Origin of the sequence: Blautia sp. BIOML-A1 (assembly GCF_009883055.1) — a bacterium.
Lineage (GTDB): Bacteria > Bacillota > Clostridia > Lachnospirales > Lachnospiraceae > Blautia_A.
Window position 1 is genome coordinate 1 of record NZ_WWVR01000004.1, and the last position, 115,343, is coordinate 115,343.

The 115,343-nt window shown below is 45.3% G+C and carries 105 protein-coding genes and 1 pseudogene (1 of these 106 running past the window's edge); 86 read left to right on the forward strand and 20 right to left on the reverse strand.

All coding sequences use genetic code 11. From position 1 onward, the window contains the following. Nucleotides 1-786 precede the first annotated feature (786 nt). The 8 genes from GT674_RS03165 (at nucleotide 787) to ybaK (ending at nucleotide 10,048) form a co-directional block, all read left to right on the forward strand. Nucleotides 787-1,818: an acyltransferase family protein gene (locus tag GT674_RS03165; protein WP_161284381.1), complete on the forward strand. Its 1,032-nt coding sequence runs from the start codon at nucleotides 787-789 to the stop codon at nucleotides 1,816-1,818. A 50-nt stretch (nucleotides 1,819-1,868) separates the two neighbouring features. Further along, nucleotides 1,869-3,413, forward strand: coding sequence for a Na+/H+ antiporter NhaC family protein (locus GT674_RS03170; RefSeq protein ID WP_161284382.1), 1,545 nt, complete (start codon nucleotides 1,869-1,871; stop codon nucleotides 3,411-3,413). Beyond that, nucleotides 3,367-4,014, forward strand: coding sequence for a C39 family peptidase (locus tag GT674_RS03175; RefSeq protein ID WP_243149043.1), 648 nt, complete (start codon nucleotides 3,367-3,369; stop codon nucleotides 4,012-4,014). Before GT674_RS03170 ends, GT674_RS03175 begins: the two co-directional genes overlap by 47 nt. Before the next feature lie 91 nt (nucleotides 4,015-4,105). After that, nucleotides 4,106-4,705: a zinc dependent phospholipase C family protein gene (locus GT674_RS03180; RefSeq protein ID WP_265107696.1), complete on the forward strand. Its 600-nt coding sequence runs from the start codon at nucleotides 4,106-4,108 to the stop codon at nucleotides 4,703-4,705. A gap of 176 nt (nucleotides 4,706-4,881) precedes the next feature. After that, a complete protein-coding gene (locus GT674_RS03185) occupies nucleotides 4,882-6,912 on the forward strand; it encodes a C40 family peptidase (protein ID WP_161284383.1) in 2,031 nt (676 codons plus the stop codon). Nucleotides 6,913-7,122: 210 nt separating this feature from the next. Further along, the gene (locus tag GT674_RS03190; protein WP_161284384.1) at nucleotides 7,123-8,376 is read left to right on the forward strand and encodes a transglutaminase domain-containing protein; all 1,254 of its coding nucleotides are present in this window, start codon (nucleotides 7,123-7,125) and stop codon (nucleotides 8,374-8,376) included. Nucleotides 8,377-8,386: 10 nt separating this feature from the next. Then, the gene (locus tag GT674_RS03195) at nucleotides 8,387-9,544 is read left to right on the forward strand and encodes a TM7S3/TM198-like domain-containing protein (RefSeq protein WP_161284385.1); all 1,158 of its coding nucleotides are present in this window, start codon (nucleotides 8,387-8,389) and stop codon (nucleotides 9,542-9,544) included. A 21-nt stretch (nucleotides 9,545-9,565) separates the two neighbouring features. Continuing rightward, complete coding sequence (gene ybaK / locus GT674_RS03200) at nucleotides 9,566-10,048, forward strand: Cys-tRNA(Pro) deacylase (protein WP_161284386.1); 483 nt, start codon at nucleotides 9,566-9,568, stop codon at nucleotides 10,046-10,048. A gap of 111 nt (nucleotides 10,049-10,159) precedes the next feature. Here ybaK and GT674_RS03205 read toward each other — a convergent pair whose 3' ends face one another. Then, nucleotides 10,160-11,800, reverse strand: a complete 1,641-nt coding sequence (locus GT674_RS03205) for an ABC-F family ATP-binding cassette domain-containing protein (protein ID WP_161284387.1) — start codon at nucleotides 11,798-11,800, stop codon at nucleotides 10,160-10,162. Nucleotides 11,801-12,102: 302 nt separating this feature from the next. Here GT674_RS03205 and GT674_RS03210 point away from each other — a divergent pair, with 302 nt between their 5' ends. From GT674_RS03210 to yqeC, 19 genes and pseudogenes are all read left to right on the forward strand, one after another. Further along, nucleotides 12,103-12,525 carry an RrF2 family transcriptional regulator gene (locus tag GT674_RS03210; RefSeq protein WP_161284388.1) on the forward strand — a complete coding sequence of 141 codons (423 nt, stop codon included), beginning with the start codon at nucleotides 12,103-12,105 and terminating at the stop codon, nucleotides 12,523-12,525. Nucleotides 12,526-12,738: 213 nt separating this feature from the next. Then, on the forward strand, nucleotides 12,739-16,275 hold the full coding sequence (gene nifJ, locus GT674_RS03215) for a pyruvate:ferredoxin (flavodoxin) oxidoreductase (protein WP_161284389.1): 3,537 nt from the start codon (nucleotides 12,739-12,741) through the stop codon (nucleotides 16,273-16,275). 85 nt (nucleotides 16,276-16,360) lie between these two features. After that, nucleotides 16,361-19,117, forward strand: a complete 2,757-nt coding sequence (locus GT674_RS03220; RefSeq protein WP_161284390.1) for a YfhO family protein — start codon at nucleotides 16,361-16,363, stop codon at nucleotides 19,115-19,117. Beyond that, entirely contained in the window at nucleotides 19,114-20,076 is a 963-nt protein-coding gene (locus GT674_RS03225; RefSeq protein ID WP_161284391.1) for a glycosyltransferase family 2 protein, read from the forward strand. The genes GT674_RS03220 and GT674_RS03225 overlap by 4 nt, the downstream gene beginning before the upstream one ends. 12 nt (nucleotides 20,077-20,088) lie before the next feature. Then, entirely contained in the window at nucleotides 20,089-20,532 is a 444-nt protein-coding gene (locus GT674_RS03230) for a GtrA family protein (RefSeq protein WP_161284392.1), read from the forward strand. A 24-nt stretch (nucleotides 20,533-20,556) separates the two neighbouring features. Then, entirely contained in the window at nucleotides 20,557-21,609 is a 1,053-nt protein-coding gene (cobT, locus tag GT674_RS03235) for a nicotinate-nucleotide--dimethylbenzimidazole phosphoribosyltransferase (protein WP_161284393.1), read from the forward strand. A gap of 1 nt (nucleotide 21,610) precedes the next feature. Continuing rightward, nucleotides 21,611-22,162, forward strand: coding sequence for a bifunctional adenosylcobinamide kinase/adenosylcobinamide-phosphate guanylyltransferase (locus tag GT674_RS03240; RefSeq protein ID WP_161284394.1), 552 nt, complete (start codon nucleotides 21,611-21,613; stop codon nucleotides 22,160-22,162). Then, nucleotides 22,143-22,919: an adenosylcobinamide-GDP ribazoletransferase gene (cobS, locus tag GT674_RS03245; protein ID WP_161284395.1), complete on the forward strand. Its 777-nt coding sequence runs from the start codon at nucleotides 22,143-22,145 to the stop codon at nucleotides 22,917-22,919. The genes GT674_RS03240 and cobS overlap by 20 nt, the downstream gene beginning before the upstream one ends. 11 nt (nucleotides 22,920-22,930) lie before the next feature. Next, a complete protein-coding gene (locus tag GT674_RS03250) occupies nucleotides 22,931-23,311 on the forward strand; it encodes a bifunctional adenosylcobinamide kinase/adenosylcobinamide-phosphate guanylyltransferase (protein WP_161284396.1) in 381 nt (126 codons plus the stop codon). Next, nucleotides 23,304-23,909: a histidine phosphatase family protein gene (locus tag GT674_RS03255; RefSeq protein WP_161284397.1), complete on the forward strand. Its 606-nt coding sequence runs from the start codon at nucleotides 23,304-23,306 to the stop codon at nucleotides 23,907-23,909. The genes GT674_RS03250 and GT674_RS03255 overlap by 8 nt, the downstream gene beginning before the upstream one ends. Nucleotides 23,910-24,143: 234 nt before the next feature. Next, nucleotides 24,144-25,475, forward strand: a complete 1,332-nt coding sequence (gene ssnA, locus GT674_RS03260) for a putative aminohydrolase SsnA (RefSeq protein WP_161284398.1) — start codon at nucleotides 24,144-24,146, stop codon at nucleotides 25,473-25,475. 40 nt (nucleotides 25,476-25,515) lie between these two features. Next, nucleotides 25,516-26,892: pseudogene (locus GT674_RS03265) on the forward strand (selenate reductase); the annotation flags it as partial. A 456-nt stretch (nucleotides 26,893-27,348) separates the two neighbouring features. Next, nucleotides 27,349-29,931 (forward strand): selenium-dependent xanthine dehydrogenase, encoded by a 2,583-nt coding sequence (xdh, locus tag GT674_RS03270; RefSeq protein WP_161284400.1) that lies wholly within the window; start codon nucleotides 27,349-27,351, stop codon nucleotides 29,929-29,931. Between the two features lie 2 nt (nucleotides 29,932-29,933). After that, a complete protein-coding gene (locus GT674_RS03275) occupies nucleotides 29,934-30,425 on the forward strand; it encodes a 4Fe-4S binding protein (RefSeq protein ID WP_161284401.1) in 492 nt (163 codons plus the stop codon). Nucleotides 30,426-30,711: 286 nt separating this feature from the next. Then, complete coding sequence (gene xdhA / locus GT674_RS03280; protein ID WP_161284402.1) at nucleotides 30,712-33,003, forward strand: xanthine dehydrogenase subunit XdhA; 2,292 nt, start codon at nucleotides 30,712-30,714, stop codon at nucleotides 33,001-33,003. A 23-nt stretch (nucleotides 33,004-33,026) separates the two neighbouring features. Continuing rightward, a complete protein-coding gene (xdhB, locus tag GT674_RS03285; protein WP_161284403.1) occupies nucleotides 33,027-33,932 on the forward strand; it encodes a xanthine dehydrogenase subunit XdhB in 906 nt (301 codons plus the stop codon). Then, nucleotides 33,929-34,417: a xanthine dehydrogenase subunit XdhC gene (gene xdhC, locus GT674_RS03290; RefSeq protein WP_161284404.1), complete on the forward strand. Its 489-nt coding sequence runs from the start codon at nucleotides 33,929-33,931 to the stop codon at nucleotides 34,415-34,417. Before xdhB ends, xdhC begins: the two co-directional genes overlap by 4 nt. 4 nt (nucleotides 34,418-34,421) lie before the next feature. Continuing rightward, nucleotides 34,422-35,225, forward strand: coding sequence for a selenium-dependent molybdenum cofactor biosynthesis protein YqeB (gene yqeB, locus GT674_RS03295; RefSeq protein ID WP_161284405.1), 804 nt, complete (start codon nucleotides 34,422-34,424; stop codon nucleotides 35,223-35,225). Then, nucleotides 35,225-36,508: a selenium cofactor biosynthesis protein YqeC gene (gene yqeC, locus GT674_RS03300; protein ID WP_243149047.1), complete on the forward strand. Its 1,284-nt coding sequence runs from the start codon at nucleotides 35,225-35,227 to the stop codon at nucleotides 36,506-36,508. Before yqeB ends, yqeC begins: the two co-directional genes overlap by 1 nt. 124 nt (nucleotides 36,509-36,632) lie before the next feature. Here the strand turns inward: yqeC and GT674_RS03305 are convergent, their stop codons facing one another. The 6 genes from GT674_RS03305 to dpaL all read right to left on the reverse strand — a co-directional run bounded on the left by GT674_RS03305 (nucleotide 36,633) and on the right by dpaL (nucleotide 42,897). After that, nucleotides 36,633-36,956 carry a BMC domain-containing protein gene (locus tag GT674_RS03305; RefSeq protein ID WP_161284407.1) on the reverse strand — a complete coding sequence of 108 codons (324 nt, stop codon included), beginning with the start codon at nucleotides 36,954-36,956 and terminating at the stop codon, nucleotides 36,633-36,635. Nucleotides 36,957-36,995: 39 nt separating this feature from the next. Further along, complete coding sequence (locus GT674_RS03310; RefSeq protein WP_161284408.1) at nucleotides 36,996-37,295, reverse strand: BMC domain-containing protein; 300 nt, start codon at nucleotides 37,293-37,295, stop codon at nucleotides 36,996-36,998. 272 nt (nucleotides 37,296-37,567) lie between these two features. After that, entirely contained in the window at nucleotides 37,568-38,512 is a 945-nt protein-coding gene (gene arcC / locus GT674_RS03315; protein WP_161284409.1) for a carbamate kinase, read from the reverse strand. A 182-nt stretch (nucleotides 38,513-38,694) separates the two neighbouring features. Continuing rightward, nucleotides 38,695-39,888, reverse strand: coding sequence for a knotted carbamoyltransferase YgeW (gene ygeW, locus GT674_RS03320; protein WP_161284410.1), 1,194 nt, complete (start codon nucleotides 39,886-39,888; stop codon nucleotides 38,695-38,697). A 408-nt stretch (nucleotides 39,889-40,296) separates the two neighbouring features. Next, complete coding sequence (locus GT674_RS03325; RefSeq protein WP_161284411.1) at nucleotides 40,297-41,607, reverse strand: YgeY family selenium metabolism-linked hydrolase; 1,311 nt, start codon at nucleotides 41,605-41,607, stop codon at nucleotides 40,297-40,299. Between the two features lie 60 nt (nucleotides 41,608-41,667). Beyond that, nucleotides 41,668-42,897 (reverse strand): diaminopropionate ammonia-lyase, encoded by a 1,230-nt coding sequence (gene dpaL, locus GT674_RS03330; RefSeq protein WP_161284412.1) that lies wholly within the window; start codon nucleotides 42,895-42,897, stop codon nucleotides 41,668-41,670. A gap of 236 nt (nucleotides 42,898-43,133) precedes the next feature. Between dpaL and GT674_RS03335 the strand changes: the two genes are divergently transcribed. From GT674_RS03335 to GT674_RS03360, 7 genes are all read left to right on the forward strand, one after another. Next, nucleotides 43,134-44,378 (forward strand): DUF1015 domain-containing protein, encoded by a 1,245-nt coding sequence (locus GT674_RS03335; RefSeq protein ID WP_161284413.1) that lies wholly within the window; start codon nucleotides 43,134-43,136, stop codon nucleotides 44,376-44,378. 78 nt (nucleotides 44,379-44,456) lie between these two features. Beyond that, nucleotides 44,457-45,671, forward strand: a complete 1,215-nt coding sequence (locus GT674_RS03340) for an SPFH domain-containing protein (RefSeq protein ID WP_161284414.1) — start codon at nucleotides 44,457-44,459, stop codon at nucleotides 45,669-45,671. Between the two features lie 19 nt (nucleotides 45,672-45,690). Continuing rightward, complete coding sequence (locus tag GT674_RS03345; protein WP_227239683.1) at nucleotides 45,691-46,791, forward strand: hypothetical protein; 1,101 nt, start codon at nucleotides 45,691-45,693, stop codon at nucleotides 46,789-46,791. Further along, nucleotides 46,792-47,631, forward strand: coding sequence for a TPM domain-containing protein (locus tag GT674_RS03350; RefSeq protein ID WP_161284415.1), 840 nt, complete (start codon nucleotides 46,792-46,794; stop codon nucleotides 47,629-47,631). It abuts the gene before it with no gap. Next, nucleotides 47,632-47,754: a hypothetical protein gene (locus GT674_RS17610; protein ID WP_264475360.1), complete on the forward strand. Its 123-nt coding sequence runs from the start codon at nucleotides 47,632-47,634 to the stop codon at nucleotides 47,752-47,754. A 238-nt stretch (nucleotides 47,755-47,992) separates the two neighbouring features. Beyond that, a complete protein-coding gene (locus GT674_RS03355; RefSeq protein WP_373090500.1) occupies nucleotides 47,993-49,390 on the forward strand; it encodes a sodium:proton antiporter in 1,398 nt (465 codons plus the stop codon). 12 nt (nucleotides 49,391-49,402) lie between these two features. Beyond that, a complete protein-coding gene (locus GT674_RS03360; RefSeq protein ID WP_161284417.1) occupies nucleotides 49,403-50,404 on the forward strand; it encodes a cytidylate kinase-like family protein in 1,002 nt (333 codons plus the stop codon). 40 nt (nucleotides 50,405-50,444) lie between these two features. On the opposite strand, the gene GT674_RS03365 is transcribed toward GT674_RS03360, so the two are convergent. Continuing rightward, nucleotides 50,445-51,089: a helix-turn-helix transcriptional regulator gene (locus tag GT674_RS03365; RefSeq protein ID WP_161284418.1), complete on the reverse strand. Its 645-nt coding sequence runs from the start codon at nucleotides 51,087-51,089 to the stop codon at nucleotides 50,445-50,447. A 245-nt stretch (nucleotides 51,090-51,334) separates the two neighbouring features. Between GT674_RS03365 and hydA the strand changes: the two genes are divergently transcribed. The 3 genes from hydA (at nucleotide 51,335) to GT674_RS03380 (ending at nucleotide 54,335) form a co-directional block, all read left to right on the forward strand. Further along, the gene (hydA, locus tag GT674_RS03370) at nucleotides 51,335-52,708 is read left to right on the forward strand and encodes a dihydropyrimidinase (protein WP_161284419.1); all 1,374 of its coding nucleotides are present in this window, start codon (nucleotides 51,335-51,337) and stop codon (nucleotides 52,706-52,708) included. A 24-nt stretch (nucleotides 52,709-52,732) separates the two neighbouring features. Continuing rightward, nucleotides 52,733-53,779, forward strand: coding sequence for a [FeFe] hydrogenase H-cluster radical SAM maturase HydE (gene hydE, locus GT674_RS03375; RefSeq protein ID WP_161284420.1), 1,047 nt, complete (start codon nucleotides 52,733-52,735; stop codon nucleotides 53,777-53,779). Nucleotides 53,780-53,885: 106 nt separating this feature from the next. Next, nucleotides 53,886-54,335 (forward strand): SH3 domain-containing protein, encoded by a 450-nt coding sequence (locus GT674_RS03380; RefSeq protein ID WP_161284421.1) that lies wholly within the window; start codon nucleotides 53,886-53,888, stop codon nucleotides 54,333-54,335. 92 nt (nucleotides 54,336-54,427) lie between these two features. Here GT674_RS03380 and GT674_RS03385 read toward each other — a convergent pair whose 3' ends face one another. Next, complete coding sequence (locus GT674_RS03385) at nucleotides 54,428-54,907, reverse strand: S-ribosylhomocysteine lyase (RefSeq protein WP_161284422.1); 480 nt, start codon at nucleotides 54,905-54,907, stop codon at nucleotides 54,428-54,430. Between the two features lie 212 nt (nucleotides 54,908-55,119). On the opposite strand from GT674_RS03385, the gene GT674_RS03390 reads away from it, so the two are divergent. Further along, nucleotides 55,120-55,851 (forward strand): peptidylprolyl isomerase, encoded by a 732-nt coding sequence (locus GT674_RS03390; protein WP_161284423.1) that lies wholly within the window; start codon nucleotides 55,120-55,122, stop codon nucleotides 55,849-55,851. A gap of 122 nt (nucleotides 55,852-55,973) precedes the next feature. Here GT674_RS03390 and GT674_RS03395 read toward each other — a convergent pair whose 3' ends face one another. Continuing rightward, a complete protein-coding gene (locus tag GT674_RS03395) occupies nucleotides 55,974-56,537 on the reverse strand; it encodes a tRNA (mnm(5)s(2)U34)-methyltransferase (protein WP_161284424.1) in 564 nt (187 codons plus the stop codon). Nucleotides 56,538-56,725: 188 nt separating this feature from the next. On the opposite strand from GT674_RS03395, the gene coaBC reads away from it, so the two are divergent. The 3 genes from coaBC to GT674_RS03410 all read left to right on the forward strand — a co-directional run bounded on the left by coaBC (nucleotide 56,726) and on the right by GT674_RS03410 (nucleotide 59,456). After that, nucleotides 56,726-57,931 carry a bifunctional phosphopantothenoylcysteine decarboxylase/phosphopantothenate--cysteine ligase CoaBC gene (coaBC, locus tag GT674_RS03400; protein ID WP_161284425.1) on the forward strand — a complete coding sequence of 402 codons (1,206 nt, stop codon included), beginning with the start codon at nucleotides 56,726-56,728 and terminating at the stop codon, nucleotides 57,929-57,931. Nucleotides 57,932-58,026: 95 nt separating this feature from the next. Beyond that, nucleotides 58,027-58,665 carry an ECF transporter S component gene (locus GT674_RS03405; protein ID WP_161284426.1) on the forward strand — a complete coding sequence of 213 codons (639 nt, stop codon included), beginning with the start codon at nucleotides 58,027-58,029 and terminating at the stop codon, nucleotides 58,663-58,665. 26 nt (nucleotides 58,666-58,691) lie between these two features. Continuing rightward, a complete protein-coding gene (locus GT674_RS03410) occupies nucleotides 58,692-59,456 on the forward strand; it encodes a type III pantothenate kinase (protein ID WP_161284427.1) in 765 nt (254 codons plus the stop codon). Nucleotides 59,457-59,523: 67 nt separating this feature from the next. Here GT674_RS03410 and GT674_RS03415 read toward each other — a convergent pair whose 3' ends face one another. After that, on the reverse strand, nucleotides 59,524-60,405 hold the full coding sequence (locus tag GT674_RS03415) for an RluA family pseudouridine synthase (RefSeq protein WP_161284428.1): 882 nt from the start codon (nucleotides 60,403-60,405) through the stop codon (nucleotides 59,524-59,526). Between the two features lie 214 nt (nucleotides 60,406-60,619). Between GT674_RS03415 and GT674_RS03420 the strand changes: the two genes are divergently transcribed. From GT674_RS03420 to GT674_RS03470, 11 genes are all read left to right on the forward strand, one after another. After that, complete coding sequence (locus GT674_RS03420; protein ID WP_161284429.1) at nucleotides 60,620-62,062, forward strand: L,D-transpeptidase family protein; 1,443 nt, start codon at nucleotides 60,620-60,622, stop codon at nucleotides 62,060-62,062. Nucleotides 62,063-62,209: 147 nt separating this feature from the next. Beyond that, a complete protein-coding gene (gene cbiD, locus GT674_RS03425) occupies nucleotides 62,210-63,385 on the forward strand; it encodes a cobalt-precorrin-5B (C(1))-methyltransferase CbiD (RefSeq protein ID WP_161284430.1) in 1,176 nt (391 codons plus the stop codon). After that, nucleotides 63,385-64,143 carry a precorrin-4 C(11)-methyltransferase gene (gene cobM / locus GT674_RS03430; protein WP_161284431.1) on the forward strand — a complete coding sequence of 253 codons (759 nt, stop codon included), beginning with the start codon at nucleotides 63,385-63,387 and terminating at the stop codon, nucleotides 64,141-64,143. Before cbiD ends, cobM begins: the two co-directional genes overlap by 1 nt. Before the next feature lie 3 nt (nucleotides 64,144-64,146). Next, complete coding sequence (locus tag GT674_RS03435; RefSeq protein WP_161284432.1) at nucleotides 64,147-65,238, forward strand: cobalt-precorrin 5A hydrolase; 1,092 nt, start codon at nucleotides 64,147-64,149, stop codon at nucleotides 65,236-65,238. Continuing rightward, nucleotides 65,231-65,962 carry a precorrin-3B C(17)-methyltransferase gene (cobJ, locus tag GT674_RS03440; RefSeq protein WP_161284433.1) on the forward strand — a complete coding sequence of 244 codons (732 nt, stop codon included), beginning with the start codon at nucleotides 65,231-65,233 and terminating at the stop codon, nucleotides 65,960-65,962. The genes GT674_RS03435 and cobJ overlap by 8 nt, the downstream gene beginning before the upstream one ends. Then, nucleotides 65,955-67,958 (forward strand): precorrin-6A reductase, encoded by a 2,004-nt coding sequence (cobK, locus tag GT674_RS03445; RefSeq protein WP_161284434.1) that lies wholly within the window; start codon nucleotides 65,955-65,957, stop codon nucleotides 67,956-67,958. Before cobJ ends, cobK begins: the two co-directional genes overlap by 8 nt. Then, the gene (locus tag GT674_RS03450) at nucleotides 67,955-69,358 is read left to right on the forward strand and encodes a cobyrinate a,c-diamide synthase (RefSeq protein WP_161284435.1); all 1,404 of its coding nucleotides are present in this window, start codon (nucleotides 67,955-67,957) and stop codon (nucleotides 69,356-69,358) included. Before cobK ends, GT674_RS03450 begins: the two co-directional genes overlap by 4 nt. Further along, nucleotides 69,355-70,335, forward strand: coding sequence for an adenosylcobinamide-phosphate synthase CbiB (gene cbiB, locus GT674_RS03455; protein ID WP_330585457.1), 981 nt, complete (start codon nucleotides 69,355-69,357; stop codon nucleotides 70,333-70,335). The genes GT674_RS03450 and cbiB overlap by 4 nt, the downstream gene beginning before the upstream one ends. A gap of 30 nt (nucleotides 70,336-70,365) precedes the next feature. Next, on the forward strand, nucleotides 70,366-71,442 hold the full coding sequence (locus GT674_RS03460; protein ID WP_161284437.1) for a pyridoxal phosphate-dependent aminotransferase: 1,077 nt from the start codon (nucleotides 70,366-70,368) through the stop codon (nucleotides 71,440-71,442). A 1-nt stretch (nucleotide 71,443) separates the two neighbouring features. Next, nucleotides 71,444-72,973: a cobyric acid synthase gene (locus GT674_RS03465; protein ID WP_161284438.1), complete on the forward strand. Its 1,530-nt coding sequence runs from the start codon at nucleotides 71,444-71,446 to the stop codon at nucleotides 72,971-72,973. Beyond that, on the forward strand, nucleotides 72,973-73,614 hold the full coding sequence (locus tag GT674_RS03470; RefSeq protein ID WP_161284439.1) for a precorrin-8X methylmutase: 642 nt from the start codon (nucleotides 72,973-72,975) through the stop codon (nucleotides 73,612-73,614). The genes GT674_RS03465 and GT674_RS03470 overlap by 1 nt, the downstream gene beginning before the upstream one ends. Before the next feature lie 46 nt (nucleotides 73,615-73,660). Here GT674_RS03470 and pdxR read toward each other — a convergent pair whose 3' ends face one another. Then, a complete protein-coding gene (gene pdxR, locus GT674_RS03475) occupies nucleotides 73,661-75,001 on the reverse strand; it encodes a MocR-like pyridoxine biosynthesis transcription factor PdxR (protein ID WP_161284440.1) in 1,341 nt (446 codons plus the stop codon). A 103-nt stretch (nucleotides 75,002-75,104) separates the two neighbouring features. On the opposite strand from pdxR, the gene GT674_RS03480 reads away from it, so the two are divergent. Continuing rightward, the gene (locus tag GT674_RS03480) at nucleotides 75,105-75,977 is read left to right on the forward strand and encodes a pyridoxamine kinase (RefSeq protein ID WP_243149045.1); all 873 of its coding nucleotides are present in this window, start codon (nucleotides 75,105-75,107) and stop codon (nucleotides 75,975-75,977) included. A gap of 70 nt (nucleotides 75,978-76,047) precedes the next feature. Here the strand turns inward: GT674_RS03480 and GT674_RS03485 are convergent, their stop codons facing one another. From GT674_RS03485 to cobI, 3 genes are read right to left on the reverse strand one after another with little or no spacing between them, the layout of a single operon-like run. Then, entirely contained in the window at nucleotides 76,048-76,779 is a 732-nt protein-coding gene (locus tag GT674_RS03485; RefSeq protein ID WP_161284442.1) for an ABC transporter permease, read from the reverse strand. Nucleotides 76,780-76,790: 11 nt separating this feature from the next. Continuing rightward, nucleotides 76,791-77,636 carry an ABC transporter ATP-binding protein gene (locus tag GT674_RS03490; protein ID WP_161284443.1) on the reverse strand — a complete coding sequence of 282 codons (846 nt, stop codon included), beginning with the start codon at nucleotides 77,634-77,636 and terminating at the stop codon, nucleotides 76,791-76,793. Beyond that, nucleotides 77,633-78,319, reverse strand: coding sequence for a precorrin-2 C(20)-methyltransferase (gene cobI / locus GT674_RS03495; protein ID WP_161284444.1), 687 nt, complete (start codon nucleotides 78,317-78,319; stop codon nucleotides 77,633-77,635). The genes GT674_RS03490 and cobI overlap by 4 nt, the downstream gene beginning before the upstream one ends. Nucleotides 78,320-78,522: 203 nt before the next feature. On the opposite strand from cobI, the gene GT674_RS03500 reads away from it, so the two are divergent. From GT674_RS03500 to GT674_RS03525, 6 genes are all read left to right on the forward strand, one after another. Beyond that, nucleotides 78,523-79,074, forward strand: a complete 552-nt coding sequence (locus GT674_RS03500) for a hypothetical protein (protein WP_330585458.1) — start codon at nucleotides 78,523-78,525, stop codon at nucleotides 79,072-79,074. 146 nt (nucleotides 79,075-79,220) lie between these two features. Then, nucleotides 79,221-80,741, forward strand: a complete 1,521-nt coding sequence (locus tag GT674_RS03505; RefSeq protein WP_161284445.1) for an amino acid adenylation domain-containing protein — start codon at nucleotides 79,221-79,223, stop codon at nucleotides 80,739-80,741. After that, nucleotides 80,741-81,922, forward strand: a complete 1,182-nt coding sequence (locus GT674_RS03510; RefSeq protein ID WP_161284446.1) for an alanine racemase — start codon at nucleotides 80,741-80,743, stop codon at nucleotides 81,920-81,922. Before GT674_RS03505 ends, GT674_RS03510 begins: the two co-directional genes overlap by 1 nt. Before the next feature lie 2 nt (nucleotides 81,923-81,924). Then, nucleotides 81,925-82,152, forward strand: a complete 228-nt coding sequence (locus tag GT674_RS03515; protein ID WP_161284447.1) for an acyl carrier protein — start codon at nucleotides 81,925-81,927, stop codon at nucleotides 82,150-82,152. Between the two features lies 1 nt (nucleotide 82,153). After that, nucleotides 82,154-83,749, forward strand: a complete 1,596-nt coding sequence (locus tag GT674_RS03520) for an MBOAT family O-acyltransferase (RefSeq protein WP_227239685.1) — start codon at nucleotides 82,154-82,156, stop codon at nucleotides 83,747-83,749. Further along, nucleotides 83,736-84,746 carry an SGNH/GDSL hydrolase family protein gene (locus tag GT674_RS03525; protein ID WP_161284448.1) on the forward strand — a complete coding sequence of 337 codons (1,011 nt, stop codon included), beginning with the start codon at nucleotides 83,736-83,738 and terminating at the stop codon, nucleotides 84,744-84,746. Before GT674_RS03520 ends, GT674_RS03525 begins: the two co-directional genes overlap by 14 nt. A gap of 29 nt (nucleotides 84,747-84,775) precedes the next feature. Here GT674_RS03525 and bioA read toward each other — a convergent pair whose 3' ends face one another. From bioA to GT674_RS03550, 5 genes are all read right to left on the reverse strand, one after another. After that, nucleotides 84,776-85,960: an adenosylmethionine--8-amino-7-oxononanoate transaminase gene (gene bioA / locus GT674_RS03530; protein WP_161284449.1), complete on the reverse strand. Its 1,185-nt coding sequence runs from the start codon at nucleotides 85,958-85,960 to the stop codon at nucleotides 84,776-84,778. Continuing rightward, nucleotides 85,957-86,655, reverse strand: a complete 699-nt coding sequence (gene bioD, locus GT674_RS03535) for a dethiobiotin synthase (protein ID WP_161284450.1) — start codon at nucleotides 86,653-86,655, stop codon at nucleotides 85,957-85,959. The genes bioA and bioD overlap by 4 nt, the downstream gene beginning before the upstream one ends. 3 nt (nucleotides 86,656-86,658) lie before the next feature. Then, complete coding sequence (gene bioB, locus GT674_RS03540) at nucleotides 86,659-87,642, reverse strand: biotin synthase BioB (RefSeq protein ID WP_161284451.1); 984 nt, start codon at nucleotides 87,640-87,642, stop codon at nucleotides 86,659-86,661. Then, nucleotides 87,639-88,229, reverse strand: coding sequence for a biotin transporter BioY (locus GT674_RS03545; protein WP_161284452.1), 591 nt, complete (start codon nucleotides 88,227-88,229; stop codon nucleotides 87,639-87,641). Before GT674_RS03545 ends, bioB begins: the two co-directional genes overlap by 4 nt. 140 nt (nucleotides 88,230-88,369) lie before the next feature. Beyond that, nucleotides 88,370-89,164, reverse strand: a complete 795-nt coding sequence (locus GT674_RS03550) for a sirohydrochlorin cobaltochelatase (protein WP_161284453.1) — start codon at nucleotides 89,162-89,164, stop codon at nucleotides 88,370-88,372. Nucleotides 89,165-89,348: 184 nt separating this feature from the next. Between GT674_RS03550 and cysK the strand changes: the two genes are divergently transcribed. From cysK to cobA, 27 genes are all read left to right on the forward strand, one after another. Then, a complete protein-coding gene (gene cysK, locus GT674_RS03555) occupies nucleotides 89,349-90,281 on the forward strand; it encodes a cysteine synthase A (RefSeq protein ID WP_161284454.1) in 933 nt (310 codons plus the stop codon). A 127-nt stretch (nucleotides 90,282-90,408) separates the two neighbouring features. Then, the gene (locus GT674_RS03560) at nucleotides 90,409-91,719 is read left to right on the forward strand and encodes an O-acetylhomoserine aminocarboxypropyltransferase/cysteine synthase family protein (RefSeq protein ID WP_161284455.1); all 1,311 of its coding nucleotides are present in this window, start codon (nucleotides 90,409-90,411) and stop codon (nucleotides 91,717-91,719) included. Continuing rightward, on the forward strand, nucleotides 91,720-92,163 hold the full coding sequence (locus GT674_RS03565; RefSeq protein WP_161284456.1) for an RrF2 family transcriptional regulator: 444 nt from the start codon (nucleotides 91,720-91,722) through the stop codon (nucleotides 92,161-92,163). It begins immediately after the preceding gene. A 110-nt stretch (nucleotides 92,164-92,273) separates the two neighbouring features. Further along, a complete protein-coding gene (locus GT674_RS03570; protein WP_161284457.1) occupies nucleotides 92,274-93,350 on the forward strand; it encodes a LacI family DNA-binding transcriptional regulator in 1,077 nt (358 codons plus the stop codon). 40 nt (nucleotides 93,351-93,390) lie between these two features. Continuing rightward, nucleotides 93,391-94,542 (forward strand): ATP-binding protein, encoded by a 1,152-nt coding sequence (locus GT674_RS03575; protein ID WP_161284458.1) that lies wholly within the window; start codon nucleotides 93,391-93,393, stop codon nucleotides 94,540-94,542. A 186-nt stretch (nucleotides 94,543-94,728) separates the two neighbouring features. Then, the gene (locus GT674_RS03580; protein WP_161284459.1) at nucleotides 94,729-95,751 is read left to right on the forward strand and encodes a sulfate ABC transporter substrate-binding protein; all 1,023 of its coding nucleotides are present in this window, start codon (nucleotides 94,729-94,731) and stop codon (nucleotides 95,749-95,751) included. Nucleotides 95,752-95,769: 18 nt separating this feature from the next. Further along, nucleotides 95,770-96,606, forward strand: coding sequence for a sulfate ABC transporter permease subunit CysT (gene cysT, locus GT674_RS03585; RefSeq protein WP_161284460.1), 837 nt, complete (start codon nucleotides 95,770-95,772; stop codon nucleotides 96,604-96,606). Continuing rightward, nucleotides 96,606-97,433, forward strand: a complete 828-nt coding sequence (gene cysW, locus GT674_RS03590) for a sulfate ABC transporter permease subunit CysW (protein ID WP_161284461.1) — start codon at nucleotides 96,606-96,608, stop codon at nucleotides 97,431-97,433. Before cysT ends, cysW begins: the two co-directional genes overlap by 1 nt. Beyond that, nucleotides 97,433-98,491: a sulfate/molybdate ABC transporter ATP-binding protein gene (locus GT674_RS03595; RefSeq protein ID WP_161284462.1), complete on the forward strand. Its 1,059-nt coding sequence runs from the start codon at nucleotides 97,433-97,435 to the stop codon at nucleotides 98,489-98,491. Before cysW ends, GT674_RS03595 begins: the two co-directional genes overlap by 1 nt. Nucleotides 98,492-98,551: 60 nt before the next feature. Next, nucleotides 98,552-98,983: an RrF2 family transcriptional regulator gene (locus GT674_RS03600; RefSeq protein WP_161284463.1), complete on the forward strand. Its 432-nt coding sequence runs from the start codon at nucleotides 98,552-98,554 to the stop codon at nucleotides 98,981-98,983. A gap of 205 nt (nucleotides 98,984-99,188) precedes the next feature. After that, nucleotides 99,189-100,424, forward strand: a complete 1,236-nt coding sequence (locus GT674_RS03605; RefSeq protein WP_161284464.1) for an O-acetylhomoserine aminocarboxypropyltransferase/cysteine synthase family protein — start codon at nucleotides 99,189-99,191, stop codon at nucleotides 100,422-100,424. Between the two features lies 1 nt (nucleotide 100,425). Continuing rightward, on the forward strand, nucleotides 100,426-101,289 hold the full coding sequence (locus GT674_RS03610) for a 4Fe-4S binding protein (RefSeq protein WP_161284465.1): 864 nt from the start codon (nucleotides 100,426-100,428) through the stop codon (nucleotides 101,287-101,289). Continuing rightward, the gene (locus GT674_RS03615) at nucleotides 101,282-101,530 is read left to right on the forward strand and encodes a sulfurtransferase TusA family protein (RefSeq protein WP_173901735.1); all 249 of its coding nucleotides are present in this window, start codon (nucleotides 101,282-101,284) and stop codon (nucleotides 101,528-101,530) included. Before GT674_RS03610 ends, GT674_RS03615 begins: the two co-directional genes overlap by 8 nt. A gap of 1 nt (nucleotide 101,531) precedes the next feature. Beyond that, nucleotides 101,532-101,849, forward strand: coding sequence for a thioredoxin family protein (locus GT674_RS03620; RefSeq protein WP_161284467.1), 318 nt, complete (start codon nucleotides 101,532-101,534; stop codon nucleotides 101,847-101,849). A 46-nt stretch (nucleotides 101,850-101,895) separates the two neighbouring features. Then, nucleotides 101,896-102,105, forward strand: a complete 210-nt coding sequence (thiS, locus tag GT674_RS03625) for a sulfur carrier protein ThiS (protein WP_161284468.1) — start codon at nucleotides 101,896-101,898, stop codon at nucleotides 102,103-102,105. Continuing rightward, complete coding sequence (gene thiF / locus GT674_RS03630) at nucleotides 102,105-102,911, forward strand: thiazole biosynthesis adenylyltransferase ThiF (RefSeq protein WP_161284469.1); 807 nt, start codon at nucleotides 102,105-102,107, stop codon at nucleotides 102,909-102,911. Before thiS ends, thiF begins: the two co-directional genes overlap by 1 nt. 440 nt (nucleotides 102,912-103,351) lie before the next feature. After that, complete coding sequence (locus tag GT674_RS03635) at nucleotides 103,352-103,771, forward strand: M67 family metallopeptidase (protein ID WP_161284470.1); 420 nt, start codon at nucleotides 103,352-103,354, stop codon at nucleotides 103,769-103,771. Nucleotides 103,772-103,789: 18 nt separating this feature from the next. Beyond that, complete coding sequence (locus GT674_RS03640) at nucleotides 103,790-105,484, forward strand: adenylyl-sulfate reductase subunit alpha (protein ID WP_161284471.1); 1,695 nt, start codon at nucleotides 103,790-103,792, stop codon at nucleotides 105,482-105,484. Continuing rightward, nucleotides 105,465-105,776 carry a 4Fe-4S dicluster domain-containing protein gene (locus GT674_RS03645; RefSeq protein WP_161284472.1) on the forward strand — a complete coding sequence of 104 codons (312 nt, stop codon included), beginning with the start codon at nucleotides 105,465-105,467 and terminating at the stop codon, nucleotides 105,774-105,776. The genes GT674_RS03640 and GT674_RS03645 overlap by 20 nt, the downstream gene beginning before the upstream one ends. 15 nt (nucleotides 105,777-105,791) lie before the next feature. Further along, nucleotides 105,792-106,694: a sulfate adenylyltransferase subunit CysD gene (gene cysD / locus GT674_RS03650; protein WP_161284473.1), complete on the forward strand. Its 903-nt coding sequence runs from the start codon at nucleotides 105,792-105,794 to the stop codon at nucleotides 106,692-106,694. After that, on the forward strand, nucleotides 106,695-108,386 hold the full coding sequence (locus GT674_RS03655) for a sulfate adenylyltransferase subunit 1 (protein ID WP_161284474.1): 1,692 nt from the start codon (nucleotides 106,695-106,697) through the stop codon (nucleotides 108,384-108,386). Between the two features lie 475 nt (nucleotides 108,387-108,861). Next, a complete protein-coding gene (locus tag GT674_RS03660) occupies nucleotides 108,862-109,212 on the forward strand; it encodes a hypothetical protein (protein WP_161284475.1) in 351 nt (116 codons plus the stop codon). A 269-nt stretch (nucleotides 109,213-109,481) separates the two neighbouring features. Further along, nucleotides 109,482-112,157: a leucine-rich repeat protein gene (locus tag GT674_RS03665; RefSeq protein WP_161284476.1), complete on the forward strand. Its 2,676-nt coding sequence runs from the start codon at nucleotides 109,482-109,484 to the stop codon at nucleotides 112,155-112,157. 207 nt (nucleotides 112,158-112,364) lie between these two features. Further along, nucleotides 112,365-113,594, forward strand: a complete 1,230-nt coding sequence (gene hemA / locus GT674_RS03670; protein WP_161284477.1) for a glutamyl-tRNA reductase — start codon at nucleotides 112,365-112,367, stop codon at nucleotides 113,592-113,594. Beyond that, nucleotides 113,584-114,057 carry a precorrin-2 dehydrogenase/sirohydrochlorin ferrochelatase family protein gene (locus GT674_RS03675; RefSeq protein WP_161284478.1) on the forward strand — a complete coding sequence of 158 codons (474 nt, stop codon included), beginning with the start codon at nucleotides 113,584-113,586 and terminating at the stop codon, nucleotides 114,055-114,057. Before hemA ends, GT674_RS03675 begins: the two co-directional genes overlap by 11 nt. Next, a complete protein-coding gene (gene hemC, locus GT674_RS03680) occupies nucleotides 114,047-114,958 on the forward strand; it encodes a hydroxymethylbilane synthase (protein ID WP_161284479.1) in 912 nt (303 codons plus the stop codon). Before GT674_RS03675 ends, hemC begins: the two co-directional genes overlap by 11 nt. Beyond that, on the forward strand, nucleotides 114,955-115,343 hold the start of the coding sequence (gene cobA / locus GT674_RS03685) for a uroporphyrinogen-III C-methyltransferase (protein WP_161284480.1). The gene runs 1,135 nt beyond the window's last position; only the first 389 of its 1,524 coding nucleotides appear in the window; the start codon lies at nucleotides 114,955-114,957; its stop codon lies beyond the right edge, outside the window. The genes hemC and cobA overlap by 4 nt, the downstream gene beginning before the upstream one ends.

Sequence of the window (115,343 nt, forward strand, 5' to 3'; positions counted from 1 at the left end):
TGGCAGCATAAACTGTCCGTATCCGGACAAGACAATAAGTAAGAAATATGCCCGTGTCCGGGCAAAAAATCGCGGGGCACGCGAGGATAGCTTGTAGATACTTGGCTCAGTAGAGCCATTGAGCAAGAAGCCCCCACTTCAAAATCAGAGATTTAAGTGGTGGGAGCATGTCACGTACAGGACTGCTGGTGTTCGCGAATATTGGATTGTTGATCCTACAAAAAATTTTATTTTGGTATATGATTTTGAAAAGAACGGATCTGAACAATATACTTTGCAAGATTCTGTTAAGGCAGGAATCTATGATGATCTGACCATTGACTTTGGACGTATGGATATCTGATGAAAGCAAAATACGAGAATTTATATGCAGAAAAGATACCTTAAAATACACCCAATGGGGTAGAATTGGGGTGGTAAGTATGGTAAAATGGGGTGTAGAAAGCCCGAAAGCGTAGTAAAATCAAGGCTTTCGGGACTTGATAGAGAACATTTCTGTTATACTTATTACGTATATCAGAGTACACCGTTCGACCTCTATGGAACACCTGATTTTGACAGTATTGAAAATAGCTGAAAAACTCAGGGTTGATCTAGCAGAAAAATAAGTTGCTGAGTAGAATGCTCATAATTTATATGAATAGTATGAAAGTTCTCGGGAGTTAATTCCGAGGGCTTTCTGTAGTATGAAATTTCTATAATATTGTATCAGTAAATGAGTTGTTACTGTGCGCAGGATGGTATCTGTAATCAGCAACAGAGATTTTGAAAATGACAGGTGAATAAATGGGAAAATGTGTAAGAGTAAAATGGATCGATTATGCGAAGGGTATAACAATGCTTCTTGTTATAATTGGTCATACCATATCAGATGATCTGATAAGGGGGATGATTTTTTCTTTTCATATGCCTCTTTTTTTTATGCTGAGTTGTGTGACATATAGATTCTCTTTGGATAAAGGAGAATTAAAAGCAAAAACCAGAAAATCATTTATGCATTTGATTATTCCGGTGATATCTATTTTCCTAATATGTCTGGTGTATAGATTTTTGACGGATATGAAAGAATGGAAGTCATTGGCTTTTGTACCAGCTTTTTTGAAAGAACAATTTAAGACAATTGTGTTTTGCAGTGGAAGCCGGAACTCTCCCAAAAGCTTTCCCGTATCGGTTCCGGCATTGGGCATTCCGTGGTTTTGCGTAGTACTATTTTGCAGCAGAACACTTTTGGATACTCTGCATTTGTATCTTGATGAAATAAAGTTGATGCTGGTTTCGTGTGTATTATCTGTAGCTGGTGTTTTTATAGGCAAGTTTGTCTGGCTGCCGTTTTCATTTGATGTTGTACTGGCGGTTATACCGTTTTTGTACATAGCATTGTATTTTAGAAAAATAAATGTATCTGAAAAGCCTTTATTTAAATTTGTTGTGGCATTTGTGATTTGGATAGTGATATTTTTTGTTATTTTTTACATGAAAGATGATTACCTGCAGTTAGCTCCGAGAAAGTATCCAATGTATCCTTTGTGTTATATTGGGGCGTTCTTTGGTACGTGGATGCTTTCAGAACTTTCAGTTTTATTGTGCAACCTTAGCATATCAAGGCCGATCGTATATTTGGGAAAATATTCTATGTATATGCTGATCGTTCACTCACTGGACAGCACTTTGTTTGCAAAATTGTGGATTGTAAATAAAAGTGAATATGTAAACTGCATTATGCGCTTATTGGTGGATACTATTCTTTTTTTACTTTTGAAAAAGTGTATTGATTTTTGGAAAATAACAAAGTTAAAGAGTGCGAATATAACACAATAATTGTTTTGAGAGATTTACATTAGAATTATAACACATGAGGAGGAAAAGAGATGGATGGTTCAATGTTTATTGGAACTTGGTGGTCACTTGTGCCACCGCTGCTGGCAATTGTACTGGCACTGGTAACAAAAGAAGTTTATAGTTCGCTTTTTATCGGAGTGGCAGCAGGCGCGCTGCTGTACACAGGGTTTCACCCGTGGGAGGCGTTTGTAGCTTTTTTTGAAATAATGAAGAACAGTATGAATCTGAATATTCTGATTTTTGATGTTCTGCTTGGAATGATCATTGTCCTGATGTCAAAATCAGGTGGATCAGCAGCCTATGGAAAATGGGCTGGAAGCAAGATTAAATCCAAAAAGAGTGCGCTGCTGGCAACTACAGGCCTTGGAGTGCTGATCTTTGTGGATGATTATTTTAACTGTCTGACCGTCGGTTCTGTTATGCGGCCTGTCACAGACCGCTATAAGGTATCCAGAGCAAAGCTGGCATACATTATTGATGCTACAGCAGCACCAGTCTGCATCATAGCACCGATTTCCAGCTGGGCAGCTGCGGTGAATTCCTATGTGCCGGATGATGCGGGTATCACTGGATTTCAGCTGTTTCTTTCTACGATTCCGTATAATCTCTATGCAATCCTTACCCTGGTAATGGTAGTCTTTGTTATCACCACGGGTCTGGATTTTGGATTGATGAAGATTCATGAAAAAAATGCAGAAAAAGGAGATCTCTTTACTTCTGGTGGAGAGGAGTTTGAACAGGTAAAAGAAGAGGAAATATCTGCGAAAGGAAAGGTAACAGATCTGGTACTGCCGGTTCTGGTTCTGATCATCTCAGCGATTGGAGCAATGATCTATACTGGATTCCTTGGCGGAGCGACAGATATTGTAACTGCATTTTCAGGCTGTGACGCAGAGACAAGTCTGATCTTTGCAACGATGATAACAGTATTTTTTATGATGCTTTTGTATCTTCCGAGAAAAGTCATTACATTCAAAGGCTTTATGGATAGCTTTGTAGAGGGATTCAAGATGATGATACCGGCAATCGCGATTCTGATATTTGCCTGGTCATTGAAGGGAATGGGAGATGCCCTGGAGATCAGCACCTTTGTAAAAAATATTGTGGGAAATAATGCATCTGCAAGCGTTATACTCCCGGCAGTTTTGTTTGTTGTTGCAGTATTTCTTTCATTTTCAACAGGAACAAGCTGGGGAACTTTTGCAATTCTTGTTCCTATTGCCATAGCCATGTTCCCGGGTTCAGAGAATGTGCAGATGATGATCATTGCTGTGTCAGCAGTTCTGGCAGGGGCAGTCTGCGGAGATCATATCTCACCGATTTCGGATACAACTGTTATGTCTTCGGCAGGAGCGCAGTCTAATCATATTAATCATGTGACGACGCAGATGCAGTATGCAGCAGTTGTTGCTGTTGTGTCTTTTATTGGTTATATTATTGCCGGATTTATACACATCTGGTGGGTGGTTCTGGGAATCAGTCTTGTCCTGCTCTTGATTATACTGAATGTACTCAGGAGAATCAGTAATGGAAAAGAACAATGTGCAGATATGCAGGAAAAAAAGCATGCATAAGATAACAGTTCCATATATAGATCAGAGTATAAAATATCCTACAGGATGTGAGAGCGTATCGGCTGTTATGCTGCTCAGATTTCTGGGATATGATATTACGGTTGATGAGTTTATTGAGAATGGGCTGGAATGTCGGGATATGGAATTGAGGGATGGAGTTTTGTATGGACCGGATCCGAATGAATGCTTCTGTGGAAATCCTTATGATGAGGATGGATTTGGAATCTATGCAGGGGGACTTCGGAAAGCTCTTGAAAGAGTAGCAGGTGACAGGTACAAATTTCCGGATGAAACGGGAACGCCGGTATCTGAACTTTTAAGAAAATATATTGATCAGAATATGCCGGTTGTTTTCTGGGCCTGTATTAATATGAGAGAGGAAATTCCAGGACCGGAATGGCGGCTTTTGGATTCGGGGGAGAAGTTTTGCTGGACATCGAATGAACATTGTATGCTCCTTGTGGGATATGATGAGAAAAACTATTATTTTAATGATCCCTATGACAATAACGGTGTGATCGGATATCCGAAAGAAATTGTTGAAAGAAGACATGCCGCTCAGCATAGTATGGCATTGGGTGTAACTGAAGAAAAATATTAAAATTCACAAAAACTTATTTTACAAACAGAAAGATATCTGCTATAGTATATCTTGGTTACAGTAAATACGTTATGATTGCAGATAGAAAGAAGTGTTTATTTTGCGAAAGAAATCACACATACTTTTAGCAAGATATCTGGCAGACCAGATGCCTGCTAATGAGAGCTTACAGTCACATAGAAAAGCATTTTGTCTTGGAAATATTCTTCCGGACATTCAGCCATCCTTTGTAACCAAGAGACATGAATATTTTGGCACCTTTGATGAGGTACAGGGAAAGATCTACCATTTGATAGAGAAGAGTACAGGTAAATGCAATGACCGGGTGTTCTGGAGAAGAGCCGGTGAGATCATGCATTATATTGCAGATTATTTTACATTTCCGCATAATAAGACATTTGACGGTTCTCTGCGTCAGCATAATACTTATGAGAAACATCTGAAGAATGAACTCAAGGATTTTGTTGAAAGCGGCAGGGCGGATATTTATGTGGAGAAGAACCTGCGTTTTGATTCATTGAATCAGCTGACTGATTATATCAGAGAGCGACATAAGGTCTATCTTGACAGGAAACGTTCGATCGATGAGGATATACATTATATTCTCAGCGTGTGCTTTCAGGTATTTCAGGGATTGTTTCAGCTTTGTCTTCGGACAGCTGTCCAGGGAGTGCCAGCAGCAGATATCTGAAAATATGAAAAAAATATGAAATTTACCCAAATCCGCCGGAGTGTTACACTCCGGCGGTTGATTTTGAAAAAACAGTATGCTAAAATAAGCACAGTTATTAAGTAAGTTAGAAGATTTTAACATGTTTCTTTCTGTAAGAGAGAAATATGGCCGCAGAAGGGAGTTTTTTTTGCAGGATGAAAAATAAATATCTGACAAAGTGTTTATGCATTACAATGATTTCAGCAATGGTTTTATCCAGTCCGATGTCTATTCTGGCTGCAGATGAAGAGATAGAAGCCTCTGGTGATTTCAGTGATGGCAGCGACCTGGGCGATGGCGCTGAAGCAGAAACGCCGACGCCGGAGCCAACGACAGCCCCGGAGCCAACGACAGCCCCGGAGCCGACAACAGCGCCGGAACCGACAACAGCACCTGAGCCAACGACAGCACCTGATCCTACCGTCGAACCGACAACAACACCGGAGCCGACAACAGTGCCTGATCCTACTGCAACAGTGACACCGGCACCGACAGTGACACAGACACCGACGGCAGCAGTTCCGGAGGCAGTTGCCAAATTGATCGATCAGATCAGAACCCTGGCAGATCAGACGCTTACCTTGAAGGATGAAGCAAAAGTGCAGGCGCTCAGAAAGGCATACAACAATCTGACAAGTGATCAGCAGACAATGGTGACGAATTACCAGGCGCTGGTCAGTATGGAAGAGAAGATTACAGCACTTAAGAAGAAACAGAATGGCGATAATGGAAATAATACAGATATTTCTGACGGAACCAAGACAGATGTGACTGGTAAGACAGGTACACCGGTTTATTATGTGTCGAATCTTCATGCCGGCAAGGATTTTTATCTGGACAGCCTGAAAGAAAATTATCAGCTTAGTTTCTCTGATGATTTTTCATCTGTAATGGATGAGATTGAGAAGGAGTATAAGCAAAAGAATAAGCTGACAGATGCCAGTGACAACAGAGATGACGGTCTTACCACATCAGCAGATTCTCTTCTTGTCCGTAACTGGCAGGATATCCTTGCTGTTTATGTGTACGAGCAGAGCCAGAAGGGTGTTAAGGAATTTAAGCTGGATTCTTCCAGCAAGGACGAACTCGCCAAAATCTTTGAGAAGATGAATCCGATAGTACGCGACAAAGAGAATAACACCCATGTTTCCTATGGAAATTATCATATCAATACTTACATTAAGCAGAATAATATCGCACAGGATCAGAGAGGAACTCTTAAGAAATATGTAGAGACGGACTGTAAGCTTCTCTGTGCGATAGTTACGGATGCCAGGGGCTTTGTGCGCCAGAGTGTCGGAGATGATATTTCTGAGGAACGTGTTAATGTTATCACAGCTGCATATTCTCTGATCGGTGAGGTTGGTTATTTCTGGGGTGGTAAATCCACAGTGATCGGTAAGGACTCAAGCTGGGGAACTGCTGAGAAGGTTTCAGCGGCCGGAAGTCCGAGTACAGGAACTACCAGAGCATATGGACTGGACTGCAGTGGCTTTGTTACATGGGCTGTGATCAACGGATATGACAGTACAAATATGCAGAACAGCGTTGGAGACGGAACCTCAGATCAATGGGAGAAGGCCAATGTAGTCAGTGAGCAGGATGCACAGCCGGGAGATCTGGTATTTCAGAATGGTCCGGAATCCGGAAGTGATAATCATGTAGGCATCATCTGCGGCAAGACAGATGCGGGAGACTGGATCGCAGTACATTGTTCTTCCAGCAAAAACGGAGTTACTGTTGGTGAGGCATATGGAGCAAGCTTCCGCTATATCCGTCAGTCGTCATTTTATCCGACAGAGGAAGAACTTGCCCAGATGGTCAGTGACGGTGAGACAGCAGACAATGCGCAGGCTCAGGAAGTAAGTACAGATACATTAGAAACGTCAGATGGAGATTTTATATCAGATACAGCACTCCTGACAGGTACAGCAGGAACCAAAGAGGATACGAAGGAAGATACAACCGGAGTTGATATCAGTTTTGAAGATGATATTAATATCGGACAGGACGATACAGAAGATATGTTGTCTGACGGAACTACTGTTGAAAGTGCAACCGTAGAAATGACAGACAGCCTTAAGCAAATCCTCAAAAAAGGAACGACAGTTTCTTCTAAGAATGATGCGGTGATTTATCCGCAGCAGCCGGATAACAGTGATATTCAGATAGAATTTGAGGATTGACAGCTGAGAGAGACCCGCGAAGATCTTTGCATGATTTTCGCGGGTTTTTTCCTTGGCCTTCTGAACATCCATAATACAGACTCTTTTTTCGTTGTGCTATAATGAAAGATGAGGCATAACTGTTCAAAGGGAAAATGAGAATATTTTTTGTCATATAATAGTAAGAGAACTGAACGGCCTCAAAATATCAGGAAAACAGAGGAATAAGAGATGAGAAAACACAGGTTGCCTCAAAAAGTATGCCTGTTTATAATTTTGGCTGTTATTCTGGGATGGGGCGTGAATACGTGCTTCCATAAATTGGCAGATAACGGTGACAGTACAGACCAGAAGGCTGTGATCACGGATGTGACGAAGGGGATTTTTGACAGGGAGCCTTCGGAGGTACAGAATTTGCGGGAGCAAAGCGTAGCGGATACGGATGAGGAAGGCTATCAGGAATATTATTTTCATCTTCTTGAAGAGTCTGAGAAAAGAATTTATCGGGAGATGTTAAACGGAATCCGAAAGAGAGAAAATGGTTTTTATCTGACTACTTCGGAGGAAACAAAGATTAATAAGGTTTACCATGCACTTCTTAAGGATCATCCGGAACTGTTCTGGGTTCATAACCGTCAGGAGGTATATACAACTTCCTATCAGGGAAGTGATTACTGTGAGTTTTCTCCGGGTTATACATACACAGAAGAAGAAATAACAGAGATCCGGCAGGCAATGTACAATGCCAGAGAAGCAGTCAGCAGTCTGATCCCGGAGGGAGCAGACACCTATGAGAAGGTTAAGACGGTTTATTCCTACATCATTGATACAGCGGAATATGCTTCTTCCGAGGATGACCAGAATGTAGCAGGGATTTTCTGGAGAAAACAGGCGGTTTGTGCCGGATATGCGAGAGCAGTGCAGTATCTTCTGGAACAATTGGAAGTTCCCTGTATTTACGTAGAGGGAGATACCAGAGACAGCGATGAGGGTCATGCATGGAATATTGTACAGATTGACGGACAGTATTATTATGTGGATGCGACCAATGGTGATCAGCCAAGGTTTCTTGAGGGAGATGCAGTCCAGCTTGCGGAGCATAAGACCATTATTTATGACTATCTGTGTCCGTTTCCGCAGGAATATGAGCAGGTGTATACTGCTTCGAAAGAATTTTCGTTACCGGAATGTACGGCAACGGATAAGAATTTTTATGTACTGAATCAGGCATATTTTGATATGTATGATTATCAGACTTTGTATGATTACTGCTGTATGCGGCTGGATAACGGGGCGGCAGTTGTGCGCTTCAAGTTCAAAAACCAGGAAGATTTTGACCAGGTTTACCAGGAGTGGATCCAGAGCGGCGGCAGTGAAGATATTCAGAATGTGGCAAGATATTATATGGGACTTTACGGACTCAGCACGGTGGAATATCATTATGGAGTTCTGGATAATCTCAAGACTATGTACTTTATGTTTTAGGAGGCGCGTTATGACGGGAATATTACAACAGATAATGGGTACCATGGAACAGACACGGACAATGTCGGCCCTGGACAGTGTTTCAATGATCGGATTTGCAGCTCTTCTTGTTCTGGGAATAATCAACTGTGTCCTTGGATACAGACTGCTTCGTTTCTGGATGATGCTGTTCGGATTCCTGATCGGAGGCGGTATTGGTCTTGGTGTGGCCTATACTATGGGAATTCAGGAAAAATATATGTATGCGGTGATTATGATCGGAGTTGGAATTCTGCTTGCAGTGATCGCTTTCCTCAGTTACAAGATCGGAATTTTTGTGATCGGAGCCGGTATTGGACTGGGACTTGGAATTTATGTGTTTCATCCGACTACTTCGCTGGTCTTTTTCTTCTGTCTTCTGCTGGGAGTCGGACTTGGTGCACTTGCCATGAAATGGGCAAGAGAAGTTCTGATCGTTGGAACCAGTCTTCTTGGAGGTGCGATGGCGGGGATTTCGCTGGCAAAGCTTGGAGGACTGGATGATATTCCCTATGGTTTGGGACTGAGTGCACTCTGTGCTTTACTTGGTATGCTGATTCAGTTTGCGACAAATCGCCGTGTCGTAATAGAAGAAGAGGAATATGAGCCGGAAAGGGTCAAAAAAGTCAAAAGAAATCCCGGCTACAGGGACAGCGCTGAGTATCCTTCAGACAGAAGAGCGGCAATAGAAGAAGAATCAGGATGCCAGAGAAAGCCTAAGAGTCGTGAGACCAATTCGCAAGAATATGCTCCTGCCAGACGGAAGCGAGTGGTAGATGTTCCGCTTGAAAATAAAAAAACACGCAGGACCAGACAGGACGAACAGGAACTGGATTTGGAGGGGACTGTGGTATATCGCCCGAAGAGGTCTGCGGCATCTGCAGACAGAACTGTAAATGTCAGAAGCGGTAATGTCAGAAGTGCGGGGAAGACCAGACATGATATTTATGAGAAGGATCGGTATGATGATTACTATGATGATTATGATGATGGATATTATGACAGAGAACCGATCGATGAAGAATTTCTGGATGAGCAGGTGATTCAGGAAATGATGGATGAGGATGACCGCGAGGGAGAAGAAATATGGAATAAGATTTCCAGAAAGAATACAAAGAAAAACACCGGACGAAACAAAAATGCCAGGTAAGAGGCAGGAAAGAAGGACAGAATGGCAAAAGAAGCAAAGACAAATGCAATGAGGATGTTGGATCGTCAGAAAATCAAATACGAGGCATTTCCTTATGAATGTGATGAGTTTATAGATGGAATCCACAGTGCTGACTTAATCGGTGCACCCTATGAGCAGTCGTTTAAAACGCTTATTATGGAGGGAAAAAGCGGAGGATATTATGTGTTTGTAGTGCCGATAGAGAAGGAAGTTGATCGTAAGGCGGCTGCCAGAGCTGTCGGAGAGAAAGCAGTTGACATGATACATGTCAAAGATATTCTCAAGATCAGCGGATATGTGAGAGGTGGCTGCAGTCCTCTGGGAATGAAGAAACCATATCCGACAGTATATGACGCATCTGCCGGAGATTTTTCTGAGATTTATGTGAGCGGAGGAAGGATAGGCCTCACACTTAAGGTTCCTCTGAAGCCACTTCTTGAGGTTACAAATGGGAAGCTTGCAGATATTACAATGAAAGACTGATAGCTGTGAAGGTACTGAAGTGAACAGTTATATAAAAATCCCCTGTGCTGTCTGATGACAGAAGCAGGGGATTTTGTTACTTTATAATATTCAAAAAATATACGCCAATCCTTAGTTATCGGATGCATCTTCCTCGTTGATCTCGAATACATGACGTTTCTTGGCCATTTCATCGCTTGCCAGATATTCGTCGTAGGTTGTGATCTTGTCGATCAGTTTTCCGTCAGGAAGGATTTCCATGATGCGGTTTGCAGTTGTCTGCACAAACTGATGGTCGTGTGAGGTAAAAAGAATAACACCCGGGAATTTGATCAGACCATTGTTGAGTGCAGTGATGCTTTCCATATCGAGGTGGTTGGTAGGCTCGTCAAGGATCAGGATGTTGGCACCGGAGATCATCATCTTGGATAACAGACAACGAACTTTCTCACCACCGGAGAGAACACGGACTTTCTTGACACCGTCTTCGCCAGGGAAAAGCATTCTTCCGAGGAAACCACGCACATAAGTTGCATCCTTGATCTCGGAATACTGTGTCAGCCAGTCTGTAATGGTAAGATCATTGTCGAATTCCTGTGTATTGTCCTTCGGGAAATAAGCCTGGGAAGTAGTAACACCCCATTTGTAAGTTCCTTCATCCGGTTCCAGTTCACCAGTAAGGATGCGGAAGAAAGTAGTGATTGCCTGTTCGTTGGCACCGACAAAAGCAACCTTGTCATCATGGCCGAGTGTAAAGCTGATGTTGTCAAGAACTTTAACGCCATCGATAGTCTTGGAAAGGTTTTCTACCATGAGGACTTCATTTCCGATCTCGCGGTTTGGACGGAAATCAATGTAAGGATATTTACGGCTAGACGGACGCATATCGTCAAGCTGGATTTTTTCCAGGGCACGCTTACGGGAAGTTGCCTGCTTGGATTTGGATGCGTTGGCACTGAATCGGGAAATAAATTCCTGAAGTTCTTTGATTTTTTCTTCTTTTTTCTTGTTGGCTTCCTTCATCTGTTTGATGAGAAGCTGGCTGGATTCGAACCAGAAATCATAGTTTCCGGCATACAGCTGAATCTTGCCATAATCAATATCCGCAGTATGTGTGCAGACTTTATTAAGGAAATAACGGTCATGGGATACAACGATGACGGTATTGTCAAAGTTGATCAGGAATTCTTCGAGCCATTCGATAGCCGGAAGATCAAGATGGTTGGTAGGCTCATCGAGGAGAAGGATATCCGGGTTTCCAAAAAGTGCCTGTGCCAGAAGAACCTTGACCTTCTGGCTTCCGGTAAGGTCAGCCATCTGTGTATAGTGGAGTTCGGATTCGATGCCAAGTCCGTTAAGAAGAGTTGCGGCATCGGATTCTGCTTCCCAGCCGTTCATCTCTGCGAATTCACCTTCGAGTTCGCTTGCACGGATTCCATCTTCGTCAGTGAAATCTTCCTTGGCATAGATGGCTTCTTTTTCTTTCATAATCTCATACAGTCTGGCATTTCCCATAATGACGGTATCAAGAACCTGAAAGGAGTCGTATTTGAAGTGATCCTGCTGCAGGAAAGAAAGACGCTGACCGGGAGTGATCACAATGTCTCCGTTGGTCGGCTCAAGCTGTCCGGAAAGAATTTTAAGGAAAGTAGACTTACCGGCACCGTTGGCACCAATCAGACCATAGCAGTTTCCTTCTGTGAATTTGATGTTGACATCTTCAAAAAGAGCCTTCTTGCCAACACGCAGTGTAATATTATTTGCTGAAATCATAAAGTACCTCTTTTCTTGATTATGGTTTCTTAGTATTCTTTTTGTTTTTTATGCATTCACACCTCATTGTACAGTAAAAAGAGGATTTTGCAAGACTTAATCCCGGATTTTTCCGAAAAAACAGAGAAGCTGTTGAATTTGATTAAAATAAAGATGATAAGATATAAAAAAATGTTGAATTTATACAAAGATGTTGATATAATCTACAGGATGAGCTGTAGTAAGAAACAAAAGGTACGAAAACAAATAAAGGGCATATTGGAGAAGGATGCCTGAGAGACAGTTGGGAGAGGGCTTAAACTATGTTGATTACCAGGGAATGTGATTATGCAGTCAGGGTCGTCCGTGCACTTGCGGACAGCAGGAGAATGAGTGTGGGTGAAATCTGTGAAAAGGAATTTATCACAGCACCGTTTGCTTACAAGATTCTCAAGAAGCTTCAGAAAGCGGGGATCGTAAAGGGATTCCGGGGAGTACATGGGGGGTACTCACTGAATCGGGTGGCGAAAGAGCTGACACTTTATGATGTCTATACGGCGATAGATCCGGAATTCTTTATTATAGACTGTCTGGAGCCGGGATATCAGTGTACGTGTGATGGGAGCGGAAACCAGGCATGTACGGTACACAGGGAGCTTCAAAGAGTTCAGAAAGAACTATGCAAAATGCTTCAGGAGAAGAATCTGGAGGATATTTTTCATTTGGAAAACAGAAACAGGCTGTGAGAGAACAGCCATAGTGGATGTCAGAAATTGTTGCAGTTCACCAAAAGTAAGCGGACTGCAACTTTTTTTGTATGTAAATATATACAGAAAAATTACAATCCAGATTGGACAATCCAAAAGGCTTATGCTATAATAATGAATGGACTTTTAGACCACATACTGGTCTAGAGATAAAAATTATTTTCATCATACCTTTAAGGAGGAAAACAAACTATGGCAAGAAAGATGAAAACCATGGATGGTAACCATGCAGCCGCTCATGCTTCTTATGCATACTCAGATGTAGCTGCTATTTACCCGATTACTCCTTCATCTGTTATGGCGGAAGCAACAGATGAGTGGGCTACTCAGGGAAGAAAGAACATTTTTGGACAGGAAGTACAGGTTACAGAGATGCAGTCTGAGGCAGGTGCTGCAGGTGCAGTACACGGATCTCTGGCAGCAGGTGCCCTGACAACTACTTATACTGCATCCCAGGGTCTTCTTCTTATGATCCCGAACCTTTACAAAATCGCTGGTGAGCAGCTTCCGGGCGTTATCAACGTATCCGCTCGTGCACTTGCTTCTCACGCACTTTCTATCTTTGGAGACCACTCCGACGTTATGGCATGTCGTCAGACCGGATGTGCAATGCTCTGCGAATCTTCCGTACAGGAAGTAATGGACCTTACACCGGTTGCTCATCTTGCAGCAATCAAAGGTAAAGTTCCGTTCATCAATTTCTTCGATGGATTCCGTACATCTCACGAGATCCAGAAGATCGAGACATGGGATTATGAGGATCTGAAGGACATGGCAGATATGGAAGCTATCCAGGCATTCCGTGACCATGCACTCAACCCGAACCATCCATGTCAGAGAGGTTCTGCTCAGAACCCGGATATCTTCTTCCAGGCAAGAGAAGCATGTAACCCGTTCTACGATGCTCTTCCGGCAGTAGTTCAGGAATACATGGACAAAGTAAACGAAAAGATCGGAACAGACTATAAACTGTTCAACTACTACGGAGCAGAAGATGCTGAGCACATCATCATCGCTATGGGTTCCGTAAACGATACAATCGAGGAGACAATCGATTACCTTGCAGCAGCAGGCAAAAAAGTCGGTGTTGTTAAAGTTCGTCTTTACAGACCATTCTGCGCTCAGGCCCTGATCGATGTTATCCCGGATTCCGTTAAACAGATCAGCGTTCTCGACAGAACAAAAGAGCCAGGAGCACTTGGCGAGCCTCTGTACCTTGACGTTGTTGCTGCATTAAAGGACAGCAAATTCAAAGACGTTAAGATCTTTACAGGACGTTATGGTCTTGGTTCCAAAGATACTACACCGGCACAGATCGTTGCAGTATATGAGAACACAACAAAAGAAAAATTCACAATCGGTATTGTTGATGATGTTACAAACCTTTCCCTGGAAACAGGTGCACCGCTTGTTACAACTCCTGAAGGAACTACAAACTGTAAGTTCTGGGGACTTGGAGCAGATGGTACTGTAGGTGCAAACAAGAACTCCATCAAGATCATCGGTGATAACACAGACATGTACGCTCAGGCTTACTTCGATTATGACTCCAAGAAGTCCGGCGGTGTTACAATGTCTCACCTTCGTTTCGGTAAGAAACCGATCAAATCCACATACCTGATCCACAAAGCAAACTTTGTTGCATGTCATAATCCGTCCTATGTAAACAAATACAACATGGTTCAGGAACTTGTTGACGGTGGTACATTCCTTCTTAACTGTGCATGGGATATGGAAGGTCTTGAGAAACATCTTCCGGGACAGGTTAAAGCATTCATTGCTAACCATGGTATCAAATTCTACACCATCGACGGTGTGAAGATCGGTATCGAGACCGGCATGGGACCAACACGTATCAACACAATCCTTCAGTCTGCATTCTTCAAACTTACAGGAATCATTCCGGAAGAGCAGGCAATCGAACTGATGAAAGCAGCTGCTAAAGCTACTTACGGACGTAAAGGTGATGATATTGTTCAGAAAAACTGGGCAGCTATCGATGCCGGTGCAAAACAGGTTGTAGAGATTCAGGTTCCGGAAAGCTGGAAAGATGCAGAGGATGAGGGACTCTTCATGGCTCATGCAACTCACGGCGCTCAGGATGCTCAGGATTTCGTAAACAACATCCAGTGCAAGATCAATGCTCAGGAAGGTAATTCACTCCCTGTATCCGCATTTACAGAATATGTTGATGGTACTACACCGTCCGGAACAGCAGCATACGAAAAACGTGGTATTGCTGTAAACGTACCGGTATGGCAGCCAGAAAACTGTATCCAGTGTAACCGTTGTGCTTATGTCTGCCCACACGCAGCAATCCGTCCGGTAGCACTGACAGAAGAAGAAGCAGCTAACGCTCCTGAGGGAATGGCTACACTTCCAATGACAGGAATGAAAGAATACAAATTCACCATGACTGTATCAGCTTATGACTGTACAGGATGTGGTTCCTGTGCAAATGTCTGCCCAGGCAAGAAAGGTGCAAAAGCCCTTGCTATGGAAAACATGGAAGCAAACGCAGGACTTCAGAAATTCTTCGATTACGGAAGAGAACTTCCGATCAAAGAAGAAGTTGTTGCTAAATTCAAAGAAACAACTGTTAAGGGAAGCCAGTTCAAACAGCCTCTGCTCGAGTTCTCCGGAGCATGTGCAGGTTGTGGTGAAACACCTTACGCTAAACTGATCACACAGCTGTTCGGTGACAGAATGTACATTGCAAATGCTACAGGATGCTCCTCTATCTGGGGTAACTCTTCACCGTCTACACCATATACAACCAACGCTAAGGGACAGGGTCCGGCATGGGCTAACTCACTGTTCGAGGATAACGCTGAGTTCGGTTATGGTATGCTTCTTGCTCAGAGAGCTATCCGTGATGGCCTCAAAGCAAAAGTTGAAGCTGTTGTAGCAGAAGGCAAAGATGAAGCAGTGAAAGAAGCTGGTCAGGAATGGCTGGATACATTCTCTGTTGGAGCAACAAACGGTGCAGCAACAGACAAACTGATCGCAGCTCTTGAAGCATGCGGATGTGACGCAGCAAAAGAAATCCTTGCTCAGAAGAATTATCTGTCCAAGAAATCCCAGTGGATCTTCGGTGGTGACGGATGGGCTTACGATATCGGATTCGGTGGTGTTGACCATGTTCTCGCAAGCGGACGTGACATCAACGTTATGGTATTCGATACAGAGGTTTACTCCAACACAGGCGGACAGTCCTCTAAATCTACACCGACAGGTGCTATCGCTCAGTTCGCAGCTGGCGGTAAAGAGACCAAGAAGAAAGATATGGCTTCCATCGCAATGAGCTATGGCTATGTATACGTAGCACAGATCTCTATGGGTGCTGACTTCAACCAGACTGTTAAAGCAATCGCTGAAGCAGAAGCTTATCCGGGACCGTCTCTGATCATTGCATACGCTCCATGTATCAACCATGGTATCAAGAAAGGTATGGCAAAAGCTCAGACAGAAGAAGAACTGGCAGTTAAGTGCGGATACTGGCACAACTTCCGCTTCAACCCGGCAGCAGACAAGAAGTTTGCTCTGGATTCCAAGACACCGGATATGGAGAACTACATGGACTTCCTGAACGGCGAGGTTCGTTACAACTCCTTACAGCGTCAGAATCCTGAGAAAGCAGCAAGACTGTTTGCTAAGAACGAATCTGAAGCAAAAGCAAGATATGACTATCTGAATAAGCTCGTAGCTATGTACGGCGAAGAAGAATAATTCAGAGTTAATGTTGGCCGCGGTACTCTATGTACCGCGGCTTTTTTCTTCATATCGAACATGGATTTTTATGAAAGAGAATGACATGAATAAGAAACTGGACAAAAAAAGAAATACAGATTTTTATCTGCTGTATACAGCAGCCTTTCTGGCAGTTGCCCTGGCACTGTATCTCAGATTTTTTACAAACGGGAAATCACTTGTCTGGAGTCATGACGGAGTGCCACAGCATCTGAATTCGCTGGCATATTACGGGAGATATCTGAGACAGGTCCTTTATACATTGTTCATAGAACATAAATTATCTCTGCCATTGTGGGATATGCATATCGGATATGGTTCAGATATACTGACTACTCTGCATTATTATGTGATCGGGGATCCTCTGACCTTGCTGGCGGTGTTTGTTCCTGAATCCAAAACAGAAACATTGTATGCGTTTCTGATCTTTCTGCGTATTTATCTGGCTGGAATCGCATTCAGCAGATACAGCTTTTACCATAAGAATTCAAAACAGGCTACCTTTATGGGAACGATGATTTACATTTTTGCGGGCTGGACGATCTACGCTGCAATGAAGCATCCGTATTTCTCCAATCCGATGATCTATCTGCCTTTGATTCTTCTGGGGATTGATAAGATTTACAAAAAAGAAAAGCCTTATACATTCATCTGGTCCGTTGCCCTGGCAGGCCTTTCTAATTTTTATTTCTTTTATATGCTGGGGATTTTTATGGTTCTCTATGCGGCATTTCGATATTTTGACCTGTTTGCAGACAGGAGCCTTAAGAATATCGGAAAGTGGCTGGGGATTTTTGCGGTATACTCTGTGATTGCAGTGATGATCGCTGCGGTGATCCTTCTTCCTGTGATCATTCCGGTGTTTGGAACAGACCGGTTCGGAGCAGAAAATTATGTACCGCTGTTTTATGACAAAATTTATTACGAAAAATATCTTGGATGTCTGATCGGAGAGAATATGATCCAGTGGGGAGTTGCCGGTTATACGGCAGTGTCCCTTGCGGGTGTTTTTGTGCTGTTCGCGAAGAAAAAGAAATATACAGTGCTCAAAGTAGGATTTGTGCTTCTGAATATCTTTCTGCTGCTTCCGTTTGCCGGTCATGTTCTGAATGGATTTTCCTATGTTTCCAATCGATGGATCTGGGCATATGGAATGCTGATCGCATACATCTTTGTAAAAATATATCCGGAACTGTTTTCGCTTACTCTCAAAGAAAAGCGGAAGGTATTCGTGATGCTTCTGGTCTACTGTGTTCTGGCACTTCTTCCGGAAGCAGCGAGAACGCAGAGAAATCTTATGGCAATGATCCTTCTGACACTTTCTGTGTTTACCGTACTTTCCTATGGAAATATTTTTGTGAGAGAACGAAATCTCTGTCTGATGATCGCAGGCTTTCTGATCGCAGGTATTTTGTTTAACATTGCTTATCAGTATTCCTACGAAAAGGATTATCTTTCAGAATTTACTGACAGCGGTGAGGCGTTGGAAAAGCTGGAGACAGGTGTTGATCTGGCTGTTCTGGACACCGGGGATGATTCCATATACCGTTATGACCAGATGGATGCCGCTTCCAGTGAAAATTCTTCGATGCAGATGGGAACGAACAGTACTGCTTATTATTTCAGTGTTGCGAGTTCAAGCATTGCCAATTTCTTTGATGAAATGTATCTGAATACACCGTGGGAACAGCATTATGACAATCTGGACGGAAGAACCATCCTGGACCGTCTGGCTTCTGTGAAATATTTTGTTGTCAAAAAAGGAGAAGAAGCCTATCTTCCGTATGGCTATTCCAGGCTTTGCGGACAGGCAGAGAAAAAAGGCAAAACCTATCTGGCATATGCAAATGAGGATGCCCTGCCGCTTGGATATACCTATGATTCCTGGATATCAGAAAAAGATTACAGTGAAATGTCTGTGACAGAAAAACAGCAGGCGCTTTTACAGGGCGTGGTCTTAAAGGAGAGCTCTCTTCCGAAGGCAGAACTTAGCTTTAATGATCAGGAAATCCCTTATTATACTTCAGAGGGAAAGGGATGCCGCCTCAAAAACGGCAAGATCATTGTCACATCAGAAAATGCACAGCTTAAGCTGGTATTCGAGGGTGAAGAGAACGCAGAAACTTATCTTGTCGCAGAAGGCCTGGATTACGACGGATTGTCTCCAAGGGAGATGATCAGTGACAAAAAATGGGAAAAAATGACAACTTATGAGCAGAATAAGCTTCTGGAAGAAAATGGCAGATGGCGTTACTGGAAAGAAAGTCAGAAAGCATCCCTCCAGCTCGGAGGGCGTTTTCTCAAAAAATCTATCCGGATCTTTACGGATAAATATAATGCGTACAGCGGCAAGCATAATTTTCTGTGTAATACCGGATATAGCGAAAAGGGCCGTCATACGATCACCCTCACCTTTGAAAATACAGGAGTTTACAGCTTTGACAGCCTTAAGGTATACTCTCAGCCAATGACAGGGATCGACAGGCAGACCAGAAAGCTTAAGGAGGAAGTCCTTACAGATATAAAAACCCAGAATAACGAGATCGGTGGAAAGATTTCTCTTTCTGACAGGAAAGCACTGGTGTTTTCAATCCCATACAGTGAAGGATGGACAGCATATGTTGATGGAGAAAAAACCGAGATACAGGAAGCAAATACCATGTACATGGCACTGGAATTACCAAAGGGAGAGCATGAGATCCGCCTGGTATACAGTACGCCATATCTTAAGACAGGTCTGTGCTTGACTTGCATCGGGGTATTGTGCTACATTGTGTTAGTGCTAATAAACAGAAAGAAAAAGAGGTTTCAAAAATTATGAAAAATATGCTGTCAGTTGTGCTTCCGGCCTATAATGAAGGCCTTATGGTGGGAAAGACCTGCAGGGTCCTTGGGGAAGTACTGAAGGGAGCGGGAATTCCGTATGAACTGGTTCTTGTAAATGATGGCTCCAGTGATAATACCTGGGAAGAAATCCTCAAGGCAGGTCACAAGGATCCGGCAGTGTTAGGCGTTCGTTTTTCCAGAAATTTCGGGAAAGAAGCAGCGGTTTTTGCAGGAATGGCACAGGCATCAGGGGATGTTGTTGCAGTTATGGACTGTGATCTCCAGCATCCGCCGGAAACACTGATAGAAATGTACGATCTCTGGAAACAGGGGTATGAGGTGATCGAGGGTGTCAAGAAAAGTCGTGGAAAAGAAAGCTTTTTTCACAAGGAAAGTGCGGGACTTTTCTATGGAATTATGTCCAAAGCGACAGGAATAGATATGCAGAATGCATCTGATTTCAAGATGATGGACCGTCAGGTTGTAGACAATATCCTTGCTATGCCGGAGAGAAATATGTTCTTTCGTGCAACTTCCTCCTGGGTTGGATTTAAGACGACATCCGTGGAGTTTGAGGTTCACGAAAGAGAGGCGGGAGAGACGAAATGGTCTACCTGGTCTCTTGTCAAATACGCGTTTACAAATATTGTTGCTTTTACAACTCTGCCGCTCCAGTTTGTGACGATCGGAGGAGGAATCTGTTTTCTGGGTTCGCTGATCCTGATTATTTATTCGCTGATACAGTATTTTACCGGACATGCAGTGGAGGGATACACAACCACGCTTCTGGTGCTTCTCCTGATTGGAAGTGCGATCATGCTGAGCCTTGGTATAATAGGATATTATATTGCCAAGATCTATGAGGAAGTCAAGCGCCGTCCGCGTTATATTGTTTCCAGAATCGTGCGGGGCGGTGAGGATGTTTCCGAGACTGTCAGACATGACGGAAGATAGGAGATTATTATTATGAAGAAACTAAAAGCGTTGATTCTGCACTTTTATCAGAATGATGTGATCCGCTATGTGTTCTTTGGAGGATGTACGACCCTTGTGAATCTGGTCTGCTTCTTTGTACTTCGAAAATGCAGAGTGGAACTGAATATTGCAAACCTGATCTCGATCATTACGGCAATCCTGTTTGCCTATGTCGTTAATTCCAGATATGTATTTCAGGATAAATGTGAAACATTTAAGGATCATATTCGTCCGTTCTGTAAATTTATCAGTGCACGTCTGGTGACAATGGTGATAGAGGTCGGAGGCGTGTGGCTTCTTGTCGAAGTGTGCAAAATGAACGATATGGCAGGAAAATTTATCACGCAGTTTATTGTCCTTGCTTTAAATTACATATTCAGTAAATTTTTTGTTTTTACAACAGGAAAAAGTAAAAAATCTGATCTTACAGATTAAAATCAGAAATCGAGGGATTTTAAAATGACATTAGAAGAAACACTTCAGAAAATTCATCCGCTGGATGAAAAAGCAATGGAGATTTCCAGGAAGAGATGGGACAGCATCGCCAAGCCTCTGCATTCACTTGGGAAAATGGAAGATATCATTGTTCAGATTGCCGGAATCACAGGAAGTCCGGATATGAACCTTTCAAAACGTGCACTGGTTGCCATGTGTGCAGATAATGGTGTGGTAGAAGAGGGAGTGACACAGACCGGACAGGAGGTTACTGCAATTGTTGCAGAAAACTTCCTCTCAGGTGCTACCTCCGCCTGTACCATGTGCCGTCAGTGTGGAACAGATGTGTATCCGGTAGATGTCGGAATGGCTGTGGACACAAAGGTTCCGACAGATCTTAAGGTAGCCATGGGAACAAAAAACATGGTAAAAGAACCGGCAATGACAAGAGAAGAGGCAGTAAGAGGAATTGAGGCGGGAATCGAGATGGTATCAAGACTCAAAGCCAGAGGATATGGTCTCATTGCAACCGGTGAGATGGGAATCGGAAATACCACGACCAGCAGCGCAGTGGCAGCTGTTCTCCTTAACCGTCCTGTGGAGGAGATGACAGGACGCGGAGCCGGACTCTCCAGTGAGGGGCTGAACCGTAAGATCACAGCGATCGGAAAAGCGATTGAGAAGCATCAGCCGGATCCGGAAGATCCGATCGATGTCCTTGCAAAGGTCGGAGGGCTTGACATTGCAGGTATGACAGGCGTTTTCCTTGGTGGCGCAGCACTTGGAGTTCCGATTGTGATCGATGGTTTTATTTCCTGCGTTTCAGCACTGATCGCACAGAGGATCTGCCCGGTAGCAGGAGATTATATGATCGCTTCACATGTGTCAAAAGAACCAGCGGCACGTCTGATTCTTACATCCCTTGGCAAAGAAGCTGTACTCCATGGGGATATGTGCCTTGGTGAGGGAAGCGGTGCAGTGGCATTGTTCCCGTTCATTGATATGGGCGTGGCTGTCTATCAGTCTATGAGTACCTTTGATGAGATTCATGTAGAACAGTATGAGGAGCTTGTCTGAGATGATGATTCTTGTAACGGGAGGAAGCGGGAGCGGGAAATCTGCATTTGCCGAAGATCAGGTGGTGGCTTTTGGTGAAGCAGAGAGAATCTATATTGCTACCATGTTTCCTTTTGACGAAGAAAGCAGAAAAAGAGTACAGCGTCATCAGAATATGCGTAAGGGAAAGGGCTTTGAGACCATTGAATGTTATACCGGACTTGAACGGGTGAGGGTGCCGGAGGGAAGTACCGTTCTTCTGGAATGTATGTCAAATCTTGTGGCAAATGAGATGTTCCAGGAAGATGGTGCCCATGAGAGGACGGTTCAGGAAATCCAAAAAGGCGTGAAGTCTCTTCGCGAGCAGGCAGGAAATCTGGTGATCGTCACAAATGAGATTTTTTCTGAGGCGGTTTCCTATGAAGGGGAGACCGGAACCTACCAGGAGTATCTTGGGAAGATCAATCAGGAGCTTGCCCTGCTTGCGGATGAGGTTGTGGAAGTGGTTTACGGAATTCCAATCTATCACAAAAAGAAAAAAGGAGGCGCTTCCGGTGAAGAGTCTGTGGAATAGTTTTAAGATTGCATTTGCCATGTTTTCCAAGATTCCCATGCCTCAGGCAGAATGGACAGAAGAAAATATGCGGTATATGCTGTGCTTTTTTCCGTTTGTAGGAGCGGCAGCCGGCATACTCACACTTGGTGTAAACTGGCTGGGCGAGTACTTCGGCTTTGGTACAGGATTTATGGCAATGGTGCTGATTCTGGTGCCGGTTTTTGTGACCGGTGGAATCCATGTGGATGGACTTTTGGATACCTCGGATGCTTTGAGCTCCTGGAGAGACAGAGAAAAACGTCTGGAGATACTTAAAGATTCTCATGCAGGTGCGTTTGCTGTGATCACAGCGTGCGTGTATTTTCTGGTTTTATATGGCGGGTTCAGCCAGATTGTCGGAAACCGGACAGCGATCGAGATCCTGGCGCTTGGATATATGGTGTCCAGATGTTTTTCAGGAATTGGCGTGATCATGCTGCCGAAAGCCAGCGCAGGCGGAACGGTGGCGGAATTTTCCCGCAAGGCACAGGATAAAACAGTAAGAAATACGCTGATTGTGTATCTTGTGCTTCTGGCTGTCGGAATGATCCTGATCCAGCCGGTCTATGGCGTGGTAATTTTTGTAACTGCTGTGCTTGTCTTTATATTTTATAAACACAAGGCGATGAAATATTTTGGAGGAACGACCGGAGATCTGTCGGGATATTTCCTGTGTCTCTGTGAGGCATGGATGGTGCTTGTCCTGGCAGTCCTGACCGTGGTTTGTCCGATGTAGGAGTGTTGGTTATGGAGATGATGATTGGAGGAGCTTTTCAGGGAAAAAGTGCCCTGGCAGAGAAGAGATACCCGCAGGTGAACTGGATAAACGGAGCGGATGCAGACTGGGAGATGCTTTCCTGTGCAAAGGGTGTTCTGGGGTTTCATGAGTATATCCGAAAAGAAATGAAAGCAGGAAGAAGCGTAGATCAGCTTGCCGAAGATCTGATCCGTGTAAATCCGGATGTGATCCTTGTATCTGATGAAGTTGGCTATGGTGTTGTGCCGATCGATGCATTTGACAGAGCTTACCGTGAAGCGGTGGGAAGGATCTGTACGAAGCTGGCAGATTACAGTCACCGGGTAACGCGAGTTGTCTGTGGAATTGGGACGGTGATCAAGGATGCTTAAGTTATGGCTGATTCGTCATGGGATGACCGAGGGAAACCGCCACCAGAGATACATTGGTGTGACGGACGAACCTCTCTGTGAAGAGGGACGGAATCTTCTTTCAAACGTTACATATCCCAGAGCGCAGGCGCTGTTTGTGAGTCCTCTCAGGCGCTGCAGGGAAACAGCGAGGATTTTGTTTGGAGACCAGGAGCAGAGAGTTATAGAGTTTCTTGCAGAATGTGATTTTGGCGAATTTGAAAACAAAAATTATAAAGAACTGGCGGACAATCCGCATTATCAGGAATGGATTGACAGCAATGGAACCCTTCCTTTCCCGGGAGGAGAGAGCAAGGAGGAATGTGCGGCCAGAAATCTTAAAGGCTTTGAGGAGGTTCTGGAAGTCTTAGGAAATGAAGGAATTACAGAAGCGGCTCTGGTGGTCCACGGCGGTACGATCATGAACATCATGGAGACGTATGCCCTTCCGGAGAAGGCTTTTTATGAATGGCATGTCGGAAATGGCTGTGGCTATGAGGTGGAACTGGAACCGGAGCAGTGGCAAAAGACTGCAAAAAAGTTTCGGCGTGTCAGAAAAATTGATCCATCATTGGAATAAAAACAGAGGATATGATAAGAACAACAGCGACGGAGCAGTGGATTCCGTCGCTGTTTGTGTATATGTGCAAATACAGAAATATACAAAAAGATTTTGATATAAAAAAATATTTTGCATATTATAGTTGAAATAACGAAAAAAGTATGTTAGAGTAATAGTATAAAATATCTAAATCGTGTAGATAATAAACGTTATACGTTGGGACAAATTCACAAGATAAGGAGGGAAATTTTCATGCTGATTGTTGGAAACGGAAGAATGATCACAAGGGATGCATCCTGTGCACTGATTGAGAATGGAGCAGTCGCAATGGATGGAGGCACCATCAAGATGGTGGGGACAACAGATGAAGTAAAGAAAGCATTTCCGGATGCAGAGTTTGTAGATGCACGGGGTGGACTTATCATGCCGGCATTTATCAATGCACATGAGCATATTTACAGTGCATTTGCCAGAGGATTAAGCGTAAACGGATATAACCCACAGGGATTTCTGGATATTCTGGATGGTATGTGGTGGAATATCGACCGTCATCTTACTCTGGAGCAGACGAAGCTCTCTGCATATGCGACCTACATTGATTCGATCAAAAATGGTGTGACAACGGTCTTTGATCATCATGCCAGTTTCGGACATATCACAGGCTCTCTGCATCAGATCGAGGAGGCTGCGAAGGATCTTGGTGTCCGTACCTGTCTGTGCTATGAGATCTCAGACAGAGACGGGATGGAGAAGTCAAAGGAATCCGTGATGGAGAATGTCGATTTTATCAGATATGCACAGCAGGATGACAGTGATATGCTGGCAGCCATGATGGGAATGCATGCTTCCTTTACGATTTCAGATGAGACAATGGCATTGTGCAGGGAACTGAAGCCGGAAGGTGTCGGCTATCATATCCATGTGGCAGAGGGAATCTATGATCTTCATCAGTGCCTTAAGGAACACAGCAAACGAATTGTAGACAGACTGTATGACTGGGATATCCTTGGTCCGAAGACTCTGCTTGGACACTGTATCTATATCAATGAACATGAGATGGATCTGATCAAAGAGACAGATACCATGGTCGTACACAATCCGGAATCCAATATGGGAAATGCCTGCGGATGTCCGCCTACCATGGAACTGGTACATAAGGGAATCCTTACCGGACTTGGAACAGACGGCTATACCCATGATATGATGGAATCCTGGAAGGTGGCCAATATTCTTCACAAGCATCATCTCTGTGATCCGAATGCTGCATGGGGCGAAGTTCCGCAGATGCTTTTTGAAGGAAATGCGAAGATTGCAAACCGCTACTTTAAGAAAGAACTCGGCGTTCTCAGAGAAGGCGCGGCGGCAGATGTGATCGTAGTGGACTATGATCCGCTGACACCTATGCATGAGGGCAATATCAACAGCCATCTGCTGTTTGGAGTAAACGGTGCCATGGTACAGACGACCATCTGTAACGGAAAGATTCTTATGAAAGACCGTGAAGTTCTTGTATGTGATGAGGCAAAGGTCATGGCGGACTGCCGTCAGGCTGCAAAGGAACTCGCAGATGATATCAACAGCTGACAATTATTTCGTATTGTGAAGTTACAGGGAGAAGATAACTATGAGTGATATTATGAAAAGTATTCCATTTGGACAGTTAATGGAATGGATATTGGCAGAACATAAGGCAACGGGACAGGTTTTTGGTATTCAGAAGGCATATGTGGCAGATCTGGAAAAGACAACAGAGATTTTTGGACGAAAACTGGAGAATCCGGTAGGACCGGCAGCCGGACCGCATACACAGCTTGCACAGAATCTTGTGGCAGCTTACTATGCAGGAGCTAGATTTTTTGAGTTAAAGACGGTACAGAAGATGGATGGACCGGAGCTCTCCGCATGTATTCCGAAGCCATGTATCGTGGCAGAAGATGAGGCATATAACTGCGAATGGTCCACAGAGCTTTATGTTCCACAGGCGATGGAAGAGTATATCAAGGGATGGATGGCACTTCATGTAATCTCCAAAGAATTCGGACTTGGAAGCCCGGATGGATTCCAGTTCAATATGTCCTGTGGATACAATCTTGAAGGAATCAAGGATAAGAAGATTGATGATTTTATTGAGGGAATGAAGGATGCCCGTGATACAGAGATTTTCAGAGAATGCAGGACATGGCTTCTTGAGCATATCGCTCTCTTTGAACATGTGACCAGAGAGGATATCGAGGCTATTCCATCCGAAATCTGTAATTCCATTACACTTTCTACCATGCATGGATGTCCTCCACAGGAGATTGAGAACATCGTTATGTATCTCCTTCGGGAAAAACACATCAACACCTATGTAAAATGCAATCCGACGCTTCTTGGATATGAGTTTGTGCGTAAGGCAATGGATGATCTTGGATATGATTATATGGCATTTACAGATTTCCATTTCAAGGACGATCTACAGTATGAGGACGCAGTTCCGATGCTTAGACGCCTCAAAGAAGTGGCTGCACAGGAAGGACTTTCCTTCGGTGTGAAACTGACCAATACCTTCCCGGTGGATATCAAGAGACAGGAACTTCCGGGAGAAGAGATGTACATGTCCGGTAAGGCACTGTTCCCGCTTTCTATCACAGTAGCTGCACGTCTTGCAGAATCCTTTGACGGAGAACTTCCGATGTCCTTCTCAGGCGGTGCAGATCAGAAGAACATTGATCAGATCGTGGGCTGCGGCATCTGGCCAGTTACAGTGGCAACCGTTCTTCTCAAACCGGGCGGCTATAAATGGATGACCCGTATCGCAGAAAAGGCAGATGAATGCCAGACCGAAAAGGGTGGAAAGGTCAATGTAGAAGAAGTGAAGAAGCTGGCAGCAGACGCACTTGGAAACGCAAACTACAAAAAGGGTACAAAGAAAGCCGGAAAGAGAATGGAAGAGAAATCTCCGCTTCTTGACTGCCTTAAAAAGAAAGATGCACCGGAAAACAAAGAATTTACAGCACATAGACGTGTCTGCGGAAACTGCGTGGATGTATGTCCGAACCGTGCGAATGTTCTGATCGAAGTACCGGAGATGGAACTTCTGCAGATCCTTCATGTCGATTATATGTGCAATGAGTGCGGCAACTGTCGTTCTTTCTGCCAGTATGCAGGAGCACCATACAAAGACAAATTTACATTATTTGCGACAGAAGAGGACATGAAGGACAGTACAAACAACGGCTTTGTCGTACTTGATGCAGAGAAGAAAGAAGTCAGAGTAAGAGTTGCAGATAAAGAAGAAACTGTAAAGGCAGATCAGCCATCCGGCATCCTGACGGAGGGACTGTCAAAGCTTATCTGTGCCGTAATCAATAAATATGCTTACCTGTTAGGGTAATACCAGGGGATTTCAGCTTCCGTTTCTGCCTTAGGGCTGACGGAGGCTGATACCCGTCAGAACAGGAAAGGAGAATCCACTATGGCAGTATTTAAAGTAAACGGGCAGAGTGTCTGCCCGGAAAAAAATCAGAAGCTCATAAGATTCTTAAGAGATGAGCTTCATCTGACATCTGTAAAAGACGGATGCAGTGAGGGAGCATGTGGAGCCTGTACAGTGATCATCGATGGAAAAACCTGCAAGGCATGTGTCCCGGATACCGACTCTCTGAATGGGAAAGAAATCATAACAGTAGAAGGCCTGACAGAATGGGAGGCAAAGGTATACACCTATGCATATGGAAAGGCCGGAGCAGTTCAGTGTGGATTCTGCATTCCTGGAATGGTAATGTGTACGAAAGCACTTCTTGACGAAAATATGGAACCTTCCGATGATGAGATCCGATATGCACTGCGCAATAACTATTGCCGCTGTACAGGATATGTAAAGATCATGGATGCTGTTCGTCTGGCTGCAAAGATTTTAAGATCAGGTGAGCTTCCGGATGACGGAGATTCGAACTGGACACTTGGAAACTGCGTAGCAAGGATCGATGTAGAAGAGAAAGTTCTGGGTTATGGAAAATATCCGGATGATTATTATCTGGATGGAATGCTTCACGGCGTGGCTCTCAGAAGTAAATATGCACGTGCAAGGGTTCTTTCCGTTGACACGTCTAAAGCAAAAGCTTTTCCGGGCGTGGAAGCAGTGGTGACAGCAGAAGATATTCCGGGAGAAAATAAAATCGGTCATCTGAAGCATGACCAGTATACGCTGATCCCGGTTGGCGGTCTTGTGCATTATCTTGGCGATGCGATTGCACTGGTGGCGGCCAAAGACCGTGAAACGGCAGAAAAGGCTGTGAAGCTTATCAAGGTAGAGTACGAAGTACTTCCTCATGTGCATACGACCACACAAGCAGCTGCACCGGATGCACCAAAGGTTTTTGACGAAGAAGAAAACAATATCTGTGCACATAAACACATCAGCAGAGGAAATGCAGAGGAAGCAATCCGAAATGCAAGACATGTGCTCTCAAAGCATTTTGAGACACCCTGGACGGAGCATGCGTTTCTGGAGCCGGAATGTGCAGTGGCTTTCTATGATGAAGATGGAGATATTTTTGTTTATTCTACAGATCAGTCTGCACATCAGACACTCCATGAATGCTCGCTGCTTCTTGGAACTGACAAAGTAAAAGTTCAGAATGCACTGGTAGGCGGCGGTTTTGGCGGTAAGGAAGATATGACAGTGCAGCATCTGGCATCTCTTCTCACCTATGTAACGAAGAAACCTGTGAAGATGAAACTGACCAGAGCAGAATCCCTCCTTGTTCATCCGAAACGCCATCCGTTCTCCATGGATATGACCATGGGATGTGATGAGGACGGAAATATTATGGGAGTAAAAGCAGTAGTAGTTTCAGATACAGGAGCTTTTGCTTCACTGGGCGGTCCGGTACTGGAACGTGCATGCACTCATGCGGCAGGTCCGTACCATTATGAAAATTTTGAGATTGAGGGAACCGCGTACTATACAAACAATCCACCGGCAGGAGCTTTCCGTGGATTTGGTGTAACACAGACCTGTTTTGCGACAGAAACTCTCCTGAATATGATGGCCGACAAAGTTGGCATCACACCGTGGGAGATTCGTTATCGTAATGCGATCCGTCCGGGAGAGGTTCTTCCGAATGGGCAGATCGTAGATGAATCGACCGGACTTATTGAGACACTGGAAGCAGTTAAGGAAGACTATGATGCTGCAATGGCAGCAGGAAAACCAGTCGGAATCGGCTGTGCCATGAAAAATGCCGGTGTAGGTGTTGGTATCCCGGATACGGGCCGCGTGAAGCTGATCGTCGAGGATGATGAGAAGCTGCATATCTATTCCGGAGCATCCTGTATCGGTCAGGGACTTGGAACGGTTCTTGTGCAGATGGTGGTTACAAACACGGATCTTACGCATGAGGATATCGTATATGAGAGAAGCAATACCTGGATCGCTCCAGATTCCGGAACAACTTCCGGTTCCAGACAGACTATGATCACAGGAGAGGCCTGCCGAAGAGCCTGTGAGAAACTGATGGAAGACCGGCGAAAGGGCAAAGAGCTTAAGGATATGAAGGGAATCGTATATTACGGAGAGTATCTGGCAAAGACAGATCCGCTTGGAGCAAATGTACCAAATCCGGTATCTCATGTGGCATATGGATATGCGACACAGATGTGCATTCTGGATCCGAAAACCGGTAAACTGGAGCAACTGGTTGCCGCACATGATGTAGGCAAGGCTGTCAATCCATTGTCCTGTGAGGGTCAGATCGAGGGCGGAGTTGTTATGTCCATGGGATTTGCACTGAGAGAACAGTATCCGATCGACGAAAACTGTAAACCAATACAGAAGTATGGTTCTCTTGGACTGTTCCGTTCCCATGAGGTTCCGAAGATCAAAGCGATCGTTGTTGACAAGCCGGGACTGAATGTGGCCTGTGGAGCAATTGGTATCGGTGAGATCACGTCGATCCCGACAGCACCGGCCATTGCTGATGCATATTTCAGATATGATGGAATCCGCAGATATGAGCTTCCGCTTGCCGGTACACCATACGAAAGGAAGGGTTGATTATGGCAGTCAAAAAGAAATTTCCATACAGGGCAGCCCTTGTAGCCTGTAACGGTGGATGCAGGGCGGTGAAAGGAGAAACAGGCTGCAGTGACGGCTGTATCGGCTGTGGTGCCTGTGTCGAAGCATGTAAATTAGATGCAATCTCCATCAATGAGTATGGAGTGGCAGAAGTGGATGAATCCAAATGTATCGCCTGCAAAAAATGTGTCAAAGCCTGTCCGCAGCAGATCATTCATATCCATGAATGTGCAAACTATATTGTAGTCAAATGCTCCAACAAGAGTAAGGGGGCAGAGGCGAAAAAGCAGTGTGAAGTAAGCTGTATAGGATGCGGGATCTGTGAGAAAACCTGTACTGCAGGAGCAGTCGGAGTAACGGACAATTGTGCAGTGATAGATGAGGAGCTCTGCTTAAGCTGTGGTATGTGTTCTGTAAAATGCCCGCGTGGCGTGATCCATGATCAGCGGGGAATCTTTACGCCTGTACGGTAAATACTAAGATATAAAAGTCTGAAAATTATCAAAAGAGATTGCAAACATGCTGTAGAATATGTTACAATCAGAGTATCTGATAGGTTGCTGTGAATGAAATAAACAGTAATCCTGATAAACAGAATACCTGAAGTGGAAAATAGCATGGTTCGGAGCCGGACGTGAGTTCAGAGGGGAACAGAGAAGTTTCTTGGAACTCAACCGGCTCTTTTTATAGCAGCTGATTTTTCAGAAAACAGGGGAAAAGCTTCTGATTTGTGAATAAAATGAGGGCAGGTGAAAGGTTATGATAGGAAAAAGCGTTCCGCGTGTAGACGCGTATGAAAAGGTGACCGGCAGAGCCAAATTTACAGAGGATCTGATACCGCAGGGGTGTCTGACTGCAAAAATACTGCATGCATCTATCGGAAATGGTATCGTAACCTCTATTGACACAAAAGCGGCAGAAGCGCTGGAGGGTGTCGTGAAGGTTGTGACCTTCAAAGACGTACCGGATCATTGTTATCCGACACCGGGACATCCATGGTCAGTAGAGCCGGCACATCAGGATGTGGCAGACAGAAATCTTCTTACAGGCCGGGTGCGTTATTATGGAGATGATATTGCAGCAGTTATTGCAGAGGATGAGATCACGGCATCACGGGCATTGAAACTGATCCGGGTAGAATATGAGGAATATCCGGTAGAGATCCATCCCCGAAAATCCATGCAGGGAAGTAATCCGCCGATCCACTTCGATAAGAAAGACAATGTACTGGCACGTTCCAATTATATGGTCGGGGATGTGGAGAAAGGAATGAAAGAATCTGAAACGATCGTGCGTGGAACTTATAAGACACCGATTGTTCAGCACTGTCATATTGAGAATCCGATCTCCTATGCCTACATGGAAAAAGGCAGGGTTGTGGTAGTGACTTCCACACAGATTCCTCATATCGTCCGTCGAGTGATCGGCCAGGCACTGGGAATTCCGTGGGGCCGTGTTCGTGTGATCAAGCCATACATCGGAGGCGGTTTCGGAAATAAGCAGGATGTTCTCTATGAGCCTCTGAATGCCTTTTTGACCACGCAGGTGGGCGGCAGACCGGTCAAACTGGATATCAGCAGGGAAGAAACCTTCTGCAACACCAGAACCCGTCATTCCATCGAATTTGATCTTGCAGCGGGTGTGGATAAGGAGGGCAGGCTTCTTGCCAAGGATATGCATTCTTACTCGAATCAGGGTGCTTATGCCTCTCATGGTCATGCGATCGCAGCGAACGGACTGACCTCCTGGCGTCTGCAGTATGCCTGTCCGAACATCCGGGGAGAAGCCTATACGGTCTACACCAATACACCGGTTGCCGGTGCAATGCGCGGATATGGAATACCTCAGGTATGCTTTGCGATAGAATGCTTTATGGATGATGTTGCAAATGCGATTCATATGGATCCCCTCGAATTTCGTCGTAAAAACCTGATCCGGGGCTATTATGAAGATATTTATCTGAAACCGATCGCGGCAAATTCAAACGGTATATTTGAATGCCTCAAAAAAGGCGCAGACTATATTCGCTGGGATGAAAAACGCAAAGAATATGCCGGTCAGAGCGGGTCTATCCGAAGAGGTGTCGGTATGGCACTGTTCTCTTATAAGACAGGTGTCTGGCCGATCTCTCTGGAAATATCAGGAGCAAGACTTTCGCTGAACCAGGATGGAAGCGTGCAGGTGATCCTTGGAGCCACAGAGATCGGACAGGGAGCAGATACCGTATTCTCCCAGATGGTTGCAGAAACACTTCAGACAGATATGGAGCATGTACATATCATGTCCACGCAGGATACGGATATTTCGCCATTTGATACCGGTGCATATGCGTCCAGACAGACGTTTGTGACAGGAACGGCAGTCCGTCATTGTGCAGAGATCCTCCGTGATAAGATCCTCGCCTATGCCAAAACACTGCTTCCGGACATTGATACCACAGAACTTGAGCTTAGGGATAACTGGATCTGGGCAGGAGGGGAGAGAGCGATCTCTCTTTCAGCACTGGCAGAGGAGAGTTATTACAGCCTGACGAATTCCTCTGTGCTGACCGCAGAAGTCTCGGAACAGGTGAAAAGAAATACCATTGCGACCGGCTGCTGTTTTGCAGAGGTTGAGGTAGATCTTAAACTCGGAAAGATTAAGATCCTTCATATCATCAATGTGCATGACAGCGGGAAACTTATAAATCCACAGCTTGCCGAGATGCAGGTGCAGGGCGGTATGTCCATGGGTATGGGATATGGCATCAGCGAGCAGCTGCTCCTGGATGAGAAGACGGGACGTCCGCTGAATGGAAATCTTCTGGACTACAAGATGATGACCATGCTCGATACTCCGGAGATCAAAGTAGATTTTGTGGAACTGAATGATCCGATCGGACCATATGGAAATAAGGCCTTAGGTGAGCCGCCGGCAATTCCGTGTGCACCGGCAATCCGAAATGCTGTCCTGCATGCGACAGGAATTGCATTCAACGAGAATCCACTGACACCGCAGAAACTGATCGATGGTTTTCGGAAACATGGGCTGATCGCAGCGGACAGCAGATAATATCTGAGAGGAGAAAGCTTGCTATGTATGATATTGAAAATTATTATAACGCAAAATCCGTTTCAGAAGCCATAGCGCTTCTTACAGAACATCCGGATGCAAGAATCATCTCGGGAGGAAGTGATGTTCTGATCAAGATCCGTGAGGGAAAAATGGCAGGTTCCTCCCTGGTGTCGATCCGTGACATTGAAGAAATCAAAGGAGTCGAAAAGAAAGATTCCGGAGATATTTATATAGGTGCAGGAACTGTATTTTCTCATATTACGGCAGACCCTGTTATTCAGGAGTGTATTCCTGTGCTTGGGGAAGCGGTAGATCAGGTCGGAGGTCCGCAGATCCGAAACATAGGTACGATCGGAGGAAATATCTGCAATGGCGCGGTCAGTGCTGACAGTGTGCCGACGGTTTTTTCCTATAATGCTCTTCTTAAGATAGCTAATGCCGAGGGAGGAAGGACAGTGCCGGTCAGAGAGTTTTATCTCGGACCGGGACGTGTTGACCTTCATCCGGGAGAGGTCCTGACGCATGTGATCATTCCGCGTGCCGAGTATGAGGGATATCACGGACATTACATCAAGTATTCGATGAGGAATGCTATGGATATCGCAACTTTAAGCTGCAGCGTAGTCAGCAGGATAGATTCTGCCAAAAATATCCTGGAAGATGTGCGTATCACCTTTGGTGTAGCTGCACCGGTTCCGTACCGCTGTGTGGAAACTGAGGAACTGCTTAAGGGGCAGAAGCCTGGAGAGGAGTTATATCAGAAGCTGGAAGACAGTATCCGAAAAGAAATCCATCCAAGAGATTCCTGGAGAGCATCGAGGGATTTCAGGCTTCAGATTGGCGGAGAGATCGCACGCCGGGCACTGATCCAAACGGTAAAACTTGCAGGTGTACCTGCGAAAGATCAGGGAGGTGAGGAAGCATGAAAAGAGAGAAAGTACTGGTAGAATGTACTGTAAACGGAAAAGAAGTGGCAGAATACGTCGATCCGAGAGAATCACTTCTCGATATGCTGAGAAACCGTCTGGGTCTTACTTCGGTAAAAAAAGGCTGTGAGGTGGGCGAGTGTGGTGCCTGTACGGTCATTATAGATGGCGAAACCATAGATTCCTGTATTTATCTTGCTGTCTGGGCAGAGGGCAAAAACATTCGCACTCTGGAAGGGCTGGAAAAAAACGGTGAGATCACCAGGATTCAGGAAGCCTTTATCGAAGAAGGTGCCATTCAGTGCGGTTTCTGTACACCGGGATTTATCATGTCCGCGACGGTGCTTCTTGAGCAGGGAAAAGAACTGACCAGAGAAGAAATCCGTAAAAAAATGTCCGGAAATCTCTGCCGCTGTACCGGTTACCAGAATATTGTCAATGCGGTAGAAAAAGTTATGCATGAGAATGCAGAGAAGGGAATATAAAAACATGGAACATAAAACAAAATTAATCGTCCGCGGCGGAGGTGATCTTGCCAGCGGGGTGATTCACAGACTGTACAGATGTGGATATCAGGTGCTGGTGCTGGAATGCAGAAGGCCAAGTGCGATCCGCAGAGAGGTTTCCTTTGGAGAGGCGGTCTACGATGGTACATCCTGCGTGGAAGGCGTGACAGGAAGACGGATCACGGAGGTCAGCGAATGCCAGAACGTCTGGGACAATGGCGAGATTCCGGTTCTCATCGATGAGAGTGGAGAGACAGTGAGAGAACTAAGACCGGATGCACTGATCGATGCGATCCTCGCCAAAAAAAATCTCGGAACGACAAGAGAGATGGCTCCTCTTACCGTGGCTCTGGGACCGGGATTTGAAGCCGGAAAGGACGTAGATTTTGTTATAGAAACGCAGAGAGGTCATGATCTTGCAAGAATTATCTCCGCAGGACCGGCAGCACCAAATACAGGAGTTCCCGGTGTGATCGCCGGATATGGCAAAGAGCGTGTGATCCACTCCCCGGCAGCAGGGAACATGCATAACTACTCCGAGATCGGTGATATTGTACAAAAAGAGCAGATCATTGCGATGGTCGATGAAACACCGGTGAGAGCCTCTCTGACAGGAGTGCTCCGGGGCATCCTCCGTGATGGCTATAAGGTGCCGGAGGGAATGAAGATTGCGGATATCGATCCGCGCAGGGAACAGAAGAAAAACTGCAATACCATCTCAGACAAGGCCCGCTGCATTGCCGGAAGCGTAGTGGAAGTATTGCTGGCGAACGGAGTTCTGCCGTGATGCAAAAAAACCTTCTGGAAGCATTGGCAATCGATGCAGAGACAACTTCTGTAATCGCTGTAGTCGGCGGTGGCGGCAAGACAAGCCTGATTTTTCGGTTGATGGAAGAATTTGTTGCCGGTGGAAAAAAGGTGATCGTGACAACGACCACACATATGGCTTATGAACCTGACCGCCCGTTTGCGGAAGATGGAGATACAGATAAGATCTGTGATCAACTGAAGAATTTCGGCTATACTGTGGCAGCTGGTCTGAATCGCAGCAAAGGAAAAATCGGCTGTCTTCCGGAAGAGAAATTGCCGAAAATTAAGAGGCTGTGTGATGTTCTTCTGATCGAGGCAGACGGGGCAAAACGTCTGCCGCTCAAGGTACCGGGAGAGTGGGAACCGGTGATCCCAGAGTTTGTGGATCTGGTCATCGGAGTCGTTGGTATGGATGCACTCGGAGAGCCGATCCGGAAGACCTGCCACAGGCCGGAGAAAGTCGCAGCTTTCCTCAGAAAAGGAATGGAAGAGACAGTTGCAGAAGATGATATCGTGAAAATCGCAGTTTCTGAAGAAGCACTGAGGAAATGCGTGGGTGAGCGAAAATATCGAATCCTGCTGAATAAAGCGGATCTTTCGGGAAAAGATAACATAGCAGAGTATATTGCAGGAACATTGGAAGAATACGGAGTTTACACAGCCTGGGGAAGCCTTAAAAAGAAAGAATATCATCATACCTTTGATCTTTCACTTATTATGCTTGCTGCAGGAAACAGCCGCCGTTTCGGCTCCAACAAATTGCTGTACGAAATTGATGGAGTGCCGATGTATCTGCGGACACTTAAGAAGCTTCAGACAGCAGCCAGGGAATTTAAAAACTGTGAGATCATAGTTGTTACCCAGTACGAAGAGATTGCATCCAAAGCACAAGAATCAGGAGCCCAGGTTCTGATTAATCCACACCCGGAACGTGGTATATCCTCCTCCATGCAGATCGGACTTGTCGCCGCAAAGGAATCATCGGCATGCCTTTTTACTGTATCCGACCAGCCCTGGCTCACTGCAGAGACCATCGTTAACCTGGTGTACAAATTCCAATCAGAACAAAAAGGAATGGCCTGTACCATCCTTAACAACAAAACCGGAAACCCCTGCATTTTCTCCCGGAAATATTATCAGGAACTGATGAAGATTACAGGAGACAAAGGCGGCAAACAGATCATAAACAGACATCCTGACGATGTGGTGTACCTTGAGATTAAAGATGCAAGAGAGCTTGTAGACATAGACACGCTATGAAAAATCGGGATCGTTGAAATCTCAGCGACCGTAAGGATATAAAAAGACCATGTAAAAGTGCAGAATGTTCCGAAATTTAAACATATACTGCAAGCCTCTTACATGGTCTTTTCTTATGTAATTCTTATTTCTTTGCCCCGGTCTTCTTTGCCGGTTTTTTAATAAATCCGTGTTTCTCAGCGTCCTCCTCAGCAAGACGTACTGTCTCCTCGGAAGGGTTGGAGATCACAGCTGAAAAAATAATCTCACATGGCGGGTTTTCCTTAACTGCCTGTACAGCAGCAGTAACTGCGGATACATCGCCGGTCATAAAAACAGTTTCGTGTCCGCCGCATTTACCGTTCCAGGTAAGGAAGGATACATCGGCGGTCTTCAGCATCTGGTCGATCACGATCACTGCATTGCTGCTTCCGACAACTTCCACTAATCCAAATGCTCCATATCTCATAACAGAATCCTCATTTCATTATAGTATTTAACGATCATATTACTTATTTGCGGTCATGTACATTGCCGGTTCTGTGTCATGAGCCGGGGATGCGATCACCGTGTGGGAAACAATCTTGGCAATTGGTTCTGCAGTGTGGAGAGCAGCATCCATTGCGGCATTTACATCAGAGACAGAACCACGCATCTTCACGCAGGCACCTGCACCAAGACGGTTACGCTCAATGTTCTGAATCCTTACATTTGCTGCTTTGGAAGCAGCATCCAGTGCTACGAAGCAGGCAGCAAAACTGTCGAGTTCAAAAATCCCTACTGCCATGCCATTATAATTCTCGCCCATAATACCTCCATCCATTCTAAAAGGAATGTTCTGTTTCGATTTGCTACCATCTATTATACCTGCTTTCCTGACAAAAAACAAGTCGAAATATGTTTTTTGTGGTTTTTCTCTTAATTATCGTGTGGTTTTGTGATTAAAAATAAAACAAAAATACTGTATTTGTGTTGATTTTTGAAATATACAGAATCGGGAGTCTTTTCTGGTGAAGTCAAAACGGCCACAGAAGCAATGGACTGGAGGGGAAATGCTTCTGTGGCCGCTGGCCTTTTGGATTAAATATGAATCTTGGTACCGGTTTTGCCCTGGATACCGTCTTTTGCTTTTTCGAGAAGCGTGATCATAGCTGTGCGTTCTGGTTTGGAGGAAGCGAAGTCCATGGCAGCCTGTACCTTAGGGAGCATGGAGCCTGGTGCGAACTGACCTTCCTCGACATATTTCTGAGCTTCTTCTACAGTCATGTCGTCCAGCCATTTCTCGTTTTCCTTGCCGAAGTTTACGGCAACCTTTTCAACAGCGGTGAGGATGATCAACATGTCTGCATCCAGTTCCTTGGCAAGCAGACAGCTTGCAAAATCTTTGTCGATAACGGCAGAAGCACCTTTGAGATGGTCTCCCTGAAGAGTAACTGGGATTCCGCCGCCGCCGCAGCAGATTACAATCTTGTTTGCATCGACAAGACTGTTGATCGCATCCTGTTCAACGATCTCAACCGGTTTCGGAGAAGCAACAACACGGCGGTAACCGCGTCCTGCATCTTCTTTCATGACATAGCCATATGCTTTTTCGGCATGTTCAGCCTGTTCTTTTGTCATAAAGTGACCGATTGGCTTGCTTGGGTTCTGGAAAGCAGGGTCGTTTTCGTCTACACGTACCTGTGTGACAACAGTAACAACCGGTGTACGCATAAATCCGCGTTTGCGAAGTTCTTCACGGAGTGCATTCTGCAGGTCATATCCGATATAGGCCTGGCTCATGGCAACACAGACGGAGAGAGGTGTATTTGGCTGATTTTCATCTTCTCTGGAAAGAGCAGCCATGGCATTGTTGATCATACCAACCTGTGGTCCGTTTCCGTGAACTACAACTACCTGATGGCCTTCTTCAATGAGGTCACACAGTGCTTTTGCTGTAGTTTTTACTGCCTGCATCTGTTCCGGAAGAGTGTTGCCCAGTGCATTTCCGCCGAGAGCAATGACGATTCTTTTTCTTTTATACATTGTAAAAACCTCCTGAAATACATAAATTAACAAACAATATAAGAAAAAACAAGAAATAGTCTCATATATTGGAAAACAGAAAGAGCCTTGCAGAACATATCCGCAGGGCTCCTAATCTGTTTATTTCATATGAGAAAGAACCTTCTCATATTTATAGCCTGGCGTTGTAAACAACCTGTATTTTATTCGAAAATTCTCGGAGCAGCTTTTACTTCCAGTTTTTTCAGGATATCCTGTGGTTTTTCGAATTTGGAGAGCATGATCATAGCTGCGATCACATATGGTTTGAAGCTTGCTTCTTTGTAAAGCGGGATTCTGTAACGATCGAATACGGATGCATCAACCTCACCTGTCTCACAGCTTACACCAGTGATGTCAGCCGGCAGGCAGTGCAGATACAGAGCTTTTCCGTCTTTTGTTGTCTTCATAAGCTCTTCTGTGCAAGCCCAGTCTTTGTGCTCTGCGTTCTGAGCAAGAAGTTCTTTTTCCAGTTTGTCGATTCCGTCGAAGTCACCGTCAGCATACAGGTTTGTACGTTTTTCCATAGCTGCAAATGGAGCCCAGCTCTTTGGATATACGATATCAGCATCTTTGAATGCTTCTTCCATGCTGTTTGTCTTTGTGAAGGATCCGCCTGTAGCTTCAGCGTTCTTCTTAGCGATTTCTTCAACTTCCGGCATTACATCATATCCTTCCGGATGAGCCAGAACAACGTCCATACCGAAACGTGTCATCAGACCGATAACGCCCTGCGGAACGGAGAGTGGTTTGCCATAAGATGGAGAGTAAGCCCATGTCATAGCAAGTTTTTTGCCTTTAAGGTTTTCAACACCGCCGAATTCGTGGATGATATGAAGCATATCAGCCATACACTGTGTCGGATGGTCAACGTCGCACTGAAGGTTTACAAGAGTAGGTCTCTGCTCAAGGATACCATCGTTGTTTCCTTCTGTAACTGCGTCCATGAATTCTTTCTGGTAAGCATGTCCTTTACCGATGTACATATCATCACGGATACCGATTACATCAGCCATGAAGGATACCATGTTAGCTGTTTCACGAACAGTTTCGCCATGAGCGATCTGGGATTTTTTCTCGTCGAGATCCTGAACTTCAAGGCCAAGCAGGTTGCAGGCAGAAGCGAAAGAGAAGCGGGTACGTGTGGAGTTGTCACGGAAGATGGAGATTCCAAGGCCGCTCTCGAATACTTTAGTGGAGATATTGTTTTCTCTCATGAAACGGAGAGCATCAGCTACTGTGAATACTGCTTCGAGTTCTTCGTCTGTTTTGTCCCATGTCCAGAAGAAGTCGTTGTTGTACATTTCTTTGAAGTTTAAGCTGTTGAGTTTGTCGATGTAATCCTGTAAAGTTTTCATGTTTTTCTCCTTTTTATATGGGAAGTGTATGACTGATGTGTATGTGGGACGTGTGCGGTAATCAAATATATATGACATGTGTCCGAATCAAATATTTCAACGGAGACGCGTTTGCACTTACTTCGACTGGCAGCGGTACATAAGGGATTAAAAAACAATCCCTAAGTACCGGCCGTCTCAGATCATCTCCTTATGAAATATTTATTCGCCACATTGTGCTGTGATATCTGTAAAAGTGCACACGGTATATACACAGCCTCCAGTCAACAGCTTCCTGGTAGTGCGGTTATAGTTTTTTAGTTTTGTAATTAGTCTAGTCGATAACTTTCTGATCTGACAGTGTATTACTACTGTGCTTTTAGCCCCAAGGGTGTGCAGAGGGAGCGGGGCTTCGCTCCCTTTGCAGGTTTACTTGCAATAAGAAGCAGGAAGAGCAGCGTAAACAGCAGCGCATCTTACGAGGTCGATCTTCCATGTCTTCTCGTTCGGAGCGTGTGCCTGAGCTTCTGCGCCAGGTCCGAAGCCGATGCATGGAATTCCGTTACGTCCCATGATGGATACGCCGTTTGTGGAGAATGTCCATTTGTCAGTAAGTGGACGGGCTTTTCTCATCTCTTCTGTCTCAGCGTTTCCAAGACGGGTTTCACCGTACAGGTTCTTGTAAGCATCTTCAAGAGCTTTTGTTACTTTGTGATCTTTCGGGATAGCCCATGTCGGGAAGTAGCATTCGATCTCGTATTTGCATCCTGTGTAGGACGGACGGTCATAGTTGTACATGGATACAACAACATCATCGCCATATTTCTGAACGCTTGGAAGAGCACGGATCTCATCCAGGCAGCTTTCCCATGTTTCTCCGAATGTCATACGACGGTCAAGAGATACTGCACAGGAGTCGGCTACTGCACAGCGGCTAGGAGAGGTGTAGAAGATCTGGGATACGGTTACAGTACCGCGTCCAAGGAAACGAGCTTCTTCCCAGTCCGGATTGAATTTCGGGTTGAGCATTTTAACAAGACCTTTGATCTCTGTCTCATCAGCATCGTCGTTCTCGTTGAGGGAACGTACGTCCTGAAGAATGTCAGCCATTTTGTAGATTGCGTTGTCACCACGCTCCGGAGCGGAACCGTGGCAGGAAACACCCTTAACATCGATGCGGATTTCCATACGTCCACGCTGTCCTCTGTAGATACCGCCGTCTGTAGGCTCTGTGGAAACTACGAATTCCGGACGGATCTTGTCTTCGTTGATGATGTACTGCCAGCAGAGACCATCACAGTCTTCTTCCTGAACAGTTCCGACTACCATAACCTTGCAGCCTTCCGGGATCAGATCCATGTCTTTCATGATCTTTGCACCGTATACAGCAGATACGATACCGCCGCACTGGTCAGATACACCACGTCCTCCGATCTCTTCTTCAGTCTCGTATCCTTCGTATGGATCAAAGTTCCAGTTTTCGATATTACCGATACCAACAGTGTCGATGTGAGCGTCGAAAGCGATGATCTTGTCGCCGGTTCCCATATAACCGATTACGTTACCCTGTGGGTCGATCACAACTTCGTCAAAGCCCAGTTTTTTCATTTCAGCTTCGATTGTCTCGATGTGTTTTCTTTCGTCGCAGCTTTCGCCAGGATTTTTAACGATCGCTCTTAAGAATCGGGTCATGTCCTCCTGATAATTCTGAGCTGCTTCTTTGATTTTACAGTAATCCATTTTAAAGTTCCTCCCATGTATTAAAATAGTTTTTGAGTTCCTGGTTGTTTTATACTTGTTTTATTTGCTTAAGGATTTGTCTGTTCCGTAGAGACCATCCCAAACGATTTCACGGTAGCGTACCGGATCGGTGTCACCTTCTGTGGAAATTACAAGAACGTTGGAGTTCTCATCCAGCTTCAGGGCTTCCTTGAGATCTTTTGCGTCTTCATCATGAAGAGCGGTGTAGCACAGACCGAGCGGAACAGATCCGGATTCACCGGAAACAATACGAGGATCATTACCGAGCGGATTAGCGTAGATTCTGGTTGCTTTTGCACTCATCCAGTCCGGGCAGGATGCGAATACAGAAACATGATTTCTGAGGATGTCCCATCCGATAGTGTTCGCTTCGCCACATGCAAGACCTGCCATGATGGTTTCGAGGTCGCCGCCTACGTTAACAAGTTCACCGGATTCTTTCATAGCGGAGCGATACAGACAGTCAGCAGCACTTGCTTCGCAGACAACCATAACCGGTGGGTTTTCTTTGTATTTGTGAGCAAAATATCCTACAACAGCTCCGGCAAGGGAACCAACACCTGCCTGAACAAATACATGTGTCGGATGATCGATTCCGGCTTCTTTAAGCTGCTGATCAGCTTCCATAACCATAGTTCCGTATCCCTGCATGATCCATGATGGGATTTCTTCATATCCGTCCCAGGCAGTATCCTGAACGATAATACCATGCTCCGTCTTTGCAGCTTCAGCGGCAGCCATTCTTACGCAGTCATCATAGTTGACTTCTTCGATCGTAACTGTAGCGCCCTCTTTGGCGATGTTGTCAAAACGTGTTTTGGTTGTTCCTTTCGGCATACGTACAACAGCTTTCTGTCCAAGACGGTTGGCAGCCCATGCAACTCCGCGTCCGTGGTTTCCGTCAGTTGCTGTGAAGAAGGTGGCCTGTCCGAATTCTTTTCTTAATTCTTCGGAAGAGAGGACAGCATATGGAAGCTCGCTGATGTCTTTACCAACTTCTTTGGCGATGTAACGTCCCATTGCGTAGGAACCACCAAGAACCTTAAAAGCGTTCAGTCCGAAACGATAGGACTCATCCTTACAGTGGATGCTCTTAACACCCAGATAGGATGCCAGTTCAGCAAGATCCTGAAGAGGAGTTACTGTGTACTGCGGGAAACTTTTGTGAAATTCATTAGCTTTCTTCACGTTGTCCTCGGACATTAACTCAAGATGCTTGTCATCTGATTTGGCAACGTGATTGACAGTCCATTTTAAACCTTCTGTCATGAGAAAAACCCTCCTTAAAAAATTTATTTTGAACTCATAATTATTGCCTGCTTTTCATGCTTCTATCATATCATAAATTGGAGATTTTGCAATAGGAAATACAAAAATTTTTAGGTTTTTACAAAAAAAGTTAGTGATTCAGAAAAAAAGTGGTGCTCATTGAAATAAAAGCAGGTGTATGATAAAATAAACCTATATTTTACACACGAAATTTTAAAGCACAAAGGAGAATTGACATGGCTATTTTTCAGGCATTTTGTGCACTCAGACCAGTCCCTGACAAGGCGGCGCGGGTAGCGGCACTTCCATATGATGTAGTAACACGAGAAGAGGCGAAGGCGATTGGAGATCAGAACCCGGATTCCTTCCTTCATGTAGACCGTGCGGAGATGGATCTTCCGGAGAACACAGATCTTTATGATCCGAAGGTTTATTACAAAGCGAGAGAAAACCTTGCAGATATGGAAAGAAACGGAGTTATGGTCCAGGACGAGACACCGTGCTACTACATTTATGAACTGACGCGTAAGGGCAGGACACAGACAGGTCTGGTTGGCTGTTGCTCTATTGATGATTATCTGAATGATGTGGTTAAGAAGCATGAACTCACCAGAGAGGATAAGGAGCAGGATCGTATCCGCCATGTAGATGTGTGCGACGCCAATACCGGCCCGATCTACCTTGCCTGCAAATATCCGCAGGAGCTGCTTGATCTGATGGAGAACTGGAAGGCTTCCCACGATGCAGTCTATGATTTTGTAGCAGAGGATGAGATTGGTCATCGTGTCTGGGTGATTGATGGGGAAGCAGAGAAGAAGCTTATCAAAGAGCAGTTTGGAAATATTCCTTCTGTATATATAGCTGATGGACATCACAGAGCGGCCTCAGCAGTCAAGGTGGGACTTAAGAGGAGACAGGAACATCCGGATTATGACGGAAGTGAGGAATTTAACTACTTCCTCTCTGTAGTATTTCCGTATGACCAGCTGACGATTCTTTCTTATAACAGAGTGGTCCGTGATCTGAACGGAATGGATGAGCATGCATTTGTTGCGAGTCTGAAATTTAATTTTGAATTGATGATCATGCCGGGATTTCCGTGCAAGCCGGTTGAGAAACACTGTATGGGAATGTATGTCGGAGGAAACTGGTATCATCTTAAAGCCTGGGAGGATGTTTATGCGAAGAAGGATGTGGTAGGTCAGCTGGATGTTTCCGTCCTTCAGGAAAAAGTTCTCTCCCCGATTCTTGGAATCAGGGATCCGCGTACAGATGAGAGGATCCGCTTCGTGGGGGGAAGTCATAAGCTCAGAGAACTGGCAGAGATCGCAGATAAGACAGATGGAGTGGCTTTTGCCATGTATCCGACATCAATGGAAGATCTGATGCAGATCGCGGACGAGGGTAAGTTGATGCCGCCGAAGTCCACCTGGTTCGAGCCAAAGCTTCGAAGCGGCCTTTTTATTCATAAGCTTTCCTGAGACAGCCTGAAACAGAAGTCGGATAAGTAATACCAATTTATATCAACAAAATAAAACAGAAAAGAGGAGGACTTTTTTATGGGACTGATCAAAGCAGCTTTAGGTTCCGCAGGCGGTGTTCTGGCGGACCAGTGGAAAGAGTATTTTTACTGTGAATCCATGCCGGCGGATGTGCTGGTGACCAAGGCGCACAAGAAGGTATCCGGAAGGTCATCGAATAAGCATGGTTCTGAGAATATCATCTCAAATGGTTCAGTGATCGCAGTCAATGACGGACAGTGTATGCTGATCGTGGAGCAGGGCAAGGTTGTAGATGTGTGTGCAGAACCCGGAGAATATACATATGATACTTCCTCAGAGCCATCCATCTTCTGCGGAGGACTGGGAGCCGGTGTCAAGGCAGCTTTCCAGCAGGTTGGCAAGCGTTTTACCTTTGGCGGAGAACCACCGAAGGATCAGAGAGTTTATTTTATCAATACCAAGGAGCTTGTCGGAAACAAATACGGTACACCAAATCCGGTTCCGTTCCGCGTGGTGGATATGAATATCGGTCTGGATATGGATATTACGATCAGATGCTTCGGAGAATACAGTTATCAGATTGCCAATCCGGTTCTTTTCTATACAAATGTATGTGGTAATGTGGAGCAGGATTATACCAGAGAAGAGATTGACGGACAGCTCAAGAGCGAACTTATGACAGCTCTGCAGCCTGCTTTTGCAAAAATTTCAGAGATGGGAATCCGATACAGTGCACTTCCGGGACATACACAGGAACTTTCTGACGTATTAAATAAAGTACTCTCTGATAAATGGGATAATCTCAGAGGAATCCGCATCGTCTCTCTTGGTGTATCCAGCGTGAAAGCTTCCGAGGAAGACGAAGCTATGATCAAGGAACTGCAGAGAAATGCTGTCTTCCGAAATCCTACAATGGCGGCAGCACAGATGGTCGGTGCCCAGGCGAGTGCGATGCAGTCTGCTGCCTCAAACGAAAAGACAGGGCCTGCGATGGCTTTTGCGGCAATGAATATGGCAGCGAATGTCGGAGGTGCGAATGCACAAAACCTTTTTACCATGGGACAGCAGCAGGCTGCCCAGGCACAGCCAATGCAGCCGTCAGCACCAGCACCAGTGCCGCAGGCAGAGTGGACCTGTAGCTGCGGAACGGTGAATACAGGCAAATTCTGTTCTGAATGTGGAAGTCCGCGTCCGGCAGGACCATGGACCTGTAGCTGCGGAACAGTGAATACAGGTAAATTCTGTTCCGAATGCGGCAAACCGAGACCATAAGAGAAAGGGGCACAGGTTTATGTCCGATACTTTAAATTATAAATGTCCAAACTGTTCGGCGGGCCTTGCCTTTGACAGTAAATCACAGAAGATGAAATGTGAATACTGCGGGAAGACGTATTCACTGGATGAACTGGATAAGATCGAGGAACAGGCCGAAGACGTAAAGGAAGTGAAGGGAGATCACTGGGAGGGATTTGAGCCGGAGCAGTGGCAGTCGGACGAGAAGGCAAATATGGCTGTCTGGAGCTGCCCCTCCTGCGGTGCTGAGATTCTGGCAGAAAAGACAACAGGAGCTACGGTGTGTCCTTATTGCGATAATCCGATGATCATGCCGGAGCAGTTCAAAGACAGTTACCGCCCGGATTATATCATTCCGTTCCAAAAATCTAAGAAAGAAGCTGTTGAAGCACTTAAGAAGCATTACGAGGGAAAGCCTCTGCTCCCAAAGATATTTAAGGAGCAGAACCATCTGGAAGAGATAAAGGCAGTGTATGTTCCATTCTGGCTGTTTGATCTGGATACGGCGGGCCGTTTCCGCTACGAAGCGACCAGGACCCGTATCTGGGATGATGAGGATTATACATATACAGAAACCAAATTCTATCATGTTGTCCGTTCCGGGAAGATGAAATTTGAAAAAATTCCCGTAGATGGTTCCAGGACTATTGATGATACGACAATGGAAGCGATCGAGCCGTATGATTACAAGGATCTGACAGAGTTCGATTTTTCCTATCTTTCCGGTTATCTGGCGGACAAATATGACCAGGAACCGGATGATCTCACGGAACGTGTCTATGAACGAATGGAGAAGAGTGTCAAAGACAGCTTCGAAAAGACAGTTTATGGATATGCGACAGTGGTACCCAAACAGGAGAAGATCACCGTAACCGGAAAAGGTAAGGTTAAGTATGCACTGTTCCCGGTCTGGTTCCTGAATACAAAGTGGAATGGCAAAAATTATTCCTTTGCAATGAATGGACAGACAGGGCATCTGATCGGTGACCTTCCTGTTGCCGGGAAGCTGGCAGTTAAATACTGGTTCAGGCATCACATTCCACTGACCGTTCTGGCGGTGGCAGCAGTTACACTTCTGCGATTACTGGGGGTGATGTAGATGAGAAGAATGGGATGGATGCTGACAGTAATTCTTTTGTGTCTGGGGCTTATGATGCCGTTTTCTGTGTCTGCATCCCCGGAGACGGATACGGCAGACACAGAAGAGATTTCCTGGGTATTTGATGATTACGGGCTTCTGGATGAGACAGAGCAGACACAGCTGAACCAGGAACTGGCAGATATTTATGACGAATACGGATATGATGCAGTACTGCTGATCTCACCTGATATCGGTGAGGAGGAAGATTACAGACAGTATGCGGCAGAGTTTATGCAGGAAAACGACATTGGCTATGGTGATACGCATGAGGGAATGTGTATTTTTCATCAGCCGGATACCAGAAATATCACGATTGTATTTCGAGGAGACACACAGAAGGATTTCTCAACGAGTGTGCAGGATGAAATGCTAGATAACTGCAAAGTGTATCTCAAGGCAGATGATCCGGTGGGCGGCTATCAGTCGCTGATCCGTAATCTGAGAAGTGGTCTTGACAGAATCAGTGAAGGCAGGAAGGTACGTCCGCTGGATATGCAGGAGAGCTCTTTTGCAGGGATTTTTCTGTCAGATCTGTTCCTGTGCTTCCTGATTATGGCAATCCCGACAGGGCTTATGACCTGGAGGCAGTTTCGCAAAATGAAAACAAGAGTGCAGCAGACAGATGCAGATGCCTACACCGCGGATGGCGGATTGGAACTTCATGAACAGAAAGATCTGTTTTTGTACAGTACTGTCAGTCAGAGTGCCAAACCAAAGAAGGATGATAATAATGATGGAAGTTCCGGAAGTTTCTCCAGTGGAGGAGAGAGCTTTTCTGGATCGAGCAGTGATTACTGATTGGAAATAATAAACGAAGATGTTCAAAAAGCAGTCCGTGAAGGGCTGCTTTTTGAGTATGCAAAACATTTTGGAAAGATATGGGCTGCAGGAAATATTTCAAAAAATGTTATACATATCTAAAATGCAATAAAATGCACAACAAACAGAGAAAAAACTTGTCAAAAATCCGACAATGTACAAATAAAAATACAATAACTGGGGAAAATGCACAAAAAACATGAAAAAATATACGTATTTGTTGAAGAAATGAGAGATTGTATTTTGATGCGTGTATGATATAATTCAACTGCTTAAAAAATTAAACGAGGGGGCGACAGTTTTGAAAAAAGTAGTAACATTTTTTGGAATGCTGCTGACGATGCTGCTTGCCTGTCCGACAGGTGTATGGGCTGCCGGAGAGGATACTACAGCACAGGTGCCGGTCTGGCTCTGCATTCCGTTTGCAGGACTTCTGCTCTGCATTGCAATCATGCCGCTGATCAAAGCAGAATGGTGGGAGGCACATCAGCCGCATGTGGTACTTATGTGGATCGTACTGATGATCATTCCTTTTGCGGTTGTTTATGGAGCAGGTGATGCTGCTGAAACAGTTCTGGACTGTATCATAAATGACTATCTTACTTTTATTGTACTTCTTTTTGGACTTTTCTGTGTATCAGGAAATATTACCATGGAGGGCGACTTTGCCGGTTCTCCGCGAGTTAACGTATGCCTTCTGGCATTTGGTACGCTGTTATCCAGCTGTATTGGAACAACGGGTGCCAGTATGCTGATGGTACGTCCGGTGATCAAGATGAATTCCTGGAGAAAAAGAAAAAGCCATATCATGGTGTTCTTTATCTTTATGGTGTCCAATATGGGCGGCTGCCTGACACCGATCGGAGACCCGCCGCTTCTGATGGGATTTATGCGAGGAGTACCATTCTTCTGGAGTCTGCATCTTTTCCCGGTACTGCTCTTTAATATGGTGATCCTGTTGTTTGTTTTCTATCATGTAGATAAGCTTGCATATCGTAAAGATATCGCACAGGGTCGTAAACCGGACATCTCCAAACCGGGTACCGAATTCCATATCGATGGACTTCATAACATTGTCTTTCTGATCATGATCGTGGCAGCAGTTATCTTAAGTGGTGTTCTTCCGGGACTTCCTGCATTCCAGAACGCAGAAGGTGCAGTAAAGGGTATTCGTATCCTGGGAGAAGTGACACTGACTTTCCCGGCTCTGATTGAAGTTATTATGATCCTTCTTGCTGCATTTTTGTCCTTTAAGACAACAGACAAGAGTATCCGCAGAAGAAACCACTTTACCTGGGGAGCTATAAAGGAGGTTGCAGTATTATTTATTGGTATTTTTATCACCATGCAGCCGGCACTTATGCTTCTGAAAGCACTTGGACCGAAGATCGGGCTTTATAAACCGCTGGAAATGTTCTGGGCTACCGGTGCACTGTCCAGTTTTCTGGATAATACCCCGACCTATCTGGTATTCCTTACCACAGCAGGAACCCTTGGTTTTATGAACGGAGTTACCACAAGCCTTGGTACAATTCCGGTAAAACTGCTCTCAGCAATTTCATGTGGTGCTGTATTTATGGGTGCAAATACCTACATTGGAAATGCACCGAACTTTATGGTTAAAGCTATTTCTGACGAGAACGGTGTGAATATGCCGTCTTTCTTCGGATACATTCTGTGGTCACTGGTATTTCTTGTTCCGGTATTTATCCTGGATATGCTTGTGTTCTTTATGTAAGGGGGGAGAAGAATGTCAGAAAAAATAAACAAAGAAATTTATACAAAGCTTGCGACCCGGATCTATGATCTGGATGGAGAAGTTTATCGTGTCCTTGGTTCTTCTCTTGGACGTACTTTTACAGGAAACCGCGATACCACGATCCGTACCTTAAGTATGCTGATGTATACGAAGCCGGATGGACATCTGCTTCGAAGTGAACTTGCTCTTATCAGTAACATGGCTCGTACTATCAAGGATGACAGTGAGAGAAGCCGCCTGATGACACAGTATGATGAAATTCTCAAAGAAATCGAACAGCTCCCGAATATGTTTGGCTCTACAGATATTATGGATGCCGAGCGTGTGGCTTTGAATCTTGCTGCAAGAAGAGAAAAACTTTCAGAGGATGACCACCTTGTGATCTGTATCAGCCGTACACAGGGAAGTGCAGGAAACGATATCGGATTTGAACTTGCAGATAATCTTCGTATCAATTACTATGATGTAGAAATCTTTGATCAGGTAATGAAGCGTCTGGAAGCCGAAAAGGGAGAGGTGCAGGATAAAGAAAACTTTACAGAGTTCAATAAATATGGAAAGAAGACACATGAAGGCCTGAAGGCAAAGTTAAAAGAACTGAATCGTTATCATGGCCTGAACAAGCAGGATGCAGTATTCTTCAATATGAGTGACCTGATCTGTGACCTTGCCAGAACAGAAGACTGTCTGATCATGGGTCGATGTGCCGATGCAATCCTTAAGAATAACCATATTCCACACATCAGCATTTTCATCAGCGCACCATTCCAGGTACGTGTTCAGCACGTCATGGATGTCCGGAATATGAATATGAAGCAGGCTGTGAAGTTCCTTAAGAAGATGGATAAGCAGCACAGGAAATATTATGAATTTTATAGCGGTGAGAAGTGGGGGAAACCCGAAAATTACGATCTCTGCATCAACAGTGCCAACTATGGCATCAAGGAAACAATAGATGTGATCAAACGACTTCTTAATCAGCAGACACAATAAAAACAGGAGGTTGAGAACTTTTGCTCTCAACCTCCTGTTTTTATTTGTTCACGTCAATGTAGCTGTACAGGGTGTATTTGGAAATACCGAAATAGTTGGCAACCTTATCACCGGATTTTGTGATAAGGAAGGCCCCGGAATCATTCAGAAACTGGATGGCAGTGACTTTGTCTTCTTTGTTCATCAGGGCAACCGGTTTGCCTACAAGGGCAACTGACTCCTCGATCAGATGATCAAGAAGGTCATTCACACTGTGAGTGATCTCTTTTGGCTTTTCTTCTTTGTTGACCGGTGTGATCAGAGAATGGAGAGCACTTTCGATCATCGTAAGTTTGGTGATGTCATAGTTGATACCGAAGACATAATGAAGACTTCCGTCATCATCACGGATATAGGAAGTGCTGCATTTCAGGATTTTGCCGTCGGCAGTTTTCATCAGATAGCCGGAATGATCCTTTAATTCTTCTTCTTTCACTTTCTTTTTGTTGTTATGACGGATTACATCAAAAACAGCATTGGAAGGTCCGTCTCCGATTCCACGACCTGTCACATGTCCGTTTTCTATATGGACAATGGAATGTTCTGGATCGTTTGTTTTGAGATCATGGATCACGATCTCGCATTCCGGACCAAACTGAGAGGCCAGATCCCGCGCAATCTGTTTAAGTACAGTAAGTCGTCCCATTGTTTTACCTCCTTTTGTTAAATGGTACAACTGCTTATTAAATACTATATCACAAAACCGTTTTTATATAAAGTTTTTTTTACTGAGCAAAATTTAGGGTGCCTAAATATTATTGGTTGCTGTTTACAGATAATGGTTGCTGTCAGAGATAATTGGTGATATATTTGTTGTATTATAGTAATATTTGATATTCAACAGTTAAAATGCAGGGGTGCATAAACTTATGAAGGAAAGGGTGGTAAAGAATGAAATATTTACTGAAAAACGGAACAGTGGTATCCGGAGAGAAGTCGGAGATGCTGGATGTTCTGGTAGACGGAGAAAAAATCACAGAAGTAGGAAGGAATCTTACAGCGGACGGAGCTCAGGTGATCGATGTAACCGGTAAGCTTCTGTTTCCAGGTTTTATTGACGGACACACACATTTAGATCTGGAGGTGGCAGGAACTGTCACGGCAGATGATTTTGAGACGGGAACAAGAGCAGCACTTCTGGGAGGAACTACACTGATCATTGATTATGCATCACAGGATAAGGGTGGACATACACTGAAGGAAGGACTTGATAAATGGCATAAGAAAGCAGATGGCAAATGTTCCTGCGATTATTCTTTTCATATGTCTATCGTAGAGTGGAATGATAAGACAGAAGCAGAAGTTCAGGATATGATCGACCAGGGAATTACAAGCTTTAAGCTTTATATGACTTATCCTGCAATGATTGTAAACGACTGCGATATGTATAAAATCCTGAAGAAATTAGGCGAATGTGGATGCTTTGCCGGAGTTCACTGTGAAAATGCCGGAGTGATCGATGCTCTGACTGCCGAAGCCAAAAAAGAAGGACGATTCGGACCGGAAAATCATCCGCTTGTAAGACCGGATACCATGGAGGCAGAAGCGGTTCACCGCCTTCTTGTGATCGCGAAGGAAGCCAACGCACCGGTTATGATTGTTCATCTTACCAACAAAAAAGCTTATGAGGAAGTGATCCATGCAAGAAAGAATGGACAGGAGGTTTACGCAGAAACCTGTCCGCAATATCTTCTTCTGGATGACAGTGTTTACTCCAAACCGGATTTTGAAGGTGCTGTCTATGTATGTGCACCGCCGATCCGCAAGAAAAAAGATCAGGACTGCCTGTGGAAGGCACTGGCAGACGAGGAGATCCAGACGGTGGCAACAGACCAGTGCAGCTTTACGCTGGCTCAGAAAGCCCTCGGAAAAGATGACTTCACCAGGATTCCGGGAGGACTTCCGGGAGTTCAGACAAGAGGAACTCTTCTCTATACTTATGGAGTTAAGACCGGAAAGATCACGCAGGAACAGATGTGTAAAGTCCTCTGTGAAAATCCGGCAAAGCTTTATGGCGTATATCCGAATAAAGGTGCGATCACACCGGGAAGCGACGCAGATATCGTAGTGCTTGACCCGGCAAAAGAAAGCGTGATCTCCGCAGCGACTCATGCATACAATACAGACAATAACCCGTTTGAGGGATTCAAGCTGGGATGCAGCATTGACAAAGTCTTTCTTCGTGGAAACCTTGCAGTTGAGGATGGAAAGCTTGTCAAAGAAAAACTTGGCAGATACATTGCCAGAGGCAGAAAACAGTTCTGATGAACTGTGGGCGGAGAAAATCTTATGAAACATTTAATCGATAAGCTGCGCAGGGAGCAGGATCTATCAGCAGAAGAATTCAGAATGCTTCTGACAGAACGTTCAAAAGAAACAGATCTGTATGCACGGGAACAGGCAGATCAGGTGCGGCAGCAGGTATACGGAAATGAAATCTATGTACGTGGTCTGATCGAGTTTACAAACTACTGTAAAAATGACTGCTATTACTGTGGAATCCGCCGCAGCAACCGAAATGCCCAGCGTTACCGTCTGACAGAAGAGGATATCCTTGTCTGCTGCAGGGAAGGATATGAACTGGGATTTCGGACCTTTGTACTCCAGGGAGGAGAAGACGGATATTACACCGATGAAAAACTGGTCAGTCTGATCCGCGGTATCAAAGAAATTTATCCGGATTGTGCACTGACGCTTTCAATAGGAGAAAAATCCGAAGAAAGTTATCGTGCTTACAGAGAGGCCGGGGCTGACCGTTATCTTCTTCGGCATGAAACTGCATGTGAGGAACATTACAGAAAGCTTCATCCGGCAGAAATGTCCGGTGAGAACCGCAGGAACTGTCTTCGTATCCTTAAGAAACTGGGGTATCAGACAGGTGCGGGCTTTATGGTAGGTTCTCCCTTCCAGACGGTGGATGATCTCGTGGAGGATTTTTTGTTTCTTAAGGAGCTGGATCCGGAGATGGTTGGGATTGGCCCGTTTATTGCACACCAGGATACACCATTTCATGACAGAGAGAGCGGAACTCTTGAGGATACTCTTTTTTATCTGGCACTTCTACGTCTGATGCTGCCAAATGTACTTCTTCCGGCAACAACGGCACTGGGTACGATTCATCCGAAAGGCCGCGAACTGGGAGTGAGATCAGGCGCAAATGTTGTCATGCCAAATCTCTCGCCGGTTTCTGTGAGAAAGAAATATATGTTGTACGATGGAAAGATCTGCACAGGTGATGAGGCGGCAGAATGCAGATATTGTCTGAGCAGACGAATGGAGGCAATTGGCTGTCAGATCGTGACGGACAGGGGAGATTACAGAACTGTTCACAGGTAAGTTTCTGTGAACGGAGCGAACAGTAACGAGATTACAAAAAAGTCTTGCAATAGATATGGTATATGGGGTATAGTGGTTGTATGCTATAAAGGAGGAATTATTTCAGATGAAAAAATCCAGATTACTGATTGTGCTGGCTGGTCTGGCTGTATTTGCATCCGGATGTGGCTACAGCACCGGAGGGGAAGACTCTACGGTGACTGTGATTGAAGCAACTCCAACTCCGACCGCGACTCCTACACCGGAAGCAACTCCGACTCCGGAAGCAACTCCGACTCCGGCTCAGGAGGTTGTGCAGACAGCAAGCGGTGTGAATATCATAAAGCAAAATGCGACTTACTATGTTGTAGAGGGCGTAAACGTCCGCTCTGACTGCAGTACAGAAGCACAGATGATCACAGGAACGACTGCTGGACAGGAACTGACAAGTACGGGTGTCAGTGAGGATGGACAGTGGGTTGAAGTAACGGTCAATGGTCAGACAGGTTATGTCAGTGCACAGTATGTTTCTACGACTGCTCCGGCCGGAGCTGCCGCACAGACAGCTGCCCAGTAAACAGCAAAATATGCAGACAAAACGCTGAACTTCCAGGGAGAAGATTTCCCAAAAGGAAGCTCAGCGTTTTTTGTTTTTGTGGAACAGACAGATCATTCAGGATAAATAAGACGCTCCGGTCTGATGTCATAGAGAACCTCGTGGAGATATTTGTCAGCGAGGTATTTTGCCATGCCGAGATTCATATCCAGGTAGTTTCCGCAGTCTTTGGCAGAAGCACCCGGAATCTCACCCTCGAAATCACGGATAAATTCAAACATCTCTGTCATGAGAGGAACAATGTCAGCGGATTCATAATCACCCGCGAGAAGAAGATAGTTTCCGGTACGGCAGCCCATTGGCCCCCAGTAGATAACTTTGCCGCCAAATTCTGCATGGTTGCGGAGAAAAGTGGCTGCGAGATGTTCCATGGCATGAAGCTCTGCAGTGTTCATAACAGGCTCTTCGTTTGGTGAGGTCATGCGGATGTCAAAGGTAGTAATGACCTGGTCACCGAGATAGTCCTTGCGGGAAACATAGATGCCCGGCTGGAGCTTGATGTGGTCTATGGTAAAGCTGGCTATTTTTTTCATGTATTTCAGATCCTTTCCTGTATTTTGATATAGCATCTTTCCTTATTGTAACAGAGCTTTGAAAGGGATACAAGTGCTTGTTATCTGGTATTGCTGTCGGCATTGACTTTGCATCGTTGTAATGTTAAACTGTTGCACAGGAAAGAGTTAGAACAGACATCGAAGCGCTGTTGTATATAAAATAAACAGCAGCATGAGAGGAGGAATTGACAATGAAATCCAGATTTTTGGCAGCAGTTTTTGCAGTGGTTCTCACAGCTGGTACACTTACGGGCTGTGGAAGCGCGAAGACATCCGAGCCGACAAAAACAGAAACTGCAAAAGAGGAGACTTCTTCAGATAAGGAAGTGACACAGGAACCTGTAAGTGAGGAGGAGGCAGCAGCCGACGGTTTTACAGATGGAAGCGACGGAGAGAGTGCAAAACTGGATACCAGTGAGGAACTGACAGGGATCCATCATGCGGGGATTGATATTAAGGATTATGGAAGCATCGAGATAGAACTCGACGCAGATACGGCACCGATCACTGTGACCAATTTTGTAAAGCTGGCTCAGGACGGTTTTTATGACGGCCTGACTTTCTGGCGTATCATAGATGGTTTTATGATGCAGGGCGGTGACCCGAAAGGCAATGGAACGGGCGGTGCGGATGAGACGATCAAGGGCGAGTTTTCCAGCAACGGTGTGAAGAACGATATCTCCCACACAAGAGGAACTATTTCCATGGCAAGATCCAGTGATCCGGACAGTGCAAGTTCTCAGTTCTTTATTGTTCAGTCAGACAGTACCTTCCTGGATGGGGACTATGCAGCCTTTGGTCATGTGACAGAAGGTATGGATGTGGTAGACAAGATCTGCAAGGATGCAGCTCCGACGGATGACAATGGAACGATCGAGTCAGAGAAACAGCCTGTGATCGAGAGTATCACGATCAAGGACTGACGGGAGATCTCACAGGAATCAGATTAAACGGCGACAGAAAATACAGATATAGATCCGGGATTACAGGAGTCTTTATCCGTATGGTCTGCCGCCGTTTTTGCTGATATCAAAGGGAACCAGGGTTACAGTTTGATGATAAGGACAGGAATGGGTGGATGGTTGGGACGGTTGTAATAATCGCTTCGGATGACCAGGTATTTATGCGGATCAAGTGTTGCAAGCCACGTAAGAACTGCATCCCGTTCCTCGAAGCCGGAATCTCCTCCACTGTAGATGCAGAGAGAGATCAGACCGCCTTTTTTGAGAAGAGAGAGTCCCTGCGTCAGAGCCGCAATGCTGCTGTCGCTTTTGGTTGCCATGGTGTGGTCTCCGCCGGGAAGATAACCGAGATTAAAGGTAATACAGCTCACAGAATTTTCTTTTGCATAGGAAGACATCTGTGTGTGCGATTCAAGCAGCAGAGTATAGTTGTCCGGGGCATCTGCCTTTGAGAGGCGTTCCTTTGTGCTTTTTACTGCCTGTTCCTGAATATCAAAGGCGATGACTCTGCCATCTTTGCCGCAGAGTGTGCTGAGAAGAAGCGTATCATTACCGTTTCCCATGGTAGCGTCGATACAGAGATCTCCGGGAGAGACCTGTTCTTTTATAAAACGTGCACACCATTGTGTAATCTGAAAATTTTTCATAAGTAACTCCTTTCGTCTTTGGCAGGCAGACACTTTTGAATGTATATGACAGGGTGCTGCCCTGTTTTTATTATAATATAAAAATGAGTACAAAAAAAGAAACACAGCAAAAATTCATTGCAATTGTCAGTGAGGCTGTTATAATGGAACAGATATGAAAACTGTGAACAGAGAAGGAAGGATCATTTATGTTAAAGGGTAAAACTGTTCTTCTGGGAGTCACCGGAAGCATTGCGGCATACAAAATTGCATATCTTGCAAGTGCACTGAAGAAGCTTCATGCGGAAGTACATGTGCTGATGACGAAGAATGCAACGAACTTCATTACACCGATTACATTTGAATCGCTTATCGGAACGAAATGTCTGGTAGATACCTTTGACAGAAACTTCCAGTTTCAGGTAGAGCATATTTCGATCGCAAAGAAGGCAGATGTGGCGATGATCGCACCGGCCAGTGCCAATGTGATCGGCAAGCTTGCACATGGGATCGCAGATGATATGCTGACAACAACTCTTATGGCATGCAAATGTAAGAAATTTATTTCCCCCGCCATGAATACAAATATGTTTGAAAATCCGATCCTGCAGGATAATCTCAAAACGCTTGAGCATTATGGATACGAAGTGATCCAGCCGGCAAGTGGTTATCTTGCCTGTGGGGATACCGGGGCCGGCAAGATGCCGGAGCCGGAAACGCTGCTTTCCTATATTTTGAGAGAAATCGCAAAGGAGAAGGATCTTGAGGGAAAGAAGGTTCTGGTTACAGCCGGACCTACCCAGGAAGCCATTGATCCAGTGCGTTATATCACAAATCATTCTTCGGGTAAGATGGGATATGCACTTGCAAAGGCGGCTATGCTCCGTGGCGCCGAGGTTACGCTGGTCAGTGGACCATGCAGCATCACACCACCACCTTTTGTAAAGGTAGTTCCGGTGGTAACGGCAAAGGATATGTTCGATGCCGTGACGTCTGTAAGTGCGGAGCAGGATATTATCATCAAGGCAGCAGCAGTGGCAGACTATCGTCCCCTTAAAGTCTTTGATGAGAAAGTCAAGAAGAAGGATGAAGAGATGAGTATTGCCCTGGAGAAGACAGACGATATTCTGAACTATCTTGGCGAGCATCGTACGAAAGAACAGTTCCTCTGCGGATTTTCTATGGAAACACAGAATATGATTGGTAATTCCAGAGCCAAACTTGGAAAGAAGCATCTGGATATGGTTGCAGCGAACAACCTTAAGGTTGAAGGTGCAGGCTTCCAGGGTGACACCAATGTACTGACTCTGATTACACAGGATGAAGACGTATCACTCCAGCTTATGAGCAAGGAGGATGCAGCCAATGTCATCCTGGATAAAATCCTTTCTGTTATGAAAGAAAGGAATCAGTAACCCGTTCACCAGGAGGCGGGTAAATAAATCACATACCCGCAGTTCCGTACCGTATTGTATCCCTTAAGGAGGGAACGATAACAAGGAGGAAAATTATGAAAAGCAACAAATTCACCACATCACAGCTGACAATTCTTGGTCTGATGTCAGGAATCCTTTTTCTGATGGCGTACACACCACTTGGATACCTCAACATAGGACCTCTGGCAGTTACCTTTAATGTCATTCCGGTCGCAATCTGTGCGGTTGTTCTTGGACCGACAGGAGGAGCCGTGGCTGGAGCTGTCTTTGGACTGACCAGTTTTCTGCAGGCAATGGGAATCGGTGGAACCAGTGCACTGGGAGCAGCTTTATTCCAGATTAATCCGTTTTTAAGTGCAGTTCAGTGTTTTGTACCACGTATTCTTGACGGACTTCTGATCGGATATATTTTCAGAGGAATGAGAAGAAAAACAAATGTATATGTGTCCTGTGCTGTAACCGGATTCTTTTCCGCATTTCTGAATACTTTATTCTTTATGAGTGCACTGATCGTAATGTTCGGAAACACAGAAGTAGTTCAGAATCTGATGGGTGGAAGAAATGTAATTATCGGATGCTGCCTGATGGTAGGTGTCAATGCGATCTGTGAGATGGTTTCTTCAACGATCCTCACAGCGGCAGTGGGAACTGCACTTTCCAAAGCTCATCTGATTCCGGCATCTCAGATTGCAAAACCTGATGCTGTCGCATAAAAAGCATAAGAACAGGAATGAGAAATATGATTTTAGCCATTGATATCGGAAACACCAACATTGTAGTTGGCTGTATTGAAGAAAAGAAGATTTATTTTATAGAGAGAATCTCCACAAACCATACCAAGACAGAACTGGAATATGCCATCGATCTCAAGACGATACTTGATATCCATCATATCAAACGTCCGGATATTGAGGGAGCTATTATTTCTTCTGTAGTTCCACAGATTACGAATGCTGTGAAGCTTGCAGTCGAAAAAATCCTCAAGAAGCAGCCGATGATCCTGGGACCCGGAGTCAAGACAGGACTGAATATTGTTCTTGATAATCCTGGAGAGATGGGAGCAGACCGCGTTGCGGACGCAGTTGCAGCACTGGCACAGTATCCGGTACCGCTTGTTATCGTGGATATGGGAACAGCAACAACTATTTCCGTTCTGGATGACAGGAAACGTTATATTGGCGGTATGATTATGCCGGGAGTCAGAATTTCTCTGGACGCACTGACCGCCAGGGCTTCTCAGCTCAGTGGAATCAGTATTGAAGAGCCAAAGAGACTCATTGGACGGAACACCGTCGACTGTATGAAGAGTGGGATCCTTTATGGAAATGCAGCAGCGGTGGACGGTATTGTGGACAGGATCGAAGAGGAGCTTGGACAGAAGGTTACCGTGATCGCTACGGGTGGAATGTCCAGAAAGATCATTCCGCACTGTAAACGGGAGATGATCCTCGACTGCGATCTGCTTCTCAAAGGACTTCAGGTCATCTACGATAAAAACAAATAAGAATTATTAAATAAAAGTCATTTCTTTCAACTGTATAAAAACAGCGGAGCGAAATGACTTTTTCTTTTCAGAATCCCCGTGTCATATCGTGTGGGACGGGGGCAGTGAAGCAAAGGTCTTTGCCGGTCAGAGGATGGCGGAAATTTAATTGGTAAGAATGAAGGGGCTGACGTTTAAAATGATCATATACCGGACAATACAGATAATCCGCAGGGAGCGGGTGTCCAATGTATCCCATATGCACCCGAATCTGGTGAGTACGCCCTGTTTCCAGATGGATTTCCAGGAGGGAGTGATCATTTCGGACGGCGAGCCGCTCATAATGTGTGACCGCAGTTTCGCCATACTCCGGATCGACCTGACGCTGGATTACGGAATCCGAGACACGGCCGATGGGAGCTGAGATGGTTCCGGACGGTGGAGTAACACCGCGGACCACAGCCAGGTAAGTGCGCCGGATTTCTCTGTTACGCATCTGTGCAGAGAGAATCGCGGCACTGAGGGCATTCTTGGCAAGAACCAGGGCTCCGGAGGTGTCACGGTCCAGACGGTTGATGCAGCGGAAGGGACAGAATTCTCCTCTTTCCTGGAAATAAAAAGCAGCGGCATTGGCGAGCGTGTTGGTATAATTTCCAATAGAAGGATGGACCGGCATATCGGCGGGCTTATTCAGGACAAGAATGTCCTCATCCTCATAAAGAATGTTAAGGGGCAGGGATGCAGGAACGATTCCTTCCGTGGTGGCTGTTTCCATGACGCGAACTCGGAAAAGATCTCCTTCTTTTAGAATGCTTCGTCCCCCGGCACGCACTCCATTTACGAGAAGTGCCTCTTTATCAGGCTTCATGGAAGTCAGAATATGCCGGGAAAATCCCTTTGAGCGCAGAAATTCAAGCACCTGCACACCGGCTTCCTGTGATGTGATCGTGTATGTTAAGATTTTATCCATAAAAATTCTCCGTTTTGATGATTGGTCTGGCATCAGTATAGGACAACGACATGAAAAATTCTACAGATTTTGTAAAAATAAATGGAAAATGGAATCACAATCCGATATATAATAAGGTAAATAGTGGTTACAGGGCATTTATGACTCGCCGTTATAATAAAAAGGAAAATTATTACATAAGCTAAGAATACATAAGGCCGGGGGAATGAGACAAATGAGCGAAGAAAAAAAGATCAGCAGGAAGACACTAAAGATTATTTTAGGCGTGTGTATCGGGGCCATGGCTGCACTGACAGTGGGATTTTTTGCCTATATCCATATCGCAGATACGAACACGCTGGGGCGTAAGATTTCGATTTATGGCCTGGATGTGTCCCGGCTGAGCACAGCAGATGCAAAACAGAAGATCCTGACAGCTTTTCAGAATAAGAAAATAGTATTTCAGGAGAATGGTCAGGAGGTTTACAGCCTGACACTGAAAGACATGGGCTACAGCCTGGATGAGAGTGATCTTGAGGTACAGCTTACAGAACTTCAGAAGAAGAGAGAAGCAAACCGTAAGATCTTTGCAAAGCAGGAAAATGTCAATATTTCCTACAAGGTCAACAGAAATACAGAGCAGGAAAAAACAGCCCTTGCTGCAGAGCATTTTGGAGACAGAGAACGTACCGCTTCCACAGATGCATCGATTCAGTACGATGACCAGAAAAGAGAATTTACACTTACCAGTGAAAGTCAGGGTGATGAGATTGATGAAAGCCGACTTCTAAGTTTCGTCGATCAGACACTGGATGCGGATTTTACTTCCGGACTTCTTGATGAGGAAGCACGGATCACAATGGGAACAGAATGCTATAAGCTTCCGCAGACTTCTGCTGATGAGGAAATGCAGAATAAACTGGCCGCTTTGAATGAACAGCTTAAGAAGTACAGAAGCACAACCATTACCTATACCTTTGGGAATACTACAGAGGTTCTGGATTCCCAGACCATCGATTCCTGGATCACGATCGACGGAGAGAATATCGGAATTGATCAGGAAGCTGCGAAGGCATATATTCAGAATCTTGCGAATACCTACAATACAATCTATGTGCCGAGAACCTTCCATACATCATACGGAAACGATGTGACAATCTCCGGGAATGAATATGGTTTCCAGATCGACCAGGATGGAGAATTTGCACAGCTCCTTGAGGACTTAAAGAGCGGAACGGCAGTTTCCAGAGATCCGGTATACAGCATTCAGGGAATGCAGCGTAACGGAACGGACGATCTGGCAGGAAGCTATATCGAAGTCAGTCTGGATAATCAGCATCTGTGGCTTTATAAGGACGGTGCACTTGTGACAGAAACTGACATTGTAAGCGGTGCTCCGACCAAGGGCAGAGAGACGTATCGTGGTGCATGGCCGATCGCATACAAGGCAAGTCCGTTTGAATTATCAAGCGAAGAGTATGGATATAACGTCAAGGTAAACTATTGGATGCCATTCGTATATGGTCAGGGGCTTCATGACGCATCCTGGCAGTCTTCCTTTGGGGGAAACCGTTATAAATCCGGTGCCGGAAGCCACGGCTGCATCAATCTCCCTGAAGATCAGGCAGCGTTGATCTATAATACGATCGATGGCGGTTATCCGATCATTATCTATTAAATGTCACAGAGACGTACTGCGGTAATGATTTTGAATCATTGCTGCGGTGCGTCTTCTTTTTTGGAAAAAATATGGGAAAAAGTGCATTTCGTTGACATTTTTTATACAAAATAATATAATTAATGGGCAGATGCAAGGAGGAATTTTATGGTACATAAAACCGGACTGGAAGACTATTATGTAGTCAGAAATCAGAAGAAATTACGCTTTGGTTATACAACTGGTTCCTGTGCGGCAGGAGCAGCCAGAGGAGCAGCGGAGCTCCTTTTGGGAGAAGATGAGATCGGAGAAGCAGAACTTATGACCCCGAAGGGGATTCTTCTTCATCTGGAACTTCTGGACATGAAGCGGGATGAGAACGCGGCAAGCTGTGCAGTCCGTAAGGATGCGGGAGACGATCCGGATACCACGAATGGAATCCTGGTTTATGCAAAGGTTGAGAAATTTCAGATACGGTCGGATATGGAGGATCGTATTGTAATAGATGGAGGTACAGGAGTCGGACGGGTGACCAAACCCGGGCTTTCCCAGAAAATCGGGGAGGCTGCAATCAATCCAGTGCCGAGGGCTATGATCTTACAGGCAGTAGAGGAAATCGCGGACAGGTATCACTATGAGGGCGGACTCAAGGTGACGATCTCTGTTCCGGAAGGGGAAAAAATAGCCAGAAAGACCTTCAATCCCCGTCTGGGAATTGTTGGCGGTATCTCGATCCTTGGTACATCCGGGATCGTAGAGCCTATGAGCGAGAAGGCTCTGATCGACAGTATCCGGGTGGAAATGTCGCAGCATGCGGCAATGGGAGAGCAGTATATGCTGGTGACTCCCGGAAATTATGGAGCCGATTACCTGAGAGAGCATATGGCACTTCCCTTCGAAAAAAACATCAAATGCAGCAACTATGTGGGTGAGACAATTGATATGGCCGTTGATATGGGGGTGAAGGGAATCCTCTTTATTTCCCATATCGGTAAATTTGTCAAGGTTGCGGCGGGTATCATGAATACCCATTCACACAGTGCAGATGCACGTATGGAGGTACTTTGTGCCAATGCCATCCGTGCAGGCGGGGATCTTGCATGCGCCAGATCCATTCTTCAGTGTAACACCACAGACGAGGCATTGCGTGTCCTCGATGAGAATCATATTCTCAGGGAAACGATGAAAGAGATCACAGACAGGATCCAGTTTTATCTGGATCATCGTTCCTATCAGCAGATCCTGCTTGGTGCGGTGATCTTTTCTAATGAATACGGATATCTTGGACAGACAGAGCATGCAGCAGAACTTATCAACAAAATCAGTAAAGGAGATAGAGAGTAATGGTACATTTCGTAGGAGCAGGTCCGGGAGCACCGGATCTTATCACAGTCAGAGGAAAACAGTATCTTGAGGAGGCTGACGTTATCATCTATGCAGGATCTCTTGTAAATCCGCAGCTTCTCGAATACAGCAAGGATGTATGCACGATCCATAACAGTGCCAAAATGACACTGGAAGAAGTGATCAGTGTGATCGAGAATGCAGAGGCAGAAGGAAAGACAACAGTACGTCTTCACACAGGAGACCCATGCATCTACGGTGCGATCCGTGAGCAGATGGATATCCTCGATGAAAAAGGAATTGCTTATGATTATTGTCCTGGAGTCAGTGCATTCTGCGGAGCAGCCAGTGCGCTGAATCTGGAATATACACTTCCGGAGATTTCACAGAGCGTGATCATCACCAGAATGGAAGGACGTACTCCTGTTCCGAGCAAGGAGAGCATTCAGTCCTTTGCAGCACATCAGGCAACCATGGTTGTATTCTTAAGTACAGGAATGCTTGAGGAACTGAGCAGAAGACTGATCGAGGGCGGATATACAAAGGATACTCCGGCGGCGATCGTTTACAAGGCAACCTGGCCGGATGAGAAGAAATTTGTCTGCACAGTCGGCACACTTGCACAGACAGCAGCAGAGAATAATATCACCAAAACAGCACTTATGATCATCGGAGACTCTGTCAAGGCGGCTCAGTATGACCGCTCCAAGCTCTATGATCCGGGATTTACAACGGAATTCCGTGAAGCGACAAAATAAATTATGAATACTGCAGAAAAAGAATCTGACGATGACCGCAGGATTTCTATTATCTGTTTCAGCCTTACAGGTAAAGAAACTGCACAGAAACTTAAGGAAGGGCTGGAGAAGTGCGGCTATCATACAGAGTTATACAAAAAAAGCAGATACCTGGAAGATTCTATCGCTGAGAGTACAGCAGACTGGACAGCAGAGCACTTCCACAGGGAGGATGGACTTATTTTTGTCGGAGCCTGTGGGATTGCTGTGCGCAGCATCGCACCGCAGGTTGCCAGTAAGAAGTCAGACCCGGCAGTTCTGGTCGTGGATGAGTGCGGACAGTTTGTAATCTCACTTTTGTCCGGACACCTGGGCGGAGCGAATGAACTGAGCCTGAAAGCGGCACAGATCCTGGGGGCACAGCCGGTCGTGACGACAGCGACAGACCTTCATAAGCGGTTTGCAGTCGATGTTTTTTCCAGAAAAAACGACTGTGAAATTCTGTTCATGAAGGCTGCGAAGGAGGTTTCAGCGGCACTGCTGGCGGGTAAAACCGTAGGATTTTACAGTGAATTTCCATTCGTGGGAGCACTTCCAAATGGATTGACAGAATGTGATGCAGAGGGAATTCCACTCGGGGGAGAATCCGTACCGGAAGCTGGAGTGGCGGTAACGATCCATCCTTCCTGCCGGCCGTTTGCGGCTACGACACAGGTCGTGCCGCCGGTGGTTACACTTGGAATGGGCTGCAGGAAGAACAAAGAAGCTGCCATCATCCAAAAAGAGGCCGAGAACTGTCTCAGGGAGGCGGATATTTACCGTCAGGCAGTCAGAAATCTTGCAAGTATTTCCATCAAGAAAGATGAGCCGGGTCTGAATGCCCTGGCAGAAGAATGGAAGCTTCCTTTTGTCACCTATACAGAGGAAGAACTGAAAAATGTCGAAGGAGAATTTACTCCGTCTGCTTTTGTAAGGACCATCACAGGTGTGGAGAATGTCTGTGAGCGAAGTGCAGTCCTGGGTTCAGACAATGGCAGACTGATCAGAAAAAAGACCGGAAGAGAGGGTGTGACGACAGCTCTTGCACTCCGGAAATGGGAGGTACGTTTTGAATAAAATATATGTTGTAGGAATCGGGCCGGGAGGCTGTGACCAGATGACCGGTATCGCTATGGAAGCCCTGAAAAACAGTGACGCGATCATCGGATATACCGTTTATGTAGATCTTGTAAAGGATACATTCCCGGATAAGGAGTTTCTTACCACACCGATGAAAAAAGAAGTAGACCGCTGTGTGCTGGCATTTGAGGAGGCAAAGAAGGGTAAGGTTGTTTCTATGATCTGCAGCGGCGATGCCGGTGTTTATGGTATGGCCGGTCTTATGTATGAGGTTGGAGTGAATTATCCGGATGTTGAACTTGAGATCGTTCCGGGTGTCACAGCAGCTCTTGGAGGGGCGGCAGTACTTGGGGCACCGCTGATCCATGATTTCTGTCTGATCAGCTTAAGCGATCTTCTGACTCCGTGGGAAAAGATCGAAGCCAGACTTCTTGGTGCGTCTCAGGCAGACTTTGTGATCTGTCTTTATAATCCATCCAGTAAAAAACGCCATGATTATCTTCAGAAGGCCTGCGATCTGATGATGCAGTACAAATCTCCGGACACTGTATGCGGAACTGTATGCAATATCGGACGTGAAGGCGAAGAGTATCATCTGATGACACTCAGAGAACTTCGTGATACACAGGTGGATATGTTTACAACCGTATTTATCGGAAACTCTCAGACAAAAGAAATAAACGGTAAGATGGTAACACCACGAGGATACAGGAATGTATAAAGTCATTGTATTTGCCGGGACGACCGAAGGATACGAGATCAGTCGTTTCCTCAGCGAAAACCAGCTCCCGGTGCTTGCCTGCGTTGCAACAGAATATGGCTCAAAGTCTCTGCAGGAAAATTCCTGTCTGCACGTACAGGCAGGAAGGCTGGATGAGCAGCAGATGAGGGACCTTTTTTTCAGAGAGAAGCCGGAGCTGGTCCTGGATGCGACCCATCCGTATGCGGCGGAGGTGACACAGAATATCAGGAAAGCCTGTGAGGAAACCGGAGTTTCTTATACAAGAATCCTCCGTACAGGAAGTGAGCAGCAGAATGCTGTTTATGTCCGGGATGCAAAGGAAGCAGCGGAGTATCTCGAAGGGACAGAAGGAAACGTGCTTCTGACAACCGGAAGTAAGGAACTGGCAGTATTTACTTCTGTTTCAGATTATAACAAAAGGCTGTTTGCCAGAGTACTTTCTCTCCCGTCAGTGATCGAATCCTGTCAGGCACTTGGCTTTGAGGGCAGAAATCTGATCGCAATGCAGGGACCTTTTTCAAAAGAACTGAATCAGGCAATGCTTGAACAGTATCAGTGTAAGTATCTGGTTACCAAGGATTCCGGGAAAGCAGGCGGTTTCCTGGAGAAGATCCAGGCGGCAGAGGCCCTGGGCGTGACGGCAGTGATCATTGGCAGACCGCTCGCTGAGGAAGGACTCTCCTTAAAGGAATGCAGACATATGCTGATCGAGCGTTATGGCCTTAAGAAAGAGCAGAACGTTACACTTCTCGGAATAGGTATGGGCAGCATTGGAACTCTGACTTTGGAAGGGCGAGAAGCTGTCAGAAGTGCAGACTTGATTGTAGGGGCCAGAAGGATGGTTGATGCTGTACGACTTCCGGGACAGGATTTCCTGTATGAATACCGAAGCAGGGAGATTGCAGCGTATCTTGCAGAGCATCCAGAATATACGAAAGTTGTGGTTGCACTGTCCGGTGACGTCGGATTTTACAGCGGTGCAAAGAAGCTTGTGGAACTTCTTGGTCCGGAAACCAAAATGATCTGCGGGATTTCTTCTGTAGTTTATTTTATGTCGAAGATTGGACTTTCCTGGGATGATGCAAAGATTGTCAGTGCACACGGCAAGACCTGTAATCTTATTTCGCTGATTCGTGAGAAACGTAAGGTTTTTGCAATTCTCGGAACAAATGACGGAGTCCGTAACCTGGCAGAGAAGCTTACATTTTATGGAATGGGTGATGTTATCCTCCATGTCGGGGAAAATCTTTCCTACGATAATGAAAAGATTTTGTCAAAACAGGCAAAAGAACTTGTTTCCTATGAGGGAGATCCGTTGAGTGTGATCTGTGCGTACAATCTCAAGGCAGAGCCGGAGCCGGCAACGCATGGACTGTCAGACGAAGAATTTATCCGCGGCAAGGCACCGATGACCAAGGCAGAGGTGCGTACGGTTTCGCTTGCAAAGCTGAAACTTTCGAAGGATGCAGTTTGTTATGATATTGGCGCAGGAACCGGATCTGTTTCTGTGGAGATGGCACTTCGTGCATCCGAGGGCGAGGTTTATGCGATCGAGAAAAAGGAAGACGCACTTGCACTTCTCGCACAGAATAAGAAGAAGTTTGCACTGGATCATATGTACATTATTCCGGGAACTGCACCGGAGGCACTGGAAGAACTGCCGGTTCCGACGCATGCTTTTATCGGAGGTTCTTCAGGAAATATGAAAGAGATCGTTGAGCTTCTGATAAAGAAGAATCTGCAGGTGCGGATCGTGATCAACTGTATTACACTGGAGACGGTGGGAGAGGCACTTGGCTGCATCCGTGAGCTTGCGAAACAGGAAGGCTGTGAATGTGAGAATGAGATTGTCCAGCTCTGTGTTTCCAGATCCAAAAATATCGGAAGGTATCATATGATGATGGGAGAAAATCCTATTTACATCATCACGGTACAGATGCTTAAAACTTCAGAAGAAGTGGAGGAACAGGCATGAAAATACCAAGAATCCTTCTGGCGGCCGGAAGCAGCGGAAGTGGTAAGACCCTGATCACCTGTGGACTTTTACAGGCACTTATGGAACGTGGTGTCAAAACGGCATCCTTTAAATGTGGTCCGGACTATATCGATCCGATGTTCCACAGCCGGGTGATCGGAACAAAATCCCGAAACCTGGACACCTTTTTTACAGAGTCTGAAGTAACCAGATATCTCCTTGCCAGAACTGCAAAGGACTGTGAGATTGCAGTCATGGAAGGCGTTATGGGATTTTATGACGGTGTGGCGGGAACGACAACCAGAGCCAGTGCCTATGATCTTGCCAAAGTGACAGATACACCGGTTATTCTGATCGTGAACAGCCGGGGGATGAGCGTATCTCTGGCTGCTTATGTCAGGGGTTTTATGGAATACAGAAAAGACAGCCATATCAGAGGTGTGATCTTTAATCAGATGTCTCCGATGCTGTATCCGAGAATGAAGAAACTTCTGGAGGAAGAACTGGGAGTTGAGGTTCTTGGTTATGTTCCGAAGGTGGAGGACTGTGTGATCGAGAGCAGACATCTTGGACTGGTCCTCCCGGATGAAATCCCGGAATTAAAAGAAAGACTTCATAAGCTGGCCGGCGTCCTTGAAAAGACGCTGGATATTGACCGGATCCTGAAGCTTGCACAGAAAGCACCAGAGATCTCGGACACAAAGCCGGAGGCTGTATCTGATTTCCGTCTTCCGGAGCCGGTGCGTATCGGAGTTGCAGAGGATGAGGCCTTCTGTTTTTTCTATGAGGATAATTTTGAACTTCTGAAAGAAATGGGAGCAGAACTGATCCCGTTTTCGCCTCTAAAGGACGGAAATTTTCCAGATGAACTGGACGGACTTCTTCTGTATGGAGGCTATCCTGAATTAAACGGAAAAAAACTGGAACAAAATATCCCTATGAGAAACAGGATACGCGAAGAATTGAAAGCAGGAATGCCATGTATGGCAGAGTGCGGAGGTTTTATGTATCTCCATGAAGAACTGGAGGGAATGGACGGAAGGTTTTATCAGACAGTCGGGGTTATTCCTGGCAGAGCGTACCGTACACCGAAGCTCTCGAGATTCGGTTATGTGACGTTGACACAGAAAAAATCAGTCTTTGGAAGAGAGGATTTCGGAGAGATCCCGGCACATGAATTCCACTATTTTGATTCTGAAAGCTGTGGAGATGATTTTCACGCGGCGAAACCAGAGAGTCAGAGAGGCTGGGAGTGTATTCACGGAAGCGACAGCATGATGGCTGGTTTTCCGCATTTATACTATTATGGAAATCCTGAAGTGCCGAGGGCTTTTCTGGAGAAATGCCTCGCATACAAAAAACAGAGATCTTCTTTAAGACAGGAGGATCAGGAAGAGTGACAAACGTGATCTATCATACGATAGCCCTGGCAGCAGGGTTTTTACTTGATCTGATATTTGGAGATCCCAGATGGCTGTATCATCCGGTCTGTCTGATTGGGAATCTGATCTCCGTACTGGAAAAGGGAATCCGCAAAATCTTTCCCAAAACAAATGCAGGAGAGCTGGCTGGCGGTTTTGTGGAAACCTTAGTGGTCTGTCTTTTTTCTTTTGGTGTACCGGGCATCGTACTGTATCTTTTGTATGGATATTTCCCGGCAGCAGGCGTGCTTCTGGAGACTTTCTGGTGCTATCAGCTTCTTGCAACGCGATCTTTAAGGGATGAGAGCATGAAGGTGTATGACCGTCTGGTGAATGGAACGATTGAGGAGGCACGTTATGCAGTTTCCATGATCGTGGGAAGAGATACGAAAGAACTTACAGAGAACGGTGTGACCAAGGCGGCAGTAGAAACGGTGGCAGAAAACTGTTCTGACGGAGTGATCGCACCGATGATCTACATGGCGATTGGTGGTGCACCGCTTATGTTCCTGTATAAAGGGATCAACACAATGGATTCCATGCTGGGCTACAAAAACGATAAATATTTATATTTTGGAAGATGCAGTGCAAAGCTTGATGATGTGGCAAATTATCTTCCGGCAAGAATTTCTGGCTGGCTGATGGTGGCGGCCTCTTTTATCTGCGGCATGGATGGTAGACAGGCGGCCAGGATTTATCGCAGGGACAGAAGAAATCATGCAAGTCCAAATTCTGCACAGACAGAGGCGGCCATGGCAGGGGCTCTTGATGTGCAGCTTGCCGGAAATGCTTATTATTTTGGTAAATTATATGAGAAACCGACGATAGGTGATCCGATCCGTGCAGTGGAGCCGGAAGATATCCGACGCTCAAACCGTCTGATGTATGGAACGGCCATTCTTGGCATTCTGATCTGTCTGCTTATTCGGATCGCCGTCGGATTCTGGGTTTTATAAAGGATTAGACGGCAGCAAAGGAGAAAATAAATGAAACACGTACACGGGGGAAATATCTATACTTACAAAAACTGTCTTGATTTTTCCGCAAACTGTAATCCCCTTGGAACACCGGAGAGTGTAAAACAGGCAGTCCGGGACAGTCTGGATCATCTGAAAGATTACCCGCAGGTGGGCTATGCACCACTGAAGGAGGCAATTGCAGCTTATGAGGATGTCAAACCGGAACATATTATCTGCGGCAACGGTGCGGCTGAATTAGTGTTTTCACTTTGTCATGCACTGAGACCCAAACGGGCGCTGATCCCGGTGCCTACCTTTGCCGAATATGAGCAGGCACTGGAAAGTGTTGGCGCACAGGTGGAGCATGTGCTTCTTAAGGAAGAAGAAGAGTTCCGTGTCCAGGACAGTTTTATTGACTGGCTTCATAAAGACCTGGATATGGTTTTTCTCTGCAACCCGAATAATCCGACAGGGATGCTTACGGACAGGGAATTTCTGTTTAAACTGCTCCGTGTCTGCCGGGAAATGGATATTTTTCTGGTGGTGGATGAATGTTTCCAGGATTTTATCCGGGATCCGGGCCAGTACAGTCTGAAGGCACAGCTTCCGAGATACCATAACCTGTTTCTTCTGAAGGCATTTACGAAGCGTTATGCGATGGCAGGGGTCCGTCTTGGATATGGGATTACGGAGAATGAGGAGCTTCTCGAAAAGATGACACTGGCCACACAGCCATGGAATATTTCTGTCCCTGCACAGGCAGCAGGAATTGCGGCACTTAAAGAGACAGATTATGTTGAAAGAGCACGAAATCTGATCTTTGAGGAGGCTGAGTATTTAAGCGGGGAACTGTATAAGCTTGGAATGACTGTTTTTCCTTCGCAGGCAAATTATCTGTTTTTTAAGGGTCCAGAGGATCTTTTTGAAATCTGCGTCAGAAAGAATGTCCTGATTCGGGACTGCAGCAACTATCCGGGACTTGGAAAGGGATTTTACCGGGTGGCAGTGCGGACTCACGAAGAAAATGAACAGCTGATCCGGACGATCCATGACGGACTTATGGAAGAGCGAAAGAAAGCACAGCAGGAAGAGGAGGAGCAGTAGAATGGCAAAAGCGATCATGGTGCAGGGGACAATGTCAAATGCGGGCAAAAGCCTTCTGGCGGCGGGACTCTGCCGTATCTTCAGGCAGGATGGATACCGGGTGGCCCCTTTTAAGTCACAGAATATGGCATTGAATTCTTTTATCACAAAAGAAGGACTGGAAATGGGAAGGGCACAGGTCATGCAGGCAGAAGCAGCAGGAATCGAACCGTCGGTTCTTATGAATCCGATTCTTCTCAAGCCGACGAATGACGTGGGATCTCAGGTTATTGTAAATGGTGAAGTTCTTGGCACAATGAGTGCAAGGGACTATTTTGCCTACAAGAAAAAACTGGTTCCGGACATTATGAAGGCATTCGATGCACTTGCTGCCGAGAATGATATTATTGTGATAGAAGGAGCGGGCAGCCCGGCTGAGATCAACCTCAAAAAAGAAGACATCGTCAATATGGGAATGGCAAAGATGGCAAAGGCACCGGTGCTTCTGGTCGGAGATATCGACCGTGGAGGTGTATTTGCACAGCTTTATGGAACGGTGGAGCTTCTTGAGGAAGATGAAAGAAATATGATCAAGGGGCTGATCATCAACAAATTCCGCGGAGACAAGACCATTCTTGATCCGGGTGTGGAGATGCTTGAGAGCAAGTGCAGGATTCCAGTGGTGGGAGTTGCACCATATCTTAATATTCAGGTGGAGGATGAGGACAGCCTTACCGAGCGTTTTGACAGACCTCAGGAAGTTGGGATGATCGATATGGCGGTTATCCGTGTGCCGAGAATTTCCAATTTTACGGACTTTAACCCACTGGAGAGTATACCGGGAGTTTCGCTTCGTTACGTACAGCACCCGTCAGATCTCAAAAACCCGGATGTGATCTTTCTTCCGGGAACCAAAAACACGATGGATGATCTCAAATGGCTGCGCGAAAGTGGAATGGAGGCACTGATCCTCAAAGAAGCTGCAAGAGGAACCCTGATCTTTGGTGTCTGTGGCGGTTATCAGATGCTGGGCGAGAACCTGAGTGATCCGTACGGCGTGGAAGCCGGTGGTTCCATGCGTGGAATGGGACTTCTGCCGATGGATACCGTGTTTGCCCAGACGAAGACGAGAACACAGGTGACAGGGCATTTCCTTTCGCTTGAGGGAGACTTTGCACCTCTTAGAGATGTTGTATTCACAGGATATGAGATCCATATGGGAGAGAGCACCAGGAAGGAAGGTGCAGCTGCCAGTACCTTTACGAAGGATACAGTGACCGGAAAGGAAAAAAGAGAAGGTACTTTTTACCACAATGTCTGCGGTACTTATGTACACGGGATCTTTGACAGGGAAGAAGTGGCACTCGGGCTTGTGAAGGCAATAGGTGACAAAAAAGGAATTGATGTATCTGAGATAGAAGGTGTGGATTTTGCAGCGTTTAAGGAGTCACAATATGACATCCTGGCGGCAGAACTGAGGAAACATCTGGATATGAAAAAAATCTACGAAATACTGGACGAAGGAATAGAACCGGAAAAGGAGACGATCTGATGAAGGTTGAACTTGAAAATGTAAAGCCGATGGACATAGAGAAAAGAAGCTTTGAGATCATCACGGAAGAGCTTGGAGATACCCCGCTTGTCCCGGGAACTGAACTTGTGGTAAAGCGCTGCATCCATACAAGTGCAGATTTTGACTATGCCAAAAATCTCTGTTTTTCACAGGATGTCATAGAGAAAGCAATGGATGCAATCAGAAATGGTGCCTGTATAGTCACAGATACACAGATGGCGAAATCTGGTATCAACAAACGTGCACTTGCCCGTTACGGAGGCGAAGTATACTGTTTTATGTCCGATGAGGATGTGGCAGAGCTTGCAAAGAAGCATGGAACCACAAGAGCAACAGCGAGCATGGACAAGGCTGCCGCTCTTGACAAAAAGCTGATCTTTGCGATTGGAAATGCACCGACAGCACTGGTACGCCTCTATGAACTTATTGAGGACAGAAAATTATCACCGGAGCTGATCATCGGTGTTCCTGTCGGGTTTGTCAATGTTGTGCAGTCAAAGGAACTGATCATGCAGGCAGATGTGCCGTATATTGTTGCAAGAGGACGGAAGGGTGGAAGTAATATTGCCGCCTGTATCTGTAATGCTCTGCTGTACATGATCGATAACCGGAGAGACTGAAGCACAAAAATTCAAGAATGAAAAAGAGGACTGTCTGAATTTTCTTCTATTCCTTTGGGACAGGAGAAGAAAGTTCAGACATGATCTGAGACAACAGATGGCAGGCAGGTGCAAAATCCTCCTCGGGCATTGAAGAACAGGAAAGAAGAAGGGTTACAAAACCGGGTTCTTCTTTTAATATCTGCAGGCGCAGACCACGGGTCCGTGCCTGCTTTTTTAATTCTGCGCCGTCTGCGGGACTGGAAAGCGTGAGCGCAAGGCTGGTTCCAGCGGCACCGATCTGTATCTGTGAGCTGCTGCCAAAAACTTCGCGGACTTCATGGAGAAGCAGTTTCAGCTTCTGGGAGTACAGACGTTTCAGCCTCCTTGTCTGGGCACCAAGATGACCGTCGCGGATAAACTGGCAGAGAGCAATCTGCTCCGCCTTGGATGCAGTCTGGCTGTAATAGTCGGCCCGTCTGTGGTATTCGTCCGCAAGAGATGGCGGCAGTACCATAAAACTGATACGGATCGAAGGGAGGAGAAGACGCGAAAAGGAACCAAGATAGACTACATTATGTCCGCCTGCGAGACCGAAAAGAGAAGGCGTCGGCTTCTGGAGATACACAAATTCATTTTCAAAATCATCTTCAATGATGAGACTGCCCTTTGTTCCGGCATAGTGGATCAGCTCCATACGCCGGGATACCGGCATGATCTCTCCCCATTTTGTCATATGCGCCGGGGAGACATAGATGATATCACAGTCTTTATTTCGATAATGTATTTCAAATCCATAATCAGAAAAAACAGTACTTCCCTGAACAAAAGAAGGTGTTGGAAAGGATACCGTCTGTCTTTCACGCAAAAGAGGACAGAGAAGCTGCAGAAGACTCTGCACACTGGCTCCGATCACAATATCCTCTGCCGAACAGACCACATTGCGATGCTGTCGGACATAGTCAGCGAGAACCTGTCGTAGATCCTCTTCCCCCTGCGGCTCTCCGTAGGAGAGAAGTCTGTCGTTCTGGCGTAGCGCACTTTTGATATACCGCTGCCACAGATCAAAACGAAAACTTTCACGGTCAACGCCGGCAGAGGCGAAATCGTACCGGACCTCCGGCAGGGCGGCATTTCTGGGTTTGGGCTGTACCGGCTCCAGTGATGCGATGTCGGTCACATAATACCCGCTCTGTGCCCGGGCAATAATATAGCCGTCTGCGGCGAGCTGGAGATAGGCACTCTCGATCGTGGTACGGCTGAGATTCAATTCCTCAGCACATTTGCGAAGGGAGGGCATACGACTTCTGGCAGGAAGACGACGTTCCATGATCAGTTCCCGGTAATGATGATAAACCTGCATATATAAACTTTCTTTTTTGTCAGTCTGGTGTAAAGATAAACTCATAAACTGTCCCCCAAAAAATGAATAAAAGTGGTTCTTTTTTGATGTACATTCAGGTGTTATTCTAATTCAGAATAGCAAAAAATGCAAGATGAGGAGAAATACTTTGAAAAGAATTGCAGTTCTCAATGATCTGTCCGGGATGGGAAAATGTTCACTGACAGCGGCAATACCGGTTCTCTCGGTGATGGGAGTGCAGGCGTGCCCGCTTCCTACCGCAGTTTTGAGTGCACAGACCGGATTTCCATCTTATTATTGTGATGATTATACAGACCGCATGGATATTCTGATGGACGAATGGCAGAAGATGCATTTCCGTCCGGATGGTATTTACACCGGTTTTCTGGCAGATGCACTACAGGCAGAGAAGGCAGTGGATTTTATACAGAGATTCAAAAGTACAGAGACAAAGGTTCTGGTAGATCCGGTCATGGGTGATGATGGCGAGGAATATTCCGTTTATACAGAAGAATTATGTGAAAAGATGCGGATTCTTGTGCAGGAGGCGGCTGTGATCACGCCGAATGTCACGGAAGCACTTCTGCTTCTTTATGGAAGCAGAGGGATGCATACAGAATGGCAGAAGCTTGCCGACTTAAGCACGGAAGCACTTCTGGAATACATTCAGCAGACAGGAAGGCTGCTTACAGAAAAATTTCAGGCAGAAACGGTTATCACAGGCATCAGTCACGAAAGCGAAGACGGACAGAAATGTATCAGCAATCTGATCTGTCAGAAAAACAGTCAGACCTGGATAACAACCAAAAAAGAAGGCGGCAGTTATTCTGGAACGGGAGATCTGTTTGCTTCTGTACTCTGTGCCGATATGGTCAAGGGGAGAGATATCGCTTTATCAGTACAGAAGGCGGTCAATTTCCTTGCAAAAGGAATCCATGATGCAGTAAAAGAGGGAACAGACCGAAACGAAGGAATCTGTTTTGAAACGTATCTTTATGAGTTGGCAGACAGGAGACGGTAAACAGATCGTACGACAAAAAGAGGGAAACCATACAGAAGATTTCTGTACAGTTTCCCTTTTGCGTTATTTATTAAAGATTCTTTTTCTTATAGATAAACCAGGATGCGATCGCTGTAAATACGAGAAGATAGGCAAGCAGGATCACAATCCCTGAAAATGCAAATCCTTCACCGGCAGAAATGCTTCGGATCAGATGACTGGTCTGGGAAAGCGGAAGTGCAGATACAAACTTTCCGATAAATCCGGGAAGCTTTTCTGTGGAGAAGAAGGTGTTGCACAGATAAGCCATCGGCATGATGATGTAGTTGGAAAAACGCGGTACGTCTGCATGGTTTTTTGCAAGGAAAGAAACCACGACGCCTATTGCAGAAAAAACAGCTCCGTTTAAAAACATCACCAGAAAAGACCATCCGTTAAAAATAAGTCCGGTATCGATCGGCAGAGTCAGGATCAGGATCACACCTCCGGCATAGAATCCACGAAGGCTTCCGCCGATGATCTGCCCTGCGATAAACTGCCACAGAGGCGTCGGTGAGATCATGACCTGATCAAAGGCCTTCTCGTATAATCTCTGGACATTCAGATTCTGGGCAATGGCATTGAAGCTTCCGTTCATCGTTGTCAGAGATACGACACCCGGGATAAGGAAATTCAGGTACGGCTGTCCGTGGGACGTTGTCTGGATTCCCATTCCGAACACAACAAGATACATCAGAGGTGCGATCATGGCTGCCAGTGTGATCTTGTAGAAATCTCTGCGGAATTCCACCCATTTTTCCCATAAAATTGTTATAATTCCCATTTGCTCCTCCTTTATGACGGCATCAGATGACGGCCTGCCCGCTCCACAAAAACATCTTCCAGAGTGGTTTCACGAAGAGAAGCCTGTCCTGTAAGGGAGGACAGAAAGGCGATGGCCTCCTGACGGCTGTGGAAATAATGGCTTACAGTACTTCCGTCAGCACCCGGTTCATCGACTGTGTAGGCCCCGAGACTTTCGATCAGACCGGTAGGAGTATTGATTTCTTCCAGTTTACCGTGATCCATCAGAGCTACGCGGTTGCAGAGATTCTGTGCTTCTTCCATATAGTGTGTGGTCAGAAGAATCGTCAGGTTTTTGCCGTTCAGCTTGCGCAGAAGATTCCACATCTGTCGTCTGGAAAGCGCGTCCATTCCGGCAGTCGGCTCATCGAGGAGAAGGATCTCCGGGTCCGTCAGAAGTGCACGGCAGACCATCAGTTTGCGCTTCATACCACCGGAAAGTTTGCGGACGGTACGCTTACGGAATTTAAGCAGGTCACAGAACTCCAGAAGTTCTTCTGTTCGCTTCCGGATCTCCTTGCGAGGCATGAAATAAAGCCTTCCCTGATATTCCATGATCTCGTCCATGGTCATATCCTGGCGCATGGAATACTCCTGAGTGATCACGCTGATCTTGCGTTTCAGATCCGGACGGTTTCTCTTCAGTGTCTGGCCATCGATCAGGATCTCCCCTTTTGTGGGAAGGAGCAGGGTGGATAAAAGACTGATCGTCGTTGTTTTTCCTGCGCCGTTTGGACCGAGGAGACCAAAAAATTCTCCGGTTTCGATCGTAAGGTTCAGGGAATCCACAGCAGTGAAATCATCAAAGGTCTTGGTCAGATTTCTGGTTTCGATCATTTCTTCTCCTTTGCAATGATCAGGGAATAATAACCTGCATCATCCGGAATTTCCTCAACACTTCTGTAGATGTGTTCCTGCGGCATACCACAGTTTTCGACCATCAGGACATCGCGGCCGCTCTTTGCAAGGATTTCCTTGACCTGATTCATTTTTTTGCCGGATTTCATAAGAACGTAATTTCCGGATTCACTGAGATCGTTGTCAAGACGATGTACAGCCGGTACGATATGAAGCTGTTCGTTCCATTCAGAAAGAGAAACGTTCAGACGGGCAGCGGCAGCACAGAAAGAGGTGATTCCGCTTACAAGCTCTGTGTGATATCCGTCTGCCTCCACACGATGCTGGAGATAGGAGAAGGTAGAATATACACAAGGATCTCCAAGAGTCAGGAAAACAACGTTTTTGCCCTGATCAAGACAGGCTTCCAGTGCTTTGGCTCCCTTTTCATGATTTTCCTTCAGTTCTTTTGCATCATGTGTCATTGGCATATAGATCGGAAGAAGTTCCTTGTCTGCCAGTTCAGGCACTGCCTGGACTGCAATCTTGTAGGCAACCGTGTCTTTGACATCTGCACCTGGTACAGCAATGATCTCATTCTCGCGGATCATGCGGACCGCCTTCAATGTCATTAATTCCGGATCTCCAGGTCCGACTCCTACGCCATATAATGTTCCTTTCATTGGTAAAAAACCTCCTGTTTATACTAAAAAATTTGATAATGTAAAAATGTAAATCAGTCACATTCTTTTTATTATACTAGAATCGCATAGGGTTTGCAATGTATGATTTGCTGTGTTATAGTATTTCTGTTACTGTGAACGGAGTGAACAGTAACTTACTGTTGTAATGTATTTCTTAACGAAAAGAAACGGAGTTTAGGGTAATGCATAAATGTAGGAAAATTTTGGCAGTCTGTTCTCTGGCAGCACTTTTATCTGCCGATGTTATGCCGTCTGTCTGTCTGGCAGCACAGAATACCGCGGGAACAGAGGCTGTTGAATTTAACAGCGAAGATGGAGAATATTCTATCCAGGTGGATCTCGAGGGAGGAAGCGGAAAAGCAAGCGTGACGTCTCCGACACTGTTTACTGTGGAGGACGGACACGGGTATGCCAGGATCCAGTGGAGCAGTTCCAATTATGATTATATGATCGTGGATGGAGAGAAGTATTTGCCGACGAATGAGGAGGGAATGAATTCCGTGTTTGAGATCCCGATCCTTGCACTGGATGAGCCAGTGTCGGTGATCGCAGACACGACAGCGATGGGAGCACCCCATGAGATTGACTATACGCTGACTTTTTATTCGGATTCTATCGGTTCCAAGAGTCAGCTTCCGCAGGAAGCAGCCAAGAGAGTGGTTGCAGTTGCAATGGCGATCATTGTAGGCGGAGGAATTCTGAATTATTTTGTCAATAAGCGGAGAAGATGCTGATGCGTGGATAACGGAATGAACAGTAACGAGTTTTCTGTATAAAAAAATTCCGAACATCATGAAATTTAAGAAATTATTCAGAAAATAGTAATATTATTATGTGAAAATGTTTTTAGATGTTTTTAGTAAAGGCAGGTGAATAAGTAATGGATAATATATTGAAATATCTGGAAAAGACAGCTGAGAGATTTCCTGATAAAACAGCAGTGGATGATGGGACAGTACAGTTTACCTATCAGGAACTTCTGGATAAGGCGAGACACTTTGGCCTTTCTTTTCTGGATAAGACAATGCCGGGAAGACCTGTTGCAATCCTCAGAGAAAAAAGCTCAGAGGTCCTTGCAGCTATGTTTGGTATAGTCTATGCCGGATGCTTTTATGTAATGATCGATCCGGAGCAGCCACTGGAGAGACTGAAGGATATCTTAAGTGTCCTCAAGACGGATCTGGTGCTTACAGACAGTACATATAAAAACCAGCTTGAGGATGCCGGTTATCAGGGAGAAATTTATCTTCTGGATCAGGAACGTACAGAGGCATCTCTTACAGAACAGGATGTCGAGAAGCTGATGGAGAGACGTTCTACGGCGGACAGTACAGATCTTCTGTATGGAATTTTTACCTCAGGTTCTACAGGCAAACCGAAGTGTGTGGCAGTCAGCCAGCAGGCCGTGATAGATTTCATTGGTCATTTTACAAAGCAGTTTGAGATCACAGACCAGGATCGTATTGCGAATCAGGCACCGTTTGACTTTGATGTTTCTGTAAAGGATATTTATTCTGCGATCACGACAGGAGCAACACTGGTACTGGTACCGAAGCGTCTGTTTTCTCTTCCGCCGAGGCTTCTGGATTATCTCTGCGATAAGAAGGTGACCGTTATGGTATGGGCAGTTTCTGCACTTTGTCTGATTTCTTCCCTCAAGGGACTGAAATATAAGATTCCCGAAGATGCCAGGATCATCATGTTCAGCGGCGAAGTCATGCCGGTGAAACAGATGCGGCTCTGGCAGCAGGCTCTGCCGCAGACAAAATTCATCAATCTGTACGGGCCATCTGAAATTACCTGTAACTGTACCTGGTATCCGGTAGAACGGGAATTTCAGGACGGAGAGGTGATTCCGGCAGGCAGGGCGTTTGACGGAAGAACCGTATTTCTTCTTGATGAGACGGGAGCAGACATCACAGAATCCGGTAAGACCGGTGAAATCTGTGTTGCCGGTGAGTCTCTGGCTGATGGTTATTATCACAACGAAGAGGAAACGGCTCGAAGATTTGTCACAGGAGCAGTTCCGGGCGAAACAGGAAACACAAGATTTTACCGTACAGGTGATCTTGGGTATTTTGGCGAGGATGAGAATCTTTATTTTGCCGGACGAAAAGATTTCCAGATCAAGCATATGGGTCACAGGATCGAACTTGAGGAAATCGAAAGAGCATTTGAGAAGCTTGACGGAGTTTCAAGATGCTGCTGTCTGTTCGATACAAAACGCAATAAGCTCCTGGGATTTTATACCGGTGACATGGATGAGAAGGAAGTTCATCAGGAACTTAAGCGTTTCCTTCCGGTCTATATGATTCCGGCTAAGATCCGCAGGATTGAGGAAATGCCTCTCAACAAAAATGGTAAGATTGACCGTAAATATCTTGCACAGGAGTGGAGCTGATGGAAATGCAGACAAAAGAGCTGCGCAAGGCAGCAGAATTTGGGACACCTTTGTATGTGTTTCATGAAGAAGAATTAAGAGAAACTACCAGGCGTCTTGAGAATACACTGGGAAAGGCGGCAGGTCTCTGTTATGCAATGAAGGCAAATCCGTTTCTTGTAAAAGTGATGGAGCAGCTTGTAGACCGTATCGAGGTGTGTTCCATGGGTGAATTTGCAATCTGCGAGGAGCAGGGCATTGCACCGGGGAAGATATTAGTGTCCGGTGTCCTCAAAAAACCCGGGAAGCTGAATGCGGTTCTGGACAAGTATGGAAATGCGTGTCTGTACACAGCCGAATCCCTGCAGCAGTTTGAACTTCTGAAAACATGGGCAATAGAACATGAACAGGAAATTTCTGTTTTTCCGAGACTGACCAGTGGAAACCAGTTTGGAATGGATCAGAAGACGATAGAGGGACTGATCGAACACAGAGCGGAATATCCGTTTCTCAGGATCCGTGGCATCCACTATTTCTCCGGCACACAGAAGCGTTCTGTCAGCAAAATCCAGAAAGAACTGGAAAAGCTGGATGTTTTTCTCGGTGAACTGAAAGAGAAATACGCATTTGAGCCAGAAGAACTGGAATATGGTCCGGGATTGCCGGTTTCCTATTTTGATCCGTCCAGGGCAGTCGGTGAGGATGGTCTTATGGAGATCGTACAGACACTGGAGCAGATGAAATTCTCGGGAAGGGTCACTCTTGAGATGGGAAGAGCCTTTGCGGCAGACTGCGGATATTATCTTACAAAGATCATGGATGTCAAATCCAGTGATGACAAAAACTACTGCATCACAGACGGCGGGATCCACCAGCTTAATTATGACGGACAGATCAGAGGAATGTATGAGCCGCCGATGGAGATTCTTGCAGAGAAGAGACAGGGAGAAGAGAAGAACTGGACAATCTGCGGAAGTCTCTGTACCGTGAATGACATTATGGTACAGAAGCTGGCTCTTACAGAACCAAAAGAGGGAGATATTCTGGTATTTAAGAAAACCGGAGCCTACTCTTCTATGGAGGGGATGCTGCTGTTTCTGAGCCACAGTCTTCCAAGGATCCTTTTGTATAATGAAGAAGAAGGATTCAGACAGATAAGAAAAGCTTATCAGACTTATAAATGGAATATGGAGGAAAACTAATAATGGAAACTTTACTTGAGATTTTAAATGATATTGATGATACTGTAGACTGGGAAAACGAAACTGCTCTGATCGATGACCGTATTCTGGATTCCTTTGGTGTGATCAGCCTGATCTCTGAACTGGAAGATCAGTTCGAGGTTGAGATTGATGCATCCGAGATCGTTCCGGAAAACTTTAACTCCGCAGATGCCATGTGGAAGATGATCCAGAGATTACAGGAGAATTAATATGGGTCTGGCATATCATACAGAGTTATATCTGTTTGTATTTTTGCCGTTGGTAGTTCTCGTATATCATTTTTCATCACAAAAGATGCGCAGAGCAGTTCTGATCCTGGCGGGATATCTTTTTTTCTGGTCCTTCAGCCGGTGGATGGTGCTATATCTGATCGCTGTTTCAGGACTGATCTACGGCGCAGGGCGTTGGATGGAGCACCTAAAGGAAACTGGCAGAGCCAGGGCTAAGGAGTTTCATTCCAAAGAACGTTCTGCCATAAAAAAACAGTACAAAGCAAAAGAAAAGAGAGTACTTATGGCCGGGATCATTATTTTACTTGGAATCCTGGCCTATTTAAAATACTGCAATTTCTTTATTCAGAACATGAACAGAATCGCCATGGCAGCAGGGAAGGACTTTTACCTGGAACCACAGAAGCTTCTTATTCCTATCGGTATTTCCTTTTATACACTTGAGGCAATCGGCTATATGGCCGATGTATACTGGGGCAGGATCAAAGCGGAGCATAACTGGGCGAAGGTGGCACTTTTCCTTGGATTCTTTCCACAGATCATGGAGGGACCGATCAGCAGCTGGAAGGATACAGCAGATGCTCTCTGGGAATGCAGACCGGTTCAGAGCCAGAATCTTGTAAAGGGAATTGTCCGTATTGCATGGGGAATGTTCAAAAAGATCGTGGTTGCAGACAGACTTTCTGTTGTGGTGACAGCGATTTTTGACAGCTATACAGACTATCATGGCGTGATGATCATAGTTGCCGCCATCGCCTATACGCTTCAGCTTTATATGGAGTTTTCCGGCTGTATGGATATCGTTATCGGAAGTGGAAATTTATTCGGCGTAGACCTTCCGGAGAACTTCAGGCAGCCGTTTTTTTCAGGAAATGCTTCAGAATTCTGGAGAAGATGGCATATTACCCTTGGTGCATGGCTTAAAGCCTATGTCTTTTATCCTGTTTCGGTTTCCGGTCTGGTAAAGAAGTGGAATCATTTTGCAAGAAAACATTTCGGGAAATATCTGACCAAGATGGGTATTTTTGCCATGACATTATTCCCGGTATGGATGTGCAATGGCTTATGGCATGGGGCACAGTGGAATTACATTCTTTATGGAATGTATTATTTTGTGATCCTTCTGGCAGGAGAGGCAGTTTCCCCGGTTCGTGAGAAGGTTCTTGACAGATTTCATCTGGACTGTAAGGCGTTGTACTGGAGAGTACCGCAGATTCTGAAGACATGGGTGATCATTTTTACCGGCGAAATGTTTTTCAGGGCAAATGGAGCAGCAGCCGGATTTCATATGTTCCGGAGTATTTTTCATGGATTTGAATTCTACAGACTCTGGGATGGAACACTTCTTGGCCTTGGTCTGAATGCAGCGGATCTTATGGCAGCTGGTTTTGGGATCCTTGTTGTTGCTGTGGCAGATATACTAAAAGAAAGGAAACTGCTGAACTGGGATAAACTGCAGGAAATGAAGTTCCCGGTGCGCTGGATGCTTTATTATGCTCTGATTTTTGCAGTGATAGTATTGGGCGCTTATGGTACGGGTTATCAGCAGGTTGATTTGATCTATGCAGGATTTTAAAGAAAAAAAGCGAACTGTCAAAAAGGCAGCAGTACTCCTGGTGATATTTCTTATTCTGCTTCTTGCTTTGTCTGCTTTCTTTAAAAGTATGGCTCTAAACTATCCAGAGTTTGTACAGTCGAGAAACAGACCCTGGGTCAATATTCAGAGTGAAAGAAATGACAGTATAGATGTACTGGTGCTGGGAGACAGCGAAAGCTATACAACGTTTTCTCCTATGGAGATCTGGCAGCAGGATGGGATTTCTTCCTTTGTCTGCGGACAGACAGGACAGGAAATAGAAGAAACCTATTATATGCTCAAAACAGCTCTTCGTACACAGAAACCAAAGATCGTGGTATTTGAGACAAACAGTATGTTTCAGCCACAGAGTGTTTCTGAGGGAATACAGAAAATGATCGCACAGACAGCAAATTATTATTTGCCGGTATTTCTGCTTCACAGTATGTGGCAGAACTGGGTCATGGGTCCGGAAAAGCAGCAGGTGTATTATAAGGGTTTTGTTGTCCGTGATATAGTGGAACCTTACACCGGCGGAGACTACATGGAAAAGACCGACAGGAAAGAAGAAATATCGCCAATTGTCAGATTTTATATGGACAGGATCGTTAAGATGTGCAAAGAGGAAGGATGCTCTGTGATTCTTTACAGTGCACCGTCTCCACATAACTATAATTATGCAAAGCATAATACTCTGACGGAATATGCAGAGCAGATGGGTGCGGCTTATGTGGATTTCAATCTGATGACAGAGGAACTGGGTATTGACTGGGAAAAAGACAGTCTGGACAACGGCGATCATCTGAATGTTCTCGGGGCAGAAAAGCTGAGCAGATATTTTGGCAGTTATCTGAAACAGAATTATGAGCTGGAAGATCATCGTGGGGAGGCTGAATATCAGTCTTTTGATGATATGGTGGCACAGTATCAGAAAGCCAGAAAAAATGCGGCAAAGAAGATAGAAGTTATTTTGAAATACCTGAGAGAAAAGAAATAAGATTTTAAAGCAAAACAAAAGGACTGGTTTCAGTGAAACCAGTCCTTCATTACGTTAAAGATCTGAATCAGGTCCTCATCAGAGATTACATAAGGAACCATAGAATACATATAATTCAGGAATGGTCGGCAGAATACACCACGCTCATAGGCAAACTGCTGAAATCCTTCGAGAGTCTTCGGATCATGGACTTCTACGCAGGTACAGCCACCCATGACACGAACCTCTTTGATCCGAGGATCACTGAATTTCTCCATTTCCTGGCGGGAAATCTGTTCAATATGGCGGATCTTGCTCATATAATCTTCCCGCTCAAAGATTTCAATGCCCTTGAGTGCGACTGCACATGCAAGAGGATTTCCCATGAATGTCGGCCCGTGCATCAGGGCAAGCCTGTCATCATCACTGTAAAATGCCTGAAAGACCTTGTGATTGGCGACAGTGACTGCATGACCGATATAACCGCCGGTCAGTGCTTTTCCAAGAACCAGAATGTCCGGGAGTACCAGGTCTGCTACGAAGCGGTTGCCGGTACGTCCAAATCCGGTCGCCACCTCATCAAAGATCAGAAGAACATCATATTTATCACACAGTTCTCTGGCACGTTTCAGGAAGGAGATATCATACATCCTCATTCCACCGGCGCCCTGAAGAAGCGGTTCTACAATAAAGCAGTTCAGTTTGTCGTGATAAAGCTCAAAGGCCTCTTCAAGAGCAGGGATTTCCGTTGGAATATGGATAACACCTTCTTTTTTGTCAAAAGCAAAATGATAATCTTCATCGTCTCCAACTTCCATTGCCTTAAATGTATCTCCATGATAGGCATGTTGAAGAGCCAGTACCAAAGGTCTTTTTCTTCCCTGGTTGGTATTGTACTGAAGAGCCATTTTCAGGGAAACCTCTACAGCGACACTTCCGGAATCAGAAAAGAAACAGTAATCCAGATCTCCGGGGAGAAATTCCTGAAGCTTTGCGGAAAGTCTTTCTACAGGCTCATGAGTGAGTCCGCCAAGCATTACATGGCAGAAACGATCGGCCTGCTCTTTGATTGCGGCGGTGAGTTCCGGATGCTTGTAACCGTGGATCATGCACCACCAGGAAGAAATGGAATCGATCAGTTCCTGATCCTTTGTATAGAGATGCACACCCTTGGCATCCAGGATTTTGTAAGGTTCTTTCATAGTTTTCATCTGTTCATAAGGATACCATATCATTTGATCTTCACCTCGTCATAAAGTGCACTCAGCACATCTGCATCTGTTTCAAGTTCTGTGGCATTATCCTGTACCTTTGCAAGCACAGGAAGCCCTGTCATATGTTCACACATGAAAATATTATCATCTTCCATGATATTACCAGGATGGTAATGATTAAAAATAATTCCCTTTAAAGGAAGAGAATGTGCTTTCATGTACTCGGCAGTCAGCACGACACTGTTGATGGTGCCGAGTCCTGCATCTGCCACCAGAATACTGGAAAGCTTAAATTCCCGGATCACGTCTTCAAGCTGGATCCTGCGTTCATCAAAGCAGAGAGGGCAGAGAATTCCGCCACTTCCTTCCATGGTGATAAAATCATATTTTTCTGAGACCTTCAGAAAACCTTCTCGCACAACTGAAAGATCAACAGGATTTCCTTCCACGCGGGAAGCCAGATGTGGTGACCAGGCATTCTCATACACGTACGGACACATTTTATCAAGTGGCTGTGAGATTCCGGACATCTGCTGAACAAAAAGTGCATCACCGGGGATCAGACTTCCGTCTGCTCTGCGGTCATTTCCACTCATGGCAGCTTTATAATAGGCAGGATTTTTGCCAGCCCCGGCAAGTTTTTTTACGATTAGTCCGGCAATAAAAGTTTTTCCGATATCTGTTCCGGTGCCGGTGAGAAAGATTGCTTTGCTCATGATTTACACATCCTTTCGAGATACAGGTTTTACTTGACGTCCAAGATCGGCGAGCATCTGTCGATCACTGCGGATCGTAGCACAGGCAACGGTAGTCAGCATATTGCCGGTGATGGAAGCAGAGGCTCCGGCCTTAAATGCAGTTTCGCCGTCATTGGTAAGAAGGGCACGTCCGGCAGCGAGACGGATATTTGCTTCCGGATTGATATAACGGAAAAATGCAATGGTACGAAGAATATCAGGCTCGGAAAGTTCCGGCAGATGTTCCAGTGGAGTTCCAGGAATCGGCATCAGAGCGTTGATCGGGATGGAATCAATTCCAAGCTCGGCAAGGCTCACTGCCATATCTAGACGGTCTTCCCAGGTTTCGCCCATGCCGATGATACCGCCGGAGCAGGCACACATGCCTTCAGCCTTGACTTTTTTGAGAGTTTCAATCTTCATGTCGTAAGTATGGGTAGTGCAGATGTTCGGGAAATTTCTACGGGAGGTTTCGATATTGTGGTGATAGCTGGTTACGCCTGCCTCATGAAGACGATGAAGCTGTTCAGCAGAAAGAAATCCCATGGAAGCGCAGAGATCGATCTTACATTCTCTGTGCATGGTTTCATAGGCGTGGATCGCCTGGTCAAATTCTTTTCCTGTCAGAGCTTTTCCGGCGGTGACGATGGAAAAACGGTCAACACCTTCAGATTCATTCATCTTACAGGCTTCGAGAATTTCTTCTTCCGGAAGAAAATCGTAAACTTCACAGGAAGTGTGGTGGTGTGCAGACTGTGCACAGTATTTACAGTCTTCCGGACATCTGCCGCTGCGTCCGTTGATGATAGAGCAGAGATCTACTCTGTCTCCGATACATGCTGCACGGATACGGTCAGCACCTTCGCATAATTCATCCAGATCACAGGTGAGAAAGAAGGAAAGATCATCTTCTCGGGTGATTCGACGTCCGTTAATAATTTCTTCGGCTAAAGTAAGTGGGTTCATTTGGCTGTTTCCTCCGTATTTGGTAAAAGTGTATTTGGCATAGAGAGATACTGCATCACAACCGGGCGGACACGTCTTGCAATGACTGCGCCAAGAATGCTTAAGGCAATGTCACCAGGTACTGCAAGAAGGAAGCAGTAAAGGATGAGCGGCCAGATTCCAATCGGTGTGTTGATCACATAGTTGCAGACGATGTAGTAGTAGATCATGCCGCAGGCATAGACGACCATAAGTCCTGCCAGGTTTGCAAAAAGATAGCGAAAAACCGTCTTTTTCTTAAGATGTTCTGCGATACGGCCTGTTACATAGGTTCCGAGACAGAAACCGATGATATAGCCGAAGCTTGGCTTGAAGACATACCACAGCCCGCCGCCTTCAGAGAAGATTGGAAGTCCTGCGAGTCCCAGAAGCATATAGGCAACAACAGAAATGGTTCCACGTCTGGAACCGAGCAAAAGTCCTGCCAGCATAGTAAACAGATACTGGAGAGTAAAAGGAACTACCGGTACAGGAATTTTGATAAAAGCACCCACTGCGATCAGTGCGGTAAAAAGACTACAGTAAATTAGAGTTTTTGTTTTTGACATTTGTAAACCTCCAAATTCTTTATGGTTTACAATTTTAAAGTAAAGCAGGTAAAATGTCAACTTAAAATACAAAATAGTTTACATTTCGATAATGATAAAAAATAAAAAGGACTGTGAATAAAATTCGCAGTCCTCCCTATTTACGGCAACAAAGCCGCCTCTCGTGCATGCCTTACAAATATATCACGAATTCCCTGATATTCACCCAGTCCCTTCAATACAGGACAGACTTCAAATCCGGCGGTCTCAAACTGACAGACCCAGGAATCCGGAGAATCACCGGCCATATCATTGTGTGCATGATCACCGGCAACGATCATAAATGGTGTAACATAGATTCTGGAAGGATGAAATGCAGTTACCTTCCGGACAAGATCCTGGATGGTAGGATCTGCCTCAACAGTGCCGATAAAAATATTCTTGTGTCCGGTGGATTTAAACTTCTCATCAAGTCCGGCATAGACAGAATTGATCTGATGAGTGGTTCCGTGTCCCATAAGCACCAGAGCTTCTGTCTCCTTAAGCTCCGGAAATTCGGAAACCACAGCCTCGATCGCCTGGACTTCATCTTCGGGACAGGCGAGGAGAGGAGTGCCAAAGTCGATCTTATCAAAATTTCCTTTATAAGACAGAACTTCTTCCTTCATAATATTATTCTCTATGCCATCCAGAATATGTGTCGGCTGGATGGTCACTTCCTGGATGCCGTCTGCGATCATCTGCTCCATGGCTTCTTTTACGGTCGGAATGTGAAGCTTATCTCGTTTCATAAGAAGAGAGATGATAAACTTACTGGTCCATGCCCGGTAGATCCGTCGATCCTTAAAAGCATCCGTGATGTCCTGCTCGATCTTTTCGATGGTGGCTTTCCGGGAGGATTCATAGCTGGTGCCGAAGCTCACGACCAGAACTGCCCTGTCTGTCTGCTGATTCATAAAAATGTTCTCCTATTTTATATTTTTCGCGTATGTTCAGATTATACTATAGCCCCCCAAAAAGTTCAATTTTTTTCCAGAAAGCTATTGACTTTTTTACGGAAAAGTAATAACATACTAAACATATCAAAGAGGTATGTTAATAAAACAGGAATACATCATATAAAGAAAGGCGGTAAACACCATGTCAAACATTTATAAAGGAACAGTGGGACTGATCGGAAATACTCCACTGGTAGAGATTACCAATGTAGAGAAGGAACTTGGACTGGAGGCGACGGTTCTTGTGAAACTGGAATACTTCAATCCGGCCGGAAGTGTCAAGGACAGAATTGCCAAAGCAATGATCGAGGATGCTGAGGCAAGGGGAATTCTCAAGGAAGGATCTGTCATCATTGAGCCGACCTCCGGAAATACAGGTATCGGCCTTGCCTCCATCGCAGCAGCGAAGGGATATCGAATCATCCTTACCATGCCGGAGACCATGAGTATTGAACGTAGAAACATTCTTAAGGCATACGGTGCAGAACTGGTTCTGACAGAAGGAGCCAAGGGAATGAAAGGTGCTATCGCCAAAGCAGATGAGCTTGCAAAGGAGATTCCGAACAGCTATATTCCGGGACAGTTTGTAAACCCTGCAAACCCGGCTGCACACAAAGCAACTACAGGTCCTGAGATCTGGAATGACACAGACGGAAAGGTAGATATCTTTGTAGCCGGTGTCGGCACAGGCGGAACTCTTACAGGAACCGGTGAGTATCTGAAAGAACAGAACCCGGATATTAAGATCGTGGCAGTAGAGCCGGCAACTTCCCCGGTACTTTCCGAGGGAAAAGGCGGTCCGCATAAGATCCAGGGTATCGGAGCAGGATTTGTTCCGGAAGTCTTAAATACACAGATTTATGACGAGATCATGCCGATCGATAATGATGTATGCTTTACAACAGCGAAGCTTCTTGCAAAGAAAGAAGGAGTTCTCGTAGGTATCTCCTCAGGAGCAGCCCTGTATGCGGCGATCGAACTTGCAAAGCGTCCTGAGAATAAGGGAAAGACCATCGTAGCACTGCTTCCTGATACTGCTGACAGATATTATTCCACCGCATTATTTACAGAATAAAGGAACACCAGGATTAAAAACTGCAAAAGACGTTCGTGCTTGCACGATAGGGCTTTTGAGTTTGGAACACTCCGTGGTACATAATATAGCAACAGAAAATCAAAAACACAGAAAAGAGGATCAGATTATGAGTGAAAAAATTACAAGAGAGAACAGAAAGTTTAAATTCGAAACACTTCAGCTTCATGTAGGACAGGAACAGCCGGATCCGGTTACTGATGCAAGAGCAGTTCCAATCTACCAGACATCTTCCTACGTATTCCGCAACTGTGATCATGCAGCAGCTCGTTTCGGACTGGCAGATGCAGGTAATATCTATGGCCGTCTGACCAATCCGACAGAGGATGTGTTTGAAAAGAGAATCGCAGCACTGGAGGGCGGTACAGCAGCTCTGGCAGTTGCTTCCGGTGCCGCAGCAATTACTTATACAATTGAGAATCTTGCACAGCAGGGAGATCACATTGTAGCAGCGAAGAACATTTACGGTGGAACAACAAACCTTCTGGAGCATACTCTTCCGGCATATGGAATCACAACAACATTTGTAGATATCTTTAATCTTGAAGAGGTAGAGAATGCGATCCAGGATAACACCAAGGCCCTTTACATTGAGACTCTTGGCAACCCGAATTCAGATGTTGTTGATGTTGAAGCGTGCGCTGAGATCGCTCACAGACATCAGATCCCGCTTGTTGTAGATAATACCTTTGCAACACCTTACCTTGTAAGACCGATCGAATATGGTGCAGATATCGTGGTTCATTCTGCGACAAAATTTATCGGCGGTCATGGAACTACGATCGGTGGTGTGATCATTGAAGGCGGTAAATTTGACTGGGAGGCTTCCGGTAAATTCCCGTCTCTGACAGAGCCAAACCCGAGCTATCATGGAATCAGCTTCACAAAAGCCTGCGGTTCGGCTGCTTTTGTTACAAAGATCCGTGCGATCCTTCTCCGTGATACCGGTGCAACAATCTCTCCGGTAAGTTCCTTTATTTTCCTTCAGGGACTGGAAACACTGTCTCTTCGTGTAGAACGTCATGTAGAAAACGCACTCAAGGTTGTTCAGTATCTGAATAATCATCCTCAGGTGGAGAAAGTACATCATCCGTCCGTGACAGACGATGAGAGCCAGAAAGCTCTGTACAAGAAATATTTCCCGAATGGCGGCGGCTCTATCTTTACCTTTGAGATCAAGGGAGATGCACAGACAGCCAAAGACTTCATTGATAATCTGGAACTGTTTTCTCTGCTTGCAAACGTAGCAGATGTTAAATCACTGGTTATCCATCCGGCAACCACCACCCACAGCCAGTGCACAGAAGAAGAGCTTCTGGATCAGGGTATCAAACCGAACACGATCCGTCTTTCTATTGGAACGGAAAATATCGATGATATCATTCAGGATCTGGATGAAGCTTTTAAGGCAATCCAGTAATTGAAATTTTGTAAAAAAACCAGATATGGTCTCACTGCACTGATGGATCTGGCTGCACAGCCGTCCGACACACCGATATCTCTGAAAAGCATAGCTGAAAGAAATGATATTTCTCTTCAGTTTCTGGAACACATATTTGCCTCGTTTCGAAGAACCGGCATTGTAAAGAGTGTCAAAGGCTCCCAGGGAGGCTATCATCTGGCGAAGACTGCTGACGAGATCACGGTTGCATCCGTGGTGGAGGCCCTGGAGGGAAACTACCATCTTGAAGATGAGGATGTCGTGGCGGAAAACAGCTATAAAGGAATCTCGGATACGATTCAGAAGCTGGTGGTGGATACCGTCAACCAGGAACTCGATCAGATTCTGTCAAATCTGACTTTGGAACAGATGAGCGGATATTATGCCGATCATTATGAAAAACAGGAAATGTACTATATCTGAAACAGAATTGTTCACAGAGCGAACAATAAGAAAGAAACCGGAGATTTCAGGCAATGTCCTGGTCTCCGGTTTCTGATTTCAGAAAGATGACTATGTCAGAAGGAATACCCATGTCTATTAAAAAAATTGCAGAACAGGCGGGAGTATCGATCTCTACTGTCTCCAGAATATTAAACCGACCGGATTATAAATGCTCCATTCCCGGTCTTCGAGAAAAGGTCTGGGCGATTGCCATGAAAATGGATTACGTCCCCAATGAGGCGGCGAGAAACTTAAAGAAAGGAAAACAGTCCAGAGACAGCCGGATCTGGTATATCAATGTACTGATGACAAGAACGGATGAGTCCAGGACGGATCCTTTCTTTACAGAACTTCTCCGCGTGGTGGAGAGTGAGATCCATGAACATAACTGTATTCTCTCAAAAGTGTGGTATATGCCGCTTTTTTCGGATGACCGAAAATGCCGCAGGGAAAATCTTGACCAGATCATCCAGGGAATGTATACTGAGACAGAAGGAAAACAGGATGGACTGATCGTGATCGGTCGGTGTAATCCTCTGGCTCTTAAAAAATTAAATCAGAAATATCGCAGCATAGTATCTGTCAACCGAAATTCTACCAATTATGAGGTGGATGAAGTGCTCTGCGATGGCAGAAAGATTGCCTCCATGGCACTGGAACATCTCATTTCGCTTGGTCACAAAAACATCGGATATGTCGGCAGCTGTCGAAATGAAGAACGATATATGGGGTATCTTGACACCCTTAAGAAATATGATCTGGATGTTGTCCCGGACTATGTTGTCGAGACAGATCAGACGGAGAAAGAAGGCTTTGAAGCCATGGAAAAGCTTCTCAGATCGGATGACTGTCCGACCGGTATCTACTGTGCCAATGATATTACGGCTGTCGGAATGCTGAAATATCTGGGACGCTGCCGGAACCTTTATTTCACACCATCGATCATAGCGAGTGATGATATTGAGGAGGCACAGTATACGAAACCGATGCTGACTACCGTAGGACTTCCAAGAGCAGAAATGGGCAAATTTGCACTTCATCTTCTGCTGGACCGTATGAAGGGCGGGCACAGTGGAGTTGTCCGTATGGAACTGTCAGGACATCTGATGATCCGGAACAGCTGCTCCCATGTTTCTGAGAGTACATGGAGTGATTACTGTATATAAGAGACCAGGAACAAGAAATTTTTGGTTAAGGAAGAACAGTATGTGTATTAGAACAATCGAAGAATTACAGGAAGATACAAGAGAAAAACAGATCATTGATATCCGTGACAGAGCGGATTTTGACAAGGAGACTTATCCGGGTGCCATCAATATCTACTGGGAAGAATTTGAAGAACATATGGATGAGATCCGTAAGGACTGTCCAGTATATCTGATCTGTTATACCGGTCAGAAGAGCGATGAGATCGCAGAAGAGCTGACAGAGCAGGGGTACGAGATTTACAGCATCAAAAACGGCTACCGTGCATGGCTTCGCATCAAACTCAGTAAACTGATGTCGGATCATGATGAGGCAGAACAACGTACCAGAGATATCGAGCGCAGCATCATCAAGAAATTCCGGAAGCCGATCTGGAGGAGATTTACCAAAGCAATCCGTGAATATGAACTGGTTAAGGACGGTGACAAGATCGCGGTCTGTATTTCAGGCGGTAAGGATTCCATGCTGATGGCGAAGCTGTTCCAGGAGCTTTCACGTCACGGAAAGAAAAACTTCGAAGTTGTCTTTCTGGTAATGAATCCTGGTTACAATGAGATCAACTATCAGACGATCAGGGATAATGCCAGAATCCTGAATGTGCCGATCACCGTCTTTGAATCGGATATTTTTAACATCGTTGCATCGGAAGAACAGTCACCATGCTATCTCTGTGCCCGTATGAGAAGAGGATACCTCTACAGTAAGGCGAAGGAGCTGGGCTGCAACAAGATCGCACTGGGTCATCATTACGATGATGTTATTGAAACAATCCTTATGGGAATGCTTTACGGTGCACAGGTTCAGACTATGATGCCGAAGCTTCACAGCACCAATTTTGAGGGGATGGAACTGATCCGTCCACTGTATCTGATCCGCGAGGCGGACATCATTCACTGGGCAAACTATAATGATCTTCACTTTATCCAGTGCGCGTGCCGTTTTACCGAGCACTGTGCATCCTGCGGCGGCACAGAGAAAGGTTCCAAGCGGGCAGAGATCAAGGAACTCATTCATGAACTTGCACAGAAAGATCCTGTGATCGAATATAACATTTTCCGGAGCGTGGAGAATGTCAATCTGAACACGGTCATTGGCTATAAACAGGATGGAGTGAGACATAATTTCCTGGATACCTATGATGAACAGAAATAAAAACTGAAACAGAAAGAGTCTCTGATATAGATTTTCCTGAAGAATTGTCGGGAGGGAGAACTATAGGAAGAGGCTCTTTTTGTATCTTTAAAAGTACGAGAAAACGTTTTCTAAAAAACATATTTAAAAAGTATGTTTGTTGGTATATAATGCCATTAACACAGAACACAACAGGGAGTGACAGAGATGACGAAAAAGAAATTTGGAAAAAGCTGTCTGGCAGCAGTACTTGGTATCGCAGCATTCGCAGGTGTCTGTTCCTATGATGCGGGAGCCAGATCAGATCTTCATATTGTGAATGTTTCCTATGATCCGACGAGGGAATTGTATGAATCCTACAACAAAATTTTTCAGGAACACTGGAAAGAAAAAACAGGACAGGATGTAGATGTGATCCAGTCCCATGGTGGTTCCGGCAAGCAGGCTCTGGAAGTGATCAACGGCCTGCAGGCAGATGTGGTGACACTGGCACTGGAATATGATGTTGATGCGATCGAGAATGCAGGAATGATCGATGAAGGCTGGAAAGAGGAACTGCCGGATGATAGTGCTCCTTATACCTCTACAATTGTATTTCTGGTACGAAAAGGAAATCCCAAAGATATTCAGGACTGGGATGATCTTGTCAGAGATGATGTCGATGTGATCACACCGAACCCAAAGACCTCCGGAGGTGCAAGATGGAACTATCTGGCAGCCTGGGCTTATGCGGATGAGAAATATAATGGCCAGGAAGACAGGATGGAAGAATTCATAAAGAAGTTATATCAGAATGTACTGGTTCTGGATTCCGGCGCAAGAAGTGCAACCACTTCCTTTGTAGAGAATGGACAGGGAGATGTATTGATTGCCTGGGAAAACGAAGCTTTTCTTTCAGTGCAGGATGATCCGGATAAGTTTGAAATCATTAATCCAAGTATCAGCGTGCTGGCACAGCCGTCTGTGACGGTGGTCGATGAGGTGGCAGAGAACCGCGGTACGGCAGATATCTCAAAGGAATATCTGAACTATCTGTATTCTGATGATGCGCAGAGGATCGCGGCAGATAACTATTATCGTCCGGTAGATCAGAAAATTCTGGAAGAATACAGTGATGTGTTTGATCTTACGATGGAGTTAAAAACAATCGATGATTTTGGCGGCTGGCAGGAAGTGCAGGAAAAACATTTTGCAGACGGTGGAATCTTTGATCAGATTTACGGAAACTAGAAGACGAGGTGAGAGATTATGAAAAAAGGTAAAAAAAGAGTGATCCCGGGATTTGGACTGACAATGGGTGTGACGATCACTATGCTCAGTATAGTGGTACTGATCCCACTGGCATCGCTTGTCGTGTATTCTTCACAGCTTGGTCTTGGGGAGTTTTTTGAAGTCATTACGAGAAAAAGAGTGCTTTCCAGCTTTTATGTCAGTTTTATTACCGCACTGGGTGCATCCCTTGTCAATGCCGTCATGGGACTGATCCTTGCCTGGGTGCTGGTGCGTTATGAATTTCCGGGCAAGCGGATCATGGATGGCATGATCGAACTTCCGTTTGCACTGCCGACGGCAGTTGCGGGTATTTCGCTGACTTCACTGACAGCAGATCAGGGGCTAATCGGAAGCTTTTTCGCGAAGTTCGGGATCAAAATTGCCTATACAAAACTGGGAATTACCTTTGCACTGATCTTTGTGGGAATTCCTTTTGTTGCAAGGGCAGTGCAGCCGGTTCTTGAAAAACTGGACGGTTCTTACGAGGAAGCTGCAAAAGTCATGGGAGCAAAACAGGGACTTATTTTTCGAAGAGTCATTCTTCCGGAACTCCTCCCGCCGCTTCTGACCGGTACAGGGCTGGCGTTCGGCCGATGCCTCGGAGAATATGGAAGCGTTGTATTTATTGCCGGAAACAGACCTTATGAGACAGAGATAACACCACTGATCATCATGTCAGAACTTCAGGAATTTGACTACAAAAGTGCAACCTCGATCGCGCTTGTCATGCTGCTTGTATCGTTTCTTATTCTGTTTCTGATGAATCTGATGCAGGCACGTAATTCAAAAAGACTGAGAGGAGGAAATGTCTGATGGAAAACAGGAGCGAATCACGAATCGTAAAATATCTTCTGATCGGAATCAGTGTCTTATTTCTTTTTGTGATGCTGGTACTTCCCTTATTTGTCGTTGTGACAGAAGCCTTAAAAAAAGGCTGGGAGGTCTATATAGAGGCAGTGACAGATTCCTACACGATCGCTGCACTGATGCTCACCTTAAAAGCAACGGTGATCGCAGTTCTGTGCAATACAATCCTCGGTCTGTGTGCCGCGTGGGTAGTCACAAGGTTTCAGTTCAAAGGGAAAAAACTGCTCACGACTCTGATCGATGTCCCGGTCACGGTGTCACCGATCATTGCAGGTCTTATTTATCTTCTGATCTTTGGAAAGCAGAGTATTCTCTATCCTTATCTGCAAAAAGCGGATATTCAGATTGTTTTTGCAGTTCCGGGAATTGTTCTTGCCACCATATTTGTTACTTTTCCGTTTGTTTTTCGGGAACTTCTTCCAGTACTGGAAGCAATCGGAACGGATGAGGAAGAGGCAGCTGCACTGATGGGTGCAAAAGGATGGACAATTTTTTCAAAAATCACTTTTCCACATATCAGATGGGCTCTTCTGTACGGGATCGTATTATGTACAGCCAGAGCCATGGGGGAATTCGGAGCAGTATCGGTTTTGTCAGGACATCTCCGGGGGCTGACCAATACACTGCCGCTTCATGTGGAGATTTTGTTTAATGAATTTCAGTATGTGCCGGCATTTGCGGTATCTTCGATCCTGGTGATCATGGCAGTGATTCTTCTGATCATTCGAAGCGTAATGGAGCACAGAGGCAAAAAAGAGGAGGGCAAAGCCTGATGTACGTTGAATTAAAGGATATTAACAAAACTTTTGGAGATTATAAAGCGTCTGACCATGTTTCCTTTGGAATCGAGAAGGGGAAACTGATCGGACTTCTGGGACCGAGCGGAAGTGGTAAGACAACAATCCTGCGCATGATCGCGGGACTGGAGCAGCCGGACAGCGGGGAGATCATTATTGACGGTAAGGTTGTCAACAATATTCCTGCCAGTGAGAGAGGTATTGGATTTGTATTTCAAAGCTATGCTCTGTTCCGCTATATGACAGTATATGATAACATTGCCTTTGGGCTGAAGGTGCAGAAAGCGGATAAAAAATATATCAAAAGCAGAGTCATGGAGCTGATCGAACTGATCGGGCTTAGAGGACTGGAAAAAAGATATCCGAGTCAGCTCTCCGGCGGACAGAGACAGAGGGTTGCTTTTGCAAGGGCGCTGGCACCGAATCCACAGCTCCTTCTTCTGGATGAGCCGTTTGCAGCGATCGATGCCAAGATCCGGCAGGAACTGCGTACCTGGCTCAAGGACATGATCGAAAAACTGGGGATCACCAGTATCTTTGTGACGCATGACCAGGATGAGGCAATTGAAGTGGCAGACGAGATTATCATTACAAACAAGGGACATATTGAGCAGAAGGGAAGTCCGGTCGAAGTATACCAGAGTCCGGAAACTGCATTCAGTGCCTCTTTCTTTGGACAGGCAGCCATTGTAAAAGATTATCAGAAGTTCCGGTATTTTGAAAATATTCCGGGAGCAGATTATGCGATCGTTCGTCCGGAGTTTGTCAAGGTGACCCGGAAGAATGAGGTGCAGAAATACAAGAGTTCCGCTTCAGAGGCAGAAGTCGAGAGAGTGGCATTTCGCGGCAGTTATTTTGAACTGGGCCTGAAAGTGGGAGATATCACCTTAAGCGCCAAAAGAGGCCTGGATGAGCCTCTGGTACACCAGGGAGAAAAGGTGGATGTGTTTGTACAGAGGCTTTTTGCCATCAAAGAAAACAAGGTTTATGCACTGGAGAACAGTTCTATAAGAGAAGATTATCTGGTAATCTGACAGGATAGTGCTTGAAATCCCTATAACCTTGTAGTATAATAGGTATATGGAGGGATTTACATGAAAATTTCAACAAGAGGACGCTATGCGATTCGAGTTCTTCTGGATCTTGCAGAGCATAACACAGGGGAATATATTCCATTAATGGACATTGCAAAGAGACAGGAAATTTCAGAGAAATATCTGGAATCTATTGTTTCCGTATTAAGTAAACAGAAATTTGTCAAGGCACTCAGAGGTAAGGGCGGGGGGTATCGTCTTGCCAAGGCACCTTCTGAGTACACGATTGGAAGCATCTTAAGGATCACGGAGGGTTCCATGGCACCGGTTGCCTGTCTGGATGACCATCCGAACCAGTGTGAGCGAGCTTCTTCCTGCAGGACACTTCAGATGTGGGAGGGATTTTATAAGCTGATCAATGAATATTTCGACGGGATCACACTGGAGGATCTTATGGAACAGAATGACGACATGGGAGATTATGTGATCTGACAGTTTGTTGCGGGGAATCCTTGTGACACTTCCGAAGAATGAGGCGGCAGAACATATCAAAGCAGAAAAAGATGTGTTCTGCTGCCTTTTCTATGATAAAAAATGGAAAAAAATAGAAAAAACCTATAAACCCTATTGACATGGTATGTTTATAGGTATATAGTAATACCATCAAAACAGCCAAAGAAAACAAAGGAGCACAGGAATGAAAGAATACGGTTTTAATACAACTTTGCTTCATGGGAGCGAGGACAGTAATCCTCACGGCGCGACACAGGTACCGATCTACCAGTCCAGTGCATTCCGTCATGATACGGCAGAGGAATTGGAGAAGATTTTTGCCAATAAATGTGCAGGATATTCTTACACAAGAATCAATAATCCTACGATCGAATCTTTTGAGAAGCGGATGACGAAACTGGAAGGTGGAATTGGAAGCGTGGCGTGTTCCTCCGGAATGGCAGCACTGTCCATGGCAATGATGAACATTCTTAAAAATGGTGATCATGTCGTGGCGGCAGCAGGACTTTACGGTGGGACGGTAGAGCTTCTGGATGAGCTTAAGGCATATGGGATTACGACCTCCTATGTACAGGAGAATACCCCGGAGGCTTTTGAAGCAGCAATAAGACCTGAGACCAGAGTTGTTTTTGCAGAGACGATCGGTAATCCAAAGCTGGATGTCACAGACATTGAGGGAGTGGCAGCGATCGCACATAAGAGAGGACTTCCGTTTCTGGTAGACAATACGGTCGCAACACCGTATCTCATTAATCCACTGAAGCTTGGAGCAGATGTTGTGATTCATTCCTCATCCAAATACATAAATGGAAGCAGTGATGCGATCAGTGGTATCCTGGTAAGCGGAGGCAAGTTTCGGTGGGATCCGGAGAAATTTCCGGGAATGGCAGAGTTTAAGAAATTTGGTCCATTTGCCTATCTTGCAAAGCTGCGAAATGGACTGTTTCGAAGCATGGGAGCCTGTCTTGCACCGCAGAATGCTTTTCTCAATAACCTGGGACTTGAAACCCTGGGACTTCGAATGCAGCGTCACTGCAGCAATGCCATGGAACTGGCAGAGTTCCTTCAGGGACTGGGACATGAAATCACGGTTTCCTATCCGGGTCTTAAGGAACATCCTTATCATGAAATTGCGGCGAAACAGTTTCACGGTGGATTTGGAGCGATCATAACCTTAAGAACAGGAAGTAAGGAAAGAGCTTTTCATATTTTAAATGAATTGAAACTTCCCTGGCTGGTATCCAACATCGGAGATACCAAGACGCTGGTGATTCATCCGTCAAGTACTATTGCGGCACACCTTTCCGATGAAGAAAAAGAACTTTCCGGTGTGTACGACGATATGATCCGGATCAGCGTGGGAATTGAAGATATAGAAGACCTGAAAGAAGATTTCAGACGAGTGATAGAAGGAGAATAAGATGGCGAAAGTAGATTATGCAACATTAAAAAAAGGCGGTTTTATGCGTCAGAAACAGAAGAATAATTTTTCGCTGCGTCTTGCCTGTGTCGGCGGAACACTGACAGCGGAAAATCTCAGGAAGATCGCAGAGGTTGCAGAGAAATTCGGAGATGGATACGTACATCTCACTTCCAGACAGGGAGTTGAGATCCCGTTTATCAAATTAAATGATATTGATGATGTAACAGCAGACCTTGCCACAGGCGGCTGCAAACCGGGTGTCTGCGGACCGAGAGTACGAACAGTAACTGCCTGCCAGGGCAATGCGGTCTGTCCGAGTGGAAACATCAACAGCTATGATATCGCAGTGAAATTAAACGACAGATATTTCGGAAGAGAGCTTCCGCATAAATTCAAGTTCGGTGTGACAGGATGCCAGAATAACTGCCTCAAAGCAGAAGAGAATGACGTAGGAATCAAAGGGGCAGCACAGATTTCATGGAAGGAAGGTTCCTGTATCCACTGTGGTGTCTGTGAAAAAGCCTGTCGAGAGGAAGCAATTTCCTTTAAGGACGACAAACTTGTGATCGATACCGACAAATGCAACTACTGCGGACGCTGTGCAAAATCCTGTCCGGTAGATGCCTGGGATGTAGAGGAGGCATATCTTGTATCTTTTGGAGGTACCTTCGGAAATCATATCAGTAAGGGACAGGAATTACTTCCGCTGATCACTTCAGAAGAACAGCTTTTCCGTGTGACAGACGCAGCAATCCAGTTCTTTGCAGATCATGCAAAAGCAGGTGAGCGATTCAAGTTCACCATTGACCGGGTTGGAGAAGATAAACTGTACGAAGTACTGAAAGGAGCTTATGATGGCTGATTATAAAATCGATGATACCATAGATATTACAGATGTTGTGTGTCCGGTAACATTTGTTAAGGCAAAGGTTGCACTGGAGGAGCTTGATGACGGACAGATCCTTGCAGTCCGCATGAATAACGGCGAGCCGGTGCAGAATGTACCGAGAAGCATAAAGGAAGAGGGACACCAGATTCTGAAGCTTAACGACAATGGGGATGATACTTTTACCCTGATCGTCCGGAAAGTGGAGGACGAATGATATGGCACTGAGAATCAACGCAGAGAATTTTGAAGAAAAGGTATTAAAGGCAGATAAGCCGGTTCTCGTTGACTTTTATTCGGATACTTGTATCCCATGCAAACAGATGGCAGGTATTCTCGGAGATATCGAGGATGAGAATGAAGATGATATTTATATTTACAAAGTCAATGTAAATTACGATAAGGCACTGGCAGAAGAATTCAAGGTCATGTCCGCGCCGACGGTTATCTGTTTTGTAAACGGAGAGCAGAAAGGCAAGGTAGTCGGACTGAAGGAGCCGGAGGAAATCGAAGCCTTGTTTGAAGAATTTGTCTGATTATTTACATATACAAGATAAAATTTGATTATTAAGGAGAAAAAATATGTTTATCAGAGTAGCAGGAGAGAAAAAAGAATATCCGGAAGGACTTACAGTTAAAGAATTGATTGAAAAGGAAGATGTGGAAACTCCACAGTATGTTACAGTAACGCTCAATGATGAATTTGTGGAAAGCGGAGCTTTCGATTCCACAGAAGTCAAAGACGGCGATGAAATCGAGTTTCTGTATTTCATGGGAGGAGGAGCAAGATAATGTCATTTACAAACGAACAGGTGGAGCGTTATTCCCGCCACATCATCCTCAAAGAGGTTGGTGCCAAGGGCCAGAAGAAACTCCTCAATGCAAAAGTGCTGATCATCGGTGCAGGCGGACTTGGTGCTCCGGTGGCTATGTATCTTGCAGCAGCAGGTGTCGGAACCATCGGAATTGCAGATGCGGATGAGGTTGATCTTTCCAATCTTCAGAGACAGGTCATCCATACAACTGCTGATCTTGGCAAAGCTAAAGTCAAATCAGCAAAGGAAACCATGCAGGCGATCAATCCGGATGTCAAGGTTAATACTTATCGTAAATTCATCACATCCGAAAATATCATGGATATCATTAAGGATTATGACTTTATCATCGACGGAACAGATAATTTCCCGGCAAAATTTCTGATCAATGATGCCTGTGTTATGGCAGGAAAACCGTTTTGTCATGCGGGGATCATTCGTTTCAAAGGACAGCTGATGACTTATGTTCCGGGAGAGGGACCGTGTTACAGATGTGTATTCAAGGATCCGCCGCCGAAGGATGCTGTACCGACCTGTAAGCAGGCAGGAGTCATCGGAGCCATGGCAGGAGTTATTGGAAGTCTTCAGGCGATGGAAGCTATCAAGTACATTATCGGAAAAGGTGATCTTCTTACGGGAAGGCTTCTCACCTATGATGCTCTGACTATGACTTTCCGTACGGTGAAGCTTCCAAAGAATCATGAATGTCCGGTATGCGGTGACCACCCGACGATCACCAAACTGATTGATTACGAGCAGGCAGAATGCGATATGCATATATAATATGAATTATAGATTGTAGGTTATAGCATTACGTGTGCGAGATCAAATATTTCATCGAAGATACGCTCTCGCTGCCTTCGACTGGCAGCGGATACTAAGGGAGCAAAAACACTCCCTAAGTACCGGCCGTCTCAGAGCATCTTCTCTCGAAATATTTATCCGCACACTGTGGATATGCAGAGATAACAATTGCACTAAAAGTTATATTACAATGTTTCGGGAGCGGAGTCCAGTAGCCCACGCGACCTTTTACGACGAACATATTTTCAATGCACAGTGTATGAATAAACAGATTCATAAGGGGATGATCTGAGACGGCCGGTACTTAGTGACCGTGTTGTGGTCACTTAGCACCGTTGCCAGTCGAAGTCAGCGAGAGCGTGTCCCCGTTTGAACTGTTTATTCACACACGTCAGAGAAGAATATCGAGGAGCCCTCTTATGAAATTATATTTAAAAAAATCACACTACAACACCATCCTGACGCATTGCATCACCGGTCTTCCCAACGAATCCTGCGGCCTCCTTGCAGGAAAGAAAGAGGACGAGGAGATCACTGTCACGAAGGTTTATCTCCTTACAAACATCGATGCCAGCAGAGAACATTTTTCCATGGATCCCAAAGAACAGCTTGCGGCACTTAAAGATGCCAGGGCAAATGGAGACAAGATCATCGGAAACTTTCATTCCCATCCGGAGTCTCCTTCCCGCCCATCCGAAGAAGACAAGCGGCTGGCATTTGACCCGACGATTGAATATCTGATTCTCTCCCTTATGGAAGAGGGAAATCCGATACTCAAGGCATTCGGGATTGACAAAGAAAAGAATGTCACGATCCACGAAATCGAGATTACAGAATAAAGTCAGGAAGAAAAAACTATGAGCAAACCCTTACAGGTAAAACACATACATACAGATGTCCTGATTATAGGCGGCGGCACCGCAGGCTGCTATGCCGCACTTACCATCAGCAGAAATTCCGACGCTTCCGTTCTTGTCGCAGAAAAAGCAAACATCAAACGAAGCGGCTGCCTCGCAGCAGGTGTCAACGCAATCAACGCCTATATTGTAAAAGGCCGCAAGCCACAGGATTATGTAGATTACGCAACCAAAGATGCGGCAGGAATTGTCAGAAACGACCTCCTTCAGACTGCCGCAGAAGAATTTAATGAAGTAACGGCAGATATGGAAAAGCTTGGACTTGTGATTCTCAAGGATGAAAATGGGGATTACGTGGCAAGAGGAAACCGTAACATTAAGATCAATGGCGAGAACTTCAAGCCACTCCTCGCAGATGCCGTATATAAGAGTGAAAATGTAGACGTTCTGAATTACGTGAATATCACAGATCTTCTCACAGAAAACGGAAAAGTTTATGGAGCGGTCGGTTTTTCCATCATGGAAGAAACAGCCTATGTGATCTATGCAAAAGCAGTCCTGATCGCAACAGGCGGGGCTGCCGGTCTTTACAAACCAAACAACCCGGGATTTTCCAGACATAAGATGTGGTATCCGCCATTCAATACAGGAGCCGGATTTGCAATGGGAATTCGTTCCGGTGCAGAGATGACAACCTTTGAGATGCGTTTTATTGCACTCCGATGTAAGGACACCATAGCTCCAACAGGAACCATCGCACAGGGCGTGCAGGCAAAACAGGTGAATGCAAAGGGCGAAGTCTATGAACATATTTACGGACTGACTACCAGCCAGAGAGTTTATGGAACAGTCAGAGAAAATCAGCTTGGTCATGGTCCGTGTTATCTTAAAACTTCTGGCATCACAGCTGAACAGGATCAGGATCTTCTCAAAGCCTATCTTAACATGGCACCGAGTCAGACCCTTAAATGGATCGAGAGCGGCAAGATGCCAGGGGAGCAGGATGTGGAAATCCAGGGAACAGAGCCGTACATCGTAGGCGGTCACACAGCCAGCGGATTCTGGGTAGATACCCGAAGAGAGACTACCATCCACGGACTGTATGCAGCCGGGGATGTGGCAGGGGGATGTCCTCAGAAATATGTTACCGGTGCTCTGGCAGAGGGCAAGATCGCCTCTCTTGCGATCATCGAACAGTTAAAAGAAAAGCATAGCGAAGAAACATCCGAGGTCGAAAAACAGGCACAGACAATCATTGAAGATTACGAAAAGCTCCGCAACGCACAGAATGGTCTCTTCACGATCGAGGAGCTGGAAGAAGCCATGCAGAAAGTCATGGACGAATATGCAGGCGGAATTGCCGTTAATTATCAGTTCAATGAAAAGCAGTTAAATCTTGCAAAAGAAAAGATCGCACGCTTAAGTGAACTGGCCGATAAGGTCGGTGCAGAAGATATGCATGAACTTCTTTTTGCATATGAATTAAAAGAAAGACTTCTTGTCTGTCAGGTGCTGATCGAACATCTTAAAAGCCGAAAAGAAACCAGATGGCATTCGTTTAATGAAAATCTGGATCATCCGGAAACGGACCAGAAATTTGAAAAATATGTAAATTCCAGAATGGAAGACGGAAAGATCCATATTCTGTTCAGAGGTCTGGTAAAGGGGGATACTTATGAGCATACGAATTCGTGAAGACCGATGCGTCGGCTGCGGTAAATGTCAGGAAGTATGTCCTGGTACTCTGATTCAGATCACAGATAAAAAAGCAATCATGAAATATCCAAAAAACTGCTGGGGCTGTGTTTCCTGTGTAAAGGAATGTAAAGCAGGAGCCATTGAATTTTATCTTGGTGCAGACATCGGCGGCATGGGCGGAACCATGAACGTCACGCAGAAAGGCGATCTTCTTAACTGGAACATCACCAGATCTGACGGCAGTGAGCTGGTCATCAGCGTTGACCGGCGAAATTCCAATAAATATTAGTACAGGAGAAGAACTATGAGCGGATTATCACATTTAGATGAACTCGAAGCAGAAGCAATATATATTATCCGGGAAGTGGCTGCAGAATGCGAAAAACCTGTTATGCTTTATTCCATCGGAAAAGACAGCTCAGTGATGCTTCATCTCGCACTGAAGGCCTTTTATCCGGAAAAACCACCTTTCCCGTTTCTACATGTAAACACAACCTGGAAATTTCGCGAAATGATCGAGTTTCGTGACAAGACGGCCAAAGAACTTGGAATCGAAATGCTGGAATATATCAATGAGGACGGTGTGAGACAGGGAATCAATCCTTTTGACAATGGATCCGCTTATACTGATATCATGAAGACACAGGCTCTCAAGCAGGCCCTCAACAAATACGGATTTACCGCAGCCTTTGGAGGCGGCCGCCGTGATGAAGAAAAGAGCCGTGCTAAGGAGAGAATCTTTTCTTTCCGTAATGAAAACCATGCCTGGGATCCGAAGAACCAGAGACCGGAGATGTGGAAACTTTACAATACAGAGATCAACAAAGGCGAGAGCATCCGTGTCTTTCCAATCTCCAACTGGACAGAAAAAGACATCTGGCAGTACATACAAAGAGAAAATATTCCGATCGTACCTCTTTACTTTGCAAAAGAACGTCCGGTAGTATACCGTGACGGAAACATCATCATGGTGGATGATGACCGTATGCGGCTGAAACCCGGCGAGAAACCGGAAATGAAAAAAGTCCGTTTCCGTACACTGGGCTGTTATCCGCTGACCGGAGGCATTCTTTCCGATGCAGATACTCTCGATGCGATCATTGACGAGACATTGAGTTCTGTGGAATCTGAGAGAACCAGCCGGATCATTGATTCTGACGGCGGTGCAGCCAGCATGGAAAAGAGAAAGAGAGAGGGGTATTTCTAGATGAGTGGTTTACTGAAATTTATTACCTGCGGCAGTGTAGACGATGGAAAATCCACACTGATCGGACATATACTTTACGATTCCAAGCTGCTTTATGCAGACCAGGAAAAAGCTCTGATCCTCGACAGTAAGGTGGGATCCAGAGGCGGTGCGATCGACTATTCTCTCCTTCTGGATGGTCTGATGGCAGAGAGAGAACAGGGCATCACCATTGATGTTGCCTATCGTTATTTTACAACGGACAAGAGAAGCTTCATTGTTGCAGATACACCGGGACACGAGGAATATACAAGAAATATGGCTGTCGGTGCTTCTTTTGCACAGCTTGCGATCATCCTTGTCGATGCAAAACAGGGCGTTCTGGTACAGACAAGACGTCACAGCCGTATCTGTGCCCTGATGGGAATCCATCATTTTGTATTTGCGGTCAATAAGATGGATCTTGTGGGTTACAGTGAAGAAAGATTCAATGAGATCGTCAAAGATATCAATGAACTTTCCGAAAGCCTTGGTCTTCAGGATGTAGTGATCATTCCGGTCAGTGCTACAGAAGGTGACAACGTGACTGTAAGATCTGAAAATATGCCATGGTATACAGGAAAAGTACTTCTTAATCATCTGGAAACCGTAGATGTGACAGAGACAGAAAGCGAAGCAGGATTCTATATGCCAGTGCAGAGAGTCTGCCGTCCGAACCATGAATTCCGTGGTTTCCAGGGCCAGATTGAAAGTGGAAAGATCAAAGTCGGACAGACGATCACCACACTTCCAAGCAATGAAACTGCAACTGTGAAATCTCTTCTGAACGGAAGTACTTCTGTAGAAGAAGCTGTGACAGGACAGGCAGTTACCATCCAGCTTGACAAAGAAGTGGATGTCAGCCGGGGATGTGTCCTCACTGATCAGGCACAGTTCTCCGTAGCAAAAAGCTTCACGGCCACACTGCTCTGGATGGATGACAGCAGACTGACTCTTGGAAAAGAATACCTTGTAAAACTCGGAACAAAGAAAATCCCCGGATTTATCCGCAGCATTAAATATAAGATCGATGTCAATACAGGGGAGCATATCAAGGCAGATTTTATTGAGAAAAATGAGATCGCACTGTGCGAGATTGAGTTGGCAGAGAAGATTGTCCTTGATGAATTTAAGAAACACAAAACTCTTGGAGAGATGATCCTGATCGACCGTGTAAGTCATATGACTTCCGCCTGCGGTGTGCTTGAGACTGTAAAAAGTGATGGAGAAAAACCGTATTTCCAGAAAGATGACATCAAAGTCGGTGGATATGTATTTGAAGAATTCTACTTCAACCTTGAAAATGCGATGATGTCCAAAGCCGGTTCCGACAAGAAAACCTATCATGTCGGTGATGCAGTGCCGGTTGCCGGAGACAGCTTCAAATATCCGGAATACTTTGACATTCTTTCTGTTGACGATGGGGCAGCAGTCCTGATCCGTGACGGTAAGGTGGAGGATATCCAGAAGATCGAGGATTATCGTTATATGGGACTTCCTGTCATTGATGAGAGAGGAATGGCACTGCTTATTAAGAGCAGAGCAGATCTTGAAAAATTCCTTACGGAATCGGAAGAGGCTTCTGCTGAAGAACGCTCCGAACTCCACAATAAATGGTCCAGATTTGAAACCTACAGAAAAGTTGTCTGCACGGATAATTTCTGGGTGATTTAGGGTACTGCCCTGAAACCCTTCGACTTTTGAAAAATAAGAAAATCCTGCGAGGGGAGGGCACTCAAAGTTGCGAAGGCCGTTCTCCCCTCGCGCTCCCCACCGGGCCACGCAAAATGCTGTTTCGCCAGAGCGAGAAGTGTGAAGTAAGAAAACTTATAAATTAAGAGTTAGATAAAAAAGAAGTTGGTTAGATGTTGGGTCTGGTCAGCTTCTTTTTGTTGTGGTGGGAAGATAGTGAGAGTGTTTGGTGATTGGCGTTAGTTCGGATTAAAAAACTGCCCAAATTGGACTTGCTATATGAATGTAAATATTGTATGGTATAAAATGTAAACGGTAATCTAAATTTTCTAATAAGCAATTTTTCAGGCAATATCTGCCATTGATTCCAAAGATAAAAATACATGAATTCAAAGAGATTAAGTGTTTGATAAAACTCGTCAGAATGTTATAATGTAGGTACAAAAAGGAGTGTTATATGAATAATACGATTTTTGATGATGTATTCCGTACAATGATCGAGAAGATGCTATATCTGGCCGTGCCATTGATTAATGAGGTGTTTCATACATCATACCCGGAAGATGTGAAGATTGCGGACTACATTTTTCGCAAAGAAGAGGATGTCCGGAAAGGAATAGGTGATATTATGGGAGGTAAAGTTCTGGAACTGGAATCTGAAAGACTTAAAGCAGAAGGCATGATTGCTGGTGCAATTAAAACCTGCAAGAAATTTAAACTTGACCAGGAAGCTTCTGTAAAAAATATAATGGAAGAGTTTTCCTTATCTGAAGAAGATGCCAGTAATTATGTGAAAAAATACTGGTAAGAAGGATATTAATACACAAATATGCCCCCTGAGGGATTTGTTTTATATTGCAGGTGAGTATCAGAAACTGGTGGATAATAAGTCTCTCTATTCCTCAGCATTGCAGAAAATACCGGCACCGAATTTTATTGTATTTTATAAAGGAAGAGGGAAATGCTATATCGGAAATGTAACGGGAAATAAAAAATATCAGATATCAGGTATTAGTGTTTCTTTTTTGCCGAGTTTGTAGTACAATTGAGACTAACTAATACAAAAGGAGGAAGGGTATGAAAAAGCTGATAACGATTACTCTGGCAGCAACGCTCAGTGTGGGAAGTGTAATGTCTGCATCGGCTGCGGATTTTACGGATTCTGCGGTTGTTACACAGGAGGAGACAGATTCCTGGTCAGAGGAGGGAGAAACAGATCTGAACTCTGAAATGGAAGCAGAGGAAACGGAGACAGAGGATCCTGCCACGGAAATTGAAGAGGATACGGAAGAGCCGGAAATTCTGGATGAGGACTTTGCATCAGAGGATGCACAGGCAGAGATTCAGGAGGAAGATGCAGATGAGACAGCGACTGAACTGGAATCAGGGGAAATTTCCGCGGAGGAGGAATTTACAGATTCCGAAGAAAGTATGGATGCTGTAGGGGCGTCTTCCGGAACCTGTGGAGACAATGTCAAATGGAAAATCAACGGAACGACTCTGACACTCAGTGGATCTGGTGCGATGTATAATTACTGGGGCAGTTCTTCTACTCCATGGAGTGATCAGAGAGAATATATTTCCAGGGTTGTGATCAGTGATAATATTACAACTATTGGAGATTGTGCATTCTATGAATTTAAAAATATTCGTTCCATCACAATTGGAAATAAGGTGACAACCATTGGCGAACGTGCATTTGAAGACTGCTATAATCTTCAGAGTGTTCGAATCGGAAATAAAGTTTCTATAATTAAACGTGCTGCATTCAGCGATTGTCAGAACTTATCTCAGCTTACTCTGGGAACATCCCTGGTCACTATTGAAAATTATGCGTTTGCAAATTGCAGTAATCTTCGGAAACTGACAATACCGGATAAGGTAGCAACGATTGGTTATGAAGCTTTTGCAGGTGCAACGAATCTGACATCTGTGAAACTGGGTGCATCTCTTAAAGAGATTGGAGGCTACGCTTTTGATGGATGTACTAATCTGGAAAGTCTTACGATGGGAAACAAACTAACAACCATCGGTTATCATGCTTTCAGAAACGCAGGTGCTTTGAAGTCTCTGACGATTCCGTCATCTGTTACAAGTATCGAATATGATGCATTTAGAAATTGTGTAGGTCTGGAAAAAGTAAGTATTTCTGGAGGCTGTGAAATCGGAAATCAAGCGTTTGAAGGCTGTATCTCATTAAAGACACTTTCTCTTGGAAGTAAAGTGACCAGTATTGGGAATTATGCGTTTAATGAATGTAATCTGACTTCTGTTACCATACCGAATAGCACTACGGTAATTGGAAATTATGCATTTGCAGAAAATGTGAATCTCAGTAAGCTTACGATCGGAAATAAAGTAGCAACGATTGGAAATTATGCATTCAATAATTGTAGTTCTCTTACAGAGGTAACAATCCCGGGCAGTGTGACAGAAATCGGAGAAGCTGCGTTCAGGGGTGCATCTAAGTTAAAAAAGGTATCTTTGAATTCCAGACTTGTAACGATTGGTTACAGTGCATTTCGCGAGTGCGTTTCACTTACATCGGTCAATATTCCGAGTAGAGTGAGCACTGTCAAGGATTCTGCGTTCCGTGACTGTAGTTCTCTTACATCTGTAAAGATTGGAAATTCCTGTACAAGCATTGGCGATTATGCATTTTCGGGAGACGCTGCACTGGAGAGTATAAGCTTTGGTGAGCACTTAAATTCTATTGGATATGAAGCGTTTTATAAATGTGCTTCACTGAAAACACTTTCTTTCAATGATAATCTTCTCAAAATAGGAAGCTATGCATTTCAGGACTGTAAAGGTATTACCAGTGTCCGTATGGGAAGTCATCTTACCAAGATAAGTGATGGTGCATTCCGGGGCTGTGATTCTCTTACGAAAGTTACGATCCATGCCAAAAATGTGGATATCAGTAATTACAATGTTTTTAACAAGGGTACGCAGCTTACTCTTCGTGGGTATGAGAATTCTACTGTGCAGAAGTATGCGGTTTCCAACAACAACCGTTTTGAGAAGATCACTACTTCTAAATTGGATGCGAAGGCTTTCTCGCTTAAGACTACTTCCTATACTTGGACGGGTGGATATTTCTATCCGCAGGTTGCCTGCACAAATGGTCTGCTTCAGAATGTAGATTATAAGGTGGAATACGATTACAACAGCAATGCGGGGACGCATACGATTGAAGTTTACGGAATCAATGATTATACGGGCAGTGTTTTTCTGAAGTATACAGTTGCCAAGTCAGGACAGACTCTGACGGGTTCGAATACAGTCAAAAAGACTGGTGCCACAAATTCTTTTAAGCTGGATGTGAAACGCACCAAAGGTGATGGTAAACTCACGTATTCTTCCAGCAATACGAAGGTTGCAACAGTCAACAAAAATGGACAGGTTACGATCAAGGGCTGTGGCAAAACTATCATCACAGTCAAGGCAGCGGCTACCAGAAACTGCAATGCGGCAGCCAAAAAAGTGACTCTGACTGTGACGAAAGCATCTCAGAAGATTTCAGGGGTGGCATCTTCCTATACCAGAAGATATTCTTCCAAAAGTCTGACGATCAGACCAAAGGCAGCAGGAAAGATCACCTATGTTTCCAGCAACAAAAAGATTGCCCAGGTATCTTCCAAAGGAAAGATCACATTCCGAAGAAAAGGTACTGTAAAGATTAAAATTAAGGCAGCTGCAACTTCTAAGTACAATGCCACATCAAGAACCATCACAATAAAAATCAAATAATGTTTATAACGGAGACAGGTACCGGATTTTTTTCTTATGGAAGAATCCGGTACGCTTTTTTATTATTAAAAATCCAGTGAATTCCATTGACATTGCAGGATTAAACGACTATCATTAAAACAGTATGTTTTTTTGTAAGTGCCTTTTGCAGATTCGACAGATTTTTACAAAAAAAGATACAGGAGAAACACAAAGGAGTAATATATCATGACAATATCCATGATAGGGATAGATCACGACAGAGCACCGGTAGACGTCCGTGCCCTGTTTGCATTTACAAAGAAAAATGCCGGAGAAGCAATGGAACAACTGAAAGAGAGAGCAGGCATTCATGGCTGCATTATTTTATCTACCTGTAACCGTCTGGAAATCTGGGCGAGTCATGAGGATGATCAGGAGTTTTCACTGTACCGGTGTCTTTGCGAACTCAAGAATATACAGGATCCTTCTTACGAAGAATATTTTATCTCAAGACAGGATAAAGAAGCAGTCGAGCATCTTTTTTATCTGGCAGGAGGTCTGAAGTCTCAGATTCTTGGCGAAGACCAGATCCTTACGCAGATCAAGGATGCCCTCAATCTGGCGAGAGAGCACTTTACGACAGACGGCGTTTTGGAAGTTCTTTTCCGTATGGCAGTAACAGCAGGGAAGAGGATCAAGACAGAGGCACCGATGGCACATGGAAATCCATCTGTGATCCATCAGGCGGTCAGTACTTTGAGAGAACAGGGATATGACATGCATGGAAAAACCTGCATGGTTATCGGGAACGGAGAAATGGGCAAGGTTGCGGCACAGACACTTCGGGATGCCGGAGCAAATGTCACAGTGACAGTCCGTCAGTACAGAAGCGGTATGGTGAGCATTCCGATCGGGTGCAGCCGGATCCATTATGGCGAGCGTATGGGATTTCTGCCGAAATGTGATGTGGTAGTCAGTGCGACAGCCAGTCCGAATTATACGCTGCGCAGGGAACTTTTTCAGGATATTACCCTGACGAAACCACTGCTTCTTCTGGATCTTGCTGTGCCGAGAGATATTGAACCGGCACTTGCGAAGGAAGAGGGAATTACACTGTATGATATGGACAGTTTCCGCACAGAAAGGATTTCACCGGAATCTATGGAAAGCATCACAAAGGCCGGTGAGATCGTCAGAGAACAGATGGATGAATTTTTTCAGTGGCTGGATGGCAGGGATGTAATCCCGAGGATCCAGGAGATCAGAGAGGAAGCGGTGCAGGATCTGAACCTTCGTATCCACAAGATTCTTAAGAACACACCGATGGAGGATTCTGACCGTACAAATCTCTTAAATGCAGTAGATACTGCAGCAGGCAAGGTAGTCAATAAACTTATTTTTGGACTCCGGGACAGTCTGAATCAGGATACTTTTCTGGAGTGCGTGGCAGGACTGGAGAAATTATATGAAGAATAAGCGTTTTTTTCCAATGTTTGTAGATCTGTCAGATAAAAAGATTGTAGTAGTAGGCGGTGGAAATATAGCAACCAGAAGGATCAAGACTCTGCTGCAGTTTACCAGAAACATTACAGCAGTAGCTCCAAAGACAACGATGGAGCTCCATGAACTTGGCAAGGCGGGTTTTGTAAATCTGATCAACAGACCGGTGAAGCGTTCTGATTTTACTATGGCGTTTATGGTGATCGCTGCGACAAATGACTGGAAACTGAATGATGAGATCTACCGTGTCTGTAAGGAAGAGGGAATCTATGTCAACGTTGCAGATGACAAGAGTAAATGTGATTTTTATTTCCCGGGAATTTATATGCAGGACGAGGTTGTTGTGGGAATTACAGCAAGCGGACTGAATCACAAAAAAGCAAGGAAAGTCCGTGTGGCAATTCAGGAGGCAATGGAGGCATCTGATAATGAAGAATAAGATTACGATCGGAAGCAGAGAAAGCAAGCTCGCGGTACTGCAGAGCGAGATGGTCCGGGATTACATAAAAAACCATGATCCGGAACTTGAGGTAGAAATTCTGACCATGAAGACAACAGGGGATAAGATTCTTGACCGTACACTGGACAAAGTCGGCGGCAAGGGCCTTTTTGTAAAAGAACTTGATCATGCTCTTCTTGATGGAAGAACGGAGCTTTCCGTACACAGTCTGAAGGATATGCCGATGGAAGTTCCGGCAGAACTCCCGCTTCTGGCTTTTTCAAAAAGAGAGGATCCGAGAGATGTACTGGTGCTTCCAAAGGGGGTGACAGAACTGGACAGATCCAAACCTCTTGGCTGTTCCAGCCTCAGAAGAACCCTTCAGCTTCGGGAATTGTATCCGGATATGGAGATAAAGAGCATAAGGGGAAACCTTCAGACAAGACTTCGTAAACTGGATGAAGGACAGTATTCAGGACTAATCCTGGCAGCAGCAGGGCTGAAACGTCTCGGACTGGAAGAGAGGATCAGCCGGTATTTTACAGAAGAAGAAATGCTTCCGGCAGCAGGTCAGGGAATTCTGGCAGTGCAGGGACGGACCGGTGTGGACTATGCATTCCTGGATGGTTACTGTGATGCGGATGCGTGGAGTGCAGGATGTGCGGAGAGAGCCTTTGTACGTTGCCTGAATGGCGGCTGTTCTTCTCCGGTAGCTGCCTTTGGAACGGTTGAAGGAGAGATGCTGTTTCTCCGTGGGCTCTATTATAATGAAGAAACAGGAAACTGGTTTAAGGACAGTATCCTTGGAAACAGGAAGGATGCAGAGGAACTGGGAATTACACTTGCAGAACAAATGAAAGAATCCGACAGAACAAAGCAGGATAAAGGTGAGGCAGAATGAAACAGGGAAAAGTATGGCTTGTAGGAGCAGGACCGGGAGATATCGGTCTTTTTACACTGAAGGGAATGGAAATCCTCTCCCAGGCGGATGTTGTTGTCTATGACAGTCTGGTGGGACAGGGTGTGCTTGCAAAGGTACCTTCTTCTGCAAGACTCATCAATGTGGGAAAGCGTGCAGACAGGCATACCATGAAACAGGAACAGATCAATCAGGTGCTTCTTGAGGAAGCACAGAAGGGATATCGGGTAGTAAGGCTCAAAGGCGGAGACCCGTTTCTGTTTGGAAGAGGCGGAGAGGAACTGGAGCTTCTGACTGCGAATGGGATTCCTTATGAAGTGGTCCCGGGAGTGACTTCCTCAAGCGCTGTGCCGGCGTACAACGGCAT

Coding starts and splice junctions, on each gene's coding strand:
- GT674_RS03165 (WP_161284381.1), top strand. CDS start 787: ATGGGAAAATGTGTAAGAGTAAAATGGATCGATTATGCGAAGGGTATA.
- GT674_RS03170 (WP_161284382.1), top strand. CDS start 1,869: ATGGATGGTTCAATGTTTATTGGAACTTGGTGGTCACTTGTGCCACCG.
- GT674_RS03175 (WP_243149043.1), top strand. CDS start 3,367: ATGGAAAAGAACAATGTGCAGATATGCAGGAAAAAAAGCATGCATAAG.
- GT674_RS03185 (WP_161284383.1), top strand. CDS start 4,882: ATGAAAAATAAATATCTGACAAAGTGTTTATGCATTACAATGATTTCA.
- GT674_RS03190 (WP_161284384.1), top strand. CDS start 7,123: ATGAGAAAACACAGGTTGCCTCAAAAAGTATGCCTGTTTATAATTTTG.
- GT674_RS03195 (WP_161284385.1), top strand. CDS start 8,387: ATGACGGGAATATTACAACAGATAATGGGTACCATGGAACAGACACGG.
- ybaK (WP_161284386.1), top strand. CDS start 9,566: ATGGCAAAAGAAGCAAAGACAAATGCAATGAGGATGTTGGATCGTCAG.
- GT674_RS03205 (WP_161284387.1), bottom strand. CDS start 11,800: ATGATTTCAGCAAATAATATTACACTGCGTGTTGGCAAGAAGGCTCTT.
- GT674_RS03210 (WP_161284388.1), top strand. CDS start 12,103: ATGTTGATTACCAGGGAATGTGATTATGCAGTCAGGGTCGTCCGTGCA.
- nifJ (WP_161284389.1), top strand. CDS start 12,739: ATGGCAAGAAAGATGAAAACCATGGATGGTAACCATGCAGCCGCTCAT.
- GT674_RS03220 (WP_161284390.1), top strand. CDS start 16,361: ATGAATAAGAAACTGGACAAAAAAAGAAATACAGATTTTTATCTGCTG.
- GT674_RS03225 (WP_161284391.1), top strand. CDS start 19,114: ATGAAAAATATGCTGTCAGTTGTGCTTCCGGCCTATAATGAAGGCCTT.
- GT674_RS03230 (WP_161284392.1), top strand. CDS start 20,089: ATGAAGAAACTAAAAGCGTTGATTCTGCACTTTTATCAGAATGATGTG.
- cobT (WP_161284393.1), top strand. CDS start 20,557: ATGACATTAGAAGAAACACTTCAGAAAATTCATCCGCTGGATGAAAAA.
- GT674_RS03240 (WP_161284394.1), top strand. CDS start 21,611: ATGATGATTCTTGTAACGGGAGGAAGCGGGAGCGGGAAATCTGCATTT.
- GT674_RS03250 (WP_161284396.1), top strand. CDS start 22,931: ATGGAGATGATGATTGGAGGAGCTTTTCAGGGAAAAAGTGCCCTGGCA.
- GT674_RS03255 (WP_161284397.1), top strand. CDS start 23,304: ATGCTTAAGTTATGGCTGATTCGTCATGGGATGACCGAGGGAAACCGC.
- ssnA (WP_161284398.1), top strand. CDS start 24,144: ATGCTGATTGTTGGAAACGGAAGAATGATCACAAGGGATGCATCCTGT.
- xdh (WP_161284400.1), top strand. CDS start 27,349: ATGGCAGTATTTAAAGTAAACGGGCAGAGTGTCTGCCCGGAAAAAAAT.
- GT674_RS03275 (WP_161284401.1), top strand. CDS start 29,934: ATGGCAGTCAAAAAGAAATTTCCATACAGGGCAGCCCTTGTAGCCTGT.
- xdhA (WP_161284402.1), top strand. CDS start 30,712: ATGATAGGAAAAAGCGTTCCGCGTGTAGACGCGTATGAAAAGGTGACC.
- xdhB (WP_161284403.1), top strand. CDS start 33,027: ATGTATGATATTGAAAATTATTATAACGCAAAATCCGTTTCAGAAGCC.
- xdhC (WP_161284404.1), top strand. CDS start 33,929: ATGAAAAGAGAGAAAGTACTGGTAGAATGTACTGTAAACGGAAAAGAA.
- yqeB (WP_161284405.1), top strand. CDS start 34,422: ATGGAACATAAAACAAAATTAATCGTCCGCGGCGGAGGTGATCTTGCC.
- yqeC (WP_243149047.1), top strand. CDS start 35,225: ATGCAAAAAAACCTTCTGGAAGCATTGGCAATCGATGCAGAGACAACT.
- GT674_RS03305 (WP_161284407.1), bottom strand. CDS start 36,956: ATGAGATATGGAGCATTTGGATTAGTGGAAGTTGTCGGAAGCAGCAAT.
- GT674_RS03310 (WP_161284408.1), bottom strand. CDS start 37,295: ATGGGCGAGAATTATAATGGCATGGCAGTAGGGATTTTTGAACTCGAC.
- arcC (WP_161284409.1), bottom strand. CDS start 38,512: ATGTATAAAAGAAAAAGAATCGTCATTGCTCTCGGCGGAAATGCACTG.
- ygeW (WP_161284410.1), bottom strand. CDS start 39,888: ATGAAAACTTTACAGGATTACATCGACAAACTCAACAGCTTAAACTTC.
- GT674_RS03325 (WP_161284411.1), bottom strand. CDS start 41,607: ATGGATTACTGTAAAATCAAAGAAGCAGCTCAGAATTATCAGGAGGAC.
- dpaL (WP_161284412.1), bottom strand. CDS start 42,897: ATGACAGAAGGTTTAAAATGGACTGTCAATCACGTTGCCAAATCAGAT.
- GT674_RS03335 (WP_161284413.1), top strand. CDS start 43,134: ATGGCTATTTTTCAGGCATTTTGTGCACTCAGACCAGTCCCTGACAAG.
- GT674_RS03340 (WP_161284414.1), top strand. CDS start 44,457: ATGGGACTGATCAAAGCAGCTTTAGGTTCCGCAGGCGGTGTTCTGGCG.
- GT674_RS03345 (WP_227239683.1), top strand. CDS start 45,691: ATGTCCGATACTTTAAATTATAAATGTCCAAACTGTTCGGCGGGCCTT.
- GT674_RS03350 (WP_161284415.1), top strand. CDS start 46,792: ATGAGAAGAATGGGATGGATGCTGACAGTAATTCTTTTGTGTCTGGGG.
- GT674_RS03355 (WP_373090500.1), top strand. CDS start 47,993: ATGCTGCTTGCCTGTCCGACAGGTGTATGGGCTGCCGGAGAGGATACT.
- GT674_RS03360 (WP_161284417.1), top strand. CDS start 49,403: ATGTCAGAAAAAATAAACAAAGAAATTTATACAAAGCTTGCGACCCGG.
- GT674_RS03365 (WP_161284418.1), bottom strand. CDS start 51,089: ATGGGACGACTTACTGTACTTAAACAGATTGCGCGGGATCTGGCCTCT.
- hydA (WP_161284419.1), top strand. CDS start 51,335: ATGAAATATTTACTGAAAAACGGAACAGTGGTATCCGGAGAGAAGTCG.
- hydE (WP_161284420.1), top strand. CDS start 52,733: ATGAAACATTTAATCGATAAGCTGCGCAGGGAGCAGGATCTATCAGCA.
- GT674_RS03380 (WP_161284421.1), top strand. CDS start 53,886: ATGAAAAAATCCAGATTACTGATTGTGCTGGCTGGTCTGGCTGTATTT.
- GT674_RS03385 (WP_161284422.1), bottom strand. CDS start 54,907: ATGAAAAAAATAGCCAGCTTTACCATAGACCACATCAAGCTCCAGCCG.
- GT674_RS03390 (WP_161284423.1), top strand. CDS start 55,120: ATGAAATCCAGATTTTTGGCAGCAGTTTTTGCAGTGGTTCTCACAGCT.
- GT674_RS03395 (WP_161284424.1), bottom strand. CDS start 56,537: ATGAAAAATTTTCAGATTACACAATGGTGTGCACGTTTTATAAAAGAA.
- coaBC (WP_161284425.1), top strand. CDS start 56,726: ATGTTAAAGGGTAAAACTGTTCTTCTGGGAGTCACCGGAAGCATTGCG.
- GT674_RS03405 (WP_161284426.1), top strand. CDS start 58,027: ATGAAAAGCAACAAATTCACCACATCACAGCTGACAATTCTTGGTCTG.
- GT674_RS03410 (WP_161284427.1), top strand. CDS start 58,692: ATGATTTTAGCCATTGATATCGGAAACACCAACATTGTAGTTGGCTGT.
- GT674_RS03415 (WP_161284428.1), bottom strand. CDS start 60,405: ATGGATAAAATCTTAACATACACGATCACATCACAGGAAGCCGGTGTG.
- GT674_RS03420 (WP_161284429.1), top strand. CDS start 60,620: ATGAGCGAAGAAAAAAAGATCAGCAGGAAGACACTAAAGATTATTTTA.
- cbiD (WP_161284430.1), top strand. CDS start 62,210: ATGGTACATAAAACCGGACTGGAAGACTATTATGTAGTCAGAAATCAG.
- cobM (WP_161284431.1), top strand. CDS start 63,385: ATGGTACATTTCGTAGGAGCAGGTCCGGGAGCACCGGATCTTATCACA.
- GT674_RS03435 (WP_161284432.1), top strand. CDS start 64,147: ATGAATACTGCAGAAAAAGAATCTGACGATGACCGCAGGATTTCTATT.
- cobK (WP_161284434.1), top strand. CDS start 65,955: ATGTATAAAGTCATTGTATTTGCCGGGACGACCGAAGGATACGAGATC.
- GT674_RS03450 (WP_161284435.1), top strand. CDS start 67,955: ATGAAAATACCAAGAATCCTTCTGGCGGCCGGAAGCAGCGGAAGTGGT.
- GT674_RS03460 (WP_161284437.1), top strand. CDS start 70,366: ATGAAACACGTACACGGGGGAAATATCTATACTTACAAAAACTGTCTT.
- GT674_RS03465 (WP_161284438.1), top strand. CDS start 71,444: ATGGCAAAAGCGATCATGGTGCAGGGGACAATGTCAAATGCGGGCAAA.
- GT674_RS03470 (WP_161284439.1), top strand. CDS start 72,973: ATGAAGGTTGAACTTGAAAATGTAAAGCCGATGGACATAGAGAAAAGA.
- pdxR (WP_161284440.1), bottom strand. CDS start 75,001: ATGAGTTTATCTTTACACCAGACTGACAAAAAAGAAAGTTTATATATG.
- GT674_RS03485 (WP_161284442.1), bottom strand. CDS start 76,779: ATGGGAATTATAACAATTTTATGGGAAAAATGGGTGGAATTCCGCAGA.
- GT674_RS03490 (WP_161284443.1), bottom strand. CDS start 77,636: ATGATCGAAACCAGAAATCTGACCAAGACCTTTGATGATTTCACTGCT.
- cobI (WP_161284444.1), bottom strand. CDS start 78,319: ATGAAAGGAACATTATATGGCGTAGGAGTCGGACCTGGAGATCCGGAA.
- GT674_RS03500 (WP_330585458.1), top strand. CDS start 78,523: ATGCATAAATGTAGGAAAATTTTGGCAGTCTGTTCTCTGGCAGCACTT.
- GT674_RS03505 (WP_161284445.1), top strand. CDS start 79,221: ATGGATAATATATTGAAATATCTGGAAAAGACAGCTGAGAGATTTCCT.
- GT674_RS03510 (WP_161284446.1), top strand. CDS start 80,741: ATGGAAATGCAGACAAAAGAGCTGCGCAAGGCAGCAGAATTTGGGACA.
- GT674_RS03515 (WP_161284447.1), top strand. CDS start 81,925: ATGGAAACTTTACTTGAGATTTTAAATGATATTGATGATACTGTAGAC.
- GT674_RS03520 (WP_227239685.1), top strand. CDS start 82,154: ATGGGTCTGGCATATCATACAGAGTTATATCTGTTTGTATTTTTGCCG.
- GT674_RS03525 (WP_161284448.1), top strand. CDS start 83,736: ATGCAGGATTTTAAAGAAAAAAAGCGAACTGTCAAAAAGGCAGCAGTA.
- bioA (WP_161284449.1), bottom strand. CDS start 85,960: ATGATATGGTATCCTTATGAACAGATGAAAACTATGAAAGAACCTTAC.
- bioD (WP_161284450.1), bottom strand. CDS start 86,655: ATGAGCAAAGCAATCTTTCTCACCGGCACCGGAACAGATATCGGAAAA.
- bioB (WP_161284451.1), bottom strand. CDS start 87,642: ATGAACCCACTTACTTTAGCCGAAGAAATTATTAACGGACGTCGAATC.
- GT674_RS03545 (WP_161284452.1), bottom strand. CDS start 88,229: ATGTCAAAAACAAAAACTCTAATTTACTGTAGTCTTTTTACCGCACTG.
- GT674_RS03550 (WP_161284453.1), bottom strand. CDS start 89,164: ATGAATCAGCAGACAGACAGGGCAGTTCTGGTCGTGAGCTTCGGCACC.
- cysK (WP_161284454.1), top strand. CDS start 89,349: ATGTCAAACATTTATAAAGGAACAGTGGGACTGATCGGAAATACTCCA.
- GT674_RS03560 (WP_161284455.1), top strand. CDS start 90,409: ATGAGTGAAAAAATTACAAGAGAGAACAGAAAGTTTAAATTCGAAACA.
- GT674_RS03570 (WP_161284457.1), top strand. CDS start 92,274: ATGTCTATTAAAAAAATTGCAGAACAGGCGGGAGTATCGATCTCTACT.
- GT674_RS03575 (WP_161284458.1), top strand. CDS start 93,391: ATGTGTATTAGAACAATCGAAGAATTACAGGAAGATACAAGAGAAAAA.
- GT674_RS03580 (WP_161284459.1), top strand. CDS start 94,729: ATGACGAAAAAGAAATTTGGAAAAAGCTGTCTGGCAGCAGTACTTGGT.
- cysT (WP_161284460.1), top strand. CDS start 95,770: ATGAAAAAAGGTAAAAAAAGAGTGATCCCGGGATTTGGACTGACAATG.
- cysW (WP_161284461.1), top strand. CDS start 96,606: ATGGAAAACAGGAGCGAATCACGAATCGTAAAATATCTTCTGATCGGA.
- GT674_RS03595 (WP_161284462.1), top strand. CDS start 97,433: ATGTACGTTGAATTAAAGGATATTAACAAAACTTTTGGAGATTATAAA.
- GT674_RS03600 (WP_161284463.1), top strand. CDS start 98,552: ATGAAAATTTCAACAAGAGGACGCTATGCGATTCGAGTTCTTCTGGAT.
- GT674_RS03605 (WP_161284464.1), top strand. CDS start 99,189: ATGAAAGAATACGGTTTTAATACAACTTTGCTTCATGGGAGCGAGGAC.
- GT674_RS03610 (WP_161284465.1), top strand. CDS start 100,426: ATGGCGAAAGTAGATTATGCAACATTAAAAAAAGGCGGTTTTATGCGT.
- GT674_RS03615 (WP_173901735.1), top strand. CDS start 101,282: ATGGCTGATTATAAAATCGATGATACCATAGATATTACAGATGTTGTG.
- GT674_RS03620 (WP_161284467.1), top strand. CDS start 101,532: ATGGCACTGAGAATCAACGCAGAGAATTTTGAAGAAAAGGTATTAAAG.
- thiS (WP_161284468.1), top strand. CDS start 101,896: ATGTTTATCAGAGTAGCAGGAGAGAAAAAAGAATATCCGGAAGGACTT.
- thiF (WP_161284469.1), top strand. CDS start 102,105: ATGTCATTTACAAACGAACAGGTGGAGCGTTATTCCCGCCACATCATC.
- GT674_RS03635 (WP_161284470.1), top strand. CDS start 103,352: ATGAAATTATATTTAAAAAAATCACACTACAACACCATCCTGACGCAT.
- GT674_RS03640 (WP_161284471.1), top strand. CDS start 103,790: ATGAGCAAACCCTTACAGGTAAAACACATACATACAGATGTCCTGATT.
- GT674_RS03645 (WP_161284472.1), top strand. CDS start 105,465: ATGAGCATACGAATTCGTGAAGACCGATGCGTCGGCTGCGGTAAATGT.
- cysD (WP_161284473.1), top strand. CDS start 105,792: ATGAGCGGATTATCACATTTAGATGAACTCGAAGCAGAAGCAATATAT.
- GT674_RS03655 (WP_161284474.1), top strand. CDS start 106,695: ATGAGTGGTTTACTGAAATTTATTACCTGCGGCAGTGTAGACGATGGA.
- GT674_RS03660 (WP_161284475.1), top strand. CDS start 108,862: ATGAATAATACGATTTTTGATGATGTATTCCGTACAATGATCGAGAAG.
- GT674_RS03665 (WP_161284476.1), top strand. CDS start 109,482: ATGAAAAAGCTGATAACGATTACTCTGGCAGCAACGCTCAGTGTGGGA.
- hemA (WP_161284477.1), top strand. CDS start 112,365: ATGACAATATCCATGATAGGGATAGATCACGACAGAGCACCGGTAGAC.
- GT674_RS03675 (WP_161284478.1), top strand. CDS start 113,584: ATGAAGAATAAGCGTTTTTTTCCAATGTTTGTAGATCTGTCAGATAAA.
- hemC (WP_161284479.1), top strand. CDS start 114,047: ATGAAGAATAAGATTACGATCGGAAGCAGAGAAAGCAAGCTCGCGGTA.